This is a genomic window from Paraburkholderia sp. BGA-UO-ETr-F12 (assembly GCF_059567945.1).
On record NZ_JCAQOZ010000041.1, the window covers coordinates 1 to 113,376 of the forward strand.

Here is a 113,376-nt window from a genome sequence, read left to right on the forward strand (position 1 = left end):
AGAGAAACGAGATTATGAAGAACTTTCGCTACATCGTCAACAGGTTTTTATCACTTTCTCAACCCGCTCACGTCGCTCAAACCCTTGCCACGACTGGCTCTCCCGCTTCCCCGTGCCCCGGCGTCCGGAGCACGAAAGAGCGAGATTCTAGCGAGCCGGGCACCGCCTTGCAAGCGTTATTTTGATACGCATGAATTGCGCCGGAACTGGCGCAATAAAGAAGAATGATCGGCACAACAAGTGGCCTGCCAGGCCCACCTCAGGATCAGCCGAAAACCACCTCGTTCAGGCGGTCGCGCGCTTCTGCATCGCACGTTCGACAACGCCCAGATAATGATCCAGGTCCGGCGTCGCGCGGTTCTCTTCCTTGGCGCGATCGTCCCATTTGCGCAAACGCAAGGCATCTTGCGCATAGGGCTTCTGCAGGAACGCCTCGGCCTCTTCTTTACTGAAGATTCCGCCTTGCAGTTCCAGACTGCGCACCGAATCGGCGGAAAGCTGGCCGAAGTAAGCGTCGTCGATTGCGCAGAGGCAGCGCTTGGCGTCGACGTGCAGACGGATCGGTTCCAACACCGCATCCGACAACACCGGCCGTAAGAACGGCAGCGCGAAATACTGATGCAGATCGTCGATGCCCCGCTGCGTCGGCGTTTCGCCTTGTAAATTCAGCAGATGACCGAGGTCGTGCAAAAACGCCGCGGCAACGAGCTCATCGTCAGCGCCCCCCTCTTCCGCCAACGCGCCGCTTTGCAGCGCATGTTCAAGCTGCGTCACCGGCTCGCCGCTATAGGCGAGCTTGCCGTATTGCTCGAACAACGAGCGGATGTCGTTCAGACTCAATGCCACGCTCTTACTCCCACGGTAATGAAAAGGTCTTCAGATTGGTGAAGCTCTTCATCGCTTCCTGAACGCCTTCCTTATAGCCGAGCCCGGAATCCTTGATGCCACCGAACGGCGTCAACTCGATCCGATAACCCGGCACTTCCCACACGTTGACTGTTCCCACACGCAATTCATTGATGAAGCGCGTAATCGCGTCCTGCCGGTTCGTGCACACCCCGGACGACAAGCCGAACGGCGTGCCGTTGCTGATACGAATAGCGTCGTCGAGCGTATCGAACGTGATGATCGGCGACACCGGCCCGAATGTTTCCTCGCGCACCAGCGTCATCGACGGATCGACGCCGTCCAGCACGGTCGGCGAATAAAGCGCGCCGTCGCGCTGGTTGCCGATCCGCAAGCGCGCACCGGCCGCCACCGCTTCGTTCACACGCGATTCGAACAGCTGCGCGGCGGCGACGTCGATCACGGTGCCCATCTGATTGCTCGCGTCGAACGGATCGCCGTAGGTCCAAGCGCGCGTCTTCTCCACCACGAGATCGGTGAAGTCCGCCGCGATGCTCTTTTGCACCAGCATCCGCTTGACCGCGGTACATCGTTGCCCGGAGTTTTTATACGAGCCCTGCACAGCAAGCGTCGCCGCACGCTCGAGATCGGCGTCTTCGAGCACGATCAGCGGATCGTTGCCGCCCAGCTCCAGTACGACGCGCCGGTAGGCCGCCTTCGCGGCGATATATTTGCCGATCGCCACGCCGCCCGTGAACGTCACGAGTTCGGCCAGAGGATGCGTGATCAGTTCGTCGGCGATTTCGCGCGGATCGCCGGTCAGCACCTGCAGCATGGGCGCCGGCAAACCCGCTTCATAAAGAATGTCCGCCAGATAGAACGCCGACAAAGGCACCTTCTCCGACGGCTTGAGCAGCACCCGATTATTCGTCGCGATCGCCGGCGCAATCTTGTGCGCGACCTGGTTCATCGGATGGTTGAACGGCGTGATCGCCACGATCACGCCCGCCAACGGCTCACGCTGCGAAAACACCCGGCGCTGTTTGCCATGCGGGGTGAGATCGCAGGAAAAACTCTGCCCATCGTCGCGCAAGGCCTCGATTGAGGCGAACTTCAGCACGTCGGCGACGCGGCCGATCTCGTAGCGCGAATCCTGCTTCGACAACCCCGACTCGAGCGAAATCAGATCCGAGGCTTCCTCGGTGCGCTCCCGCAGCAACACCGCGGCGCGTTCGAGAATCTGCGAGCGCTCGTAGCGGGTGAGCTTCGCCTGGTATGCGGCGGCGTATTCGAACGCCGCGCGCACGTCGTCGATGCTCGCCAAAGGGACTGTACCTACCCGCGTCCCGCTAAAAGGATCGAACACGTCGAGCGTGCGCGAGCGCGTCGCGCGCTCGCCCTTGAGCCGCAGCGCTTCGGCCCGGAATGCTGGATGGTCCCGCAGCACGGCGTTCATGATGCCTCCACGTGATTCAGGGCAACGTCGAAGATATCGAAGTTGCGCAGACGCTTGCCCGCTTTGACTGCGGCCAGTTCCTCGACGCGGCGATTGAACAGCAGCGGCACTTCCTGCTCGGAGATCCCGCCGTGCGAGCGCAACGGCACGGTCAGTCCGGACAGATCGTGCTCGTCGCGACGCGTGCCGAGCACCACATGCCGGGTGCTGACCACGACGATATCGCCCACGCGGTCGTTCGGCAGTTCGAAGCGCTCGCACGCCGCGCGATTGTCGAGCACGACTTCGATACCCGGCAAACCGCCGATCCGTTCGATCACCTGCGCGACGCTCACGTCGTGCGGCAGGTAAATCGTCGCAAATGAACCGAGCGCGCCGTGATGCACGACATACGGATCGGTAATCGGCAAGATCACGCGCGCTTTGCCGTGCCCAAGCCAATCGTCCAGCACGTCCTGCAGATAGATCACATTCGGCTCGCCGGTCTTTGGGTCGTGCTTGGCGTTCATGCCATGGTCGGCGGTCAGGCCGATCACCCAGCCGAGCGCATCGAGCCTCGCGAGGTAGCCATCCATCATTGCGTAGAACGCGTTCGCGCCTTCGGTGCCCGGTGCCCATTTGTGCTGGATGTAATCGGTGGTCGACAGATACATCAGGTCGAGCTTGCGGGTCTCAGCCAGCCGCACGCCGGCGGCGAACACGAATTCGGACAGGCCCGCGCTATAGACATCAGGCACCGGCAAGCCGACCAGATCGAGCACTTCGTCGATGCCGTTTTCTTCGCGCGTCACCTTGTCGGCTTTTTCCGCGGAGAAACAGATGCCCTTCAATTGCCAGCCGAGCAAACGGCGCAGCTTGTCTTTTGCAGTGACCACGGCAACCGCCGCGCCGGCGTCAGCAGCAGCGGCCAGCAAGGTCCCCGCGCGCAGATAAGCCGGGTCGTTCATCATCACTTCCGCGCCTTCGCCGCCGTTTGCGTCCGGATCCCAGAAGTAGTTGCCGCAAATACCGTGCACCGAGGGCGGCACGCCGCACACGATCGACAGGTTATTCGGGTTCGTGAACGACGGAATCACGCAATCGGCCTTGAAGGCCGCGCCGCCTTTGAGCATCTTGCCGATGAAAGGCGCGACGCCCGCCGCGACCGCTGCTTCGAGGTAATCGTATTCGCAGCCGTCGACGCACACCACGACGGTCGGTTGCTCGGGCAGCCGGTAGCCGCGGCCATTGACTTCAATCGTACGTTCGCTTGCGTTTTCCATCATTACCTTCCATCCGTTAAGAGCACGCGTGCTCCAGTCAATTCGTTGCAGCCGGCCTCAATCGTTCGATGCCGCCAAGGTCTGGACCGCGCCCAGCGGCCCCGCCGCCTCGCAAGCTTCACGCGCGCGCTGCAAGCCGCCGTTCACATGCGCGTGCATCAGCGCGGCGGCCTGCTCGGCGTCGCGCGAACCTAACGCGGTCAGGATCGCGCGATGCTCGGCGAGCGAGCGCTCCATCGCGTCCGCATGCACCACCAGCGCGGCGCGGCGAAACAGGCTCAACTCGCCCACCAGCCTTCGATACGTCTCATACAGCTTGCCGTTGCCCGATTCCGCCACGATCGCGTCGTGAAACGCCACGTTGGCGCGCGCGTAGGCATCGTGATCGTGGGCATCGAGCGCCGCGCGCATCGAGTCGAGCCACTCGCGCAATCCGGCAAGCTTGCGTGCGTCGATACGCGAAGCCAGCATCCGGCACGCCGCCTCTTCGAGCACCGCACGCACCGCATAAATCTCGTCCGCTTCCGCCAGCGACACCGTCCGCACGAACACGCCGCGGTTTTTCTCGGTACGCACGAGGCCCGCCTGCTCGAGCGCGCGGAACGCCTCCCGCACCGGCCCGCGCGAGACCTGCAAACGTGTGGCCCAATCGGCTTCGTTGAGCTTGTCGCCAGGCGCGAGCGCACCTTCGATGATGTGCCGTTCGATTTCGTCACGAACCAGCGCCGTCAGCGAATGCCTGCGCACGACATCGATCGGATCGACGGCAGCAGTTTGCATATATTCGGTCATTTTGACAAATTTCACCACACCGCTATGCGTTTGCGCGCCGCCGCCCGGCACGCGCACACAAACACAAGGATCAAAGGGTGCTCGTCAATCCACTCGACGGCGCGGCACACGCGCGGCAATCAGCAGCAGCGCGGCGAGCGAAACAATCAGCAGAATCAGCGACAAGGCGGAGGCCGGCAGGTAGTAACCGCGCTCCACCTGCCCGACCACGACGATCGGCACCGTCGCGAAGCCCGGCGGGTACACGGTAAGCGTGGCGCCGAGTTCACCGAGCGAAAGTGCGAAGCCGAGCGCGAGACTCGCGCGGATCGCCGGCACCAGTTGCGGCAGCACGACGCGGCGCAGCACCATCGAGGGCGGCGCCCCCAGACTGGCAGCCGCTTCGCGCAGAATGGTCAGCTCCGGACGCAGCGCAGCGGCCGCGCAGCGGTAACAGAACGGCAACACCAGCGCGAGCTGCACGAACACGACGATCGCCGCCGAGCTCGACAGGTCGAGCGGACGCTTGTGATACGCGATCAGCACGGCCAGCCCGAGCACCACGCTCGGCACGCCGTTGGGCATCATCGCGATGGTGTCGACCAGCGCGCCGAGACCGCGCCGGTCGCGGCCTTCGAGCGCCAGCGCCAGCCAGAGCCCGAGAATCGTGCCGAGCACGGCGACGCCCATGCCGACTTCGAGACTGGTCGTCAGCGCGTCGAAGTCGCTGGAGCCGAGCCGTTCGAACCAGCGCATGCTGAGACTGTCCGGCAGAATGGTGCCGGACCAGTGCCCGGCCACGCTCGAGAGCGCGACCACCAGCACCGGCAAGACGAACAGCCAGAAACACAGCAACGCGGCAAAACCGAGAAACAGACCGCCGAGCATGCGCACGGGCAGACTGCGGCGCACCGGCCGCGCCTTCTTATGCATGACCGGCAAAACGGTCGGGTCGAGTTCAACGGCCATGGCCCGCTCCTTTCACCTTGCGACGGTTGACCTGGCGGTACAACGCGTACAGGGACAAAGACATGATCAGCATCACCACCGCGCCGGCGGCGGCAGTGGGCAGATCGAGATCGACGGTCGCGGAGCTGTAGATCGCGACCGGCAGCGTGATCAAATGCGCGCTGCCGAGCACGAGCAGAATGCCGAACTCGTTCAGCGTCAGCAGAAAACACAGGATCGTGCCCGCGGCAATGCCCGGCCACGCGAGCGGCAGGATCACCTTGAACGCCACCATCCAGCCGCTTGCGCCTAGACTGCGGGCGGCTTCGATCAGACGCATGTCGAGCGTGGCGAACGAGGCCAGCGTGGGACGCACCACAAACGGCGCGTAGAACACCACTTCCGCGAGAATCACGCCGCCCACGCCGAACAGGAAATTGAGCGGCGGCGCTTCGAGATGGAACAGCTGCTGCAAGGCGATACTGACCGAGCCTTGCGAGCCATACAGAAAGATCAGCGTGAAGGCGACCAGAAACGACGGGAACGCGACGAACAATTCCAGGAAACGGGTGACCATGCGCGCGCCGGGAAACGGCTTGAAGAACAGCAACGCCGCGAGGCCAATGCCGAGCAGCGATGCAAGCCCGGCACTCACGAACAGAATCCACAACGTCGTGCCGACCACGCCGCTCGTTTCCGGATTGCTGAAAAACGTCGAGTAAGCCTGCAGGCTCAAACCGTGCGGTCCGGTGAAACTCAGCAACACCAGACGCACAAGCGGGTAGATCACCAGCGGCCCCAGCACTACGACTGCCAGGAACAGCAGGTGCCATTGCGCCGCGCGTTCGCGCCGCTTGACCGCCGCCGTGTGCGAGGCCGCGCTCGCGCTGCGGCGGGCGTCTGCAGCCGCGTTGAGCGGATTGGGGGTATCAGGGGTTGATAAGGACGACATCGTCAGCCTCATAACGCAGGGAAACACGCGCGCCCTTCTCCGGCATCATGCCTTGGCCGCGCTGCATGGTGACGAGCACCGGCTCGTTCGGCATCGCGTCCAGAACGACCGACACCGACAACACCGCGCCATACCATTCGACCGACGTAATCGCGCCGTGCAACTGCCCTTCGCCGAGCGGCGCGATACGCAGCGCTTCAGGACGCAGGCAGGCCACCCGCTCGCGCTCGTTGTAGCGCACGTCGTCCATGGGGAATGCGACCTGCGGCGGCAGCAGATTGGCCGCGCCCAGATAACGCGCGACGAACCCGTCGTTCGGCGTGTCGTACAACTGCTGCGGCGTGCCGAGTTGCGCGATGCGCCCTTCGCGCATCAGCAGCGTGCGGTCGGACAGCACCAGCGCGTCGTCCTGATCGTGCGTCACGCAGACGATCGTCAGATTCGGCAGACGCTCATGCAAGGCCTTCAACTCGGAACGCACCGAGGCGCGCAGATTGGCATCGAGCGCGGAAAGCGGTTCGTCGAGCAGCAACACGTCCGGCTCGATCACGAGCGCACGTGCCAGCGCCACACGCTGCTGCATGCCGCCCGACAATTGCGCGGGCATGTGATGCCCGGCGTCGCCCAGTTGCACGAGTTTCAACGCGTCTGCAACCCGCCGCGCGACATCTTTGGAAGGCGTGCGGCGCGCGCGCAATCCGAAAGCCACGTTGTCGAACACCGACAGATGCGGAAACAGCGCGTAACTCTGAAACAGCAGGCCGAGATTGCGCTTATGCGGCGGCACATGCGTCAGGTCGTGACCGGCAACGGTCAAGGTACCCGACAGTCCATCCGCTTCAATGAACCCGGCGATAAAGCGCAACAGCGTGGTCTTGCCGCAACCGCTGCGGCCGAGCACGGTGAGCAATTCGCCGCGCTCAATGGTCAGCGACAGATCGTCGAGCACGGTGCGCGAACCGAAGCGCACGGTCAGATGGTCGATCTGCACGCCGCCCGGCGTGTTCGAACGCGCGGCGTCGAGCGCGTCCGGTGTGGCGCCGAGCGCGCCTGGGTGAGCAAGACTGGCCGTATTCACCGGGTTCATCCTCCAACTGGATTAATGCTGATACGGCGCCCCGCACGCATGCGGGAAACGCCGCCTGATTCGACTACGAACCTGTCCTGCTTACTTCGGCTTGACGACTTCGAGTTGCTTGCCCGACGAGCCGATCACGTCGCTCTTCCAGCGTGCCGTCCAGTCAGCCTTCTTTGCCATCACCTGGGTCCAGTCCACCGGGATCAGGTGCACGCCCGCGATCGCTTTCTTGACGGCTTCGCCGTTCTTGCCGGCGAGCGGCACGTCGGTGCGGCCCGGGATACCGAAGATGTCCGGCACCTTGGCCTGCACGTCGGTCGACATCAGGTAGTCGATCAGCTTCTTGCCGGCTGCCTGATTCGGGCCGTTCTTGATCAGGCCGATCGCGTACGGCAACTGGAAGGTGGTCGGCTTGCCGTCGGCGCTGGCCGCGAGGAAGATCGGCTTGAGCGACAGACCGCCATTGGCGGCATCGTCCAGATCCATCTGCAGGTCGCCGTTGGCGAACGCGATTTCGTTACGCGAGAGCAGCACGTCGAGGTAGCCGGTACCCTTGGTGTGGAACTTGGCGCTCTCCTCGAGCTTCTTCAGATAGTCGAACGCCTTGTCTTCGCCCATCAGCGACGTGGTCAGGATGATCACGGCCATACCGTCGCCAGCCGTGGCCGGGTTCGAGTAGGCGATCTTGCCGGTGTAATCCGGGTGCAGCAGGTCGGCGAACGTCTTCGGCTGGTTCCTGGTGACGTCCGGGTTGATCGCGAACGAGAAATAGTTGTTCACGAAGGTCGCCCATGCACCGTTCGGCGCCTTGGCGATCGCCGGCACGTTCTTGTAGTTGGCGCTCTGATAAGCCTGCAGCAGGCCGGACTGATCGGCTTGCTGGATGAACGGCGGCAACGTGACGAGCACGTCGGCCTTCGGCTGGTCCTTCTCGATGGTGGCGCGGTTCACCACTTCACCGCTGCCTGCCGTGACGATGTTGACCTTCACACCTTCCTTCTTTTCGAAGGCCGGCAGCACATCCTTATAGAGGTTTTCGAGGCCGTCGGCGGTGTACAGCACCACGGCGTCAGCCGCGTGAGCCTGCATCGCCATGCCGCCGAATGCTGCCGCGGCGATCAGCGCCGGCAACAGTTTGCGTGCGAGGCCAGCCGTGGCGTGAAGGGAATTCGTCTTTGTCATGTCGCTCTCTCCGAAAGGCAAAAAACCAGACGGTCGGGATAACCCGATACCTGTTGTGATTGAACGGCGGTGCGCGCCGTGCCGCTTGCGTGTTGCCCGCAGCCAGTCGTCATGCAGTTTCGTACAGATTGCAGATTGCTGACAACTTTGCTGCTTCTTCTCCAGCCTGACCTACAGCCCACCTACGACACTCGCGCTGCCTGCCATGCCTGAACGGGCACGGCAAGGATTGCAGGTTTCCATGACAACGCCATGACTATTCTGTCGAATTCCAAAAATTGACACAATTCGCCAATAATATCCAAGTCGATCTTTTTTCGTCACCCGGTCCGGGCGACGGATATTCATCTGCTGACGGAGGCTTGTGTGATTCCTGGAAACGACCCGATCCTGCTGACCCCGGGGCCACTCTCCACCTCGCCGCAAACCCGCGAGGCCATGCTGCGCGACTGGGGTTCGTGGGACGCCGCGTTCAACCGCATGACTCACAGTGTGTGCGCCGAACTCGTGACGATCGCGCGAGGCGAAAACGACTATGTCTGCGTGCCGCTTCAAGGCAGCGGCACCTTCGCGGTCGAAGCGGCGCTCGGCACCCTCGTGCCGCGTCAAGGCTGCGTGCTGGTGCCGAACAACGGCGCGTATTGTGCCCGTCTGATCCGGATATTGCGGCGTATGGGAATTGCCTATGTCGAACTGGCGCTGCGCGAGGACGAGCCGGTCAGCGCGGCCGCCATCGAAGACGCCTTCAATCGCAATTCGCGTATCAGTCACGTCGCGCAGGTCCATCTGGAAACGAGCACCGGCTTGCTCAATCCACTTGACGATATCGCCGCGGTGTGTCAGCGGCACGGCAAAAGTCTGATCGTCGACGCCATGAGTTCATTCGGCGCGTTGCCGATCGATTTGCGGCGCGGCGGCATCGACGCACTGATTTCGGCAAGCGGCAAATGCCTGGAAGGCGTGCCGGGGATGGGTTTCGTGATTGTGCGGCGCAGCGTGCTGGAGCAGAGCGAGGGACGCTCGCCGTCGCTCGCGCTGGATTTACACGATCAATACGTCTATATGGAGAAGACCACGCAGTGGCGCTTCACGCCGCCCACTCACGTGGTCGCGGCTCTGCGTGAGGCGCTCGACCAGTTCGTCGCGCAAGGCGGACAAGCGGCGCGCGGTGCGCGCTACCAGCAGAACTACGCTGCACTGGTGAGCGACATGAAAACGCTCGGCTTCGAGCCGTTTCTGAAGTCCGAGGTGCAGGCGCCGGTGATCGTTACGTTTCACGCGCCGCGCGACCCCGCGTGGAATTTTCCGGACTTTTACGCTGCGGTGCGCGAGGCCGGCTACGTACTGTATCCGGGCAAACTCACGCAAGTGGAAACGTTCCGCGTCGGTTGCATCGGCGCGATCGATGCGAACGAACTGCATAACGCGGTGGCGGCGATCGACCGTACGCTGAAACGGCTTGGGATTCGCGTGAAGTGACGTGGAGTACCACGCAGCGCCTGATGCGCTGACGCGCATGAGGCTTTCGCTCTCATGCCCTCAGCGTGCCCGCGCTCAGGCGGCTCAGGCGGCTCAGGCGATCAGGCGATCAGGATTTGCGGCCCATGGGCGGTGATCGCCCTGCCGAGCGCCTTCTCCGGCGCCAGTTCGGTGACCAGATAACGGGCCGATTCGATGCCGTTGATGCGCACCGGCGTCACGCGCCCGAACTTCGAGTGGTCGGCGACAACCACCACAGTATCGGCAGCGGCAATCATGCGGCTGCGCACTTCGGCGGCCATGCGGCTGTAGTCGGTCAGGTAGCCGTCCGGCGAAATGCCGCCCGCGCCGATAAAGGCGAAGTCGGCGTGGTACTGCGTCAACTGGTGGACCGTGTCAAGGCCGAAAGTGGCGTCTTCGATATCCGACAGTTCGCCGCCGAGCAGCGTGACGCGATTGTCGTTGCGACGGCCGAGCAGCAGCGCGATACGCCAGTCGTTCGTATAGACCGACAGACGATGCCGGTCGAGCAAGGCTCGCGCCACCGCCTGGGTGGTACTGCCCGAATCGATGATTAGCGAGGCGCCGTCCGGCACGAACTCGGCCGCGCGCTCGCCGATCGCCCGCTTGGCGCCGGCATTGGCGGCTTCGCGCGTATCGAGGTCGGGCTCGCGCCGGTCGCTCGACAGCGCGCCGCCGTGGGTCGTGACAAGCAGACCGCGCCCGGCCAGTGCATTCAGATCGCGGCGGATCGTCTCGCGCGACACGTTCAGTTCACGCACCAGTTCAGCAACCGAGAGCGCGCCTGTTTTGGCGACTTGCGCCAGGATGTATTGGTGACGTTGTTCTGCGAGCATCTATTGAGGGCCGGAAGCCGGCACGCTTGGGTTTCGCCACGGGTGGAAGGCCGGCGTATTGTATTACGCGCGGCGCGGGGATGCTCCCCGTTGCGCGCTTACCTGCTAACCTGACTGGTCTCGCCGCGCGCCGACACCTGTCGATGTCGCATAGCAGTCCGTCAACCGAACGACCAATGCCGCCACTGTTTCGCCGCTTACTGCTGTTGTTCCACGCGTTGCGTTACGGCGCGCGCCTGATCTGGCTTGCCGCGCCGGCCGGGCACAAACTCCACTGGATGATCGAGCTGATCGGCCGCGTGCATGCGTCCGGCGGCGGCGGCGAACGCCTGCACGGCGTGCTGCCGGCGCTCGGACCGCTCGCCAGCCGCTTCGCGCAGACTCTGGCTGAACGGCCCGAACTCGCCACCGGCACGCTGCACGACGCCATCGACGCGATCGATCATCTCGAAGCCCCGCTGCCGCCCGACGAATCCGAACGAGCGCTGGCACGCGCATTCGGCCGGCCGCTCGCCACCCTCTTCAGCGCGGTCGATCTGGTGCCGGTACGCAGCGGCTTTGCCGAACAGACCCACTTCGCGCGGCTTCTCGTGCCGGTCAACGGCCATAGCGAGGTGGCCATCAAGCTGGTGCGCGCCGATCAGTTGCAACAGATCGGCGACGAACTCGCGCTGCTGCGCTGGGTTGCGCGCTGGCTGGAGAAGCTGTCCGGTTCGGCCCGCCGCCTGCAACTGCGTGCGCTGGCGCAAAGCTTCACCGACGACATCCAGCGCCGCTTCGATCTGCGCGCCGAAGCCGCCAATCTGAGCCAGACGGGTCATCACTTCGACGGCGACAAGCGCATCGTCGTGCCGACCGTGATCTGGGACCTGTGCACCAATCACACGCTGACCATGCAGCGCGTCAGCACACTGCCCGCCAGCGACCTGCCCGGCCTGCACGCGCATCACATCAAGCTCGCGCCGCTGGCCGCCCATATCGTCGAGGTGGTGACTGAACAGGCGTTCGAGCATGGCTTCTTTCATGCCACGCTCGATGCACGGCGAGTGCGTGTCAGCATCGAAGCGGACACGCTCGGGCGCCTCGTGCTCGCGGAGTTTTCGATCATGTCGAGTCTGTCGACCGGCGAGCGCGAATTCTTCGTGCATGGCGCCACCGCGCTGTTCAACCAGGACTACGGGCGGCTTGCCGAACTGCATCGGGAAGCCGGGCACGTACCGCACGACACGCGGGCCGAAATGCTCGAAGCCGAGTTGCGCACACGAGCTGAGGCGCACTTCGCCGCCGAGCCGGAAGAACGGTCGGCGGGTTCGCTGCTGCATCATTTGCTACACGCGGTGCAGCCGTTCGATGGCGCCGTGTCCGGCCGGCTTGCCACCGCACAACGCTCGTTCCAGCAAGCGGAGATGCTGGCGCGCGCGCTGCATCCGGGCGTCGATACGTGGAATGTCGCGCGCGGTGTGCTGACGGAGATTGCCCGTCGCGACGTGGACCACCGCGGCTGGATCAAACGCATCTCGCGCGAACTGCCGCATCTGGCCCATATGCTGCCGCGCCTGCCGCAACTGGCCGTGCGCTACCTGCAGCATGAGCACGATCGCACCCGCACTCCGCAGCAGAATGCCCAACTGTTGCAGGACATCGGCCGTGAATATCGGCGTACGCGTGTGCTGCTGTGGGCATGCGTGGTTTGCGGCGGCTTGCTCGGCGCGGGAACTGTATTGTTGATGTGGTGACATTGCGGCGGCGGCGGCGGCGGTAGCGGTGGACCTGCCGGCGCATGGTCGGGGCAATCCGCCACTGAGCCTCGTCCCGTGATTGCAGCTTCGAACAAGACGCGCCTCGCGTGACGCGGCAAGATGGCGGTTTTTTACGTCACCTCTCTCCGATGCTTGTTTCCGCAATCGCCGCCTTATTCGTCGTGTTGTGGTCGACCGGTTTCGTGGTCGCCCGGGCGATCACCCCTTATGCCGATCCCAATCTGTTCCTGCTTGCGCGCTTTGGCGGCACCGCGCTGATATTCGCGCTTGCCGCGTTCGCCGCACGCGCCGCGTGGCCGACTGGACGGGATCTCGGCAAGCATCTGCTGGCGGGCGCGCTGCTGCAAGGCGTCTACCTCGGCGCGGGTTACTGGGCCGTCGCGCAGGGCTTGAGCGCCGGTGTGATGGCTTTGCTCGGCGCGCTGCAGCCGCTCGCAACGGCTGCCGTCGCAGCGCCACTGTTTGGCGAGCGCCTGTCGCGGCGCGGCTGGGCCGGCATGGCGCTGGGACTCGTCGGCGTCGTGCTGGTCCTCGAACCGAAACTCGCCGCGGCTGCGCCGGCCACCCCGCATGGCGACGCGCCGCCCTGGCTGGTCGTGCTCATCTCGATCGTCGCAGTCGGCGCAATCACAGCCGGCACGTTGTTTCAGAAGACTTCGCTGGCGAAGGCCGACATCCGCAGTGCGAGTGCCGTGCAGAATTTCGGCGCGGCGGTGGTTGCGGCGATTCTTGCGCTGGCGCTCGGCGAGCATCGCTGGATTGCGTCGGCTACTTTGTGGGGGTCGCTTGCGTGGGGCATCGTGATGCTGTCGGGGATCAGCGTCACCTTACTGGTGTGGATGGTCAGGCGCGGCGACGCGGCGCGCGCCACCGCCCTGATGTTTCTCGCGCCGCCGCTCGCCGCGCTCGAAGGGTATGTCGGCTTCGGCGAAACACTGCTACCGGTACAGATCGCCGGATTCGGGGTGGCGTTGGTGGGCGTGCTGCTGGCGCGTTCGTGAAGGTTCGAGCGGCACGCCCGCGGCTCAATCCGCCGTGTCGGCGCCGGCCGGCACTTTTGCGCGTACCTTGCTGCCCGGCGCCGGAGCCCAGCCCGGACGGCTCTTGCGCTCCGAATCCACCACGACGATGTAGCGCCCCGCCCATGGCGTCACCTGGCGGTCGCTCTTCAACACCCACAGCGATTTGCCGGACTCGACCAGCGCGGCGTATTCAGCGTCGAGAATGCCGTAGTGGTCGATAAAGGCATTGAGCGACGCGGGAATCCTCACGCAGCCCTTCGAATGGCGAATACCGAGTAGCGGCTCGAGCCGGTCCGGGTCGGTGGCATGCATCTGGAAACGCATCTGCGACATGCCGCCCTTGCCCCAGCCCCGCTCGCCCTGGGCCCAACCCAGGTCGAAGATTCGCATGTCGCGCTTGCCGTAGCCACGGATGTGGTTCTCGTTCAGCGTGCCTTCCGAGCGGAAATCCATGTTTGACGGCGTATGCTCGAACACGCCGAGCGGCGTGATGAAGTGGTCGTACTCGCCCGGCCGGCCCGTTGAGACCGGCGACGCGCCGATCATCTGCCAGCTATCCGCCGGGGTGGCCCGGAAATAGATGAACAGCGCCTGAACGTTGGCATTGCGGTCCACCATCACGACATACTCACCCGACAGATTGCCGAGCGTGTGCTCGTTCAATGCCGTTTGCAGGCGCTCGGCGTAGGCGCGCTGCTCAGCAGCCGGCACTTTCAACCGGCGTGTTACGTCTTGCGCGAATACCTCCCGCAGCAGCAACGCCCGACGCGGATCAACCACGCCGCCCGCGTCGGGCGCGGCGACGGCCGACGCGTCAACAGCGGGTGCCGGGCGCTTCGCCGCCACGGATGCCGGTGCCCGGGCGGATGCCGCGCCTGAAGCGGATACTGAAGCGGAAACTGAGCCGGCAACTGAGGCCGTACCCGACGCCGCGAGAGCGACGCTACATGACAGCGCGCAAAAAGCGGCGCCCAACGTACGCGTCAAATAGCGCACGGAAAGAACTGCGCGCGCGAAACGCGGCACAGAGACTAAATCCGGCTTACACACCATTAGAGTTAGACGATCTGCCGATGTGGAAGTGCTACGGTCCGTTGCAGACTGGCCAGGCCGATTGGAGTAGTTCATCGCGTATTTGAGCAAACCTGATTATTATTGACTGCTCGCCGGCTCCTGCGGCGCTCGGAACCAGGATGTTACTAAGCACACCGGCACCTGTCGATGAAGAATCGGCCGATTCATCAATATCACTGTATTGACCGTCAATATTCAGCAATTCGCGTAGCGGTTTAAAAGCTGCGTAATGTAAATTTAACGCCGATATTCGCGATTTAACCGCGAGACCGATTTGTCACACCATGCCCGCACGGCCGTGCCGTGCGCGGGTGATGACTTGTGCAATCCGCGCGAGCGTCCATCGTCGACACTCGCGCTACCGTATACCGAGGAAAGAGGACTATGACGCAACACGATTCAGGCGCACGCCAGGCAAGTATCGCAGCGGAAATGCACATTGCTGCCGAATTCGACGCCGCACAGGAAATCGAGCGCCGGGTCGCCTTTCTGGCGAACTATTTGCGCACCAGCGGCCTGAAAACCTACGTGCTCGGCATTAGCGGCGGCGTCGATTCGACAACTTCCGGGCGGCTTGCACAACTCGCGGTCGAACGGCTGCGGGCCGAGAATTATGACGCGCGCTTCATCGCGATCCGTTTGCCGTACGGCGTGCAGAAAGACGAGGCCGACGCGCAGCAGGCCTTGAGTTTCATTCGCGCGGATGAAAATCTCACCATCGATATCAAACCCGCCGCCGACGCAATGCTCGCCGCGCTGGATACCAGCGGCCTGCGATTCAACGACGACGCCCAACAGGATTTTATCCACGGCAATATCAAGGCGCGGCAGCGAATGATCGCGCAATATGCGGTGGCCGGCGCGCGTGCCGGCGTGGTGATCGGCACGGATCACGCGGCTGAGTCGGTGATGGGATTTTTCACGAAGTTCGGTGACGGCGGCGCCGATGTGTTGCCGCTCACCGGGCTGAACAAGCGCCGAGTGCGGGCACTCTCCAAAGCGTTGGGCGCGCCGGAAGCGCTCGCGCACAAGGTGCCGACCGCCGACCTCGAAATGTTGCGCCCACTACGGCCAGACGAGGACGCATATGGCATCCCGTACGATGATATCGACGACTTTCTGGAAGGCAAACCGGTAAGCGCCGCCGCGCGCGAGACGATCCTGCGTTTCTACGATGTCACGCGGCACAAGCGGGCGTTGCCCTACACGCCATTCGATTGGCCGGTGAAGACAGGCGGGGAATGACAGACGCGATGTAAAAACGGCTATGCGGCGAGGATGCGCGTTAAAAATGCGCCAGTCGCAGCGCATTCTCTTCACCTGGAGCCGTTCGAAGCGTTTGAAGCGTTCAGTAAGCGCGGCGCAGTGGCGACAGGTTCAGTGGGCAGGCGGCGACGTGTCGTCGCTGAACAGATCCGCACTCGCCTCGAGTGCGAGGCCACCCAGATGCTTGCCGTGAATCTGCCGGGCGATTACATCGCCCACATACGGCACGTTCGCGTCCAGTTCGACAGTGGCGTAGGCGCCGGGTTTGCCGGCGTCGACCACCTCGACGCTTTTCGCGTAATGCCCGAGTTCACGTTTGAGGAACTCCTGCACTTCCTGCGCGCTGCACGATTCCGCGATATTGCGCACGATCAGGTTCATGCCGCCTACCCTCGACGCGCGTTACGATCCGCGGCATGCACCCGCACCGGATGCAGCGCCGCGCGCTGTTTCGCCTGAGCCGCCGCGAGTTGGCGGATCAATGCAGCGCCGGCCGCGGCCAAAGCAGCCAATGACAGATAGAAGGCAATCATTTAAATCTCCCCTTCGAATTTCGTCCTGTTTTCAGGATAGCCACAATCGACGACAAAAGCGATGCGACACGATGTCGTAAAAAACGGACTTTAAAACGTCCGTTAATGCACTGTACCTGAATAAGCGGAGATAAAAGTAGCAAAACACATGTTCATTCAGTGGTGCAAGCCCGGTAAGCGCCAGTAGCGGACACTGGACGCAAAAACCGGGCCGCGACACGCATCGCCGCCGGCATCCTGCGGGGGACGTGTGCAAAGGGCGGGCTGGTCGTCGAGATCAGTCCGCCGCTTGCACGTTGGCCGCGCTCACCCACCATGCATTCTTGCCCTGCGGCACGTGAACCAGCACGGCGGAAGGATCGTCAACGCCATCGTCGGCGATTTCACACACCGCGAGGCCGTCCGGCAGGTGCTTCACCTCGCCCGCCGCCTGGAACAGCGCGACGCGCTGCGCGTTCAACGGCCGCAGTTGCCGGTACACGTCGAAACTGATGGCCGCGGGCACGTCGCCGCGAATCTGCAGTGACTCAGCTTTGCCGCAATGCGCGGGTTCGGCAGCGAACGCCGCGGCGCTGCCGGACAGACAACCGAAAGCCAGCACCAGTGCGGTAAGGCGTGAGTAGATCATGGTGATTCTCCGAGAATAAGTTGGGACAGCGCGCGGCTGATGGCACGACTGAATACGTCTGAATGAACGGAATGAACGGAATGAACAATCAGACCGGAGCGCGCGGAGGCAGACAACCTCATGGCGCGCTGTCGCGACCTTCGCTCCGGCCGTTGCTGTCGCCGGTCGCGACGTCGAGACGGCTCACGTCGCAAGACGTCTGGCTGAAGCCCGAGTAGATCACCGACCAGTTACCGACAATCGCCGCTTGCGCCTCCGCGAGACCCAGCTTCCCTTCGCAAACGCAACGTTTGAGCATGACCGCGGCGCGTGCCTTGCGACGCTCGCCCTGCGGGCCCGCCCACGGCAGGAGATCGAGATTGGCGGGGGCGTTCGGCGAGCCGCCAAGGACAACCGGCACGCGCCTGTCGAGTGCAAAGGCCGGGCCGTTGTCAGCCTCGATGCCGCGCGCGGCAAGCATGCGGTCCTTGTGAGCCATCAAATCGGCGAACGGCGGAGCGACCATGTCGGCGTAGCCGGGTCGGCAAATGGTTTCGCCGATTGACTCCTGCGTAACGCGCTCGTCGAGCATCCCCGCGTCCTGAGCCCATACCTGACTGGCGCGCAGTGCGAGGACGGCGGCACAGCCGAAGAGAATCGCAAAACGCACCTTGCGGGCGGGACGCGCGGCGCCACACCGGCGCGTGAGCGCCGACAGAGTCGCCTGATATGTCCTGCTGGTTGCGTCGCTGTAAAGAGTGATGCAACGCCTGTCTGCAATGCCTGCGTTCATTCGTCGGCGCGCCGGGAGCGGCGCGCAATAGTTCAATTCGCAGACTAATTAAAACACATTCAATATTCGAGTGTGAAAAGGTGCACAGGCGCAACAGGGTAAAGAGGCGTTCCGTTGCGTTCGCAGCCGTCTGCCGACGCTGTCTTGCCGTGCACGAATACACGTTGATACACACTGCAAGACAGCGCCGAATCACCAGGCGAATACACCGCCTCCGCCTGCACACCGCTCACGCGCGGCGCCGGCGGCAAGCCAGGTCAACCAGGCCTCGCCACCCGAGCCTGCAAGGCACGGATCCGCCCGATCGCCTGCGTATTGGACACGGTTGCGTCATACATTTTGGCGAGATCCGCTTTGAGCGCGGTACGCGACCCGCCGTCGAGATAGACCATATGCCCCGACGGATAAAAACGCGCCGACAGATTCTGCCGTACCTGCTGACTGACCAGCGGCATTTGCTGCAGATCGATCACGGTCTGATAGAACGGCGTGACATAGTCGAAGAAACCATTCGCCGACAGCACCTTCAGATCGGGGTTCAGCGCCATCACGGCGGCCAGATCGCCGGCGGTGTACAGAATCACGTTGCCCTTCGCATCGAGCCCCTTCTGCGCGCCAGTCGGATCGATATGGCTGAAGTCCCAATACTGGAATGCCTGATCGTTGAGGTCCGTGAACGCCGAATTCGACGTGTACTTCAACTGCTCGTTCAGATACACGTTCCACATCGTCGTATAGACGCCGGTCACCGCCGTCATGGTCGGATCGTTGCCGCCCGAGTTCGGGTCGATCTTGCCGGCGATACCGGTATTGATCGCCGTCACACGCCCATCATATTCGCCGAGCGCGAGACCTTGCGCTTTCAGCAAGCTGGTCAGAAACAGCGAATTGCCGCGACTGTCGTACGACGCGATATCGAGGCTCCAGGCGAGCAGCGTAGTTTTGTCGATACCGGTGTATTCGCTGAGCTTTTCGACGGTTGCGGAATCCGTAGTCGGGAATTTACGCAACGCTGCCAGATAGTCGGTGCGAGCGAATTGGGCGACTTCTTCGGCAAACGTGCCGAGGTCGGTCGGCCGCGGCGCGATGCCGAGTTTCTTGTGATACCACGCGTCCGCAGCGGCCGTGGGTAATACGCCGACCGGGTTGCCGGATTGCGTGTAATCGAGAATCGACGATTGCAGCGTGATGCCATTCAGATCGACACCGTCTTCATGCAGCCGGTAGGCCAGTACGCAACTGCGCGCCGTGCCGTAGGACTCGCCGAACAGATACTTCGGCGAATTCCAGCGATTGTTCTTGGTGAGAAACCGTTTGATGAACTGTTTGATCGAGTCCGCGTCCTGGTCGACGCCCCAGAAGGCCCGGTTCGTCTTCGGCGCGATGGCCGCCGAGTAGCCCGTGCCGACCGGATTGATGAACACGAGGTCGCTCTTGTCGAGCAGACTGTCCGGATTGTCTTCCATCGAATACGGCGCGGGCGGCGTAAAGCCCGGCATCGAGGTCTTGATGCGGCGCGGCGCGAATGAGCCAAGCAGCACGAACACCGAAGACGAACCCGGGCCGCCGTTGTAGAAGAACGTCACCGGGCGGGTCTCTTCCTTCTGGTTGTCCTGCGTGAACGCGACGTAGAACATTTTGGCTTCGGGCTGCGAGCTGCTCGGGTCGACGATCACGAGGTGACCCACCGTCGCCGTGTAGTTGATCTTCTGGCCACCGATGGTCGTCGAATGATGCGTAATCGCGGCGGCTTCAGTGGTATCGGTGACCGAATCGTCCGGCCCGTTGCCATAAGCAACCGGATCGAAGAACGGCTGATCGGCTGTTTTGTGCGACGCGCCGGTGGCCGTTGCGGGCGAAGCGTGAGTGCTGTGTGACGACTGCGGACTAACGGAAGCTGACTCGGTGTTCGTCATGATCGCTCCATGGGTTCGTTAACCTCTTGATCTGTCTCGATGCGTCTCGATGCGACTTGAATTTTCTCGCTGTCTCTGTTTTTCCTGATGCGTCCTGGCTGCCCTGATGTCCCTGCTGTGTCCAGCTTGGCCAGCGTCTCCTCAAGTCCCGCACTGTACTGCCAGCGGCCTGACCGCGGCGCACCGCGAAACCGACGCGGATAGCCGGTGAGCACCCGGGCCGATAATCCACCGGGCGCCATCCGCAACAATCCGCGAGTCTTCAGACTATAGTGCGGCCGCCACCTTCTGACCATTGGGGCTGCCAAGTCCCGTGCACGCATCCCAGCCCGGCGACGCGGCGAAGCTGCCGTTGTTGCCCTGAGTAATGTCATTGAGCGCGCCCGGCGCCTTGTAAAGCTTCGGGTTGATGAAACCCGCCGGCTGCCCTTTCGCCGCATTGATCCGCGCAATCAACGCCGCCCATAGCGGTGCCACCGCGCTGGTGCCGCCGACCACCGTTTGCGTGCCGTCGATCAGCACGCTATAGCCGGTGACGGGCGATGCATCGCCGGCCACGTCCGGCACGCCGCGCCCGCTGAGCGCCGTTTTGGCGCCGCGCGACGAAGTGGCCGACAAGCCCTGCTGCCACACGGGGACCGGAAACGCCCGGCTCACGCCGCCGCCGCTCGCGCCGCCTTGCGCGCCGTCGTTCCACACCACCTCGTGCGTAATCGAGGTGCCCGACGCGGTCAGGTTCGTGCCGCCGCATGCCAGCACGTAGGGGCTCGCGGCCGGAAAGTCGACCTGATCGCCGCCCGACCCGTCGCTCGAACCGCTATCGCCCGACGCCGCGCAAACGGTCACACCCAAAGCCGCCGCCGTTTGCAGCAGGTTGTTGAATGCCTGCAACGACTGGCTGGTCCAGCTCGACTCCGGGCCGCCCCAACTGATCGAGATGACCGAGGGTTTGTTGGTGGTGTCATGCACCGCGGTGCTCACCGCGTCGATGAAGCCGGCGTCGCTGTTCTGTGTGAAATAGACCGCGATCCTGGCGCCCGGCACGATCGCACCCACAATTTCGATGTCGAGCGTGACTTCGCCGTCGGGCCCGTTCGGGTCGCCGCTCGGCTGATTGCTGCCCTCGTCGACACCGACCGATGTCACCTTCGGTGAAGCCACGCCAAGGCTGGCAAAGTAACTCTTGAGGTCGGATGTGCTGTACCCGCCGCCGAGTTCGATAATGCCGACGCATTCGCCGCTGCCGTCGCCCTGCGGAAACTGATACAGCGAGGCGAGCTGCGGCGGCGTAAAGGAAACCTGATGCCCTTTAGCCGGTTGAAACGGCGGCCGGATGCGAAAGTGCGGCCGGGCCTGGGGCCGGTTATCGAGCCCGAGCACGGCTTGCACGATGCCATGCAGATCGTCCGGCACGCTGATCGTGCCGGTGCGGCCGCGGAACTGGCCCGCCGTGTGGTGCTCGTAATGTTCCAGCTTGACGCCGAACGCGGTCTGGAATTGAGCGATCGTGCCGCTCAGCAATACCTGGCGCGCCGCCGGATCTTCCCGCACCACCGTCAAGCCGTGTGCGACGGCAAAAGCTTTGACCTTGGCGATGTCGTCCGGCGCGGCGCCGTATTCTTTTGCAAACGCCTCACGCGAGAGCGGCTTGACGCCTGGGTCACCCGCTTCGATCCTGCTCATCAGTGCGTCGAACTGCGCCTGCCGCTGACGGCGCAGTATTACGAAAACTTCGATCCGTTCAGCCGGATTGCATTGCCCAACAACCGTCGAACCTTGCACTGCCGTTCGCTCGCTTCCCGGCAGAGGTTGTCTATTGACCATGGTGTCGATTCTCCTGTTAGCGTGACGGCGTGGGCCACAAGGCGGCCCCACGCACGGCACGCGTCTGCACGAATCCGCCGCATGGCGACCGGCAGCGGATCGCTGTTTCAAGGACTTCGCCAAACGTCCGACCTATGCATTCGACCACAGTTCCGGCATCCGTGGCAGTTGTCCGAATGGCTAACGCCGGGTTGGATCAATGCGCATCGTGCGGCACCCGCGCTATGATGCTGAAGCGGCAATCCAGCCGCCGCAACGCCTCGCACGCCACGCGCGCGCACGATCGAAGAATCAGAGGAACCCATGTCAATTTCGATGTATCAAGCCTCATTGCCCGTGCTGGTGCGCGGCATGACTAACCTGCAAGTCATCCTCGGCAAGGCCGAGGCGCACGCTGCCGAGAAACAGATCGACCCGTCCGTGTTCCTGAGCGCCCGGCTCGCACCGGACATGCTGCCGCTGGTGCGCCAGGTCTATATCGTGAGCGACACGGCGAAGGGTTGCGCCGCGCGTCTCGCCGGCGTCGAAGCGCCGAAGTACGACGACGTCGAGCAGACTTTCGACGAACTCGATGCCCGCCTTCAAAAGACGATTGATTATCTGAAGGAATTCAACGCCGAACAGATCGACGGGTCGGAAGAACGTCCGGTCACGCTGAAAATGCGTAATGGCCCGATCGAGTTCACGGGCTTGTCATATCTGCTCGGTTTCGTGTTGCCGAATTTCTTCTTTCACGTCACCACGGCGTACGACATTCTGCGTCACAACGGTGTCGAACTTGGCAAGCTCGACTACCTGGGCGGCATCAGGTAATACGAGCGAATCGGCCATTGTGCGAACGCCGCGCGTCTTCCAGACAGGTCGCGCGCGGTCACGCGTCGGCAAAACAGGACCCACGTGTGGGCGCCGCAGGAAGCGGGTCAAACACGCGGCTGGAAAGCGATGATCGCCATGCCGGCCAGTGTGAATGCCACGCCGGCCGCGTCCCACAGCGTTGGGCGCACTTTGTCGACGCACCATAGCCACGCAATCGCCACCGCCACGTACACGCCGCCGTAAGCCGCATACACACGGCCTGCGGCGGTGCCGTGCAGCGTCAGCAGCCAGGCGAACAGGGCCAGGCTTAGCACGCCGGGAACCAGCAGCCAGATGGAGCCCCCCTCCTTCAGCCAACGCCACGGCAAATAGCACCCAACGATTTCGGCAACGGCGGTCACGGCATAAAGCAGAAAAGTTTTCATCGAACGGGTAGAAGCAAATAGTTGTGTTGCCGCGAGACGATGCGCGGCAGATTATCGACTTTTATAAACTTTATTAACACAACCATTTTGCGCACGGGCATGACGCGTGCGACGCGCCGCGCAGCAGATACCTGTTCGCTACCGGTCGTAAATATCGCGCCGTCCCGTATCGGCCTCTAAGTCGGCGTCGGCAAATCCGGCAATCAATCAGTCCAGCGAGAGCCGCAACGCAAAGCCGATCAACGCCGCTGAGAAAGTCCAACGCTGCAGTGTCTGCGCGAGAGGATGAGCCCGCATCCAGCTGGCGATGCGCGCCGCGCCGATCGCATAGATGGCGTCGAAACATACGCCGATCGCGAGCAGCACCAAACCCAGCTCAACCATCTGCAGCGCAACCGGTCCGGCCTCAGGACGCACGAACTGCGGCAGGAGCACCGAGCAGAACAGCAGCGCTTTCGGGTTCAGCAGATTCGTCAGCAGGCCCTTTACGAAAGCGGCCCGCAACGGCTGCGATTCGCCACCCGCCACACCACCTTCAGGCAACGCAAATACGGGCGAGCGGAAAATCTGGACGCCGACCCACGCGAGATAAACCGCGCCGCCGTAGCGCACCACGTCATACAGCCAGGGCGCGCTGCGCAACAGTGCCGCCACCCCGCATGCCGATAGCGTGACATGCGTTGCCCGCGCCACACCCAGCCCGCCGGCCGCCGCGAAGCCACTGTGCGCGCCACGTCCGATGCTGGTTTGCAGAATCAGCGCCATATCAGGTCCGGGAATCGCGTAGACGACGGCCAGCGCAGCGATATAGACGATCAGAAGGTGTGCGGAAATCATAGAAACCTCTTGTTTTAAGGGCTCTATCTTGCTATCACCGACGGAGAGTTTTCTGGCGAAATACAGAGGTGCAGGATGAAATTTTGGCGGAATGCGCTAACATCTGCGTCTCCAATCATGTTTTCCGCTAACGCACCGTAAATGGCCTAAAACCATGACACCTGAGCTCGACAAGACAGACCGCGCGATCCTCGCCGCGCTGCAGAACGACGGCCGCATGTCGAACGCGCGGCTGGCCGAGACGGTCGGCCTAAGTGAGACGCCTTGCGCGCGGCGCCTTAAGCGCCTCGAAAACGACGGTTATATCGACCAATACCGCGCGATGCTGTCGCGCGCCGCCCTCGGCCTCGGTGTGGTCGCGTTCGTCTACGTGCGTTTCGCCGTGCACGACCGCGCGGTGGCGACCCGTTTCGAGCGCGAGGTGCAGGCTATTCCGCGGATTCTTGCGTGCCACAACGTGTCGGGCAGCGCCGACTACATCTTGCAGGTGGTCGCGCGCGATCTCGACGACTACGGCACGTTCATGCGCGACGAGATGCGTAGCCTGCCGGGCGTGACGTCGGTGGAATCGGCCTTGTCGCTACGGGAAATCAAGGCTAACGGCGGCTTGCCGCTGTCCTGAACGCGGACGTGGCATAGTCACCCATTTGATACGGCGCGAGCCGACCAGACGAGCACGGAGTTCTCATGGATCACGAAAAGGCGAGAGCCGAAGAAACCGCCGCGATGGAGCGTGTATTGACCGCGACCAAACGGGTGCAGGCGGCGTTCGCGTCGCTGCAATCGCAATTCCCGCCAGCCGGCAGCGGCCAGCCTTCGCAGTTTGCGCTGCAAACCTTCGACGCCGCGCTGCAGGAGCTTGAAGACGCGCAGGCAGCATTCGACGAAATTCTCGGCGATCTGCTTGACGGCAATCGTTGAGTGACATAGCCGGTCTGTTCACTGCGTAGCTGCGGCGTAACACGCGGGCGATGGCCGTCTTCAGTTTCCGCTGGGACGGCCATCGCGTTATCTGGAGTCGCGAGGCGGACTTGACCGTTAGTTGCGTATTGAGGTTCGGGATACGAGAATCCCGCAAAGCCGAACCCACCCTCCCCAGCCCGATCAACTGCGTTGTAGTCGCGCTATACGATCTCGACGATCACGCCCACGCCTGTGCGTCTGTCACGCCCGTTCCGTCGAAATTTCCGGCTCGCACACAATCGGAAAATTGACCGAGTTCGCGATGTAGCATTTCTGATGCGCCACATGATGCAAATGCTTCGCCAGTTCGAGATCGCCACCGGGCTGAATCACAACCTGCGGACGTAAAACGATCTGCGAAAAACGCCCCTGCTCCGGACTGTCGAGCATCGTACCCTCGGCATTGTCGCGATAACTCAAAACAACAACGCCCGCATCCGAGCAAAGATGTAGATACCAGAGCTTGTGGCAGGCGGACGCCGAGGCGACCAGCAGATCTTCCGGATTCCACCGCTTCGCGTCGCCCAAAAACGCAGGATCGGAAGATCCAGCAATGTCTGGCTTGTTCCCCGAGGCAATGATGTGATCCCGACCATACTCACGATATCCCGCAGTGCCGCTGCCGCGGTTGCCGGTCCATTGCACCGATACCGCGTATTTGTGCTCGCCGTGCGCCATGCCGCTCTCCTTTACTGTTGAACCGAAACTGAATTCGCAACACACGCATTCTATATGTGCACGGCCAATTTGGTATACCATTATTCCAAATGACAAGGACTCAACGCACATGGATCACAAACTGGATTCGACGGCCGACGCCATTGCTGTCTCACTGCGCGAACTGATCGCAGCCGGCGACCTGGAGGACGGCGCGCGGCTGGTCGAGCGCGAGCTCGCCGATCGATTCGGAGTGAGCCGGGTGCCGATGCGAGAGGCCATACAAAAGCTCGAAGGCGAGGGGCTGGTCGAGCTCATGCGCAATCGCGGCGCCGTCGTGCGAACCTTGACCCAGTCAGACCTGGACGAGATCTACAGCCTGCGAATGTTGCTTGAGGGAGACGCCATTTTCCATGCGGTCAAACGTATGGACAGTGAGACGCTATCGCGCGCCGAACTCGTTCACCGGCTTCTGGGAGACGCGGACACCGCACAAAAACAGGGCGAACTGAATCGCGAGTTTCATGAACTGCTATACCGCCCGTGCGCGAACGGGCGGCAGTTGAAAGCGATCCGCGAGTTGCGCGCCCAGGTTGAGCGTTACGAACGCCTGCAAAGCACCTTGCTCGCCGATACCGCTGCCTTCCAGGACGAGCATCTAAAGATTCTCGAAGCATGCGAGGCCGGGAACGCACGCCTCGCGCGATCGATGACGGTGGAACATCTCGCTTCGGCAAAGCGTATCGTTCTGCAACTGGTTACGGCTGAGTGATGGCTGAGTATGGTTGAATGATGGTCGAGTAAGGGCTACTGTCCGAACGCTCTTCCCGTCACATTCGGCGCCCGGGGATTCGGGCTCATGTTCAGGCTGGTGCCGTTCGCCCGCATGTTGTTTAGCACGGGACCCGACCCCACGCCGCCGGTTCCTCCGATTGCCGGCGGACTGCCCGCCGCACCCAGTCCCGGCGACGGGCTCGGGCTTGCTGAGCCCGTCCCCGGGTTCATGGTCTGCCCTGCACCATTGGCCCCACCGGCCTGCAAACCGCCAGTTCCATTCAACCCATTCGCCCCGTTGACGCCGAGGTTCGCCGACTGGGCATAAGCTACGCTCATCAGCCCCATCACCAACACCGACGTTAAAACACCCTTTGTCGCGATTTTCATAGCCCACTCCGTGATGCCATTGAATTACCCACCGAACGCCTCCCACTCGCCAACGACGCTCGTGAAGAAGCCAGATCAAATAGTAAGACCGGGCACCTGCCACCTTTGTTCATCGCTGAAACTTAGGAATTGACGGACGATCGGCGATAATGCACGGCCCTGTTTTCTCACCCGGCACCATGATGACCCAACGCGCCTTCGCCCCCTTTCAGGAACTGGCAGCGATCCTGTTGCCCCACGCGAACGACGATAACGGCGACGGCTCGCATGACACCTCGCACCTGCGGCGCGTCTGGAAAAACGCGGCCACCATCCAGGCGGAAGAAGGTGGCGACGCACAGGTGCTGTTCGCGTCGACGCTGCTGCATGACTGCGTCGCGGTGGAAAAGAATTCGCCGCTGCGCGCGCAGGCTTCGCGTCTGTCGGCGGAAAAGACGGCGCGCGTTCTTGCATCGCTCGGCTGGCCGGAAGCAAAAGTTCAGGCCGCGGCGCACGCGGTCGAAGCACATAGTTTCTCGGCCGGCATCGCACCGACCACGCTGGAAGCAAAAACGCTGCAGGACGCCGACCGGCTCGACGCGATCGGCATGCTAGGTGTCGCGCGTTGCTTTTACGTGGCCGGCCGGATGGGCCGCGCCCTGTACGATCCCGCCGACCCACACGCGACAGCGCGTCCCCTGGACGACACGGCGTACACGCTCGACCATTTCCACGCAAAGCTGCTGAAACTGGCATCCGGTTTCCAGACGCCGACCGGCGCGCGTCTGGCCAGAATTCGCCACGATCGTCTGCAGCGTTTCCTCGACGAATTTACCGACGAGATCTGAGCACGCCCGCTTTTGTGGGCAAACCGGCAAATCGGCAAATCGGCAAGCTGTACAAATGCTTACAAAGCAGCATGCGATCGGCGTACACCGCCCACGCTGCTGCCGCGTTATTGCAGGCATCTACTCGCGGAGCCCGCAATGAACACCAATCTCACCCCCAGCAATCCGCAACGCAATCGCATTCACCCCCTGGTCGCCGGCGCAGCGGTAGCCGTCATCCTTGCGAGCGCCACGGGCATCGCGGCAATGACCGGCCTCCTGCCCACCTCGCACGCCGTCACCGAGCCCGCACAGCCAGTTAATACGGCCGCGGCGCAGGTGGCCAGCGCTCCGGTTGCCGTGCCCCAGCCGTCCGCGCTTCAGCAAACGGCCCAGCAGCCGGTTCAGCAAACCGTCCAGCAGACCGCGCCGGCACATCCGCGCGTCCATCACACGCACAGCGCACCCACCGGGGACGCCCCAAGGTACGCAAACAATCAGGGCTACCAGGCACCGTATCAGGCCGCGCCGGCAAGACCGCTTGCCGATCCTTATGCGGGTGAAGTCGTCGCCATCAATACGGTTCAGGCGCCTGAGCCCACTACCGGCCTCGGCGCACTGGGTGGCGCGGTCGCGGGCGGCCTCGTCGGCAATCAGATCGGCGGTGGACGCGGCAAGATTCTCACCACCATCGCGGGTGTGGTCGGCGGCGGCCTGGCCGGCAACGGCATCGAGCACGCCGTGCGCAAGCAGACCACCTATCAGGTCCAGGTGCGCATGCAGGACGGCAGCTATCGCAACTTCAGCTACCCGACTCAGCCAGACGTTCAGATCGGCGAGCGGGTTCACGTATCCGGCGATTCGCTGACGGCTTCGTGAGGTCGTGCAGCCGGTATTGCACCGGCTGCCTGTCAGCAGGAATGTGAGGAAACGTCGTGCGCGTTATGATCAACCGTTAGTCCAGAACGGCTGATCGCGCACGATGGAGCACGCCTACATCCACCTCTTGCATCTGCTTGCCGGCCATCCGGCATGGACTCTCACGGTCATCTGCCTTGCCGCCTTTCTGGAGGCCATTGCCGTCATCGGCACCTTTGTTCCGGGCAGTACGGCCATGTTCCTCGCCGGCGCGCTGGTCGGCACCGGGTCGCTGAGCCTTGGCTGGGCTTTGCTGTCGGCGATCGCCGGCGCCATCGCCGGGGACGGCATCAGCTTCTGGATCGGCAAGCGCTATAAGGCCAGAATCGTCCAGCTCTGGCCGTTCCGCACTCATCCCCAGGTACTCGACGCCGGCCACCGCTTCTTTCAGAAACACGGTGCCAAAAGCGTCGTGTTCGCCCGCTTCATAGGACCATTGCGGGCGATCGTGCCGGTGGTGGCAGGCATGCTGGGCATGACGCCGACGCGCTTCTACGCGATGAATGTGCTGTCGGCGCTGTTATGGGCTCCCGCGCACATCCTGCCGGGCGTGGTTTTCGGCGCCTCGATGCTGCTCGCCGGCGCGGTGTCGTTCCGGCTCGTCGTTGTCATCGTGTTACTGGTGGGCATCGTCTGGCTGAGCTTTCGCGCGATGGGTTTCCTGCTTTCGCATGCCAGTGCCTGGTCGAGCGCGGCGGGCCGCTATCTGGGCAGTTGGGCTTGCCGCCACCCCGGGCCTTTCGGCCGGCTCGCGCGGCGGCTGCTGGACCCCGAGCAGCCGGACGCCAGCAGCATCGTAGTGACGTCGCTGATCGTGCTGGCGTCGGGCGCACTGTTCTTTGGTGTCCTCGAAGACGTCATCAGCGGCGACCCGCTGGTCGGCGTCGATCTTTCCGTCTATCACTTCCTGCAATCGGTGCGCACGCCATGGAGCGACACCGTCCTTGCGGGGCTCGCCACGCTCGGCAGCGTCTTCACGCTGACCGCACTGGTCGTGACGGTGGTGCTGTGGATGCTGGTGGAACGGCGCTGGCGCACCATCGGTTACTGGCTCGCCGCAGTCGTGTTTTCGCAATTGCTGATCTTCGCGCTGCAGTTCGCCATGCACCGCGCGCCGCCCAACGAACTGCTGTCCGACGCCTACGTTTTTCCGAGCAACCATGTTGCCGCGACGGTGATCGTCTACGGGTTCCTCGCGTTTCTGCTGGCGCGACGGGTCGGCATGCTCGAAGGCCTGCTCGTGACGACCGTGAGTACGGTCGTCGTGTTCGTGGTCGCGTTGGCGGGCCTTTACTTCGGCAGGTACTGGGTTTCCGATGCGATCGGCGGCGCCGCGCTTGCGTACATCTGGGTGGCCATCGTCGCACTGACGGCGATGTTGCGTCACCCGGAGGTGCCGCCCTCACGCGGCCTCATGCCGCTCGTGGTTCTGGTGGTGATGCTGGTGAGCGTGGGCGTGCAACTGGGCGTCAATCCGCCGGCGCCGCCGCCGGACAATGCGCAGCGCCCGCCGCCCGTGCTCGTCACGCAAGCGCAGTGGACGGGCTCGATATGGAAGATGCTGCCATGCTATCGCTCCGACATGGGCGGCGACCGCAAGGAACCGCTCACGCTGCAATGGGTGTCGAACCTCGATTCGATCAAAGGACAATTGCGCGCGCAGGGATGGATCGAGGGTACCGACGTGTCCGCGCACAGCCTTCTCTCGCTCGCCTCGCCGAACGTCGCCGCGGTATCGCTGCCGGTCTTGCCGAAGCTGAACAACGGCGTGCCTTCGTCGCTGGTTTTCATGCGTCCCGGCAACGCGCGCGACGAACGCGACGTCCTGCGCTTCTGGCCGACCGGCTATGCCGTGGATAACGGTGCGTCGAGCGCCCCGCTATGGGTCGGGGCTTTCGCGCACGAACGGCTCTCCCGGGCATCGTGGCCGCTCAACATTCTGCGGGTCGACAGGGAAGTGTCGTCATTCAACGCTCCCGCAAAAGCGAGCGCCGGACTCGGCGCGGCGCTTGTGGCCAGAGTGAGTTGCCACGGTGTGCCGGTGTCGCTGCTGGCCTCTCCGGTGGAATAAGCGGCGTTATGCCGATGAACTCGCACGCCAGACAAGGCGCGCATCACATCCGCATGACGATGCCGGATTGAATCGATATGCATCGTACTCCTCACATCGACGGTCTCATCGTGGCCAGAAAAATTTCGCCTGTGAGCCTCATGCAGGAGAGCAGGCGTGCCTTAATGGCATCGACTGCCGGTGCATGATCGAAAGCGCTCCGATTGCCACCGATTGCCACCGATTGCCTCCGATTGCCTCCGATTCCCACCGATTCCAATTGCCAGCCCCATCGTCACCACCTAAACTGCAACCCAGCTAGCCGGAGGCATACAGGATGGAACATAGACGCGAAAAATACGAGCGGCTGGTCGCTTTCGCCGCGACGCTACCGCCATTGCCAACCGCTGTCGCGCATCCATGCGATCACGACTCCCTGTCCTCGGTGATCGAAGCCGCCCGCCTCGGCCTGATTGCGCCGATCCTCGTGGCGCCGCGCGCGAGGCTCGAGACTCTCGCGCGAGAAGGAAAACTTGAGCTCGGCGATCTGCCTGTCGTCGACGTGCCCCACAGTCATGCGGCGGCGGAAATGGCCGTGCAGTTGGTGCATGAAGGCAAGGCCGAGGCGCTGATGAAAGGCTCGTTGCACACGGACGAACTGATGGCCGCGGTCGTCGCGCGAGGCACGGGGCTGCGCACCGAGCGGCGCGTCAGCCATTGCTTCGTGATGGACGTGCCCGGCCGCGAGGATGCCTTGATCATCACCGACGCGGCCGTGAACATCTCACCGACACTCGACGAGAAACGCGATATCGTGCAGAACGCCATCGACCTCGCGCACGCCCTGCGTTTTCCGGCCGCGAGAGTGGCGATCCTCTCCGCCATGGAAACCGTCAACTCCAAAGTGCCGTCCACGCTCGACGCCGCCGCGCTGTGCAAAATGGCCGACCGCCAGCAGATTACGGGAGGGATTCTCGACGGCCCGCTCGCGCTCGACAACGCGATCAGCGAAGAGGCCGCGAAAATCAAGGGCATCTCGTCGCCTGTTGCCGGTCATGCCAACGTGCTGGTCGTACCGGATCTCGAAGCCGGCAATCTGCTCGCCAAAAGCCTGTCGTTTCTCGCCGGTGCCGATGCCGCCGGCATCGTGCTGGGCGCGAAGGTGCCGATCATCCTGACCAGTCGCGCCGATTCGGTGATGACGCGGCTCGCGTCGTGCGCGGTCGCCTCGCTCGTCGCGCTCGCGCGGCGCGAGAAGCCTTCCGCGGCCATCGTCTAAACGCGATCGTCTTCACGGCGGGGATCGGCGAATATGCGGCGCCCGTGCGCAAACGGGTGTGCCGCGCGGCCGCGTGGCTGGGCGTCTCGCTCGATGCGCAGGCGAATGCGCAGCACGGACCGCGCATCAGCGATCCGCAAAGCGCCGTCTACGTGTGGGTCATTCCGACCAACAAAGAACCGATGATCGCCCGGCACGCCTGGCACCGGCTGGAGTCATGAACGGCTAAACCCTATTGAACGGTGATTACGCCGTTTTTCGTTCTCGCCCGTAATTTGCACCATTACCCTACCCACTGCTCCCGCTCCCCTCTCCTGACAATCCCCATTCTCACGAACGCATTTAATCACGCATCGTCCCGGTGATAAGCCGACTGGCCGCTGCGATGTCAGAACGAGACGGCCCGGCCAAGGAATGCAATCAATTATGCGGCTGAGTCAGCGACAATATCACCCGCGGCGACGACAGCGTTCCTTCCACTTCTTTTGGCCGCATACAGCGCCGCATCGGCTGAATTAGTCAATTCATCAAGTGACGAGGGACGTGAGCGTCGACCGGTCGCACATCCAATGCTCACTGTGAAGGGCGAAATTTTCGCGGAGGCTACAGCATGTCGCCCATGCTCGACTTCACGACGTATGGCTTCAGCAATCTGAACCGCGCTCGTTTCGTCCGTGTCGGGTAACACCACGACAAATTCTTCGCCGCCATATCGTGCGGCGACGTCGCCGCGACGACGCGCGTGACGCTTGATGCACTCCGCGAGATGTTGTAATGCCATATCGCCCTGAGCATGGCCGTGGCTGTCATTGTATTTCTTGAAGTTATCCGCATCGACGAACAGCAGTGACAGGTAGCCATCATGGCGCTGAAGTCTGCTCCACTCGTTTTCGAGCACTTCGTCGAGGGCACGGCGGTTCTTGAGCCCTGTCAACGCGTCGGTTTGCGTCAGCTCTGTAAGCAGCACCTGAGTCTTTACCTGGTCCCGCAGTGCAAACGCAAGCAACCAGACCGCTGCACAGAACGCCAGGCTAACGGACGATGCGGCAATCCCGACTATCCATGACAACTGCTTCCAGGAGCCCAGTACGTCGCTTTCCGCCGGTGCGACGACGGCGATGAGTGGCGTGCCGGGAATGCGCTGGAATGTATACAGACGAAGTACGCCGTCCGAGATCGATCGGGCGGCATAGAACCCGGAATCCTGATTCACCATCCGCGGAAACACCGCAGATGTACCCACATTGACCTGCCCAGTCCGGCTGCTTGGGGGATTTCTGGCCACCAGGCTGCCATCCGTCCGTACGATCGCCGTGACACCCTTGGGCCCCACGTCCAGTTTGGTAAGGAGTTGCCTGAAATACTCGACGTCTATAGCGACAATCGCTACCCCGCCGAATGACCCGTCGGGCCGGTTCATCCTTCTCGAGATCGCGATTGACTGCGCGCCTGGCCGCGACCGTGCCCGATAGACTGATGACACATAGAGTCCGACATTCGCCGACTGGCGATGAACGATGAAATAGTCCCGATCGCTGAAATCCCATGTATGGGAGCTGGAACAGCAGCCGTCGACAACGCGACCTCGATCGTCCGTCACTCCCATCCCCGTGACGTACATGGCCGCGGTGCGGTCAAACAGCAATTCGTGACGCAGGTCAGGATCCATGCTTTGGACCACAGGCTTATCCAGCGCCGAAATCAAGGCGAGAAGCGAGTTATTTGACGTTTCAATCGTCCTCGCGATATTGCTGACCAACACGGCAGTGACGTTTCTGGACGTTTCATGGGCATGTTCGACGGCGGCCTCACGGGAGGCCAGAAGCGTGATCAGACTGATCGCCAACACGCCCAATGACATCAAACTACCGAGCATGCCGACGATCAAAGGATGACGGCCGGCGAGAACAGCCAGTTTTCCGGTGGTCATGGAAAGAGACACGGTAAGGCTTTAATGGTTGCACCCGGTCCTCACAACGTTATCCCGCGGTCGCAGCGGTGGAGTGAGGTTGGGGTACACGGATTCAGGGGCGAAGAGTTACCTGGGTTTCGCGGATCGCCGATGACCCGGTTAACGGCAGCATCCAAAAAAAATGGACCCTCGGGTCCATTCGATGGGCAATTTTCCTGCTGCGCCGCGCGCTGTTCATCACGCTCCTCCGTAAGGTTCTATCAATGTCCGCTCAAAAGCCGTGCGGCCATCGCGAGCACGAGCGCAGGCAGCATCACGACCATACCGATCCTGCAAAACTGCATGAAGCTCACCTCTTCGCCTTCGCGGCGGATTGAAAGCAGCCACAGAATGGTCGCGAGCGAGCCGGTAATCGACAGGTTCGGGCCAAGGTCCACGCCGATCAGCATGGCGTCGATGACCCGCTCGGGGCTATGCGCCTGCCATGCGGTCGCGCTGGCGATCAGCCCTGCCGGAAGATTGTTGATCGCGTTGCTGCCCAGCGCGACGATGAACCCCGATGTCGCGGCCGCAGCCAGTTGGCTCTGCTGCGTCGCCTGCGCGAGCAGTTGCGACAGTTGGGTGACGACGCCCGTGTGCGCGAGCATCTCCACCAGCACGAAAAGTCCCGCCACCAGCGGCAGCACGCTCCATGAGATGCCGCTCACCAGTTCCACCGGCGACTTGCGTTCCTTGACGAGCACCACCAGTGTGGTGAGGATGCCGAGCCCGGCGGTCGGCAGGCCAAGCTGTAGATCGAGAGCGGAGACGACAAGCAACGCGATAGCCGTCACGCCGATGCCCGCGAGCGCCACCTTGCCGCTCGCGCTGAGCCTGTCCACCGGCAGACCAGAGGCGCATGCCCCTTGCAGATGTCGACGTTGCGTCCAGCGCAGCATGAAGAATGTCACGACGATCGACAGGACCGACGGCACGGCGAAGCGCGCCACCCACAAGTCCAACGCCGGTGTGTGATTCGCGTAAAGCACGAGATTGGCGGGATTCGAGATTGGCAGTACGAAACTCGCCGCATTGGCGATGAACGCGCAGACGAACAACAGAGGCAACGGCTTCGTATTCGCCTTCTTCGCTGCGGCGAACACGGCGGGCGTCAATACGACGGCAGCGGCATCGTTCGACAGAAACGTCGTCACGACGACGCCGACCAGGTACACCAGCAGAAAGAGCCTGCGCGGCGAACCCTTCGCGTGATTCACGGCAAGCACTGCGATCCAGTCGAACAGTCCTTCACGGCGACCCAGCTCCGAGAGCAGCATCATGCCGATGAGAAACAGATAGACGTCGGTGCCTTTGGCGACCGCCTGCAGCGCGAGGCCGACCGGAAGCAGCCCGAGCACGACGAGTAGCACCGCGCCTGTCACTGCCCAGATCGCTTCCGGCCATCGGAAGGGACGCAGGATAACGCCGGCGGTAGCGGCAAACGCGATACCCCAGGAGAGGAAAATCGGATTCATGTAACGAGAGGATTCTGGTTAGCGAGATCGTTGTGAATGCCACAGGCCTTTTTCAGGGAGGTGCCGAACAGCAGCCACAGCGCAAGCGAGCCCATCGACACGGCGCCCAGCACGAGAAAGGCCGCCGCATAACCGAAGTGCTGCGCGAGGACACCGCCGAGTGCAGGACTAAGCGCTGCACCCGCACCTTGCACGGTCATCACCACGCCCTGTCCGACGTTGACACGCCCCGTGCCTTGCAGAAGCCGCACGATGAGCGCGGGAACAGCCACGCTTTGCAGCCCCGCGCCAATGCCATCGAGTGCCTGCACGGGCCATACCCCCCAGTCCGAGATGAACAGCGCCGCGACCAGCCCGCGCAGCGGCAACGCAAGAAAGGTGATGAGGATCACACCCCAGTAGCCGACGCGCTGGATCAACCGGTTGGCAAAGCACGCCGCGAAGACCATCACCAGTTGCGCGACCACGATTGTCTGCGCGGTGAACGCGCTCGGGTTGCCTTTGTGCGCGGCGACAACCGCGAGGCCGTAAAGCGGCAGCATCGCGGCATTACCGAGGTGAAACATCGCGAGCGCGGCGGACAGCAGCAGCAGCGGGCGGCACGTCAGCAGCACGCGAAAGCCGCTCGCCTGTTCGTGCTCCTTCGTTGAGGCGGCGGCAAGGCCCCGTGCGCGGTCGTGATCGATGGAATCAGGCCGGATCAGCAACGTCGAGACGACCGACAGCGCGCCGAAGACACCCGCGAGCGCGAACACCGCGCCGAAACCATAGCGCCAGCCAAGCCAGCCCGACAGCGCCGCGCCAACCACGTTGCCCGCGTGATTGGCCACCTGGTTGCGCCCAAACTGCCGGTCGAAGCCGCGCTCGTGGACCATGCCGAGCGTCACGCCCACCACGGCCGGCCCGAGCGCGGCGCCTGTCACTGCCGTGAGGATCTGCGACGCGGCGACCATCCAGTACGTATGCGCCACCCAGAGCACGAGCGAGGCGAGCGTCGTCAACACACCCGCCGCGACAATCACGCCGCGCTTGTGACGGGTCGCATCGACGAGCGCGCCGGCCGGCGAAGTCGCGAGCATGCCCGCTATGCCACCGAGCGTCATCACCGTACCGATCGCGTCGGGGTGCCAGCCCTGCGCCTGCAGAAAGACGCCGAGAAACGGCCCGATGCCTGCCTGGACATCGGCCATGAAGAAGTTGAGTCCTTCGAGCGCGTACTGGGGATTCATGGTTCGATCACCCTCGGTGGCTATTCCTGTTGGGTTTGCGCATCGACGAGTTCGGCGATCTCGTCCACTTCAACGGTTCGCCCGTGCCGGTTCCTGATGCCACGTCCCCACGCATGGACATGCGCCCCAGGCGCCAGGTACGACGCCAGCTCGGCGGCGGCATGCGGCGGCATGCGCAACGACGTGCCATCGTCCAGCAGCGCGCCGCGCAACTCGCCCTTCGGACCGAACAGTGACAGCAGCACTTCGCCGCTCGCCTCCATCGGCGTGCGCTCAGCGTCAGGGTGATGATGTTTCTCGCCGTCGCGATGCGGGCCTTCGTCGAGAATGACCTTGCCTGTCTTCGACGTGAGCGAGACAGCGGCGATCATGTCCGCGCCACGCGGCTTGACGCCGCGTACGCGCACCGTGTCGCCCACCGCCACGAGCCGCGCGACTTGCCGCGACAGATGGGGCGGAAAATGCACCTGCTGCAACTGACGCGAGCCGAGCACGAAGCCGTCCAGTTCGCCGTGCGGATTCAAAAGAAAACGCGTTACCGTGCCGCGCGTTTCGGGAAGGCTGTTGGGATCGATCCAATGCATGGTCATGGTCCTTTTCGATGATGGTTGAACGGGTGAATGTCAGGTGCCGTTATCGGGCGCGCTCAAGGGGCTGGTGGCACGCGATCGTAGAGCCGGGTCAGATTGCCGGGCGATCCGAATGCCGTCGCCTGCAGCGCCGTGCCGTACTGTGTGCGTGTGCCGTAGCCTTGCGCCGAGACGTTCGCGCCGATTTGCACGAGCGCCGGAAACTGCTGGGCGATCGGTGGCGTGAGGCGGATCACGGTGCCGTCGGCGAGGATCACACCGTCCGGCTCGCCGCGTGGCGCGGTCGTGACGTGCGCGACCCGGCCCTGCGCGCTGAGGCGCGATAGCGCGACGCCGCGTAGCTCACGCGGCAGCGGCCGGGCGCCCCGCGGTGGCGGCTGATTCTCCAGTTGCTGGCCGCTGCGCGTGTCGGTGATCTGCTGCGCCGCGAGCGTGCCGCCTGCATCGCGCCTTCCGCTCACCTGCACGCTGTCGCCCGGGCGAACCATCGACGTAAGCTGCGGGCCCATGTGCGGCGGGACACGCACGAGCAGGCCGTCGCTTGTCAGCAAGCCGTCGACGTCGCCATCCGGATTGGTAAGAAAACGCGCGACGGTGCCCTGCGCGGTCGTGAAATTTCCGGCATCGGCGCGCGGCGCCGGGCCGCCGGGTGGCGGCGGGGGCGGAGTCATGGCAGCGACGCCGGGTGGCGGCACGGGCGGTGCCGTGCCGGTCGCGGCCGGCGACGGCGCAGGCGCAGGTGCGGTTGGGGGCTCAGGTTGAGTCTGGGCGGCGCATCCGTTGCTCGCCGCCATGAGCGCTGCGAGGCTCATCGCGCTCAAGATGCGCGTGGCGATGCGGCTTGGTGAGTGATTCGGAATCGCTTGCATGGTCCACTCCTTCGTAAGACGAGGAGCTTTTTGCAAGGCCTATGCCATCGGCCGGGAATCCCATGTGGCCGGGCAGCGACGCGACGAAGCAGGGCTGCGATGTCAACAAACCGGACAGGTGCCGTCCGGTTTATTGACACCTGGACACCCTGGACACCTTCGAACGGTCAGGAATCGGACAGGCCGAGATTCGCCAGACGCGTATAGAGCGACTGGCGGCTGATGCCGAGCCTGCGCGCCGCATCGGCGCGATTGCCATCGGCGAGCGAAAGCGCCCGGACGATCATGGCGCGTTCGAGTTGCGCGAGGGCGTCGTTCAGCGGCAGGTCGATGACGCCCGCGGGAATCGCATAGGCATCGTTCGCGGCCGGATCGAACAGGAAGGCGAAATCTTCGCGAGTCAGCAGCGCGGCGGGCGCCAGCGCGCTCGCGCGTTCGATAGCGTTGGCGAGTTCCCGCACGTTGCCGGGCCAACTGAAGCCGACCAGCAGGCGCTGTGCGTCTGCGGAGAGACGCTTGCGCGCCGCCTCGGAGGGACCGGCGACGGCCGCGAGGAAATGCTCCGCCAGCGGCAGAATGTCCGCTACGCGCTCGCGTAGCGGCGGCATGTGCAACGGAATCACGCTGAGCCGATACGACAGATCCTGCCGGAACGTGCCCGCTGCGACCATCGCCGCCAGGTCGCGATGCGTCGCGGCCACCACGCGTACGTCGACAGCAAGCGGCCGGTTGGTTCCGAGCGGCGTGACCTGCCGCTCCTGCAGCACGCGCAGCAGCTTCGCCTGCATCGCGAGCGGCATGTCGCCGATCTCGTCGAGAAAGAGCGTGCCGCCATGCGCTTCTTCGAAACGACCGCGCCGCTCCGAATGCGCGCCAGTGAATGCGCCCCGGGCGTGGCCGAAGAGTTCGCTCTCGAGCAGGTCTTCCGGGATCGCCGCGCAGTTCACGGCGACAAACGGTCCGCCCGCACGCGCCGATGCACGATGCAGCACGCTCGCCGCCACTTCCTTGCCGGTACCCGTCTCACCGGTAATCAATACCGTCGAGTTGGTGCCGGCCGCGCGGCCAAGACGCTTCTGTACGTCGCGCATGGCTTCGCTGATGCCGAGCAACTGCGGTTCATGCGAAGGCGTGTCATCCGCGAATCTGTGGATCGCCTGGGGAGCGGGTGTCGCGGCGCGGGTTGCGAGGATGCGCGCGAGGAGCGCGGCGATTTCGTCGCGGCCAACCGGTTTGGTCAGATGCTCGAAGGCGCCGAGCCGCATCGCGCCGATCGTGTTGTCGCTGGTCGCGTACGCGGTCAACATCACGACCGGCACGTCCTGCAGACCAGCCATGCCGCGCAGCGTTTCGAGCACGGATAGGCCATCCGCGCCCGGCAGCCGGAAGTCGAGAAAAATGCATTCGGGCGACGCCTCCTCGCGCAGACGCTGGATCGCTTCTTCGCCTGAACGTGCTTCGAGCGGCGTGTATCCAAGGTCCTGGATGGTTTCCGCGAGGCCGTCACGGAAGGCGTCGTCGTCGTCGATGATCAGGATGGTCGCCATGGGATATCGATCACAAAACAGGTCATGTTCGGATTGTCCTCGAGCCACGCGCGGCCGCCGTGCGCCGATGCGATCTCGCGCACGACAGCGAGGCCCAGACCCGACCCGTCGGGCCGGCCCGTGACGAACGGCTCGAAGATGCGTTCGCGCTCGCTCGCATTCACGCCGGGGCCGTCGTCGATCACTTCGAGCCGGAGCCGCTCGCCGTCATCGTCCGGCATGGCGCGCGCCCTGACCGTGACGTGTCCGCCGGACGGCGCATGACGCAGCGCGTTGACGATCAGGTTGTCGAGCGCGCGCGCCAGTTGCGCCGCATCGAAGACCGGCTGTGTGGTGCAGGATGCAATGTCGGCCTGCAAGGTCACATGCCGGCTTTCCGCCCGCGATTCGTGCGTACGGACCAGTCCGGCAAGCCACGCGCGCAGGTCGACTTGCTGCGCGCGGACGGTGACGGGCTGGGTAAGCGCGAGCAGGCTCGACAACTGCGACTCGATGCGGCCCACCTGCTCGATGATGATCTTCAGCGCGGCTTCGCGTCGTGAAGCGTCGCCCGCCAGCGCGTTTTCCGCCTTGAGCCGCATGGCGCCCACTGGATTGCGGATTTCGTGGGCGATCTGAGCGGCCATCTTCCCAAGCGCGCCGAAACGTTCCGCCTGCGCGAGTTTTGCGCTCAACCCGTTCGCCTCGCGTTGCAGGTGCTCTGCGCGTTCGACATAACGATTCAGCGCGTCGACGATATGGTCCAGATCGCGCTCGCCAAGCCGATCGATCCGTTTGCCCTGCTCGAGCCGGCCGTCCGGCGCAAGCGCCTGTTCAAGCCGCGTGAGGTTGCGCTTCCAGCGTCTGAGCGCCAGCGCGAGCAGCAGCGCCAGCGCCACGATGATCGCGAGCACGCCCGCAAGGAACGTCGCGGCCTGCTGCCCATACGGCCCAAGCGGCGGCCTCGCGCGCGTGAGCATCCAGGCGAGCAGGCCGGCATGACGCGGAACCGGACAGGCGACGGCGACCACCGCATCGGCGCCGCCAGAGACGACGTCGGCGCGCATCTGGCCGGTGCTGACCGCGTTTCGCAGCGTGCGAAGAATGAGCGGCGTCTCGGCCTCGGGTATATCGCGTTTGACACCGCTGCCTTCGTAAGTGGGAAACGCGTAGGCGAGAAAGCCGCCCGGTGCCCCGGGCGCGGGTGCGGAAGTCCAGAAGCCGCCTTCGATACCCTCGGTGCGGATCAGGACGAGATCGAGCACGGCGTGCATGAGATCGACATTCGTTTCGTCCGGCCGCTGCACCGACATGTCGTAACGCGACGCGACCGCCGCGCAGGTCATGGCGGCCTGCTGCTTCGCATCCGCGACGCGCTCCCCGAGCGCCGACGACAGCATCAGCCATACGGTCGCGCTCAGCAGGCTGCATAGTATGGCGATCAGAATCCACAGCGCGTAAAGCTGGGTGGAAAACGAAGGTCTCGGCATGAGGAGCCTGCAAGGGAACTGGAGCGGAACTTCAGACGCAAAATTCCTGCCTGCACATAGGGACGAGCGACCGTACCCGCGGCGCTAGCCAGCCCCGACGATGCGACGGTCGGCCGCTTCATGGAAACGACTGCCTAATGGGTCTCGCCCCAAAATCAACGATCCGAACGATATCAGAACAAGAACTGTTGGAAGAGTCGAGTGACGACCCCCATGCCGCTCGAGGTGGGCGCTCAACGACTCGGGACCCGTGCCCGCCGATGGCCGGGATGGGTGAAAACGCGCCCAGAATGCAGCATGCTAAAAATTCGACCCTTCAGATCGCGCTGCATTGGCCCAGCAGCAACTTGGGAAGGGTAAAGCGACATCAGAAAGCCGGGACAATATCTCGCTGGCGAGCGGTGCAGTGCGTTTCACAGTCAGCGACCCCACTGCCCGTGATGGCTTCATGCATATCGTTAAAATCCGATATATAATTCGTTCTGTAGCGATGCAGATGCGTGAGCGCCAACCGGCGCCATGTCTGCGTGTTGTTCATGCCCTGAAAACTGTCTCATGACGCTCGATATCGACGCGATTCACAAAGCGCTTGCCAACCCTGTACGGCGGGAGATTCTCGGCTGGCTGCGCGAGCCGTATGCGCACTTCGCCGACCAGGACCTGCCGCTCGACTACGGCGTGTGCGCCGGCAAGATCGACGCGCGCTGCGGCCTGTCGCAGTCCACGGTGTCGGCGCACCTCGCCGCCTTGCAGCGCGCGGGACTCGTCACGTCGAAACGGGTCGGTCAATGGGTGTTTTTCAAACGCAACGAGGCCGTCATTCAGGCGTTTCTCGAGTACATGAACACCGGGCTCTAAACGGCTCGTCCGCATCGCCGCGCTTCTCTCATCATGCAGTTTTTTAAGGCCCGGGCCACGCGCCCGCCACCTGAGGTGAACTCATATGCCGACTCTTTTTGACCCGCTCCAGATTGGCGACATCACGTTGCCGAACCGCATCATCATGGCGCCGCTCACACGCCAGCGCGCCGAAGAAATCCGCGTGCCGAACGCGCTGATGGCGAGGTACTACGCTGAACGCGCCACGGCAGGCCTGATCATCAGTGAAGCCACTTCCGTCACGCCGCAAGGTGTCGGTTATGCCGAAACGCCGGGCATCTGGTCGCAGGAACAGGTGGAAGGCTGGAAGATCGTCACGAAAGCTGTGCACGACGCCGGCGGCAAGATCTTCCTGCAACTGTGGCACGTCGGCCGCATTTCCGATCCGCTGTTTCTCAACGGCGAACTGCCGGTCGCGCCGAGCGCGATTGCAGCGCAAGGCCACGTGAGCCTGGTGCGCCCGGAGCGTCCGTACGTGACGCCGCGCGCACTGGAACTGGACGAAATCGCCGGTGTGGTCGAAGCGTTCCGCAAGGGCGCCGAAAACGCGAAGGCAGCCGGTTTCGACGGCGTGGAAGTACACGGCGCGAACGGCTATCTGCTCGACCAGTTCCTGCAGGACAGCACCAACAAGCGTACCGACGCCTACGGCGGCCCGATTGAAAACCGTGCCCGCCTGCTGCTCGAAATCACCGACGCCTGTATCGACGTCTGGGGCGCGAACCGTGTCGGTGTGCACCTTGCACCGCGGCGCGACGCACACACAATGGGCGATTCGGACCCGGCGGCCACGTTTGGCTACGTGGCACGCGAGCTCGGCAAGCGCAAGATTGCGTTCATCGCCGCACGCGAAGCACTCGGCGACGATCGCCTCGGCCCGCAACTGAAGAAAGCATTCGGCGGCCCGTACATCGCGAACGAAAAGTTCACGAAGGAAACCGCGCAGCAGGTGCTCGACGCGGGCGAAGCGGACGCCGTGGCATGGGGTCAACTGTTCATCGCGAATCCGGATCTGGTGCGCCGCTTCGCAACGAATGCGCCGCTGAACAAGCCGAATCCGGCGACGTACTATGCACGTGGCGAAACCGGCTACGTGGACTATCCGGCGCTGGAAACCGTCGAGTAAGCCTGTAGCGTCAGCGGAGGTCAGTAGAAGCATAAGCCGCTTCGCTAAAGCGGCTGCTTACTCGTAGCACGCTGCAGGACCACGCGGAGGATGTGACCGGAACGATATCTGGTCACATCCTCCGCGTTTTTTCATGCGTTGGCCGCTGTGCGCGGCGCGCTCGCGTCAAGCGAGGTCACGCCGCATAAAAACGCGCTTCGACTCGTCGAGGCCACGCGCGATATGCGCGTCGCGTCGCGCGACCAGTACGGCATCGAGATCGGCCTCCTCGATATCGCGAAAGCCAAGCCGGCGATAGTACGGGGCGTTCCACGGCACCTCCCGATACGTCGACAGCGTGAGCTGCGTGATCTGTTGCGCGCGCGCCCGTTGCGCGACCTGTTCGATCAGCGCCGCGCCGATCCGTTGTCCGGCATGCGAGCTCAGCACGTCGAGCTCCTGAACATAGAAGCATGCGGGCTGCGGCTCGAACATCACGAACCCCACGCAGCCACCATCGGCAGCCACGGCGACAACGATCTGCTGCGCGTCGATCTTGCGCTTGACGATTTCCAGTGCCATCGGCGGTGCATCGGCGATACCGGTCATGCCGACGCTGGCAAAGCGCTGGCCAGCCTCGAATTCGATCGCGCGGATCGCCTGCGCATCGTGCGGCGCGGCAATGCGGAACGTAAGATTGGAAGCGTATTGCATAGGCGTTTCGTAGGCTTTTTAGGGGCGATTCTGAACGACATCCCCGATATTGACATCACCCCTTCGAAATAAACAAGTGTCCGCGCCGCCACGGGACTAAACTCCTGAACACCTCACTTCCTTTCGAACCAAGATGGATTTCATGCATGTGCTGCAGGTCGCCCTGCACTTCGACCAGCACCTGAGCGGATTGATCGTGCAATACGGCGCTGCCGTCTATGCCATGCTATTTCTCGTGGTATTCGTCGAGATCGGCTTCCTGCCGCTATTCTTTTTACCTGGCGATCCGCTGATTTTCATTTGTGGCGGTCTCGCCGCCACCGGCGCGCTGAACGTCTGGTTCGTGACTGCCGTATTGTTCGCCGCCACGGTAGCCGGCAGCGTCGTCTGTTATGCGATCGGCCGCGCGATCGGCGAAAAGGTCTATACCGCCGACTATCGCTGGCTCGACAAGAATGCGCTGCGTAAGGCGCACGCGTTTTACGAAGCACGCGGCGGCCTGACCTTCCTGCTCTCGCCGTTCATTGCCGTCGTGCGGACATTCGCGCCGTTCGTCGCCGGCGTTTCGCGCATGACGTTCGCGCGTTTCGTGTCGTTCGTTACGGCCGGCGCCGCGCTGTGGATCGTCTCGCTGGTAACGGCCGGCTATCTGTTCGGCAACGTGCCGCTGGTGCCCGATCATATGAGTTCGATCGTGCTGCTGGGCGTCTCGCTCGGTGTAGGCTCGCTGCTGGTCAGCGCCGTGTGGCGTTTCGTCAACCGAAGGTTGCATACCCGCTGAACCGGCGTCTGCAGGCTTGTGAAGCCGATGCTTGTACGCTCATTGAATTTCGTGGAGAAGCGCTATGTCGCTGTCTGCTTTGCTCGTCTTCGCACTGGCGCTGATCATTGCTGCCGGCACGCCAGGCCCCAGCGTCGCGGCGCTGGTTGCCCGCGTTCTGACCAACGGCTTTCGTGACGTATTGCCGTTTCTCGCGGCGATGTGGCTCGGCGAAGCGTTGTGGCTCACCTGTGCGGTGGCCGGCCTCGCGGTGATCGCGCGCAGCTTCGGCGTGGTATTCATCGTGCTGAAGTTTGCCGGCGTCGCCTATCTGCTGTTCCTTGCATGGAAGATGTGGCGCGCACCGGCCGACGTACAGGGCAACGACTTGCCGAGCGGCCAGTCGCCGTGGCGCATGTTTGTCGCCGGCATGCTGGTGACGCTCGGCAATCCGAAGATCATGGTGTTCTATCTCGCGTTGCTGCCGACCATCATCGACCTCTCACGCATCGGCACCATCGCGTGGTTCGAACTGACGCTCACCATGCTGATCGTGCTGATGGCCGTCGACTTCGGCTGGGCCCTGCTCGCTACCCGTGCGCGCAAGCTGCTGACCACTCGCCGCGCGGTGAAGATCACCAACCGCGCCAGCGCCACCCTCATGGCCGGCGTCGCCGCCGCCATCGCCACACGCTGACTGGAAGGTAAGCGCACCCGCCAGACGCTGAGCCTGGCGGCGCCGTGGCCGCATCTCAGCCTCTCATCAGTCTCTCAGGGTCAGGCTTGCACCGCATCGCGCAGAGACGCCAGCAAAGCCTGCCACCATTCGCCATGCCGCAACAGAAACACGCGCTCCGGAAAATGGTGGCGTGCCACATGCTCCTGCGGCACCGTATCCCAGCCTCGATGCTCAACCGTCACGCGCGTTTCGTCGCCCACCGCTTCGAAACGCACCTCCACATGCGTGTGCTGCGCATCCGTGAAACTGGCCTGACGCCAGCCGAATGCCAAACGCTCGCCAGGCTCCCAAGCCGTGACTTTGCCGATCTCGAACACGCTCCCGTCCGGCTGCGTTTCGATCAGTCGGCCGCATTCCCCGGACGTACGAGGCGCCGCCGCCTGCTCGAACGACAACACACCCGCGCCTTGCGGCGTGAATTGAAACAAGCCGTTGGGGCGCCACCATTTGCCGATCTCGCGCGTGAACACCTCGAACGCGCGCAGCGGCGAGGCCGCGACGCGCAGCGACACCTGCACACGTGAGCTCATTGCTGCTGCTCCAGATGCGCTTTGAACGACAGCAGTTGCTCGGACCACAAAGCCTCGGTCTGCTCGAGCCATGCCTTCAGTTCGTTCATCGGCGCGGATCGCAGCACGTAGAGACGCACGCGCGCGTCGACGCCGTCGTGCGATTCCTCGATCAGTTCGCTCGAACGCAGCACCCGCAAATGCCGACTCATCGCCTGCGGCGACAGGCCGGTGGCCTGCGCGAGTTCGCCGGCCCGCATCGGCTGTACGCTGAGCAGATCCACCACCTGACGCCGGTTTGGATCGGCGAGCGCCGCCAGAGTGCGATCAAGCGAAACGCTGGCGGGCAGTCCCATCGGTTAGACCCACCCTTCGACTTTCAGGCCGCTCACGCGCTCCGCTTCCTCGCGCGAGACCTGGCGAACCGTTTGGCCGAAGCTCCAGACATGCCCTTCCGGATCGCGTGCCGCGTAGACGCGGTCGCCATAGAACTGATCCGCCAGTTCGCGCGTAATCACCGCGCCCGCGGCGCGCGCGCGGGCGCAATGCTCGTCGATTCCTTCGCGCAGTTGCACGTGCACCGACTGCGTATTCTTACCGCCGACCGAAACCGGGCTCGCCATGTCCGCCGACCATTCGCGGCCGATCATGATGTAGCTGTCGCCGAACCGCATTTCCGAGTGAGCCAGTTGGCCGTCGCTCTCCGTGATCACCATTTGACGCTCGAAGCCGAACGCTTTTTCGAGGAAATCGAGCGCGGCAAACGGATCCTTATAGAACACGGCCGCACCCAGCGAAGGGCGATGATACGGTTCGGTCATGACTGCCTCCTTTTATTAACCTTCCGGTTGATATTTAACATCATAGTTAAACAAATAGGAAAAGCAAGTGCGGCGTATTTGTATCGCGTCGCGTCCCCGCATGGCCCCAAAAACGCAAACCCTCCCTCGGTCGACAGACAGCAAGCCGAGCGGAGCGCGGCTTGTCGCGCCTCGAAGACATCGCTGACATAATTGATTTCCCCGATATCCCTCAGCCCCGAGGAACCCCAATGAACCACTCAGCAGCCTCCTTCCCAAGCGATGCCGTGCGCCGCGTCAGCTTTCTCGGCCTTGGCGTCATGGGTTACCCCATGGCCGGACATCTGGCTCAAGCCGGCCTCGACGTGACGGTCTACAACCGCACCGCGCAGAAAGCCGAACAATGGGTTGCCGAATACGGCGGACGCGCCGCAGCCACGCCGCGCGAAGCCGCGGACGGCGCCGATCTGGTGCTGGCGTGCGTGGGCAACGACGACGATTTGCGCAGCATCACCCTCGGCGAGCGCGGCGCGTTTGCGGGCATGACGCGGGGCACGCCCTTCGTCGACCACACCACCACCTCGGCCAACGTCGCCCGCGAACTCGCGGACATCGCGGGCACACAGGGTTTGCACTTCATCGACGCGCCGGTCTCCGGCGGCCAGTCAGGGGCGCAAAACGGCAAGCTGACAATCATGTGTGGCGGCGACGCGGCGGCCTTCGAGCGTTGCGCGGCGACCCTGCATCACTACGCGGCTGCCGTCACGCTGCTCGGCTCGACCGGCGCCGGGCAACTGGCCAAAATGGTCAATCAGATCTGCATCGCCGGTTTGGTGCAAGGCTTGTCCGAAGCGATTAATTTCGGCCAGAACGCGGGGCTCGATATGACGCGTGTCCTGGAGGTAATCGGCAAGGGCGCGGCGGCTAGCTGGCAGATGGAAAATCGCGGCAAGACGATGATCGAAGGCCGCTTCGATTACGGCTTCGCTGTCGACTGGATGCGCAAGGACCTCGGTTTCTGTCTCGACGAAGCGAAGCGCGTCGGCGTGTCGCTGCCGGTCACCGCGCTTGTCGATCAGTTCTATGGCGACGTACAGGCACTCGGTGGCAACCGCTACGACACCTCGAGTCTCATCTGGCGTCTGCGCAAACTCAAAGGCGCCGGCTAACTGCCCGCGGCGCCGGCGGGCGAGCTAGCGGGCCATGACCATGACATTGCAGCGCACTCGCTCGCCTGGAGCACGCCTTATCTGCGCCAGCGCAGCGGACGGCGCAGATGGTGCCGCTCCAGCCGCACCGCGGCGCCCGCCTGCAGGAACGTGGGCACGCCGTCGAGTTGGCCGCCTTCGCGCCGTTCGCGTTCCTCGTCGGCCTCGACCGTCCTGGCCGGGTCGATGAAAAGCGCGGCCACGATCCCCACTCCCAGCAAACACGCGGAAATCGTGAACGGCACGTTGTAACTGCCGGTGGTCTCGATCAGATAGCCGAACACCACGGGAGAGATCATGCCGGCAATACCGAAGCCCGTGTTCATCATGCCGCCCGCCGTGCCTGCGTATCGGCCGCCGATATCGAGCGGCAAAGTCCACAACACCGGATTGGTGATCTCGAGAAAGAAGAACGACGCTGAAAGAAACAGCACCGCCATCAGCGGATTGGTCGCGGACACCATCGGCAGCAGAAAGGCGAGCGAACCGCCCATGCCGACGACGAGCACCGCGCAACGCGCAAAACGCAGCCGTCCGGTACGCTTGTAGAGCCGGTCCGAAACTACCCCGCCCAGGGTATCGCCAATCACGCCCGCGAGCAGCGGCAACGCTGTGAACAGCGCCAGTTGCTTGAGATCGAAGCCGCGCGCCTCCTTCAGGTACGAAGGCAGCCAGGTCAGATAGACCCACAACAACCAGCCGTAACAGAAGTCCACGAACGTGACGAGCCACATACGGCGGATCAGTTTGCGCCATGGCGTAGCCGCACGTTTGGCGCGCTCGCAATCGCCCACGCGATAGCCGATCTCCGCAGTCTCTTCGGGCGTCACGCGCCGGTTCTGCTCCGGCGAATTCGTGAAGACGCACAGGTATAGCACCGTCCACGCGAGACTTGCGACGCCGAGCAGAATAAACGCGTCGCGCCAACCTCCCGCCACCACGATCGCAAGCACGAGCGGCGGCGTGACTGCGCCACCAAGGCGCGCGAAGCTATGCGTGACGCCTTGAGCGAACCCCCGCTCCGCCACTGGCATCCAGTAAGTAAACGCGCGCGTCGCCGTAGGAAACGCGCCGCCCTCGCCGATGCCGAGCGCGAAGCGCAACGCGACAAGCATCGCCACGCTGCCGGCGAAGCCGGTGGCGAGCGTCGCCGCCCCCCAGATCAGCGAGAGCACGGTCAGCACCAGTTTGGGTCCGTACTTGTCCGACAGCCAGCCGCCGATCACCTGCATGAACGCGTACGGATAAGCGAAAGCGGAAAACACGAGGCCGAGTTGAACCGTCGTCAGCCCCATTTCGTGCCGGATGATCGGACCGGCCACGGCAATGTTCACCCGGTCGATGTACGAGATGAAATACATCAGGCACATGACCGCCAGAATGATGTGGCGCGTCTTCACACGCCGCTTGTGCGTTTGCATGCTGTCTCCTGTGTCTCTTATATGACGCCTGGGGCGTCTGTGGTCGATCTATCCGTACGTCGTGCCGCGAAACCGCGTCGATGCGCGCGCCGTCACGTGGGCACGAGCTTCAGGCGCTGCACCTTGCCTGATGGCCCACGGGGCAGTTCCTCGACGAAGCGAAACTCCTTCGGCGTCTTGTAGCGGCCCAGTTCACGCACGCAGTGCTCACGCAGATCCGCGATGTCGAGCGCGCCCTGCTCCTGCCCCTGCGCTACGCGCGGCACGATAAAGGCGACGATCTCCTGCCCGTAGGCGGCATCCGGCACACCCACCGCCGCCGCATCGAGCACGCCGGGGTGTTTGAGCAACGCTTCGTCGATCTCGCGCGGCGCGATGTTTTCACCGCCCTTGATAATCAGTTCCTTCGCGCGGCCGTTGATGTAGAAGTAACCATCGCTGTCGCGATAGCCGAGATCGCCGGTACGCAGCCAGCCGTCCGCGGTGAACGCCGCACGCGTTTCCTCGGGACGCTTGTAATAGCCGCGCATGACCTGTTCGCCACGCAACACCAGTTCACCGCATTCGTCAGGCGCGCATTCGCGGCCGTCACGATCGATCACCTTCGCTTCACCACCTGAAGGCAGGCCGATGCTGCCGATTTTCCGGGCCGCCGGATCATATGGATTGCTGAACACCGGCGCCGCGGTTTCGGTCATGCCCATCGTTTCGATGATGCCGATGCCGAAACGCGCCTCGAACGCCCGATGATGATCGGCGGGGAGTGCCGCCGACGCGCTACGGCAGAACCTCAGCGCGGACAGATCGAAGGTGCACGCTTCGTCGCTATTGAGCAGATAGGCGACGATCGTCGGCACGACATTGATCCATGTGCAACCGTGGCGCGCGACATCGCGCCAATAAGTGCGCGCCGAAAAACGCGGCGCCATGACCACGGAGCCGCCATGAAAAAGCGGCGCAAGCAGCGTCACCACCAGCCCGTTGATGTGATAAAGCGGCAAGGCGGCAAAGACCCGGTCGCCGGTATCGAGCCGGTGTTCGCGCGAGATGTTGCGCGCATTGGCCAGCAGATTCCGATGGTCCAGCAGGACGCCCTTCGGCGCCCCTGTGGTACCGGACGTGTACATCAGCAGTGCCACATCGCTCGCATCAGGTTCGCTGTCCGACAACGCTTTGGAATCCCAGGCGGTTAGAGATGGTGTACATGTCGCGCGCTCCGCCGCGCCCCTCTGCGCGGCGCTCACGTCGGCCGCTTCCACCAGCGCCGTTTCGGCGCACACCGGCACAGAAGCCACGGCGGCATCCGGCTCCGTGCGAATCAGTGCAATGGGGCGAGTCACGCCCTCCGCACGCAATTGCGCGAGCGCGCCCGACATCGCCTCGTGCGTTTCGCCGCAAACAAAGACCATGCGCGTGTCCGAATGCTCGACGATGTAGCGCAACTGCGAAGACTGGCACAACAGGTTGAGCGGATTGGCGACGAGCCCGCTGTACATCGCCGCGAGCAGCAGCCTTGCCGTATGGATGCCATTGCTCATGAAGACCGACACCACGTCGCCGGCCCGCATGCCGGCTTCATGAAAGACCGTCTCGAGCGCGCGGCAGTCGTCGCGCAGTTCAGCGAAGGTCAGCACGTCGGCACGCGCAGCAGCGCCGCCGTCCCCTTCACATTCGGGGGCCGCCAGCAGGAACGGCTTGTCGGGATACTGCGCGGCGCGCGCGTCGATCAGCGCGCGGATGGTGCGAGGCGTGTTCATTTGCCGTACCTCGCGAAGAAATCCCCGAGTACGTCGTCCAGTTCGGGGACACGCTCCTCGATCGGGTAAGCCACGCGCGTGATATTCAGGTAGTGATGAAAGTTGAGATTGCTCGAGAAATTGTTGCGGCCCCACGTGCCGCATCCCATTGAAAGCGAAAACGGCAAGCCGTTATCGAAGTTGCCGCCGGTCGCGAGGCAATGCGCCTGATTCACGATCACGCGCGCCACCGGCAGCGTCGCGGCAAGTTCCAAGGCTTGCTCAGGGTCGGTGGAGTGCAGGCCGACCGAGTGCCCCGCGCCCATATACGCGTAGATGCCGCGCACAATGTCGGCCGCGGCGTCGAAGCTCTGCGCGCGATAGACGGTCAGCACCGGCGCGAGCTTCTCGCCCGAGAACGGAAAATCCGCGCCGAAGCCGGTTTCTTCGACCATCAGGAACGCGGGCTCGCGTGCGGCGATTTCGTCGAGACCGGCCGCCCGTGCAATTTCCGTTGCCGAGCGCGCGGTGCAGTGTGCGGACAGCTTGCCGTTCGACCACATCGTGTCCTGCAAGCGCGCCTTTTGCGCGGCGTCGAGCAGCACGCCGCCGCAAGCGGTCAATTCCGCCAGCATGTTTGCGTACACCGCAGCTTCAATGACCACGCTGTTCTCGGAGGAACAGCTCGTCGCGTTGTCGAAGGTTTTCGAGCGTGCAATCTTGTGCGCTGCATCGTGCAAATCGGCCGACGCGGTAACAATCGAGGCCACGTTCCCCGCCCCCACGCCGAACGCAGGCGTCCCGCTTGCATAGGCCATCCGCACATTCGCCTGCGAACCGGTCGCGACGACCAGATCGCACTGCCGCATCAGTTCAGCGGTGGCCGCCTTGCTGATCGGCGCGGGCAACATCTGGACGAGATCGGGCGAGAGACCGACTTTGCCGAATTGCGCGTGAATGAAATCGATCAGCAACGCACACGACGAATACCCTTTCGGCGAAGGCGCGACGATCACGGCATTGCCGCATTTGAGCGCGTTGACGATCTTGTTGACCGGCGTGGCCGCCGGGTTGGTGGACGGCGTGATCGCCGCTACCACGCCCACCGCCCGCGCGATCTCGACGATCCCGCTGGCGTCATGACGCTCGATTACGCCGGTGGTTTTCTGCCCGTGCAGATCGCGCAACAGCCCGAGCGTCTTGCGATAGTTCTTGCGGAACTTGTCGTCCGCGTTGCCAAGACCGGTGTCGCGCACCGCCAGCTCGGCAAGCTGCCGGTTGCGCCCGGGCTCCATGATCGCCCACGCGGCGGCGGCGGCGGCGGCATCGAGCACTTCCTGCCCCGCGGCCTCGAAGATGCGCTGTGCGGCGCGCGCCCGCGCCACCAATGACGAGACAACGCTTTCGACTTCGCCATGCGCGCCCTCGCCCACGTGGGCAGCTTCGGCTTCTGTAGCCCTGACATTCATACGGTTCACTCCGGACGGAAAAGATGGGTATGGATACCAATCTAGTGAGCCGCACCTGCTTCGGAGTCCCGTTTTTTGAACTATCCCTCGCGCGAGGCTGGCGAGAATCGAAAAGTGCAATATTCGGGACTTTCCATAGTCCCGAAAACTAAACAGACCGATGCACAATCGAACGTATAACTACGATGTTGAGGAGACAGCGTGTCGACTTCGAATCAATCGAATGCAGCGGCCGTGCGTGCATTTCGTGTACTCGAAACCCTCGCTGAGGCAAGCGGCCCGCTTTCCATGACGGATCTCGTCAATGCCCTCGAACTGCCCAAGCAGACCGTGCACCGGATTCTGGTGCAGTTGATGGATGCGTGGCTGGTCACGCGCAGCGCCAGCGACCGGCTGTACGAGTGCTCGCCGCGCGTGCGGATGCTGGCGGTCAACGTGCTGATGCACGCGGGCCCGGCTGCGGCCCGTCATGTGCTGCTGGAGCAACTGGTGGCCAAGATCGGCGAGACCTGCAATCTGACGATGCTGGCCGGCAACGACGTGGTCTATGTCGACCGGGTGGAAACGGAATGGCCGCTGCGCATGCACCTTCAACCAGGCTCGCATGTGCCGCTGCACTGCTCGGCGAGCGGCAAGCTGCTGCTCAGCTTTCTTCCGAAGGAACGGCGTGAACGGGTCATCGAAACCTTGCCGCTACGCGCCTATTCCGAGCGAACCATTACGGATCGCACTGAATTGCGCCGCGAATTGACCATTACGCGGCGGCGCCAGCTTGCGATCAACAATCAGGAACACCTGCAGGGGCTGATCGCCATCGCGGTGCCGGTCATGCTGGACCGCAATCGCGCGTGCGCGGCGATTGCCGTGCAGGCGCCGGTCGGGCGGGTGGTACTCGACGACCTGCTGGCCTTCCTGCCCGATCTGCGGTTCGCGGCGGAGGAAACCGCCAAGACGTTCCGGCAGTAGCGTGTCGCGGTGTGCCCGCGGCCGGGCATTCCGAAAAACGGAACCCTGCTCGCCGGAATCGCCCATCTAAATCAGCCGATTACCCACAAAAACCAAGGCCGGCAAGGCCACGCGGTACAATGACGCCGATCCATTTTCCGGAACGGCCAATATGACTAAAGCGGATACCCCTACCCTGCGCGCGTTCGCGCTGCTCGAGCATCTCGTGCGCGCCGAAGGTCCGGTGTCGCTTGCCGACATCGCGCAGGATGTCGATCTGCCCAAGGCTTCACTGCATCGCATGCTGGCTTCGCTCGAGGCCGGCGGCCTCGTGATCCGCGAACCGGGTCAGAAGAATGCCTACGTAATCGGGCCGCGTCTCGCGCAACTCGGCCTTGGCGTCATGATGCATTCGGGCGCACGCCGGCTGCGGCATGCCATCCTGTCGAATCTGGTGGCCGATCTCGGCGAGACCTGCAATCTCACGATGCTGCACGAAACCGAAGTGCTCTATCTGGACCGGCTCGAAGCGCCCTGGCCGTTGCGGCTCGATCTCAAACCCGGCTCGCACGTGCCGGCGCATTGCAGCGCAAGCGGCAAGCTGCTACTGGCCATGCTGCCGCGCGAACAGCGCGCCGCCCTCGTGCGCACCTTGAAGCTCGAACGCTTCACGCCGAATACCATCACCGATCCCGAACTGCTCGAAGCGGAACTCGACCGTACCGCACACAAGCGTATCGCCATCGACAATGAGGAATTCGTCGCCGGCATCGCGTGCGTGGCCGCGCCGGTGATGGATGAGAACAATACCTGCATCGCTGCAATCGCCGTTCATGCGCCGGTCTCGCGCGCGCCGCTGTCGCGCGCGCTCGAATTCGTGCCGCGTCTGCAGGAAGCCGCCCAGCAACTCGCCAAAACGTTCTAGGCCGCCGCTTACGCGGCGAATAGCCGACGCCACGGGTCGCGGCGGCGCCGCGCCTGCCGCCTACTCCTCGGGCTGCTGCGCGCGCACAAGTTGCGCAAGCAGCCGTGCGCCTTCGTCGATCTTTTCAAGCTTGATGGCCGAAAAGCCCATCCGGAAGCAGTGGTTCTGCTCCAGTCCGGTCATGAAGAAGACCCGCCCCAGTTCGATCAGAATGCCGTGTGTCTGCGCATCCGCCGCAAGGCGTGTCGCATCGAGCCACGGCGGCCCCTCGACCCAGCACGACGCGCCGCCCGACATCGGCAGATAGCGCGCTTCCGGCAAGTGTGTGTCGAGCGCGGTCATCAGCGCCTGGGCGCGCTCCCGATAGGCGTGTGCGAGGCGCCGCAGCAATGCATCGTGGTGGCCGAGCGCCAGAAACGTAGCAAACGCGCGCTGAATATAGGCTGCAGGGTGCCGCACCATCAGACGCCGCAGCGCGCGCAACTCGCGCACCAGCTCACGCGGCCCGACGATATAACCCAAGCGCAACCCAGGCGCAAAAGTCTTCGACAGACTGCCGATGTAGATCACCCGGTCCGCGGTATCCAGGCTCTTCAACGCCGGATGCGGTGCGCCTGAGAAGTTGTTTTCGCTTTCGTAGTCGTCCTCGATGAGCACGAAGTCATGGGCCTGCGCCTGTTCCAGCAGCGCATGGCGCCGTTCGATCGGCATGGTGGCCGTAGTCGGGCACTGGTGGCTCGGCGTCACGTAGACGTAGTCGCATTGCGCGAGCAGATCGGCGTCTTCGACCGGGCGCACGCCGCCGCTATCCACCGGCAGCGGCTGTAGCCGCGCATTGCGATTCTCGAAGATATTGCGGGCATCCGGATAACCGGGGTTTTCAAAGCCGATCGTGGTCCGCTCGCTCGCCAGCAGGTCCGCGATCAGATAAAGCGCCTGCTGGCAGCCGATTGTCACGACGATTTCGTCCGGCATCGCAAACACGCCGCGCCGCGGCAACACGCGCGTGCGGATCTGCTGGATCAGCGTATCGTCGTCGCGCTCGATCAGGTCCGGCGCCCAGTTGCGGATCTCCATGACCGACAGCGCTTTCATGCAGCATTCGCGCCAGTCGTTGGTGGGAAACAGCGACTGGTCGAATTGTCCGTAGATAAACGGGTATTCGTAACTCAGCCAGTTGCCCGGCTTGACGATGTTGCGTTGCGAGGACGGCCGCCTTCTGAGGCGGTGGTCCCAATCCGGCCGTGCAAGCGCCTCATTGGCCGCCTGCCCGGGGACCGTCTGCAACGGCGCGAATTCGTGCCGCCCTTCGAGAATGGCCGGATTGACGAAGTGGCCGCTGCGCTCGCGCGAAATCAGATAGCCCTCCTCAACCAGTTGCTGATACGCGAGCACCACCGTATTGCGGGCAACGCTCAACTGGTCGGCCAGTTCGCGGCTGGACGGCAACGCATGATCCGGCAACAGTTGGCCGTCCAGAATCGCCGCGACCAGCATCTGGCGAATCTGGCCCTGGAGGCTCATGTTCGACTCGGGTGAACGCTGGAACCGCTGGCTCCATAGGGCCACCGAGGTGCGACTTGCCATTCTATCTCCTGTTTTTTGCAGACGAAGCCCGTCCGCACGAAGGCGGACACCGTCATTCTGGACGCGCCAAAAAGCGCCTGCCAGCCGCCCTGAGCGGCCCGCCGGCGGGACTGGCGCCACGGCCCGTTCTGGTGCAGCGGTTGGACTCAACGATCAGCCACGTCTGGCCCTAACCCGCAACATTTTTTACTGACGATACTCGCATCAACCCAATCTCTGCGATTGGGACAAGCCCCCGTCGGCGGGCGTTCGATTCACGTGTTATTCGCGTACCTGCACGGCCATTCTGGAGACCTACGATGAAAAGCGACACACACACGAAGTTGTCCCGCTGGTTCGGCGATCTGACGCGCCGCGCGACTGTCGCGGCGCTCGCCGCAATCGCCTGCGTGGTGGCGCCAGCCAGCCATGCGCAGGACAAGGAAGTCACCATAGCCTATCAGCAGATCGTCGACCCATGGGTCGTCGCGATCGCCAACGGCTCCATCGAGAAGGAAACCGGCTACAAGATCAACTGGCGGCAATTCGAATCCGGCGCGAAGGTCGCGACCGCCATGGCCTCGGGCGACGTGAAGGTCGGCGTGATCGGCTCGAGCCCGCTTGCCGCGGCAGTCAGCCAAGGGCTCGATCTGCAGCTATTCTGGATTCTGGACAACATCAATCAGGCCGAGGCGATGGTGGTGCGCAACGGTTCCGGCATCAACAAACCGGTTGATCTGAAGGGCAAGACAATCGGTGTGCCGTTCGTGTCCACCACGCACTATCACACCATGTTCGCGCTGCAGCATTGGGGCATCAATCCGTCCGAGGTGAAGATCCTCAACATGCAGCCTAACCAGCTGGTCGCGGCATGGGAGCGCGGCGATATCGACGCCGCTTACGTGTGGGACCCGGCGCTCGCCCAACTGAAGAAAAGCGGCAAGGTTCTGATTACGTCCGGCGACCTGTCCAAGCTCGGCAAACCGACCTTCGACGGCATTGCTGTCGATCGCCAATGGGGCGAGGCGCATAAGGACTTCATGGCAAAACTCGTGAAAGCCATCGCCGATGCGGACGATCAGTACCGCAAGAATACGGCGCAGTGGAATGCCACGTCGCCGCAAGCGGCCGCGATCGCGAAGATGATCGGCGGCTCGCCGGCCGACGTGCCGGAGTCGCTCTCGCTCTATGCGTTCCCGACGCTCCAGGAGCAGGCCTCCTCGCAATGGCTCGGCGGCGGCAGTGCCGGACGCGCGACGTTCGCGCTGAAGGACACGGCCAATTTTCTTAAGGACCAGAAACAGATCAGCGCGGTGTTGCCCGACTATTCGAAGTTCGTGACCCCGGCATATGCTGAAGCAGCAATGAAACTCAAGTGACGCAAGCCGGTTCCGTCGAATCAGGAGGCAACATGGAAAGCATGAGAGTCAAGAATGTGAGCGTGGTCTTTCCGGGCCGTAAGGCCGGCCAGACGGTACACGCGCTCGACGACATCAATCTGACGATCAATTCGGGCGATTTTGTCGTGGCGCTCGGGGCATCGGGTTGTGGCAAGACCACCCTGCTCTCGCTGATGGCGGGCTTCATCGCGCCCAGCAGCGGCGAGCTGCTGCTCGGCGGCTCGCCGATCGCCGGGCCGGGATCTGACCGTGGCGTCGTGTTCCAGAAGCATGCCTTGTTGCCCTGGCTCAACGTAATCGACAACGCCGAGTTCGGCCTGAAGCTTCAGGGCGTACCGAAAGCGCAGCGGCGCGAAATAGCCGCGCGCAATCTGGCGCTGGTCGGCTTGCAGGATTTCCACAAGCACATGATCTATCAGCTCTCCGGAGGGATGCAGCAGCGTGTGGGCATTGCCCGCGCGTTGACCTGCGACCCCGCCATGCTGCTGATGGACGAGCCGATGGCCGCGCTCGACGCGCTGACCCGCGAAACGATTCAGGAACTGCTGCTCGACGTCTGGACGAAGACGAACAAGATGTTCTTCTTCATCACGCACAGCGTCGAGGAAGCGCTCTTTCTGGCGAGCCGCCTGATCGTGATGTCGCCGCGCCCCGGGCGTATCACGCATACCTACGAGCTGGATTTCAACCGTCGCTTTCTCGAAACACGCGATGCGCGCGCCATCAAGTCGAGCCCCGATTTCATCGAAATGCGCGAGCGCGTGCTCAGCATCATTTACGGCGACGAGAAAATGCACGGCGCCGAAGCCGAGGTGACACATGTTTAGCTCAAAACGGGCCCCGGCCTTCCCTCGCGGCCATGACGCCCCACTCGGAACCGACCTGCCTGTCCAACCGCCTCGCACCCCTGGTCAACGTCCACGGCTTCTGGCCAAGAAGCCGGCGCGGCCAGGCGACACCTTCGGCGTACCCGGCCAGGGCAGCAGCGTCGTCACGAGCCTCGTGACGGTCGCGCTATTCGTCGGACTATGGTTTGCCGCGACCAACCTGCACTGGATCAAGCCGCTCTTTCTGCCGTCGCCGCAAGCGGTGTATGCCAAGTTTGTGTTCGTGGCCACCGAGGGTTTCGCCAATTCCACGCTCGCGCAACATACCGGCATCAGCTTGCTGCGCGTGTTCGGCGCTTTTGCACTCGCCTGCGTGACCGCGATTCCGATCGGCGTAATGATGGGTGTCTCGCGGTTTGCTCGCGGCGTCTTCGATCCGCCCATCGAGTTCTACCGGCCGCTGCCGCCGCTCGCCTATCTGCCGCTCATCATCATCTGGTTCGGCATTGGTGAATTCTCCAAGGTCTTTCTCATCTACCTCGCCATCTTTGCGCCGCTCGCCATCGCCGCGCGCTCGGGCGTGCGCTCCGTGTCGATCGAACAGATTCATGCAGCCTATTCGATGGGCGCTTCGCGCACCCAGGTCGTGCTGTACGTAATTCTGAAATCCGCGCTGCCGGAGATCTTCACGGGCATGCGAATCGGCATCGGGGTCGGCTGGACCACGCTGGTTGCCGCGGAAATGGTGGCGTCCACCAGCGGCCTCGGCTTCATGGTGCTCAACGCCGCGGAGTTCCTCGCGAGCGACGTGGTGATCATGGGGATCATCGTGATTGGCTTCTTTGCCTTGTGCTTCGACCTGTTGATGCGCCACCTCGAACGCGTGCTGGTGCCGTGGAAAGGCAAGGTCTGATGGTCGGGCGCGGCCGCCAGCGAGCGGCGCGCCTCTCGCCCGCTCATATTACGCACTGATTTTCAGAACAAAACGTACCGTTTATTTCGCATCACCTATTGACCATCTTCGGTGCATGCTCTACATTTTAGATAACTACTTTTCGGAACAAATTGTTCCGGTTTCATCAAACATCGGAGACAGCCCATGAGCGATCACACCCCCAGCAGCGGCCCGCAGGCCATGACCCCGTCGGAAGCGTTCGTCGAAACCCTGGCCGCAAACGGCGTGACCGAGATGTTCGGCATCATGGGCTCGGCCTTCATGGACGCCATGGACATCTTCGCGCCCGCCGGCATCCGGCTGATTCCCGTGGTGCACGAACAGGGCGCCGGCCACATGGCCGACGGTTATGCCCGCGTGTCGGGCCGCCACGGTGTGGTGATCGGCCAGAACGGCCCGGGCATCAGCAATTGCGTGACCGCCATCGCCGCGGCCTACTGGGCACACAGCCCCGTGGTCATGATTACGCCCGAAGCGGGCACCATGGGCATCGGCCTCGGCGGCTTCCAGGAAGCGAAGCAACTCCCCATGTTCCAGGAGTTCACCAAGTATCAGGGCCACGTCACCCATCCCGCGCGCATGGCTGAATTCACCGGCCGCTGCTTCGACCGCGCACTGGCCGAAATGGGCCCGACCCAGCTCAACATTCCGCGCGACTACTTCTACGGCCAGATCAAGGCCGAGATTCCGCAACCGCAGCGCCTCGACCGTGGCCCCGGCGGCGATCAACGCCTCGACGAAGCGGCCGAACTGCTCGCTCAGGCGAAGTTCCCGGTCATCATCTCCGGCGGCGGCGTGGTCATGGGCGACGCGATCGAGGAATGCAAGGCATTGGCCGAGCGTCTTGGCGCGCCGGTCGTCAACAGCTATCTGCACAACGACTCGTTCCCCGCCAACCACCCGTTGTGGTGCGGCCCGCTCGGCTATCAGGGTTCGAAGGCGGCCATGAAGCTGATTCAGCGCGCCGACGTGGTGGTCGCGCTCGGTTCGCGGCTCGGACCGTTCGGCACGCTGCCCCAGCACGGCATGGACTACTGGCCGCAAAACGCCAAGATCATCCAGATCGATGCCGATCACAAAATGCTCGGCCTGGTGAAGAAGATCTCGGTGGGCATCTGCGGCGACGCCAAGGCCGCCGCGAAAGCGCTCACGCAGCGCCTCGAATGCCGCACCCTCGTCTGCGACGCCTCGCGTGAAGAACGCGCCGGCGAAATCGCCGCCGAGAAGGCCGCATGGGAGAAGGAGCTGGATGGCTGGACGCATGAGCGCGACCCCTACAGCCTGGACATGATCGAGGAGCAAAAAGGCGAGCGCACTCCCGGCGGCGGCAACTATCTGCATCCGCGTCAGGTGTTGCGCGAGCTCGAAAAGGCCATGCCGGAAGACGTGATGGTCTCCACCGACATCGGCAACATCAACTCCGTGGCCAACAGCTACCTGCGTTTCAACAAGCCGCGCAGCTTCTTCGCCGCGATGAGCTGGGGCAATTGCGGCTATGCGTTCCCCACCATCATCGGCGCCAAGGTCGCGGCACCGCATCGCCCGGCGGTCTCCTATGCCGGCGACGGGGCGTGGGGCATGAGCCTGATGGAAACCATGACCTGCGTGCGTCACAACATTCCGGTCACCGCCGTGGTTTTCCACAACCGGCAATGGGGCGCGGAGAAGAAAAACCAGGTCGACTTCTACAACCGCCGCTTCGTCGCCGGTGAACTCGACAACCAGAGCTTCGCCGGCATCGCGCGCGCGATGGGCGCCGAGGGTGTCACGGTGGACCGGCTCGAGGACGTCGGCCCGGCGCTGAAGCGTGCGATCGATGCGCAGATGAACCACGGCAAGACCACCATCATCGAAATCATGTGCACCCGCGAGCTGGGCGATCCGTTCCGCCGCGATGCGCTGGCCAAACCGGTACGCCTGCTCGACAAGTACAAGGACTATGTCTGATTCATCCGTTGTCTGAAGGCCCGGGCGCAAGGCGCAGCTTGCTGCGTGCCCGGCAGGCCGGAAATGGGGCTTCCCCTGCCGTTTCCGGCCGTTTTTTTCAACCGTGACCGCCGCCCTGTGCCATGAAAGCCATCAATCGCATCATCGAACGCGCCCGCACTTCGCCGAGACGCATCGTGCTCTGCGAGGCGGAAGATCCCCGCATGCTGGAGGCCGCGCAACGCGCGAGCCGTGAAGGCATCGCCCACATCGTGCTGGTAGGCCCGAGCGAGCGAATCCGCGCAGCGGCCGCCGGGCACAACATCGACTTGAGCGGCATGGAGCTGGTGGATCCCGCAACCTCGCCGCTCGCTTCCTCTTTGACCGAAGCGCTTTTCGCACTGCGCAGCAAGAAAGGCATGACGCTCGAGCAAGCGCAACAGGAAATCCTCAAGCCGCTCTGCTTCGCGAACCTGATGGTGCGGCTCGACCATGCGGACGGCTCGGTGGCCGGCGCTGTCCACACGACCGCCGACGTGGTGCGCACGGCGATCCAGATCATTGGTATTCACCCGTCGTTCAAGCTGGTGTCGAGCTTCTTTCTGATGATGCTGTGCGAGCCCTTCCACACGCTCAAAGGCGGTCTGATCTTCTCCGACTGCGGGCTGGTGGTGGATCCGGACGCCGGCGAACTCGCGCAGATTGCCATGGCCGCGGCTGACAGCGCGCAAAGCCTGCTGATGGAGGAACCGCGCGTGGCCATGCTGTCGTTCTCGACCAGCGGCAGCGCCCGGCACGCGGCCGTCGACAAGGTCGTGGAAGCGACCCGCCAGGTGAGAGCCGCGCGCCCGCATCTGGCGATCGACGGCGACGTGCAACTGGACGCGGCCCTCGTCTCCGAGATCGCGATGCGCAAGATCGAACACTCGCAGGTGCAGGGACACGCCAACGTACTGATTTTCCCCAGCCTCGAAGCCGGCAATATCGGCTACAAGCTGGCCGAGCGGATCGGCGATGCGAAAGCAATCGGCCCCTTGCTGCAAGGCCTGAAAAAGCCTGCCAACGATCTTTCGCGCGGCTGTAGCGCCGACGACATCTACTACGTAATCGCGGTCACCGCGGTGCAAGCGCAAAGCGCGGCTGAACCGCTCACCGCACGCGCCACACCGCTCGCGTCGTAACCCGGCCGCGGTCATCCGGCCGCGGACGCGGCTAGCGCCTGCCGCCCTGCCCGCGTGCTCCAATCCAGCTCACGATCTGCGCAAACAGTTTCATGTCGGGCGGCACCGAGAGATCGACTGCCAGACAGCGGCGGTAATACGGGCTGAGATCGAGCCCGACGCCCAGACCCAGCACCTCGACATCGCGCGAAGCCTCATGGCGCGCCACAACGGTCTTGAGATGGTTGTCGAGATAGAACGCGTCATTGGCCTGGCCCGTCGCACTGTCCATCGGGCTGCCATCTGAAATCACGATCAGAATCCGCCGTGCCTCGGGACGGGCGAGAAGACGCGCGCAAGCCCAGTCGACCGCTTCGCCGTCCACGCCCTCGCGAAACAGGTCCGCCTTGAAGAGCGCGGCGATGTCCGCGCGGGCGCGCCGCCAGTTGCGGTCGGCGTCCTTGAATACCAGATGCGACAGCTCATTGAGCCGGCCCGGGTGATGCGGGCGGCCCTGCGCCAGCCAGTCGAGCCGGGAACGGCCACCGTTCCATGCGCCGGTGGTGAAACCGAGCACCTCGGTCGTCACGCCCGCCTGGTCGAGCGCGCGCGTGAGGATATCCACCATGGTCGCCACCGGCTCGATATGCGCTTTCATCGAGCCCGAACAGTCGATCAGAAAACCGATCACGCAGTCCGCCATGAGCGTATTCCGTTCGAGCCGGAACAGGCGCCGTTCAGCGGGAGAACTAACCAGTTGTGCGAGGCGCCGCCCGTCGATGCGGCCATGCTCTTCGCCGAACGACCAGCCGTCGCGTTGCGGCAGCGCCAGCGCCGCTTTCAGCGCGTGAGCAAGCCGCGCCACGTTGATGCCCTGCGCGGCGACGCGTTCGTCAAGCCGCTCGCGAAACTCGCCGAGCAAGGCCTTGCGCACCAGCGGTCCCGCAAATAGCTCGCGGTCGTACCGTGTCGTATAGGCGCGATAACCCTGTTCCGACGCCTCGAGCACGCGGCTTTGCCCAGTTAGCGCAACGGCCATGTCCTTGTATTCGTCGTCCTCGACGTCGAACCAGAGCGAGAACGCCGTGCGCGGCGCCTTATCGTCGCTCTCCTGCTGATCATCTTCGGCACCGTCCAGCGTTGCGGCGCGAGCGGCACGGATCATCCCGGCCACGAGCCGCGCCAGTTCAAGCGCATGAACCGAAAACGCCTCCTGCTCGTCCCCATGCCGGCGCAAACCCGCCAGCGACACGCCCAGCACCGGCACGATCGCCGCGCGCGTGGCTTCGATCAGGCCCTCGGTGTCTTCGAGCACAGGCCAGCCCGTCAGGCGCGACCAGGCAATCTGCGCGACCGTGTACAGGAGAATGCCGAGATGGTCCTCGGCGAGTCCGGAGCGATAGAACGCCCGCGACCAGGCCTCGAAACGATCGCGCAGGTTCTGCACGAGGCCCGGCATGCCAGGTGGCGTCCGGGTCTCGCAGCGCAACTGCTCGAGCAATTCGAACAGCAGCCGTTCGACGGAGTCGGCCGGACATAGCCGGCTGTGCAGCGCCGCGTCGGAGTGCATCAGCCGCAATGCCGCGCCATCGGCGGCGCCGCGCAAGGACGCGAAATCGTCCAGTTGCGGGTCGGTGCGCAGATGGGGGGCATGCAGGGGCAACGGTCGCAGATCACGGCATAGGCGGCCTTCGCGGTAGTGCAACGCGGCGTCGCCGGTGAGCGCGCGCACGGCCGCCGCGCACAGCGCCTCACGCTGCTCCGCCCGGAGGATCGCTTGCCGCTGGGTCTGCTGCGGGGTCTGCTGCCGATCCTGCTGTGGATCCTGCTGCGAGGGCTTGTCCAGCGTCATCATCGGCTGCCCGCCGGGTGGCCTTCAACCTTAACGTCGGCCTCGAGTTCGGTACCGAAGCACCTCTGAAAATACTCGGCGACGATCGAACGCTCGGCTTCGTCGCACTTGTTCAGGAAGGTCAGACGAAACGCCATCGCAGGATCGCGGAAAATCTGGCAGTTCTCGGCCCAGTTGATCACCGTGCGCGGCGACATCAGCGTCGACAGGTCGCCGGCGGCGAAACCCTTGCGGGTCAGTTCAGCCACGCTCACCATCGATTCGATCAGCGCGCGCCCCGCTGCATCGCCGAGCTCCGGGACCCGCGCGAGCACGATGCCCGCCTCTTCCGCACGCGGCAGATAGTTGAGCGTGGCCACCACGTTCCAACGGTCCATCTGCGCATGATTGAGCACCTGCGTGCCGTGATACAGGCCGTTCAGATTGCCCAACCCGACCGTGTTGGTAGTAGCGAACATGCGGAAATACGGATGCGGATGAATCACGCGATTCTGGTCGAGCAGCGTGAATTTGCCGTCGCGCTCGAGAATGCGCTGGATCACGAACATCACGTCCGGGCGCCCCGCATCGTATTCGTCGAAGATCAGCGCGACCGGACGCTGCAAGGCCCACGGCACGATCCCTTCCTGAAACTCCGTGACCTGCAGATCGTCGCGCACCACGATCGCATCTTTGCCGACCAGGTCGAGACGGCTGATATGACCGTCGAGATTGACACGCACGCAAGGCCAATTGAGGCGGGCCGCCACCTGTTCGATATGCGTCGACTTCCCGGTACCGTGCAAGCCTTGCACCATCACCCGGCGATCCCGGCTAAAGCCGGCCAGAATGGCCAGCGTCACTTCCGGATTGAAACGGTAGACCTCGTCGATCTCCGGCACGTGGTCGTCACGCTCGCTGAAAGCGGGCACCATCAGGCTGGAATCAATGCCGAATACAGTGCGCACCGAGACCATTCTGTCGGGTTTGCCAGTCACGATATCAGTCACTTCATGCTCCTCCCTGCTGCGGGATGTAGATGGGGCGACGCCGAATTACGATACTTTTCGGTACGTTTTGTTCCGTTTTATTATACGCAGAATCTCACGCTTCAGGTGGCGCTTCGAGCAGCGCTTCCGTCCACATTCACCCCACAGGCCTCGCCGTCAACGCACGGTCGCCATTTCGTCGAAGGGTTTCGCGCGCCGTTCCATCGCCCGCGCGGCCCATGCCGACAGCAGTGCCGACAGAATCACATAGCCGCACACATACCAGGGCTTGCCGCCATCCAGCCGCAGCAGCGCCGTCGCGATGATCGGCGTGAGGCCGCTCGCGAAAATGCCCGAGAACTGATACACGAACGAGATGCCGGTATAGCGCACCTCCGGATCGAACAGCTCGGCAAAGAGCGCGGCTTCCGGGCCGTAGACCATCGCGTAGAAGATGCCGAACGGGATCACCACGCCGAGCCAGACGGCCAGCGTATTGCCGGCCTGCGTCTCCATCAGCCAGAACGCCGGCAGCACCGAAACGCCGCAGATCAGCGAACCCCAGCGATACACGCGCGCACGACCCATCAGGTCCGACATCCGGCCGAAGAACGGGATGAAGAAGCACATCACCATCGCCGCGATCATCACGCCGGTGAGCGCTTCCGTGCGGCTCATCGAAAGACGTTGCGTGAGGTAGCCGATCATGAACACCGCGAAGATGTTGAAGAACACCCCGTCGATCCAGCGCGCGCCCATGCCGAGCAGCACCGAACTGCGATAACGCGTGAGCATGTCGACGAAGGGAATTTTCACGTCGCGGCGATTGCGCTTGAGTGCGAGAAACTCGGGCGTCTCCATCACCTTGAGGCGAATGTAGAGGCCGAGCACCACCAGCAGCAGCGAAGCGCCGAACGCGACCCGCCAGCCCCACGCGAGGAACGCCGCCTCCGGCAGCAGGCGGGAGATACCCGCAACGATGCCCGACGCGAGGCACAAGCCAATCGACAAGCCGATCTGCGGCAAGCTCGCGTACAGACCGCGCCGGTTCGGCGGCGCATACTCATAGGCCATCAGCACCGCGCCGCCCCATTCGCCGCCGAGCCCGATGCCCTGCAACACCCGCAAGGCGAGCAGCAGAATCGGCGCCCAGATGCCGATCTGGGCGAAGGTCGGCACGAAGGCGACGCCCGCCGTCGAAATCCCCATGATGATGAGTGTGCAGATCAACGCGGACTTGCGTCCGACCTTATCGCCGAAGTGGCCGAAGATCACGCCGCCGAGCGGCCTCGTCACGAAACCGACGGCGAACGTGGCGTAGGCCAGCATCGTCGAGACGAGCGGGTCGTGCGCAGGAAAATAAAGCTTGTTGAAGACGATGCCCGCCACGACACCGTACAGAAAAAAGTCATACCATTCGACCGTCGCTCCAATCACGCTCGCGAATGCAACGCGGCGGATAACCCGCTTATCGATTGCCATAGCGCCTCCTCCAATGGATGGCCGCGCGCCGTGCCGGCAACGCAGCACTTCTAGGCCCCCGTCTGTCTCCTCCTGGGGCGCGAATTTCACCGCCTGCACGCTGTTGTTATCGGCTTCGGATGCAGCGAGTCAGGCGGTGATCTTTTTACTGCCTGCAGCTACTTCGGTTCGGTGCTTTCGCGTCCGCTCCTGCGTAGGTTCCCGCATCAATACTGTGCTTCCATGCTTGGCGATCGCACCTGTGCGGCCGGCCTGTCGCCCGCGCGCGCATCCTCGAGGATCATGCTGGACGCCTTTTCGGCGACCATCACGATCGGCACATTGGTATTGCCCGAAACCAGCGTCGGCATGATCGAACAATCGACCACCCGCAAGCCCTGCGTGCCGTACACACGCAACCGTTCGTCGACCACGGCGCCCGGATCGCTCGCGACACCCATCTTCGCGGTACCGGACGGATGAAAAATCGTCTGGCCGTATTCGCGGCAAAAGTGCAGCAGCTCGTCGTCGCTTTGCGCGTCCCGGCCCGGCCGGACTTCACGTTTCATCAGCGATGCCATCGGCTCCGTGGCAGCGACGCGGCGCGCAAAACGCACCCCTGCAACCGTGGTGCGGCGATCGAGATCGGTCGCCAGATAATTGGGCTGGATCGAAGGAGCGTCGCGCATGGTGCTCGTGCGAATCCGCACGTTTCCGCGCGACTCCGGACGCAACTGACAGACCGAATAGGTACAGCCGGGAAACGCGTGCACATCGCCGCCCGCGGTATCGGCCGACAGCGTGGAGAAGTGAAACTGGATGTCCGGCGTTTTCGCCTCGTCCGGCAACGCGCGGCAGAACATGCCGCCCTGATTGATGCCAACGGCCAACGGCCCGTCGCGAAACAGCGCCCATTGCAGGCCCATTTTTGCGCGGCCCGACCAGGAGTGCAGCAGGTCGTTGGTCGTGATTGGCCGCGCCACCTCATAGGTCAGACGTATCTGCAGATGATCCTGCAGATTCTCTCCAACACCGGCCCGATCGGCGACCACCGGAATACCCAGTTGGTTGAGCAGTTTCGCCGGCCCGACGCCCGACACCTGCAGCAATTGCGGCGACTGCAACGCGCCTGCCGTCAGCACCACCTCGCGATGCGCGCGCACTTCGTGAACCTTGCCGTGCTGCTCATAGCGAATACCTGTCGCGCGCGTCCCGTCGAAGATAATTTTCGAAGCCAGCGCGTCGGTCTCGATCTGCAGATTCGGACGCTTGCGCGCGGGCTTCAGATAAGCGACCGCAGTCGAACACCGCCAGCCACGCCGCGTGGTCAACTGGTAATAGCCGACCCCTTCCTGATCGCCCTGATTGAAGTCGTCGACCGTCTGGACACCCAGGCGATTCGACGCGGCAATGAATGCATCCACCAGTTCATGGCGCTGCTTGATCGTGGAGGCCCACAACGGACCATCCACGCCGCGGGTCGGAGACTCGCCGAGTTCGTTGTGTTCGAGCCGCCGGAAGAAAGGCAGGCAGTCCTTCCAGCTCCAGCCGCGATTACCGAGCGCGGCCCACTGGTCGTAATCCTCTTTCTGACCGCGAATATAGATCAGGCCATTGATCGAGCTGCAGCCGCCCAACGTGCGCCCGCGCGGCCAGTAGAGCTTGCGGCCGTTCATGTTCGGATCCGGGTCGGTATAAAAGCCCCAGTTGTAGACCGGATGAAACATGGTTTTGCCGTAACCGATCGGGATATGGATCCACAGAAAACGGTCAGGCGGACCGGCTTCGAGCAGGCATACCGAGTAGCGGCCATTCTCGGAAAGGCGGTTAGCGAGGACACAGCCCGCCGATCCCGCGCCGACAACCACGTAGTCGAAACTCCGTACCATTGATGACGTCTCCGTGCCGATATCTTTCTTTTAAAACCGGATCATTTCGTCCCAATTTATTGGATGAGAGTTTCGACTTCAAGCAAATCCGGTTACGATTGAATAAACCGGTACGAAAACCGACTTTTTCGTTTCACTATTCAATCTGTCCGAACGCGTTCATCCGGGTTGTCACTGATCCGTTCGGGCTGCGTTCCCCCTCATCCGCCTCGGGAAGGACAATGAGAGACACCACGCATCTCCCCTCACCTGCCCACGAACCCGCCGACGACACCCGCGTGCTGCGCGCGCTCAGCGTGCTGGAACAGCTTGCATCGGCGGGACAACCGTCGTCGCTTTCCCAGTTGTCCTCACGTCTGCAGATTCCGAAGGCAACGCTGATGCGCCTGATCGAGTCGCTCGAAGCGCGCGGCTACGTCACACACATGCCGGACTCGCGCGGCGCCGATCGCGCCATCGCGCTCGGCCCACGTGCCGCGCAGCTCGCGCTGACCACGCTCGCCAACGGCACGTTCACGCGGGCGTGCCGCTCATTGCTGCGCACACTCGTGGAGTCGCTTGGCGAAAGCTGCAATCTCACCGTGCTCGACGGCGATACCGTGCTGTACGTCGAACGCGTCGAGACGAGCGAACCCTTGCGCCTGCATCTGCAACCCGGCACGCGCGTGCCGCTGCATTGCACCGCCAGCGGCAAGCTGTTTCTTTCGCAGATGGCAGCGCCCGAGCGTGGGCTCGTCATCCGGCGCTTGCCGCTCAAGTCGATGACGTATCGCACCCTGACCGATATCGATCTGCTGGAAGCCGAACTCGACCGCCTCGCCGTGCGCGGCATCGGCGTCGACAACGAGGAATTCGTACGCGGAATGGTGGCGGTCGCGGTGCCGGTGCGCCACGTCGACGATGGCCGTGTGCTCGCGGCACTGGCCGTTCATGCCCCCACGGCGCGGGCCAGTCTGGAAGATCTGCTGAAAGCGGTGCCGCGGCTCAAGGAGATTGCGTTGCGCATCGGACCGCTGCTTCAGCCTGCAACGGCAGCGGCGGCAGCGGTGGCATCGAAGTAACGGGGAGACGCCACCCGGCTGACCCACCCGCGCATCGCTGCAGCTTGCCTCGCAGCGGCGATCTCGAGCGGACCACCGCTGCATGTCGTCAAACCACGTGCAATAGCGCGTCAATGCTTCAATGCGTACGGGGCCGATAGTCGACGAATTCCGGCTCGGTGGAAACTGCGCCGCTTTTCCGGGCCCGCCACACATACGCGACGAGCAGCACGCCGAGACTCACCACACCGAGCCACAGCGGCGTGCGCTGGTCCGGTATGAATGCCATCGCCACCAGAATGCCGAGCATGCCGACGATCGCGAAACAGGTCAGGTACGGATAGCACCACATCCGCACGCGCAGCATCTGCGGCGCCTCGCGCTCGAGCCGGGCGCGCAGCTTAAGTTGCGACACGGCAATCAGCACGTAGACAAAAATGGCCACCGTACCGTATGAATTGACAAGGAATGCGAACACCGTGTCCGGCGATACATACGACATGACGACCGACACATAGCCGAACAAGGTGCCGACCAGGATCGCGCGAACCGGAACGCCGCGGCGATTGACCCGGGCCAGCGCAGCCGGCGCGTCGCCGTGGCGGGTCAGCGCGAACATCATCCGCGAGGCCGCGTACAGGCCGGAATTGAGTGCGGACAACACCGCGGTCAGCACGATTGCATTCATCACGTTTGCGGCGGCCGGAATACCCATGGCATTGAGCGCGCTCACATACGGTGTGGCCATCGCCGGTGAATTCCAGGGCACCAGCGCCACCACCAGCATGATCGAGCCGACATAGAAAATCAGCACACGGGTAATCACCGAATTGGTGGCCTTGGCGACCGCCTTGACCGGCTCATGCGCTTCAGCGGCGGCAATCGTGACGATCTCGGCGCCGAAGTAAAAACCCGTTGCCGCAACAGCGCCGCTCAACACCGGTCCAATGCCCTTCGGCATCAGGCCGCCGTGCGAAAGCAGCGTCGGCATCACGGCCGTGGTGTGCATCGATGCGGGCCACAGACCCAGCACATAGAGCGCGCCAAGAAACAGGAACACGACGATCGCGGCCACCTTGATGGACGCGAACCAGAATTCGAACTCCCCATAGCTGCCCACCGAGATCAGGTTGGTCGCCGTCAACACGACCAGCAACACGAGACTGATCGCCCACGCCGGCGTATCCGGCAGCCAGAATTGCACCAGTTTCGCGCCGGCCACCGCCTCGACGGCCACGACGATGACCCAGAAATACCAGTACATCCAGCCGGTCAGAAAGCCGGCCAGTTTGCCGGGCCCGCGCTTGCCGGCAAAGGCCATGCGCGCATATTCGTAGAACGAGCCCACGGCCGGCATCGCACAGGCCATTTCTCCGAGCATGCGCATGACGAGCACGATCAGGCCACCGGTAATCAGAAACGACAGCACCGCCGCCGGGCCGGCCTGCTGGACCACGACACCGCTACCGACAAACAGACCCGCGCCAATCACGCCGCCCAGCGCGATCATGGTCATATGCCGCTCTTTGAGGCCGGTCTTCAGTTCACTTCGATTCGATACTTGCATGTCACCTCCACATCCTGTTGATGTCGGCGCCGGTCGCGCGGACCGCGTGCGCAGTCCCGGAACCAGGGCGCCGTCAATTCGGATCGAGCGAGAACGCCTGCGCGCCTCGCTGCATCGTGTTTTTTCTTATGGCTTAACGCGCGGACCTGTCCGGCCGCGCAGCGCCGCCGTGCGCGTGCGGCGCGACGGCGGCCGAATGACGTGCCGCAAGCGGCGCGACACGCAGAGCGCGTTCAAGGTTTCTCGTCGCGCCGGAAGTACAACTGGTAGAGCATGCGTTGGCCGATGCGGCGAAACGGTGCGAACGGATGGCCAGGCAATGGCGAGGTGAAGATCGGCAGCGTCTGCTTCGCCCCTTTACCGGCTATCCGTTCGGCGAGGCGGCGCCCCGCCTGCTGCGAATATGACACACCATTGCCGCCGTAGCCCAGCGCGTAAAACACCGACTGCTTCGGGTCCGGCTGACACACGCGCGGCATCATGTCGTGGCTCACATCCACCCAGCCCCACCATGAATAATCGATCTGGATACCGCGCAAGGCCGGGAACTTGCGGCCCATTCCTTCGATGAGCAACTCGTAGTGGCGCGAATTCGGCGCATCCGCACCGGTGATCGCGCTACGGCTGCCGATCTGCAACCGGTTGTCCGGCAGGAAGCGATAGTAGAAACGCAAAGTGCGCGTATCGGTCAGCACCTGCGTCGTTCGAAAATTGCACGCGGCGATTTCCTGCTGCGTGAGCGGACGCGTCACCATCGAATTCGACAGGATCGGCATCACCCGGCTCGTCAGCGAGGGATGCAGGTTCGGCGCCGTATAGGCGCCGGTCGCGATACCCACCGAACGGGCCCGCACAATGCCGCCCGGCGTGCGCAGATGATGAATGCCGTTAATCGTTTCCCAACCGATCACCGGGCTCGACGGATGAACCCGCGCGCCCGCTTCGCGCGCCAGCCGCTGATAGCCATACGCCAGTTTCAGTGCATGAATGCCGATGCCTTCGGGTTCGTGCAGCGCGCCGGCCGCCTCGGAATCGTTGACGTACTCGCGGCGCAACGTCGCCTGGTCGATGAGCTCGGACGGATAGCCGAACACGTCTTTCCAGACCTTGGCTTCGGCGGCGAGTTTGGCCATCATGCGCGGCCGGTGCGCAATCAGAAAGTGGCCGCCGGGTTGCGGATCGCAATCGATTTCGGCCACCAGCGACTTGAAGTTGTCGAAGCCTTCCTGGATCTCGTCGTGCATTTTCAGCGCGACGTCTTTACCCCAACGCTCGATCCATTGCGAACGCGACAGACGTCCCGATGCGTTCTGCCCCTGTCCGCCATTGCGGCTGCTGCAACCCCAACTGGTTTTGTTGGCCTCGAGCACCACCGCCTTGATGCCATGCTCGCGCGCCAGACAAAGCGCGGTCGCGAGCCCGGTATAGCCCGCGCCGATGATCGCCACGTCCACGTCGATATCTTTCGTGATCGGACCGTCGTCGGGCGGCGGCGTGCCGGCAGTCGCGGCCCAATAGGTCGGTGCGTACTGCTTGCCGTGCCCCGGCCCCGGCGAGACCAGCGGGTCGTATCGCGGGTCATACTGTGTCGCGCCGTCCCGTCCTGTGGACAGACCGTCGCCGACCCGTGTGATGACACTTTGCGCCATGTGAAGCTCCTCGTCGGCGTCAAACGTTCTGCTTCGGACGTTCCTTGCGGAACGCGCGCTTGACCGCAATCAGGCCGTCGCGGAACTCGAACAGATCGCAGCCTTCCGCTTCGATGCGCCAGCCCTCCGCATGCGTGCCCGTGAACACCCACTCGGACACGCCACGCTCACCGATAACGTAATGGCGTCCGTCTCCCCAATGCGCATCCGGGAAAGTCTTGAAGACCGTTTCGAACGCCGCGCGCACCGCCTTGCGACCAACGAAACGCGTGCCGTAAACTTCGTTTCCGCCGGCCGTGTCGAACACACAGTCTTCGGTCATGAAGCCCATCAGCGCATTGGCGTCGTGACGGTTGAATGCATCGGAAAATGCAGCGAGTGTGTCCGCGGTGACCTTCGCTGCGGACGTTTCTGTTGTAGCCATCCATGTCTCCTGCTTGGTGATTTGGGTGAGACTCGTGAGCTTGCCTAAGCGGCGATCTGTTATGGAAAAGTGTAAGTTTGGTGTCGGCTCGACGGTAGGGCCAGTGCGCTGGTTTCGCCTGGTGCAGTGTGGTGCGGTGTGATGCGGCGCGTGGCAAAGAAGGCGCGGGTTGACGGACCGCGAAGCGCGTTTTCTGGATTCAGGCGGTGGGTATGCTGTGTGTGCTGCGTGTGCGAGCCACGCTGCCGCGCAACGGAAGTCAGTTCAGCACTTGCGTGCCTTCGAGGCAACGCATGATCGCGCGCTCGTCTTCGCCTGTGAAACGGCCGATCAGGACGAGTGTCGATTCGGCCGCCGCATGACCCGCGAATGGGGTGATGAGAATGCGCCCGCCTGCTACATGCAGCTCTTGCGGCGAGCTGTCCTGATCCAGCCAGACAATGCCCTTCGCTCGCAACAGCGTGGCGGAGAGGCCGCGCAGCGCGGCCCGGAGTTTCTTCCGGTCCAGAGGAAAGTCCGAACGGAAGGAAAAACTGCTGATATCCCGATGCAGGCTCGAAGCGCCAGCCGTCATCGCGCCTCGCCCACCCGCTTGATGACGAGGCACCACGCTAGCGTCGAAGATCAAGGCCGGCGGTATCTGTCCATCCACCGCCTCGAACAGGATGGAGGTGGTCGCAAGCGCTAGCACGGCCTGCGTTGCCGCGACCTTCTCCTGCTCCGTCACGAGGTCGGTCTTGGTGAGTACAAGGGCCGTTGCGCCCGCAATCTGGCGGCGCACAATATCGCCGACATAAGGATCGAGCAAGGTTGCGCCGATGCGCTCGGCATCCACGGCAACGATGATCCCGAACAGCCTGAAGGCCCGGTCGAGCAAGCCGATCTGCGCGATCTTCACCGGATCGGAAACGCCGCTCGCTTCGATGATCAATAACTCGGGACGTTCGGGCCGCGCGCTGATTTTCACGAGCGCGTCGACGAGACGGCCGCCGATCGAGCAGCAGATGCAACCGTTCTCCAGATTGATGACATCGTCCGTGCGTTCGCGGATCAACGCCGCGTCGATATTGATATCGCCGAAATCGTTGACGAGTACGGCCACCTTGCGCTGCCCCGCCATCGACAGCACATGGTTCAGCAAGGTCGTCTTGCCCGCTCCCAGATAGCCGCCCAGCACCACCAGAGGAATAGGCGGCCGGACACCGGGCGCAGCAGTATCGTTCACCACGCCGTTCATTTTTCCGGCGACTGGAATACGCGGCCGCCCAGCACCGTGCCCCACACCTCAACGTCTTTCAGTCGTTCGGCGGCGACTTCGCTCGGGTCTTCCGCCAGCACGGCGAAGTCCGCGAATTTGCCCACTTCGATACTGCCGATCAGATGATCCATCTTGAGCGTATAGGCCGCGCCGAGCGTGATCGCGCGCAACGCGTCCGCCACGGGGATGCACTCGCTCGCGCCCAGCACACGGCCGCTCGCGGTCTTGCGCTGCACCGCGCACCATGCGGTAAACAACGGGCTCAACTGCGTGATCGGCGCGTCCGAGTGAAACGCAAAGGGAATGCCCAGCCGCCGCGCCGAGCCCGCCGCGTTCATGCGGTTCGCCCGGTCGGGGCCCATGGTCTGCGCGTAGTGGGCGTCGCCCCAGTAGTAGATATGGTTGGAGAAAAAATTGATGCACATGCCAAGTTTCGCCGCGCGCGCCAACTGGCTCGCGTCGGCCATCTGGCAGTGCTGCAGCGTGTGACGGTGGTCGCTGCGCGGGCACGCGTCGAGCATCTTCTCGACGGCGTTAAGCACGACCTCGGTGGCTTCATCGCCGTTGGTATGAATATGGAGTTGCAGCCCCGCGCGATGAAACGGCGTGAACACCTCCTCCAGTTGACTCGGCGGAATCAGCCACAAGCCATTGGGCTGCCCGCCGACATAGCCGGGCCATTTCAGCCGCGCGGTAAAGCCTTGAATCGATCCGTCGACGATGAATTTGACTGGCCCGAAGCTCAGTTTCTCCGTGCTGTCACGCATCGCCGACAGTACTTTTTCAGCGCCGCCTTCGGGGCTGCGCTGCGGCGCGAACGCGGGCACGATCCGGATCGGATACTGCGGATCGGCCGTGACTTCGCGCAGATTGCGATTGCCCAGCGCCGACAGATCGTTGACCAGATCCGTCGCGGTGGTCACACCGGCGAGTTGAGCGACCTTACCGAAATTCCAGATCGCCGCTTTCTTTTCGCTGGCCGCAATGGAAAGCTGACTGCCGATCACCTCGTACACCGGGAACATGGCGGCGAATTCCTGCAGCTCGCCGGTCGGCTGTCCGTCTTCGCCCTTGTCGATGCCGTCGATATCGGTGTTCTCGTCGATCCCGGCGAGCGCCAGCATGGCGGAATTGACGTTCATCAGATGCACGCTCGCGTGCAGCACGACAATGGGCCGGGTAGTCGAAACGGTATCGAGTTCCTTGACCGACAGGCGGGTCGTGCCGAAGAAAATCGGATCGAAGCCCCATGCGAGCAAGGGCGCCGCCGCGTCGGTCATACTGCGTTGCGCGTCCGCGAGCCGCGCGATCACCGCGTCCAGCGTTTTCAGACCGGGCCACAACGTGCCGTCGGGACCGCGCCGGTCGTAGTAGCCGAGATACACGGCGTCCCACATGGCGCCTTCCATCAGATGACAATGCCCTTCGACAAGACCCGGCATCAGCACCTTGTCCTGAAACGTGTCGACGATCTCAACCTCGCCCCAGCGGCTAACCTCATCCAGATTGCCGACAGAAAGAATTTTGCCGTCCCGCACCGCAACGTGCGTGGCATGCGGCTGGGCCGGATTCATGGTCAGAATCTTTCTGGCGACGAATACCGTGACGGGACCTCGTTCAATCGAATTCATAAATAGATGGTCTCAGATTCAGAAAGCGGGCCGAATGCTCAGGATAGCGCGTGAACCGGTTTGCGCTTCCAGCCATGGTTCAACATGGCGGTCACTGCGACGTTGATCACGAGACACAGCAAGCCCAGGTTGAATCCGCCGAGATCGGCATGAAGCATGTACAGGATGATCGCGAGTATCTGGCCAGTGAGGATACCGGTTGCAATCGCGGCCGGTTTGACGCGAAGCGAAAACAGAATGATCATCACGCCCGGGAAAAACTGGGTCACGCCGTAGTACGCGGTATTGATCAGCGTGAGCATCAGATTCGGCGTCAACAGCGTCATCACGATCGAGACCAGCAGGTAGATCACGATCACCGTTTTCGCGGTGGCTTTCTGCCGGTTCTCGGGCATCTTCGGCAACAGATTGCGCGTCACGATCGGGCCGATGGCAAGACAGATCCCGGTTAGCACCAGCAGGCCGGACAGCGAGGCGCCGGCCGCCACCAGACCCAGCAGCCAGCCCGGCAGCAAGCGGATCGCCGCCGCGAAGAACGCCTCATTCGGCGAGCCGAGATGCAGGTTCTGACTGATCGCATAGTAGGAGGCGAGCACCAGGAATGGATACATCAGCATGTACAGCGGCATCGCCACCTGGGTACGCCGGATCGTGTTCGGACTGGCCGCCGTGAAGAAAACCTGCACCGCGAACGGCATCACGTAGAACCCTAGCGACTGGAACAGCATGGTGCTCATCGAGAACGTCAGTTGGCTGGCGTTCATGCTGTTGCTGACGTGCAGGCTCGCGGCGTGAAAAACCTCCGTGACGCCGGATTCCCACGCGACCGCGAGCCCGGTGATCACAATCGCCAACACCATCAGCACGTCTTTCAGGATCGCAATGTAGGCCGACGCCCGCACGCCCGAAATGGCGATGTAGGTAAATGCCAATACCGCGGAGATCAGGATCAGATAGAGCGGCTGGAAATTCCAGCCGAGGCCTTTGAACGCGGCAACCAGCCCCGTGAACTGCAACTCCCCCCACGGCAGCAGGAACAGAATCGCCGATCCGGCGACGATCAACTCCAATGAGCGACTGCCGAAATGGCCTTTGAACAGATCGGGCAGCGTAATGGCGTTATAGCGTTTGCCGGCCTCCCAGATTTTCGGTCCGATGAAATAGCCGACGGGATACGCCAGCAGGATATAGCCAAGAAACCAGACCCCATACGTCGGTCCTTTGGCATAAATGCCGCCGGGAAAGCCGACCATCGTGCCAATGCTGTAGATCTCGCCCGCGGCGAGGAAAAAGACCAGGTACGCGCCAAACTGACGGGACGCGACAAAGAAGTCATGCACGCTTTGCGCGCCATGCCCTTTTTTGGAGCGTATCGCCAGATACAGCGAGAAGAGAATCAAACCGAGAAAGACAACAGTGGACATCCGGGCTCTCCTGCTGCTTCAGTGGGTTTGCGGATCTGCATCGTCCGCGTGGCGATCGAACAGACGCCAGCAAATCTGCAGGCAGATCGACGTCAGAACAAACCACATGAAAATCCACGCATAAATGAACGGCACGCCCAGCACGAACCGGTCGACTGAGGCCACCCAGGGCAGCAGGCCGATCACGCCGATATAAGGGATGCCGATCCCGATCAGGAACTTGAGCATGAAGTCTCCGTCAGCTTTTTTGTAACCAGTGAAATTACCTTTGCTGATCCGCGGCACGCGGATGCGGCACGACGGCCGTAGCAGACGATTACAATGATTTCAGTATCGGTGGCCGAAAATGCACCTGGTTAGTACCAGCGATAATAAATCGCCTGGTCCACATGAGCGTGGACCTTGAGCGGACATTGCACCCGCTCATACCTCGATGGCAAGGTCGTTTTTACGTGTTTTTTTTACGCGCCGTTACGTAAGCAGCGCGACCAGTCCGGAACACAGCAGCAAGGCGCTCACGAAATGATCGACCCGGCGCACCGGCACGCGCCGCCGCAGACGCTCCCCCACGGAGACACCAAGCACAAACACCGGCACGAGCAGCACCATCGAGCTGAGCTGGGGCGCGTGAACCTGATGTTCGGCCACAAAAAGGGCCACCACGCCCACGTAGAGCACCGCAAAATAAGCGAGAAGATTGGCACGCAGCGCGGCGCCCTGGCCAATGCCGTTGAGATAGTAGACGGCCGGCGGACCGCCAATGCCGCCCAGCGCGGTCAGCGCGCCGCTCATTGCGCCGGCTGTGAAGGTCGGCCGCCAGCCGCTATCGTGAAGCCAGCGCCAGCCGCGGATGTGCATCACCGTGGAGGCAAGAACGGCGAGCGCGACGAGCCGGCGCAGTTCCACCGCGTTCTCGCTCGCCATCCATAGGGTCGTGACTGCCGTGCACGCCATCGCGACCAGCGCGAGAGGAATCACCGTGCGCCAGCGCACCGCGTTCGCCCAACTGCGCACGCCTTGCAGCGAGGTCGCGAAATGGATCAGGACGATCAGCACACCGGCTTCGGGTGCCGGAATCAGCAGCCCGAACAGTGGCGCCATGACGAGCGCGCCGCCGAACCCGGTCAGGCCTTTTGCCATGCCCGCCACCACGGTCACCAGGGCCAGACATCCCAGGATGGAAGGAGTATCGGCAACATTCATAAGTCGTTCGTTCGCAATGGACGGAGAATCGAAGGTCAAATCGATTGCTACGTTTTGCGCACGATGACAGCTTCATGAAAGGGCCGGTATCTTCGCAATATTCCGAACACTCGCGTAGTGCCAGCGGCGTCCTTTCGATGGTGCCAGCCGGAACTGGCACGCCAAACGCCCTGTTATCGACGCGCGAGGCCCGTTTGTGGCCGCGCTGCTGGTCAAAACAGGCTCAGCAGGCGTCGCTGCCTACATAACGCGTCGCCACGGCCAACGCGATACGCCAGACCAGCGCGGCCAGCAGCGACAAGCCGATCGCCAGATAGACCGCCACGCGAATCCCGGTATCGAGCGGCTGGACCGCGGTCATCAAGGCGCCGAAGATTGCCACGCCAAAGGCGGAGCCGGTCTGCCGGCTCGCGTTGAGCACGCCCGCCGCGACCCCGGCGCGCGCCTTGTCCACGGTCGTCATCAACGCGGCGGTCGCCGCCGGCGTAATCACACCGGCCCCGAAACCGACCGCCGGGAAGCACAGCGCGATACGCCAATACGGCGCGTTGTCCGCGAGCGCGAGGAGTCCGGCGAAACCCAGCGCGTACAGCAGGAAGCCACCGCAGACGAGTCGTTGCGCGCCATACGCCCTGTTCAATGCGCCCGATGCAAAGCTGCCGATCGCCACCATGGCGGTCAGCGGCAAAAATGCCAGGCCGGTCAGCAACGGCGACCATCCACGAGCGGACTGGAAGTAGAGGCTCAGCAGAAAGAACAACCCGTAAAACACCAGGCCGGAAATCGACGAAGCAAACGCCGACGCAGAAAACACCGGACTACGAAAGAAGTGTAAAGGCAGCATCGGCTGTTTGCGTTTGGTCTCGACCAGCACGAATGCAATCCAGGCGACAAGCGTAAGCACGGCGCCCACGCGAATCATGCCCATGTGCCAGCCGAGCTTCGCGCCTTCGATCAACACGGCGACCGATGCGCCGAGCGCCACGATAGCGAGCAACTGACCGGCAATGTCCATCTGCCTGTCCGTAACGTCCGGCCGCACCGAGTCGACGCGCGTGGTCAGCCAGGCGCCAATCAGCGCGATCGGCACATTCACCAGAAAAATGCTCCGCCAGCCCAGCAGATGAATCAGCAGACCACCGGCGAGCGGCCCCGCCGCCATCGCGATGCCACCGCATCCGGCCCATACGCCGATCGCACTGGCTCGCTGCCGCGCGACCGGAAAAGCACGGTTGATGAGTGTCAGTGAGCACGGCACCAATAAGGCCGCGCCGACGCCCTGCCCGATCCGGGCGGCAACCAGAACCGGCAAATTCGGCGCCAATCCGCATAGCGCCGACGCGCAGGCGAAAATCAACAGACCGGCCAGATAAACGGTCTTCGCGCCGATCCGGTCGCCTAGCGCGCCGCCGCTCAGCAGCAGGCTGGCGAATGTCAGCGTATAGGCGTTGACCACCCATTGCAGACCGCTGATATCCGAGTGCAAACTCATTGCCACCGGCTCCAGCGCAACATTTACGATCGATGTATCGAGTAGGACAATGACGTAGCTGAGGCATGTCGCGATCACTACCCGTTTCTGATATTCACGTTCATTGTTCAAGAGTTCCAGCCCCTGGTGATCGGTTCGCCGTTGACTATAAGACGGCTCGCACTGAGAATGCTTCGGGCTGTATCGAAGTATCGAACCGTATAAACGGGCGGTTCTCACCGACCGACACGCGTCAAACACGCATCAATCGAGGACGCAGCAAACACATGGGCGAGCACAATATTTCGAGCGTTGCGCATCTGATCGCCGAGCCGGTTCGTTCGGTAATGCTGATCACCCTCGTCGACGGCAGCGCCATGTCGGCCGGCGCGCTTGCGCGAGCGGCGGGCGTCACCGCGCAGACCGCCAGTTCGCACCTCGCCAAGCTGCTCGACGGCGGTTTGCTGAGTGTCGAAAGCAAAGGCCGGCATCGCTATTACCGGCTCGCCGGCCCGCACGTTTCCCATGTGCTCGAAAGCCTCGCGACGATCGGACCGGTCACCCCCGCCTGGCGCCATACACCCAATCGTCCCGCTCAGGCGCTGCGTTTCGCGCGCTGCTGCTACGACCACCTGGCGGGACAGATCAGCATCGCGGTGACGCAAAGCATGCTCACGCGGGGTTTCATCGTCGAGGCCGGTGAGCGTCAATACGCTGTCACCGCGCCAGGCTGCGAATGGCTGCAGCAACTCGGCATCGATATGAACGAGCCGGCATTCAGCCAGGCATCGGAGCATGCGCGCCAATGTCTTGACTGGACCGAGCGGCAGTATCACGTCGCGGGGCCATTGGGCGCCCGGCTGATGGACGCCTTCCTTGCATGGGGCTGGATCAGCAGGTCGTCCGCGGCGCGCTCGGTGAGCGTTACGGCGCTCGGCTGGGAAGGACTCAAGCAGCATTTCGGCATTTCGCGCGACGCTTGCGGGCCTGGCTAGACCTTGACGCCCGACAGATGCGAAGGTAACCTGTGAAGGTAACCTTCACATCTGCCCGCATGTCCAGCAACGACACCCCCTCCGATCCCGACGCCTTGCACGCCACGGCGGAAGACCTGCGTGTACTCATCGGCAAGTTGCGCCGCCGCTTGCGTGAAGAGGCGCACGTGGGCGATTTCACGCCGTCGCAGGTGCAGGTTCTCCTCCTGCTGGAACGCGAAGGTCCTGCAACGGTCACCACGCTCGCGCGTATCCAGGGTATGCGTCCGCAATCCATGGGCGAGCAGCTTTCAGTCTTGAAAGCTGCCGGGCTCGTCAGCGGCGCGCCCGACCCGAACGACGGGCGGCAAACCGTTCTCTCCCTCACACCGGCCTTCCGCAAGAAGATAAAAGCCAGTCGCACGGCACGCGAAGACTGGCTATTCCGTACGATGCAGACCCGCTTCTCCGCCGCCGAACAGAAACAACTCGCGATTGGCGTCGAACTGCTCAAACGCCTCATCGACTCGTAACGCACAGGAAAACACCATGGCTCTCACTACACTCGACCCAAAGACCGCATTGGTCGTCATCGATTTGCAGCAAGGCATCGTCGCGCTGCCCACTGCCCACCCCACCGCTGAGATCGTCAAACTCTCCGCGGGCCTGGCCGATGCATTTCGCCGTCACGGTTTGCCCGTCGTGCTCGTCAACGTGGCGGGCGGCGCACCGGGCCGCGCGGAACAATCGCGCCCCACGGGCGATTTCCCGGCCGGCTTCGCGGACCTCGTCCCCGAACTGAAGCAACAGCCGTCGGATCATCTGGTGACCAAGCGCACCTGGGGCGCCTTCACGAACACGGACCTCGAAACGTATCTGCGCCAGCAAGGCGTCACGCAAGTGGTGCTGGTCGGTGTGGCCACCAGTATCGGAGTCGAGTCCACCGCGCGTTTCGCCCATGAACTCGGCTTCAACGTCACGTTCGCGATCGACGCCATGACGGACATGAACGCCGACGCTCATACCAACAGCATCACGCGAATCTTCCCGCGCCTCGGCGAAACCGGCACGACGCAAGACGTCATCGATCTGCTCGAGAAGTCGCGCGCATGACCACCTGTTTGAACCGCTGCGCGGCGCGAATCGCTCACCCGGAGATGTCCCGGTGAGCGGCACATTCCGTTCGCTGCGCACGTTCAACTACCGCGTCTGGGCCAGCGGGGCGATCGTCTCCAACATCGGCACATGGATGCAGCGCACGGCGCAGGACTGGCTCGTGCTCACGGAGCTCACGCATCACAATGCCACATCCGTGGGCATTGTGATGTCGCTGCAGTTCGGGCCGCAGATGCTCCTGCTGCCCCTCACCGGTTACGCGGCCGATCATTTCGATCGCCGCAAGCTGCTGTTCTTCACTCAGGCGGCAATGGGCACGCTGGCGTTATGCCTCGGGCTGCTCACCGTGACCGGCCTCGTGCAGCTATGGCAGGTCTACGTGTTCGCGGGCTTGCTCGGCTGCGTCACCGCGTTCGATTCGCCGGCGCGTCAGACCTTTGTCTCCGATCTGGTGGGAGAAGCCGATCTGTCGAATGCGGTCGCGCTGAACTCCACCTCGTTCAACGCGGCGCGCATGATCGGCCCTGCCGTCGCGGGGCTTCTGATCGCTTCGGTGGGCACCGGCTGGGTGTTTCTGATCAACGCGCTCTCGTTCGTCGCCGTGCTTGGTTCACTGCGCACGCTGCGCCTCAGCGAACTGAAGCTGAAACCGCGCGCGACACGCTCGCGTGGCAGTTTCGTGGAAGGCTTCAAGTATGTGTGGACGCGTCCCGATCTGAAGGCCGCACTGTTGATGCTGTTCCTGATCGGCACCTTCGGGCTGAACTTCCCGATCTTCATCTCGACCATGTCGGTCACCGCGTTTCATGCGGGCGCGAGTCAATACGGCGTGTTGAGCTCGACCATGGCGATTGGCTCGGTGACCGGTGCGCTGCTCGCCGCCCGCAGAGCCAGGCCGCGCATGGCGATCCTGCTTGGCGCAGCGGCAGTTTTCGGCGTGAGTTGCACGGTGGCTGCGCTGATGCCGAACTACGTCCTGTTCGGCCTCGCGCTCGTCGTGGTCGGCGCGGCAACGCAGACGTTCAATACCTCGACGAACAGCCTCGTACAAATCTCCACCGAGCCGGCTATGCGTGGCCGGGTGATCGCGATCCTGCTGGCCATCTCGCTTGGCTGCACGCCGCTCGGTGCACCGGTGGTGGGTTGGGTGGCGGATCGCTTCGGCCCGCGCTGGGCGCTTGGCGTGGGCGCGGCATCGGGCTTTGCCGCGGCGGTGGTCGGCCTGATGTATCTGGTGAAGTACCGCCAGTTGCGCGTGTATGTCGAGGCCGGCCGCTTGCGTTACAGCATCGACGATCCGCGCCAGGCGCCGCCTTACGTGAGCCCTGTCACAGCGATACAGAACGCCGTACTAAGCGAAGCGGAAGAGGATTCGTCCGCCGGCGTTTAACGTGTGCTGATCCGCCCGCTGCATGAAACACGGCAACGTGCCCGCCCAGCCTGACTGCGGCCACACGAACAAAAAAGCCGCGCCTGAAATCAGGCGCGGCTTTTTTTCGCTGCAATAGCGTCTGCGTGCTTACTTCGCAACCGGCATCGTGAACTCCGCACCCTTCGCGATGCTGTCCGGCCAACGCTGCATGATGCTCTTGTAGCGCGTATAGAAACGCACGCCTTCTTCGCCGTACGCGTGGTGGTCGCCGAACAGCGAGCGCTTCCAGCCGCCGAACGAGTGCCATGCCATCGGCACCGGAATCGGTACGTTGATACCGACCATACCCACCTGAATCTGCCGGCCGAATGCGCGCGCCACGCCGCCGTCCGACGTGAAGAGCGACACGCCGTTGCCGAACTCGTGCGCGTTGATCAGGTCGACCGCGCTCGCGAAATCGGGCACGCGGACCACCGCCAGCACCGGGCCGAAGATTTCTTCCTTGTAGATATTCATCCCGGTGCCGACCTGGTCGAACAGCGTGCCGCCGATGAAGAAGCCCGCTTCCTGCGCGACCGGATGAGCGCGGCCGTCGACGATCAGCTTTGCACCCTCCGCGACGCCCGCGTCGATATAGCCCGCCACCTTGGCCTTATGTTCGGCGGTCACCAGCGGACCCATTTCCGCGTCGAGGTTCTCGCCGTTCTTGATCACCAGCGATTTCACGCGCGGCACGAGGCGCTCGATTAGTTCATCGGCGACATTGCCGACCGCCACCGCGACCGAGATCGCCATGCAGCGCTCGCCCGCCGAACCGTAGGCGGCGCCGATCAGCGCGTCGACGGCCTGGTCCAGATCGGCATCCGGCATCACCACCAGATGATTCTTCGCACCGCCGAGCGCCTGCACACGCTTGCCGCGCTTCGACGCTTCCGTATAGATGTATTCGGCGATCGGCGTGGAGCCGACAAACGACAGCGCCGCGACGTCCGGATGTTCGATCAGCGCATCCACAGCGACCTTATCGCCGTTCACGACGTTGAACACACCGTCCGGCAGACCCGCTTCCTTCAGCAATTCGGCAATGCGCAACGACGCCGACGGATCGCGCTCCGACGGCTTCAGCACGAACGTATTGCCGCACGCCAGCGCCACCGGGAACATCCACATCGGCACCATCACCGGGAAATTGAACGGCGTGATGCCCGCCACCACACCCAGCGCCTGACGCAGATTCCAGTTGTCGATGCCGCCGCCGATCTGGTCGGTGAAATCGGTCTTCAGCAGGTTCGGAATGCCGCAAGCGAACTCGACCACTTCGATACCGCGCACCACTTCGCCTTGCGCGTCCGTAAACACCTTGCCGTGTTCGCGCGTAATCAGCATCGCGAGTTCGTCGTGATGCCGGTTGAGCAATTCCTTGAACTTGAACAGAATGCGCGCGCGCTTGATCGGCGCGGTTTCGCTCCATGCCGGGAAGGCGGCCTTCGCGGCCTTGACCGCCGCGTCCACTTCCTCGACCGACGCCAGAGCGACCGAGCCGCTCACCTGGCCGGTAGCGGGATTGAACACGTCCTTGAAGCGGCCGCTGGCCGACGCAACCGGCGCGCCGCCGATGTAATGGCCCAGTTGCTGTACCGACAACTTCGCTTGTTCGTTCACTGCATTCATTTCGTTACCTCGTGTTCGGGAAAGGCCGCAAGCGCGGACCACTGGGCCAAAGCAAAAAGATCAGGCGACGTCGCGCGGCTTCGCGAGCGGCGGCATGCCGGGAACGTAGCTTGGGACGGTCCCCGCGCGCATCGGCAGGCGCCATCAAGACCCGCCAACTGTATCGACGGCGCCGGTCATATTCCCGATACAGCACAATAAAACCGCGCCTCACTGTATTGTTTTTTGCGCGGCAACTGTATTGGCCGATGGAGTCGGCGAGGCAGACGAAACGGGGCTTATGCAGGGGAGAAAGAGAAGGCGCCCCGTGCGGGACGGCGCCATCAGCTTGTGCAAGGAACGCGGCGCTCCGGATCGCCGCGTTCCTTGCGGGCCTTCAGTGCCACTGCTCGGTCAGTTCATTGGCGAGCACCATCTTCTGCCGGATGAGTTCGACAAAGTCGGCGTCCGCCACGCCCTGCGCCTTGAGGAATTTCAGCGCCGCAGAATGAACCGCCCGCATCGACCGGCCGTCGATCCCGGCCATACGTGCCGCGCTGCGACGCGTTTCCTCGACCAGATCGCGCGCGCTGCTGAAGTCGGGCGACAGGCCGCTCTGCGCCAGAAACGCGGCGCGCAGCCCGGCTGCATAGTCGCGCGACTGTCCGAGACGGTCGATGTCGATCATCAGATCGACGCCGTCCGCCATCCGCAACGCGCAGAGAATCCATAACGCGACGAACGCCCGATACGCGTTGTTGCCCTCCGCTGTGCGTGCATATTGCTCGCATGCCATCGCGTAAGCGTCGTCCGAACCCGGCGCGACTGGCGGCAAACTTACACCGCAGATCTCGATGGCCCGCCGGACCAGGGGCTCCGACCGATTCAGACCCAGCACGCGAAACGGTGCGGCGACGAAGAACGGATTGCTCCATTGCTGATTGAGCAGCCACCCCGAGGCAAACTGCGAGGCGGGGTTGCGCACCACCACGGCATGCATCGCTTGAGGGAAGGCGCGCTTGAGCCACGGCAGCCGGCCCGACGAGCGGCAAAACTTGAAGACAGGTACGCTGCCTTGCCCGGCCGTGCGCTCGCACAGATGGGTCAAATAAGCCTGCAACGCGGGGAATTCCGCGTCCGGCTCAGGTGAGAAGCGATCGGTGCCGAAGCGCTTGCGGTATCCGGCTACGCCGCGCGCGCCCTCTTGCAGAAACGGCCGGTATTCTTCGAAATACGGTGCGGCTAACGGGGGGTGTCCAGACGTCAGCGTGGGACGGGACGCAGAAACGTCCGCGAGGCTCAGATCGGCGAGCACGTTGCTGAACGGCTCATAGAACCCCGTCACGGAATCGAGCGCGCGCAGGCGCGACCAGATCCACGTCCCGGCGCTACGCCAGCCTGTGTGCAGAAATATCCCCTGTTTCAGGGCGCTGTGCCACAGGACACTGTGTTGCGGGTCTTCGGCTGACTGGGAAGCGGGATCGTTCGGCATGCGGGTCAGACTGTCGGCTTCGTCACGGAAGCGCCAGTTTACCCTGCGGCTGCCGCAAACACCTCCAGTTGCGCAAGCAGCGTCGCCGGCAGGCCAATGCCGTCGCGCGCGGCAGCTTCGGCCACCTCGTCTCGCCGGTAGCCCGGCAGACGGACGCCGTCGTCCGTGAGCATCAGGTCGATCAGCGTCTCGAGCCGCGCCTCGTATATCGCGGTGCCCGCGAGCGCCGCTGGATCGATGATCCAGAACAGATGCCCGACGCGCGAACGCGCACCCTCGGCGGTGAGAAACGATCCCGCTTCAGCGCCGAATTGCGCGCCCGATAACGCGGCAGCCAACAGTTCGACCATCAGCGCGAGCATCGCCCCTTTGGCGCCGCCGAACGGCAGCATCATGCCGTCGAGCGCGGCCTGCGCATCGGTCGTCGGCTGGCCGTCCGCGGTTGTCGCCCAGCCATGCGGGATCGGCTTGCCATCGCGCGCCGCAACCATGATCTTGCCGCGCGCCACTTGCGATAGCGACAGGTCGATGGTGAGCGGCCGACCCTTCGAACGAGGAAACACGGCCGCGATCGGGTTCGTGCCGAAGAGCGGTTTCTTGCCGCCCCAGGCCGGCATCGAAGCAGGCGCATTGCTGAAGGCGAGTCCGACGAGCCCGGCCGCCCCGACCGTTTCGAGGTGATACGCCCCTGCGCCAAAATGATGGCTGCGCACAATGCTCGCCGCCGCCGTTCCGAACTGTCGCGCCCGCTCGATACCGGTTGCGATCGCCAGCTCGCAGGCCGCGAACGCGAGGCCGTCGGCGGCATCGATCAGAAAAGCCGCGCCCTTGTCCCGTACGATGGCCGGCAGCGCCGCCGGATCGACCCGGCCGTTGCGCAGTTGCGCAAGGTACATCGGCAGGCGTGCGACACCGTGCGAAGCGAGCCCGCGCGCGTCGGCATAAACGAGCGCGCGCGCCGTAGCGTCGGCGGTCGCAGGCGTCGCGCCCGCTCCGAGCAGGGCCGCGCGAGCCAGTTCGCCCAGTTCGTCAGCCGCAACGTAGCGCAGACCCGGATCGCTCATTTGTGACCCTCGCGCATCGTCTGACGCGAAGACAGCGGCATCATCCCGCCGTCCACTTCGTTCGTCTTTTCCTGTAACGCTGCGCTGCGCGGCGACGCAAGCACGGCACGCGCCGTTTCGACATCGAACACCCCTTCCCAGCGCGCGACCACTAGCGTCGCCACCGCATTGCCGATCATGTTCACGATCGCGCGCACTTCGTTCAGCACGCGGTCGATGCCGATGATCAGCGTGATGCCCGCCACCGGAATGATCTGGTGCGTTGAAAGTGTCGCCGTCAGCGCAACGAGCGCCGCACCCGCGACGCCCGCCCCACCCTTCGACGTCAGCATCAGGATCGCAAGCAGTCCGATCTGCTGCATCAGCGTGAGGTGCGTGTTGGTCGCCTGTGCGATGAACAGCGAAGTCATCGTGAGGTAGATCGCGGCGCCGTCGAGGTTGAAAGAATAGCCGGTTGGCAGCACGAGTCCGACGACCGACTTCGGGCAGCCGAGCCGTTCGAGTTTCTCCATCAGGCGCGGCAGCACGGATTCGGTGGTCGACGTGCCGAGTACGATCAGCAGTTCTTCGCGCAGGTATCTGAGCAGCGGCCAGAGACCTACGCCCGCCCACCGACATGCCGTACCCAGCACGATCGCGACGAACAGGATGCTCGTGATGTAGAAGCACAGGATCAGCAGGCCGAGCTGCTGCAGACTCCCGATGCCGTACTTGCCGACCGTGAATGCGATCGCGCCGAAGGCGCCGAGCGGCGCGAGCCGCATGATCATCTCGACGATCCGCATCAGCACGTCGCCGAACTGTTCGATGCCGCGCTGAAGAATCCGGCTGCGCCCCGACATGATCGACAACGCGATCCCGAACAGCACCGAAAACAGCAGTACTTGCAGCAGATCACCGCGAGCGAACGCGCCGACCACCGAGTTCGGCACGATCTGATCGAGGAAACTCGACTGCGACTGCGTATGTGCCTCGCTCACGAAGCGCGAAACGCCGCTCGCATCGAGCGTTGCCGGATCGACGTTGAGCCCCGCGCCCGGATGCACGACGTTCGCGACCGCGAGGCCGATGACGAGCGCAATCGTCGTCACCACCTCGAAATAGAGAATCGTCTTGAAGCCCACACGCCCGACCTGCTTCAGGTTCTCCATGCGCGCGATGCCGACCGACACCGTGCAGAAGATCAGCAGCGTGATCAACATCTTGATCAGGCGGATAAACGTGTCGCCGAGCGGCTTGAACTGAACGCCGAGCGACGGCGCGAAATGGCCGACGAGAATGCCGGCCGCAAGTCCGATCAGGACCTGCACATAGAGATGCTTGAGCACGCGCAAGATGGTGTCTCCTCCACTCGCTGCTGCCAGAAGATAGACGGGCGCGCCGTGCGGCACGCCCGCTTCGCCGAGCGGTGTCGTGCCGGCGCGCACCGGACGGGGACTTCGTTTTGCCCTGCTGCTTCTATCGGTGCTGCGGTGCTGCTAGTGCTGCTGTGCTGCGGCGGTGCTGCGGTGCGTTTGCGCCTGCGGCGGATCAGGCGCTTTCGAACAGCCGTGTCAGCACGAACTCGCGGTGGCCAAGCGTTTCCGCCGAGGTCCAGCGACCGTTCGCCGTGGCAAGCATGCATTCGAGCAGGCGGTCGCCGGACTGGTCGAGGTTCTGCTCGCGCTGCAGAATGCCGGATACGTCCACGTCGATATGCTCACTCATCGTGCGCACGGTGCGTGGATTCGCGCAGATCTTGATGACCGGCACGATCGCATTGCCGATCACGTTGCCTTGTCCCGTCGGGAAAAAGTGAACCGCGAAACCCGATGCCGCGCACAGCGTGACCATCTCGGCTGCGGCCGACGACGAATCCATGAACCACAGACCCGGATGCGTCGGAATTTCGGCCTTGTCGAGCACGCCGTCGACCATGCACTTCTTGCCGATTTTCTGGATGTTGCCGAGCGCCTTTTCTTCGATGGTCGTGAGGCCGCCCGCGATGTTGCCCTTGGTGGGCTGCGACTCCGACAGGTCGTCGGTCTTCCAGCGATTGATCATGTCCTGGTAGCGATCGAACATGAACTGGAAGCGCTCGCGCACGCCGTCGTTCGCGCAGCGCGCGGCGACGATCTGCTCGCCGCCCGTCAGCTCGGACGTCTCGCCGAACACGAGCGTGGTGCCGAAGCCGTACAGCTTGTCGAACGCGTTACCGACGGTGGGATTCGCGCCGCAGCCGGAGGTGGTGTCCGATTCGCCGCATTTGGTCGACACCCACAGCTCGCTGATCGGGCATTCCTCGCGCTCCAGCGCGGTCGCATATTGCACCATTTCCTTCGCCGCTTTCGACGCCCGCATGATCGTGTCGTGGTCGCCGTGCAGTTCGATGCCGAAGCCCATGACCGGCTTGCCCGATGCCGCGATACCGTCGACCACGCGCTTGGTCCAGCCTTCCTCGATGCCGATCACGACGACCGCAGCGACGTTCGGGTTGCTGCCCGCGCCGATCAGCGTGCGAAAGTGCAGATCGAGGTCCGCGCCGAACTGCAAACGGCCATACGGATGCGGCAGCGCCATTGTGCCCTTGATGTTGTTCTCGACCGCCTGCGCCGCCGCGTTCGACAGATCGTCGACCGGCAGGATGATCACGTGATTGCGTACGCCGACGCGGCCGTTGCTGCGGCGATAGCCGCGGAAAGTCGTATCCAGTTCAATGACGCTCATGGTGTCTCTCTCGATATGGGGAAGCGAAATGTTTTTCGACTGCCTGGGAGGCGCGCGGCTTACCAGCGTTTCGTCTTGATGTTGTGCACATGGGCGTGCTCGCCCGCGCTGATCGGCGCCACCACCTTGCCGATATCCACGCCGTACTTGAACACCGTGTCGCCCACCGCCATGTCCTTGAGCGCCACCTTGTGGCCGATTGGAATGTCCTGTTTCGCGGCCACCGTCACGATCTCGTCCTCGTCCATGATCCACGCGTTCAGTTGCGTGCCTGCCTGAATCCCTTCGACAACCGCCACACCCACCGTGTCTTTAGCCTCGTGCAGCACGATGTGGATCGTCTTGCGTTCGCCCGTCTTCGCCGCCGTGTTCGCGGCGCCATGCGTTTCTGCTGCTGCCTGACTCATCTGCGTCTCCTGGTTGAGTTCAATTAGTGGCCGGTGCGTGCCGGGCGGCGCTTCAGAAGTCGCCGCTGCGTTTGTGTTGATTCATCCTAGGCGTCAAATTCATCCATGTCAACTAGATCATCTATATGTGTTACATGAGTGACTTATTGCCGTAAAATCGCGTCAATGCGCTTCAGAAGAATTCAGGGAGAACCATGAGCACCATGACGGAGACGCCGGCCGCCGTTGGCGGCACGCGGTACAAGGAAGTCAAGAACGCGCTGCTGGCGGCGCTGGCGGCGCACGAGTGGAAGGGTGGCGAGGCGATTCCGGCGGAAAAACGTCTCGCGGAACGCTTCGGCGTTTCGATCGGCACGCTGCGCAAGGCGATCGACGAACTGTGCGCCGAGAACATACTGATCCGGCACCAGGGCCTTGGCACCTTCGTTGCGATGCATCAGCGCGACCGGCATTTCTTCCGCTTCTTTCGCATCGTGCGCAACGACGGCGACAAGACCTACCCCACCGTGAGCCTCGTCAACTTCCGTAAAACGAAAGCCACGCAAAAAGTCGCGGCGCGGCTGAACATCAGCGAGGGGGCGCCGGTCTTTCAGTTCACGAATCAGCTCGCGCTGCACGGCGCGGTCGTAATCGTCGAGAACATCGTGGTGCCGCAGGCGCGCTTCCCCGACCTCACGGAAGCCGCGCTGCGCAACCGTCCCAACACGCTTTACAACTTCTATCAGGACGCGTTCGGCATCAACGTGGTGAGTACGGATGAGCGGGTGCGCGTCGGACAGGCGAGCGAGCTCGAGAGCGGGCTGCTCGAACTCGCTTCGGGCGCGCCCGTTCTGGAAGTCGAGCGTGTCGCGTATTCGTACAATGAACAGCCGGTCGAGTACCGGGTCACTCATGTAAACACGCAGGAGTACGACTATGTATCGAGTTATGCGCGCCCTTCGAGCGGCGGCTAAACATTGATAACGTTGCGAAAACGGCCGAGGCCCCTAAAATTTCCACCATGAACGACTCGGCCGATATCCGGTTTCTGCTGACCATCCGCGAAAGCGGCAGCCTGATCGCCGCGGCGCGAAAACTGGGACTGTCACCCTCGGCGGTGACCCAACGCCTGCAGCAACTGGAGAAGAAGCTGGGCGCCCAGTTGGTGAACCGCACGGCGCGCCGCTTGCAGTTCACGGAAGAAGGCACGCTTCTATGCGAACGCGGCGCTGAACTGGTCCGGCAATTTGACTCGCTGTTCGAAGACTTTCAGACCCGTCGGGGCGGTCTGATCGGCACGCTGAAGATCAACGCGCCGCTGGGATTCGGACGGCGCCACCTGGCGCCCGCCATTGCCGAATTCCAGCAGCAGAACCCGGATATCGACGTTGCGCTCACGCTGTCCGACCAGCCGCTGACCGAGACGATGGACCGCTTCGACGTCGTCGTGCATATCGGCGAATTGCCGGTATCCAATCTGGTCGGCTATACGATTGCACCGAATGCGCGTTTCCTCTGCGCCGCGCCGGCGCTGGTCAAGCGCTTCAGTCAGTTGGAGTCGCCGGAGGAACTGAGCAAGCTGCCGTGCATCGTGCTGCGCGAGAACAACGAAGATGTCTCGCTATGGCAGTTCAGCAAGGGCCGCACGCGGCGCAGCGTGCGCGTTTCTTCGCATCTGAGCTGCAATGACGGCGACGTGATCCGCCAATGGGCATGCGAAGGCCGGGGGGTCATCCTGCGTTCCGAATGGGACGTGGCCGACGACCTCGCGAAGGGAAGGCTCGTGCGCCTGCTGCCAGGCTGGAAGGCGCCTGACGCCAACGTCATCGCGCTCACGCATCAGCGAGCCGGCTTGCCGGCACGTACGCGGCATTTCATGCAGTATTTACAGGGCCGATTCAGGCCGTTGCCGCCGTGGCGAAGATAGATAATCAAGTGCGGTAAATTCATTGAAACTGAATTTGAGAGTTAGCCTCGCTGAATGCCGCGCACGTATCGGAACTCTATAATCGGCTCACCGTTCCTCGCCGGTTAAATCATGACCTCCTTATCGCCCTCCACCGCCTATCCCAAGGCGGTCCTCTTCGATCTCCTGACCGCCCTGCTCGATTCGTGGACGTCATGGAATCACGCCGCGGACTCCGAAGCGGCGGCCCGTGCGTGGCGCGCGGCTTATTTGCGCCGGACTTACGGCTGCGGCCAATACATCGCGTATGAACAACTGGTGCGCGAAGCCGCCGTGGAAGTGGGCTTACCGGAATCCGCGGCAATCGCGCTCGAAGCCAACTGGTTGAAGCTCGCCCCTTGGAGCAGCGCCGTCGATACGTTGCATGCGCTCAAACCGCATTGCAAACTGGCGATTGTCACCAACTGCTCCATCCGTCTCGGCTCCCAGGCTGCGGAGATTTTCCCGATTCACTGGGATGCCGTCGTCACAGCGGAAGAAGCCGGTATGTACAAGCCGGATCCGTTGCCTTACCGGCTCGCGCTGGACAAGCTCGGCGTCGGCGCCCATGAAGCCGCGTTCGTAGCGGGCTCCAGCTACGACATGTTCGGCACGGCCGCGGTCGGCCTGCGGACCTACTGGCATAACCGCGTGGGATTGCCGCTCGTGACCGGCGCACAGCCGCCCGAGGTGGAATCCCCGACGCTCGACGCACTGGTCCCATGGCTCAACCAGTTCGGCTTAACTTCAAGCCACCCTGCTTCCCGGTGAAAACATGAAATTCGACCATATCGACACCCCCGCCGCACTGATCGACATCCCCCGGATGCAGAAGAACATCGCGCGAATGCAGGCTCATATGAACACGCTGGGCGTGACATTCCGCCCGCACGTCAAGACCACCAAATGCATCGACGTGGTCCGCGCGCAGATCGCCGCCGGGGCGCGCGGCATTACGGTCTCGACCCTGAAAGAGGCCGAGGCTTTCTTCGCGGCCGGCGTCAGCGATATCCTTTACGCGGTCAGCATTGCCCCCTCCAAACTGCCGCGCGCGCTGGCGTTACGCCGCCAGGGTTGCGATTTGAAGCTGGTGGTGGACAACCCGACCGCCGCCGCGGCCGTCGCAGCATTTTCAGATCAACACGGTGAAACCTTCGAGGTCTGGATCGAGGTGGACACGGACGGGCACCGCTCCGGTATCACGCCGGAACAGGACACGCTGCTCGAAGTCGGCCGCATTCTGCATGAGAACGGCGTCACCGTAGGCGGTGTGATGACTCACGCGGGCTCCAGCTACGAGCTTCATACACCGCAGGCGCTCACCGCGCTTGCGGAACAGGAACGCGCCGGCTGTGTACGCGCGGCGCAACGGTTGCGCGACGCGGGCATTCCGTGCCCGGCCGTCAGCGTCGGCTCAACGCCCACAGCGCTCGCCGCCGCGCAACTGGATGGCGTGACCGAGGTGCGAGCGGGCGTCTATGTCTTCTTCGATCTGGTCATGCACAACGTCGGCGTATGCGCGCTCGAAGATATCGCGCTCAGCGTGCTCGCCACCGTGATCGGGCATCAGGCGGATAAAGGCTGGGCAATTCTCGACGCCGGCTGGATGGCGATGAGCCGCGACCGCGGCACCTCGAAGCAAGCTCATGATTTCGGCTACGGCCAACCCTGTCTGCTGAACGGCACCCCGCTTGACGGCTATGTCGTGAGCGGCGCCAATCAGGAACACGGAATTCTGTCGTCATCGAAAGAAGGCGCACCGGCCGACGACATCGCGGAGCGCTTTCCGATCGGCATGAAACTGCGCATCCTGCCGAATCACGCCTGCGCGACCGGCGCACAGTTCCCCGAGTATCACGCGGTTTCGGCGGACGGCGAAAGCGTCGAATGGCGGCGTTTTCAAGGCTGGTGAGGATCAGCGAATCACCGGCACGGCGCGCAACAGCACCGCCGTGCCGTCCTCATCGGTTCAGAACAGATGCTGGATGCCTGAGGTCACCACCAGTTGCCGCCGCGTACTCGATGGCGACACGCCATAGATCTGCGCCACCGCGTGACGCCCCTGTTGCGCAACGCCAATCAGATAGAGCGTCGTACGCCTGGATATCGCGTACTCCGTGCCGAGGTTGATCTGATCCCAGCCTGGCTGCGCATCGCCCGTACCACTGCCCGAGTAGCGCCCATTGGTCCGGATGTAGGCCACACCGGTTTGCCAGGCCGGCGTGATCTGCCACGTCAGATTCGCCTCGTAGTTATCGAGCGTCAACGCGGTCGCGTCCAGATAACGGTACTGCGTTTTCGAGTACATACCACCCAATGTGAGCGCACCGAAGAACCGGTACGAAGCGCCGGCAAGCCAGATACGCTGCCGTTTCACCCCCGCTGTACTGGCGATGCTGCCAGAAAACGTATTCTCATAGTCGTCGTACACGCCGGCACCCGGCGCGCCCAATGCGCCGGCAGGTTGCGCTTCGGGCCGGTCCGCCTGCAGAAAGCCGAGGCCTGCCGCAAACGGTCCACGTGTGTAAGCGGCGCCGGCGCTCATCAGGCGATTGTTCGCAAAGCCCGACGAACCGTCCGAGGCCGCTGCCTGATTGCTGAAGCCATAGGTCGCACCGAAACTCAGCCCGGCGAATTGCGGACTCGCGTATTTAACGGCGTTGCTAACCTTGAAGCTCGCATTGGTGTTGTCCGCATCGCCGACATGGGCGCCGATATAGCCGGCCCATGTTTCGTTGGTCGCGAAACCTGAGACCGTGTCGATCGTCGTGTCCCACTGCCGGCCCACCGTCACCGTGCCGAAACGATCGTCGGCGAGACCCACGTACGCGACATTGAACGCGCGACCCGTGCCGTGTCCGTTCTGGACATTGAACGGGCTCATCAAGCGGAAAATTGCGTGCGATCCGCCACCCAGATCTTCGCTGCCAGTCATGATCCAGCGCGACGCCGTCAACTGCCCGCTCGTCGTCGACCAGTCGGAATGCCCTCCGCTATTGTTCGCGTAGAGGATGCCCGCATCGATAATGCCGCTCAGGGTCACACTGCTTTGCGCATGAGCGGCGAGAGGCCCGCCGGCAAGCCATGCACAGGACGCAGCGACGAGCGTCATCCTCACGGTTTTTTCTCGTGATTTCAAAAGTACTCTCCAGATCCAGTTGTTTAGTTTTTTTGGCCGGCGCTCACGCCGACGCGTTTATGACCCGGGCAGTCTCAGCACCGTACGAAAGCCGATGTGATTGGTGCCCATCGTCACGTCCTGCGCATGGCGCGCGCTCGGCCGATAGCGTTTGCAATAGATCGGCGAACAGAGAAATGAGCCGCCTTTGATCGTGCCGAGGTCCGTGCTGCGTGCCTTCGCCACCAGCGCGTCTTCGAGATCGACGTTCGGGTTCGGCGGCGGCTCGCTCACCTGTTGCGCATGGTTCTGCTGCCACGGGTCCTTCACCCACTGCCAGACATTGCCGACCATGTCGTATAGCCCATAACCGTTGGCCGGAAAGCAACCGACCGGTGAAGTCGACACGAAGCCGTCTTTCGCGGTGTTCTGAAACGGGAACGCGCCCTGCCAGGTGTTGGCCATCATCTTCGAGCGGATCGCGAAGGTGTCGCCCCACGGATAGGCGGTCGAGGTGCCGCCATGCGCCGCGTACTCGTACTCCGCTTCGGTCGGCAGATCGCGGCCACGCCACTTCGCGTAGGCCAGCGCATCTTCATAGGCGATATGTACGACCGGATGATTGCCAAGTCCGTCGATTGAACTGCCGGGCCCGGTGGGATGCCGCCAGTCGGCGCCGGGCACGAAATGCCACCACTGCATCGCACCGACCAGCAGGTCCCTGGGCGGCAGAAAAACCGTCGAGCCGGGCCGCGTCATCTCCGCCGGCAACGATGGATAGCGTTTCGGATCGAGTCCGCGTTCGGCGAGCGTCTTATAACCCGTCGCCGCAACGAAGCGGGCAAACTCCGCGTTCGTCACGTCGTAGCGATCGATCATGAAGCTGCCCACTTTGACCCGCCGGGCCGGTGCTTCTTCCGGATAATCGCCGTCGGAACCCATCACGAAGCTGCCGCCCGGCACACGTACCTGATCGCTTTCCGACGATGCCGGCGGCAAACCGCTGAACGCCTTGCACGCCTGCAGGTTGCCGAGCGGCACGGCTTGCGGCGCCGCGCCGGCCGTCACAGTGGCCGCCAGCGCCGCCCGAGCGAGCACGACGCACACCAACGCCAGCCCATATCGCACGGTCGATTTCCGGATGTGCATGTTCATGCCCGCACTCCTCAGTAATCCATGCGTGGGTAAGACGTATCGCGCCACGTCTCGACAACGTTGTTCTGCTGCACGTATTGCGCCCACTCGGTCAGCATCTGCTCGAGGACTTCAGGACGCTTCGCGGAGAGATCGTGCAGTTCGGCGCGGTCGTGCGCGAGGTCGTACAGTTGCCAGTGGCCCTTAGCCTCGTCGTAGGAGTAGACCAGCTTCCAGTTGCCCTTGCGCAGCGCGTTACGTCCCATCAGCTCCATACCGTACACATAGTCGTCCACATGCACGCGCTTACGCTCGCCGGTCAGATAGGGTTTCATCGACATGCCCTGCATTGGCAGCACGGTGTGGCCGTGGAACTCGATACCAGGCTGCTGGATATTGGCGAAGTCGAGGATAGTCGGCGTCAGATCCTTGACCGTGAGCACCTGTTCGCTCTTGCCCGGTTGAACATGTCCAGGAAACGAGACGAAGGCCGGCGAACGGATTCCGCCTTCATTGGTGTAGGCCTTGAAGAGGCGGAATGGCTGTGCGCTCACCTGCCCCCACGCCGGTCCCTCGAACACGAACGAATTGGCGCGACCGATGTTGTCGAGCGAGTTGTCGAAGGTCTGCGCGATCCATTTGGCGTTGCCGCTGTCCTCGTCCCATTTGTTGCCTTCCGGTCCGTTGTCCGACAGGAATACGATCAGCGTGTTGTCGTATTGACCGCTCGCTTTCAGGTAGTCGATCAGGCGGCCGACGTTGCGGTCGAGATCGGCCACCAACGCCGCGTAGGCTTCCATCGTGCGGGCCGAACGTGCTTTCTCGTCGGCGCTCAAGGCGCTCCACGGTTTTGTGCCTTCGGGCAGTGGTGCCGGCTTCGCGTCGCTCGGCACGAGACCGAGGCGCTTCATCTTGTCGATCCGGCGCTGCGCGATCACGTCGTAGCCGACGTCGTAGTCGCCGCGCACTTTCTGCAATTCGTCGTCAGGGGCTTGCAGCGGCAAATGCGCCGCCGTATAGGCTGCATACGCAAAGAACGGCTTGCCGCCACGCTGCGAATCCTGCAGATAGGCAATCAGCTTGTCGGTGTACGTCCGCGATGAATAGAAGTCGGCAGGCAAGTCGATCTTCTTGCCGTTCTCGCGATAGGTCGGCTCCGGCGCATCCGATGTGATCGTCATCACTTTCTGCCTGAAGTGCGAGGCGCCGCCGTTCATCAACGCATAGGAGCGTTCGAAGCCGCGCTGATCCGGGCGCATGCCGTCGCTGCCGCCCAGATGCCATTTGCCGGCCATCACGGTCCAGTAGCCGGCGTCTTTCATGATTTCCGGCAAGGCCGCCACCCGCTGATTCAGGCCGCCCTCGTAGCCGGGATGGTTGACCTCTTCGGGCGTCAGATGCGGCGTGATCATCTCCGCCATATTGCCGACGCCGGCGAGGTGATTGTCCATCCCGGACAACAGCATCGAGCGGGTCGGTGAACAGGTCGGTGCGACATACATCGTGTCGAGCAGGCGGCCGTGCGCCACCAGTGCATCGAGATTCGGCGTGGCAATTTCGCTGCCGAATGCGCCGAGGTCCGAGCGTCCGACATCGTCGGCGACGATCAGCAGCACATTGGGACGCACGCCGGGCGCAGCAACCGCGCCAGCCGATGCGGACGCCGGGAGAGCCGCGTCCGCCGCGTACACGGGCGGCATCACGACGGCACACGCGCCGCCTACGAACGTTGCTGCAAGGATGGTACGAAAGCTCATTTGATCTCCATTTCCACGATGTCTTTTTAAGCTCGAAGCAAGTCTTGTTGTCGCAAAGCCGTTACGGAACGCTTTACAACCTTGAGCGCCCTAACCGCTCAAACGCTTCACGGTCGCGCTGCTTGAGCTTCTTCGCCGCGAGCACGCCCGCCACCGTAAAAATCGGCAGCAATGCGGTCAATGCGTACGACACGCCTGCGCCAGCACCGGTCAGCAGCGGAAAATTCAAGATTGCGAGCACCAGCACAACCGCCAGCGCGAGACCGGAGAGCACCGGCAACACGCCCACGCGCATCACGCCCGCGTCGTCGCAACCGGTACGTCTGAAGAACACGAACACGGCCGCCGACGAAAGCGCCATCAACGCGATGATGCAAAGCGTCGCCACATTCGTGAGCCATGAGAACAGTGTCAGAACCGGATCGGCATGGGCGACGATGAACACCAGCACCACGATCGCGGCCACCGCCGTTTGCGCAAGCGAACCGATATGCGGACTGAGATGCACACGATGCGTGCGGCCAAGCGCTTGCGGCAGCAAACCCTCACGGCCAGTCGCGAAGAAGTAGCGCGACGCCGAGTTGTGGAAAGCCAGCAGGCCCGCATACACGCTGGTGATGAACAGCACGCTCATCGCCGCCGTCAGCGTCCTGTTGGCATAGTGATCGGAGAGCGTGTAGAGGAACGTGGTCGGATCGCTCAACGCGGTGAGCGTCTTGACGATCTTGTCGCTGCCCGCGCCAATCACCATGCACCACGCGGAGAACGCATAGAACACGCCGATCAGCAGCACCGAAATGTAAGTCGCCAACGGCACCGTGCGCTGCGGGTCTTTCGCCTCTTCGCTATAGATCGTGGTCGCTTCGAAACCAATGAAGCTGGCGAAGCAGAACAGAAAGCCGATCGCGGGCGTGCCGCTCATGAAGACGTGTGGCGTGAACGAGGCTGCATTGATGCCGCTATCGCCACCGCTCTTCAGAATCGCCAGATCGAGGATCAACACGACGATGTACTCACCGAACACCAGCAGCGAAAGCACTTTCGCCGACAGATCGATTTGCCGGTAGCCGAATACGCCGATGCTGGCCATCGCGGCAAGCGAGCAGATCCACCACGGCGTATTGAGGTTGAAGTGGGTGTGCAGGAAGTCCGAGGCCACCGCGCCGAACATGCCGTACAAACCGATCTGCATCGTGTTGTAGCCGAGCAGTGCGATCAATGCCGCCGCGCCGCCCGCGGTGCCGCCGAGACCGCGAGCCGTGAACGCATAGAAGCCGCCGGCGTTGGTCACGTGCCGCGACATGGCCGTATAGCCGGCGGAGAACATCAGCAGGATCACCACGGTGGCGATCAGCAAGGCCGGTGTGCCTGCGCCGTTGCCGAGCATGATGCCGATCGGAAAGCCGCCGGCGATCGCGACCAGCGGCCCGGCCGCCGAGATCACGAAGAAAATGATGAAGCCCAGTCCCAGCGCCCCTTTGCGTAACTCGGTGGACGGTGACGGTTCAGCGACGACATTCATAGTTTTGGCTCCTGGATTTTCCTTCGTCCGCGTCACGACGAAGTCGGGCGCAGCGCAAGTGTTGACGCACTGTAGAAAACCAAAAATGCTGAGCGGGAGCACAAATCGGCAACGCAGCACGAACCGGGGTTTACGCTTAGGCGCTGGTCACACAGCCGATTGCGAACGTGAAAGATCAGGCGGGACGTGCGCATGCACGTCCGCAAGCGGGAACCATTCATGGTGAAAATCCGCGCGGAGAATCGCACAGAACATCGGGCCGGCGGGCCCACCCGCTCGTGCGGGCTGTTAGCTCAGGCGCGGTGTCTGCGACGGCAATTCGCCGAACAGGTCACGATACTCACGGGCAAAATAGCCGAGATGCGTGAAGCCCCAGCGGCAAGCGGCATCGCCGATCAGAAGCTCTTCCGCGCTCGTCATACGTAACAGCCGATGCACCGCATTGAGCCGGATCGAACGCAGGTATTCGACAGGCGTCACATTGGCTACGCGTTGGAAACTCGTTTGCAAGGTTCGGCGGCTGCAGCGCAGCGCGCGGCAGAGATCGAGCACGGTGATCGGCTGTTCGGCGTTGTCTTGCAGAATGCGTTCGCAACGCCGCACGATGTCGCTATAGGTGGTGTGCGTAAGGTCTCGCGGCGGCGTCTGCGTCGCGCTTTCGATCAGGCCAAGAAGCACACTGATCATTTCGTCGCGGAATACCTTGGTCGCCGCGGGATGCGCAAACGCGGCCGCATTGCGCTCGGCAGCGTCGAGAAACGGTGCGAGCCGCTCACGCAGCATCACGCCCTGCTCATCGGAAAGCGCCAGTACACCGCCTCTTGCCTGACGGCTGGCGTGCTCGCCCACCATCACGCCCAGCAACTCATCCATCATGTCGGCGCCGACACTGATGCCGGCATAGTGCATCGACTCGGGCGTGTAGAAGCGAAACTCCTCGCCCGCGCCGAGCAGCAGCAGCGCGTAACCCTCCACGCGCCGCCCCTGAAACGTGCCGACGAGCGGCGCATACAAAGGCACCGCGATCGAAGCCAGACCGGCCGGCGAGACGCCATGCTGCACCACACGGCGATTGGTGGTCTCGCGAAAGAAATGAAAGTCGTTCGAGATCGCCTGCACGAGCGTGCTCTGGAAGCGGCCCGGCGTCATCTGACGATAGACCTGCTCCCAGCCGCTCACGGCCAGCGAATGATCGTGCACGTCGGCAAGCGTGCTGATCCGGAAGTCCATGTCCCCTCCCGCCTACTTCGAACAGGCTACATTCATGCGATGACGGCCCGGCCTGTCGTAACGGGCGCCAACCTGGACGCAGGCGAAGACCGCGGCTCGCGGCGCCTCGTTCTGCCAATGAAGAAGCAATGTAATGCCAGGCTGGCGGATGCGGTTCGATTCAAAAAAACCGCGACACTTCCACGGATTCAGTTTCATCGCGCGCGGCCCCAACCTGGAATGCACCTGTGCATTCTGCAGCGCGCCTCAACACTTGACCAAGTCAATTATGCAAATTTCACTTCGTCGAAGCCGGCGGCCAGCGCACCGACCAGCGCGTCGAGCTGCCCCAATTCGACCACCAGCGGCGGCGACAGAATAATCTTCGTGCCGATCGGCCGCTTCAGTGCGCCGTGAGCGCGCGCCACTTCGGCCACCGCGTTGGCATAGCCCGGAGCCGGGTCGATCGGCTCGCGGTTTGCTTCGACTTCATTTCGGCCGGGTGCTGCATCGGATGCCAGAAGGCGGAATCGTTCGTTCCCATAGTGCTTACTCCATTAAGTATGGTTCGCGTGCCCGCGCCCAACTCAATGCGCGAGCTTCAATGCGCGATGCACACGGACTTGGTTTCCGTAAAGCCTTCGATGGCGTACTTGCCGAACTCTCGGCCGATGCCCGACTGTTTGAAACCGCCGAACGGCATGCCAGGGTCGAGCGGCACATGACAGTTGACCCACACAGTGCCCGCCTCCATTCGCGGCACGAGGTTCATCACGGTCTTCAGATCATTGCTCCACAGACTCGCGGCGAGGCCGTACTGTGAATCGTTGGCGAGGCGTAGTGCTTCGAGCGGGTCGTCGAACGGGACGACGGCGAGCACGGGACCAAACACTTCGTCACGCACGATTGCCGCGTCGTGCGGCACGTCGGCGATCACCGTGGGGCGCACGTAGTAGCCCGGCAGATCGACCGGCTTGCCGCCCGCAAGAAACTTCAGACCGGCTGACTGAGCGCGCGCGATGTGCTGATTGACGCGGTCTCGATGCAGCGCGGACACGAGCGGATTGATCTGCGCCGCCGGATCGAGGCCGGGTCCGAGCGTCATCGCGTTGGCGATATCGGCGAGACCGTCGGCCACCTGCCGATACTTGCTGCGATGCACGTAGATGCGCGAGGCCGCGGCGCACACCTGCCCCTGGTTGAAGAAGCCGCCGGCCAGCGCACCCTGAATCGCCTGCTCGACGTCGATATCGGCGAGCATCACCGCGGGATTCTTGCCGCCGAGTTCAAGCGAGAAGCGCGTCATGTTCTGCACGGCGGCCGTGCCGACCAGCTTGCCGGTCGGCGTCGAACCGGTAAACGAAATCTTGCTGAGGCCCGGATGCGCGGCCAGCGCGGCGCCGCATTCGCGGCCACCGGTGACGACGTTGAACACGCCGGCGGGAACGCCGGCCTCCAGTGCCAGTTCGGCCAGCCGCAGCGCCGTCAGAGGGGTTTCCGGCGACGGCTTGATCACGATGGTGCAACCCGCCGCGAGCGCCGGCACCAGTTTCCACACCGCGATCATCAGCGGGAAATTCCACGGCACGATGCCGGCCACCACGCCGATCGGCTCCTTGCGCGTGAACGCCGTATAGCGGGTACCGGGCGGAAACGGGATCGACACGTCCAGCGTTTCGCCGGTAATCTTGGTCGCCCAGCCCGCCATATAGCGCACGTATTCGATCGTCGCGCCCACTTCCACCGCGCGGGCAATGTTGATCGACTTGCCCTGATTCAGCGTTTCGAGTTGCGCGAGGTCTTCGGCATTGGCTTCGAGCAGGTCGGCAAAGCGCAGCAGAATGCGTTCGCGATCGGCGGGACGCAGGCCGCTCCACACCCGCGCGTCGAACGCGGCGCGCGCATTGCTCACTGCGTGATCGACGTCGGTTGCGTCCGCATCCACTACCGTCGCGAGGCGCTCGCCGCTCGCCGGATTGAACACGTCCAGCCGGCGCTCCGAATGCGCGCGTTGCTGCGTGCCGCCGATAAACAGGCCGAAATCGCGTTGCACGAACGCGCGAACCGCGTCGCTGACGATAACCGTTGCATCGTTACTCATATCCGGGGTCTCTCGTTGGTGTCTTGTTACTGACTGCGGATGGCCACGGGGCCATCGCGGTGAAGCATGGTGTCACGCAGTTTTTTCGACCGTTAGCGCAAATCGGCAGCGAGCCCGTGCATTAGGGAAAACATCTAATAGTCGTGTGCGCTCAGGTACACCCAGGTGCGCTCAGGTGCGCTCGATGACACGCTCACGGTTGCGCATACAGACAACGCTCGAAAGCGTCGCGCTGCACGAATAGCCGTTCGGGCAGCAACACCGCTTCGGCTGCGTTGATCTGCAAGAACAGCGCAAAACGCACGCCATCGCTATGGCCGGCAATGGCGCAATTCGTTTCGACGAAACCGCGGCAAAAGCGCGGGTCGCCGGACAGAATGTCGGCATCGTCATGCAGGCCGACACACCGCGCGCCATCGACGATGTTCCAGCTATCGGGCAAGCGCAGCAGAATGTCGGACACGTCTTCTTCACGCGAAATCACCGCGGCGAGCGCAGACGGCCGGCGTTGGAACCAGCGCGCGCCATGCCGGCTATCGGCGCGCTCCACCGCGACAGCGGCGACGGCATAAAGCAGCATCGAGCCATCGGCCTCGACCGGTTCGACGCGCGCGCCCGCCATCGGCCAGGTGTCGATCATGGCTTCGGTCCTCTATAGAAAGAGCGCGCCGATCATCTCCGTGCGGCTCGACACGCCGAGCTTGCGGAACATGCGCAACAGGTGGGTTTTGACGGTGGGCTGCGCGAGCGCGAGCTCGCGTGCGATCTCCTTGTTCGACAAGCCGTTACGCACGAGACGCGCGATCTGCTGTTCGCGATGCGTCAGGTTTGGACGGATATCGTTTTCGACCTCCGTGCCGTGGCGCGCGTGGGTGCGCATCGCCCGCTGCTCGCGCAGCGCCGGCACCAGCGCCGCTTCCAGCAGCGGTTGCACTGCCCTTGCGTGGTGCTGGTCGTCCGCCGAGAACGCGGCGGCCGGCGCCATGCGCAGCAGTGAGAACGCCGCCGCCGGCCGCGTGCCCTCCGCGCCGGGGGCGCCGGGTGCGCCGGATGCGTCGTCTCGCAGCAAGACCTCCATCACATCGACCACCTGATGCGGATTCAGGAAGCGCCGCCAGTACACCGAAGCGCCGCGCACCATCTCGGGCAACTCGCCCGCGAGCGTGAGCACGTTGCCGGTCCGCGTCGAAAAACGCGACGGATGCATGGGATCGAGCGTGCAGTAACGCTGCAAATAGGTGCGATGCATCGTCTCGGTCATGCCGAACAGTTCGAAACCCGACGGCTCGTTATCCGCGCCGACCCAGTAAAAAACCGTTGCCGATGGCCGCAACAGTTGTGCGAGCGCGCTCACCGCAGCGCCCAGCGCGGGCATAAAGGCGCCTGGAGACGCGGCTGCGTCGCGGATCGTATTCAACATGGCGCTCTCCCGGTTCACCAGCTCCGGCCCATCGTACGAACGCCCAATTCCATGGCGTGAGCACGAATTGGCAAATCGACGCGGCTTGCCTGCTGAAACGACGGCTGCGTTGTCATCCTTTTGCCTGATTCCGCGTCGCGGCCCGCACGCCTAGACTCTGAATTCACGTTGCCTCCTTTCATCACACCAGATCACCTTCATTCATATTCGTAAGGAACCCATGTCCAGACAACGCACCGTCGTCATCACAGGCGCAGGCACCGGCATCGGTGAAGCCTGCGCGCGGCTGTTTGCTGCGCGCGGCGCACGCGTGGCGCTGATCGGCCGGCGCCGCGCGCCCCTCGAACGGGTGGCGCGCGAAACCGGCGGCCTCGCGCTCGACGGCGACGCAGCCAACCCCGCCGACTGGCAGCGTTTCATTGCGGCAATCAAGGCCGACGGCGGCGCTATCGACGCATTGATCGCCTGTGCCGGCGGTTTCGGCATGGGCGCCGCCACCGAGACCGACGACGCGGCCTGGTCCGCCGCCATGCGCGCGAATCTCGATACTTCCTTCGTCGCCGCCCGCGCCTGCCTGCCCGATCTGATCGAACGGCGCGGCGCCATCGTGCTGGTCGCCTCGATCGCTTCGCTCGCCGCCGGGCCGGCCGTATGCGGCTACACCACCGCAAAACACGCGCTGATCGGCCTGACGCGTTCGCTTGCGCGCGACTACGGCCCGCACGGCGTACGCGTCAACGCGGTCTGCCCCGGCTGGGTCCGCACGCCGATGGCCGACGCGGAAATGCAGCCGCTGATGCAGCGCTATGACGAATCCCTCGACGCGGCCTATCAGCGGGTTTGCGCCGATGTGCCGTTGCGCCGCCCCGCGCAGGCGGAGGAAATCGCCGGCGTTTGCGAGTTTCTGGCGTCGCCCGCCGCGTCGATCGTGACGGGCGCCACCCTCGTTGCCGACGGCGGCTCCTCGATCGTCGACGTGCCGACCCTCGCGTTCGAACATATGTAAGCGAGGTCAGCGAGGCCTTAGCCCATCACGGCGGCCGACTCCGGCAAGGTCGCGCCGCCGTCGACCACGATGGTCTGGCCGGTGATATACGCGGCCGCGTCGGAAGCCAGAAACAGCATGGCCGCCGCGATATCCGCCGGTTCGCCCAGCCGCCCGAGCGGGATTGCCTGTTCGATGCGGCGGTTATGCGCGTCGTCGCCCAGGTTGCCCATTGCGGGCGTGCGGATCATGCCGGGCTCGACGCCGTTGACCGTGATGCGATGCTTCGCCAGTTCCAGCGCCGCCGCGCGAATAAAGCCATTCACGCCCGCCTTCGACGCCGCGTAATGCGCAAGCCCCGGATACGCCACACGTGGCCCGGTCACCGACGAGGTCGCCAGCATCCGCCCGCCGCCTTGCCGGATAAACGCAGGCGTCGCCGCCTGCGCGAGCCAGAAGAGCGCGGCGAGATTCACCGCGAAAGTGCGCTGCAAAATCGCGGGCGTAATCGCCTCGAAGGCAGTGAGCGGAAAATACGCAGCGTTGTGCACGACCACGTCGAGCCTGCCGAAATCCGCCTCTACCTCGGCAACGAGATGCTCGATCTGCGCGTACTCGGCCATGTCCGCTGCGTAGGCACGCGCCGTGCCGCCCTGCTGCGCGAGCGGCCGCGCCGCTTCCGAGGCCGCGTCGACGCGCAGATCCGCGATCGCCACCGAGGCGCCGCGCGCGGCAAACGCCTCGGCAATGCCGCGCCCGATGCCTTGCGCGCCGCCGGTCACCAGCACGGTCTTGCCGGCGAAATCACGCACGCTGATCGTTTGCTGCGCGGCGCCGTTCATCGCGGATACCGTGTCACATTGAGCACTTCCGCAAGTGCGCCGACCGGGAAATTCGACAGCGAGTCGAACTGGCTGCCCCGGTAGCCAAAAATCTTGCCGTCGGTCTTCTTGCGTTCGAGGTCGATCATCACCACGCCGAGCGTCGGAATGATTTTTTCACGCCAGACGAACAGGTACAGGTCTTTGGCGATGGCGATGTAGTGGCAGCGATCCACGTCGGCGAGACCGGCTTCCGCGCCCGAAAGACATTGCCACGCATAGAAGTTGTCGTTCAGATAGACGTGCTCGTACTGTTCCGTCGCGCTATACGTGTACAGGTTGCGCATGCCGATCAGTTCGCGCGTCGGGTGATGCAATGCCGCTTCAGCGCCTGCCTGCGCACCAGCCTGTGCGCCCTGCGCCACGATCCTGCCGTGACGCAAACGCACCTGCACGCCGGTCAGCTCCAGGCCTCGCTCGACGCGCGTGAACGCATCGGTACGCGCTTCGCTTTCGTTCGGCAGGGTGCCGGCTAACGAGGTGCACAGGCCCTGCTTCACGTCGAGCACGTGACTCGTCGCTGCCGGCCGCGAGCCGTCGCCACCGCCGATGTAATCGACGAAGTAAATGCCGTCGCGCACCGAGGTGATCCGGCAATCGAATTGGCCGTTAGACGTACGCACCACACCGGCGGAGACGAACGTCAAAGTCTCGGCGGGGTCATCCGCGAATTCAAGCTGCAACGTGCGGCCAGTCAGATCGTCGACCGGCGGCAAGATGTGGCTGTCAGGTGCGAAACCTTCGGCCAGTGCGCCGACCTGGATGAAAACGGGTTGAGATGTCATGTCTGTATGGCTCCAGTAGTTCGATGATTTGCCGCGGCTAGGGCCGCCTCTAGCGAGGTGCCGCGGCGCCTTTGACTACTGTACGGAGGGCGCGGGTGCGGCGGCATCAACCATAAGGATGACAACGCCCGCGCTTCAAAGCGTTCTGAACGCGATCGAGCAGTCAAAGACCCGGCAGCCCGAATTCATCCGCCAGTTCATCGATCAAGCCGCGCTGAAACGCCTTGAAGCGCTCGTTCGGCTGCTGCGCAATCGCCAGATCCAGCATCGGATCGGTCACCAGCGTGCGCACGTCCGCCAGCGTTTCGACAATCGCATGGCCGCAGAACGGCACATACGCTTCCGAATACCCGCCCTCGTGCACGATCACCAGACGCCCGCCGCAATAGCGTTCCGCGGCATCGCGCATCAACTGCGTCATCGCCCGATAACTCTCGCTATGCAGCAGCATGCGGGCGAGTGGATCGACCGCGCTCGCGTCGAGCCCGCTCGCCACCACGATCAGATCCGGTCTGAACGCGTCGAGCGCAGGCAGCACGATGCGCTCGAATGCGTACAGATAGGCGTCGTGGCCGCCGCCCGGCAACAGCGGAATGTTCAGGTTGGCCCCCATACCGGCGCCCGTGCCGCGCTCGTCCGCGCCGCTGTAGCCCGGCGGAAAGCAGCGATCCTGATGCAGCGAAATCGTCAGAGAGTTAGGGTCGTCGTAGTAGATCGACTGCGTGCCGTTGCCGTGGTGGACATCCCAGTCGATCACCGCAACGCGTTCGACGCCATGCTTCGCGCGGGCCGCTTCGATCGCAATCGGAATGTTGGCGAGCAGGCAGAAACCCATCGGCTTGTCGCGCAGACAGTGATGGCCGGGCGGCCGCGAAAGCGAAAATGCGTTGCTTGCCCGCTTCTCGAGCACGGTATCGATCGCGCCAATCGCCAGCCCCGCGGAAAGCGCGGCGATCTCGTAGCTCCCTTTGCCGAATGGCGCGAGCTCGCCCAGATCGCCGCCGGTCGTATCGCTGAGCGCCTTGAAACGGTTCAGATAATCCCGCGAATGGACGCGCAGCAAATCCTCCTCAGTGGCAAGCGCCGCGCTCTGCATGTCGAGCGAGGCCGCCAGCCCCGAGGTCTGGATCAAGGCCAGCAGTCTGCGTTTCGAATCGGGCGATTCCGCGTAACCGCTGCTCGACGGCGGCTGCACCCAGCCGCCGATCGGAAAGAACAGCGCATGCGTGCCACCGGTATGCCAGAAAGTGCGTTCGTCCGTGAAAAATGCCGTTTTGCTCATCATGTCTCTTACCTGTAGTTCACCTGCGGATTCAGATCGACCGGGTTCGGCAGCACGATCACGGCTGCGTACCCGGCATTTCGCGCCCGCTACGCTCAACGCGAAGCAGGCAAATGAAAGACAACGCACAGATCGCTGCCGCGCCCTGAAACAACGTATTGAGTCCCGCGCCGGCGTCGAGCAGAACGCCGGCGATCAGCGGACCGACCGCTAGCCCCGCGCCGATCACGAAGTTCAGCGTGGCGATCAAACGGCCCGACGTATCGGTTTTTGCGGCTGCGGCAAGGATGAACGGCAGCACGAAGGTCCATGCGAACTTGAACGCGAAGATCGCGGCGGCATAACCCATCGAACCCGGATGCGCCGACAGCCCGAGCAAAGCCGCGACGAGAATCGCGTAACCCGTCAGCAGCATCGCGGCACGCGCGATCCGGTTGCCGATAAACGACGCGCACGCCGCGCCGACGATTCCCATCACGCTCGCGATAGCCAGCAGTTCGCCGGTATGCCCGGCGTCGAGTCCGGCGAGCGATGCCGCCTTGCTCGCGAAGGTCCAGACGCCGCCGATCGCCACATAGAACGTGAGCACCCCACCGATCACCAGCGTCGCCAGAAACCACGTGCTGCTGCGGCCACCGTGGTTACCGGACGCGGCCTGTTGCGCCTGCTTGCCACTAGCTCCGCCCAGGGCCGGATCGAAGCCGCGCGTAAGCGGCGACGCGATCAGCGCGAGCACGGCCAGCGTCACATACAGGGCGCGCAGACCGAACGCTTCGAACAGATGCGGCAGCACGACGAGACCGAGTGCGCCGGCCACCAGTTGACCGACCACCCACAAGCCATACACGCGGTCACGATTGCCGCTCGTCGCCGCGCTCGTCATGCATAGCACCATCAGCGTGCCGCCGCCGAGCGCGGTCAACGCGCGCAGCACCAGCAATGCGACGAAGCCCGGCATCAGCACCGCCGTGGCGAGATTGCCGAGGCAAAACACCGCCGTGGCGATCGCCGCGACACGGCGCGCGTCGACACGGCCCAGCCACAGGAGCGACGGCAAGGTCGCGCAACTGAACGCGCCGAGTTCGACGAAGAAGTAAGTACCGATCTGCGAGGCGCTCAAACCGAGCTGTCCGCCGAGCTGCGCCGCCACGGCCGGCGCGACCAGCAACAACAATGGCGTGATGGCGGCGAACACCACCAGCGACAGCAGCGTGGACGCCGCGAATTCGCGTGGCGCGGCCGCGGGCGTCGCGGACACGCCGGCTGTGGCAAATGAGGAGGTCGAAGAAGTTTTCATGGGGCTCGTGAGGTAACGGTTGCGTTGCAACGAGGGCCGGTATGCGGTCCAGGAAAAAGCGAAACCAGGCCGGCGCGGTGTCGACACCGAAGCGCCACGCCGGCGCGACGCACACTCAGAACGTGTGATACATGCCGAGCATCGCGCCGAACTGCGAGGCGCCATTGAGCGGCGAGGCGTCATATTCATAGACGGGTTGCGAGCTTTGACTGCTGTTGCGCGAATAGCCGAGATTCACATACGCCACCGTGCGCTTTGACAATGCATAGGTACCGCTCGCGATGAACAGCGTCGGATGACCGACACTCGGCGTGTTCGACCAGGTCTGATAGACGCCGCCCGCAAGGCCGACGAAATTGTTGACCTGATAACGCGCCCCGCCCCATGCCACCGTTTTCGACGGCGCGAGTGTTCCCGTTTGCCGTTCGGCGCCGCCATACAGCGAGAGCGTCGCGATGTCCCAATGCGCGGCCAGCGTGCCGATGGTCTGCTGCAGTCCCGAGGTATCGCCATCCGCGGACGCCGTGCCTTGCGCCCGATGCAGCGCCGCGCTGATGCCGTAGCCATTGCCGCCGTACTGCGCGCCGATTTCCAGCACGCGGCCCGAGCGCGAATTGCCGGCCACACCGCCAGTCGCAGCCAGCGCCTCGGCGCTGAAACCGCCGTAATCGGCGCTCTTGAACTTCACCGAGTTGTCGATGAAGTTGGCCGATAGCGGCACCAGTTCGCCCTGCCCGCTATACGCCGCGTACAGCAGCGGGTCGTAGAAAACGGTGCGATCGAACAGCACGCTGAATTGCCGCCCCAGCGTGACGGTGCCGAACTTGCCGGTTAAGCCGACGTAAGCACCCCGAAAAAATGCATAGCCCGGCACCGTAGCCGTGCCGTCGTTCACGTTGATACCCTGCTCGAGGCGGAAGATTGCCTGCAAGCCGCCACCCAGATCTTCCTTACCCGTCAAACCGATCTGCGAGGGCAACACACCGTAGTTCTGCAAGTTGACCGCGCTGTGCTGGCCGTCCGCGTTCGTGCGGTACTGAATGCCGGCATCGATCAAACCGTACAGCGTGACACTCGATTGCGCGTGTGCGGCCGTGGCGCACAAGCCGGCCGCCGCGCTCAATACCGCCAGCGTCTTTCGTCGACCTCCACGCTGCCGTGATTCGTTTCGTTTCATCGAGAAGCTCCAAACCGTCCAATGTTTTTGTAATGTGTCCGTCACTGCGGGTTGCATCTCCGATCCAGTGCAACGGCAGTGTCCGTAGCGGCAATTGCGCTGACTAGACGTCCAGATGAACGGTAAGGAAAACCCGCACGCGATTGCGCGCGGCCTTGCTGCGATTGGCATGCGCCGCGAAGTTGAACGGCCCGGCGTGCTGACGCGGCGCGGCATCCACGGCCCGGGGCCGTTCAAATGAGGGGGTGTAAGGCCATTTTGGCCGCAGCGTTTTTCAAAAAAGTGCCACGTATAATCGATCGGCATGCCGCGCGCGCGGCCAGACGCGCCTTATCGACAGCCGAAGGAAACAGCGTGACAGTCACCGCGGACACCAGGCGGGTTCTCGATCAGTGGGGTGAAATGCCCGCTGCCATTGCGCTCGACGATTACGCGGGCGCGCCGCTCGAACAGCGCAGCGCCGATTTCGAAGGCACGCTTTCCGGCAATGGCACCGCGACGCGCGGCCTGAGCCTTTTCCTGCTCGACCTGTATGCGCTCGCCAACCGCGCCGGCATCGGCGAATTCGAGCATGGCTTCTTTCGTCTGCTCTCGCAGCATTTACCATTCGACGCCGGCTGGACCGGCGTGACCACGCATACGGCCAATGGTCCGGTGATGCACAACAGCTTCGTCTATGGCCTGCCGGGCGAATTCTTTACCGACTGGCAGCGCGTGCGGGACTGCGATCCGCTCGCGCTCGGCTCGATGAACAGCTACGGCCGTGCGCTGGCGGTGTCGATCGTGGCGCCCGGCATCGATCAGCGCTTTCGCAACTGGGCGATCAAGTACGGGCTCGCGCAGTTGATGGTGGTGTCGGCGCTCGATCATCGCTTCGGGCTCGCGACGTTCTTCTCGGTATATCGCCGCGCGCTCGACAAACCGTTCTCCGCGGCGGATGCGCAAACGCTGGAGGATGTGATTCCGCATCTGAGCGCGGCACTCACGATCAACCGCTCGTTTCAGTTGACGCGCGAGCGTGGCGGGGGCGTCTCAACGCCGGCGCGCGCGATCTGCGACGGTTTTGGTGCGGTGCATCAGGCGGATAAAACGTTCGAGACTATTCTGCGCAGCGAGTGGCCGGGCTATCAGAACCAGCATCTGCCCGCGCCGCTGATCGCGCATCTGCATGCGAGTACGGGCCAGCCGTATGTCGGCGAAACGGTGACGGTAAGCTGTTCGCCGGTAGTCGGTCTGTTTCAGCTGGAAGCGCGCCAACGCTCGCCGCTCGACCGTTTGAGTCCGCGCGAACTGAATGCGATCAGGCTGTACGGCGACGGCCTCTCGCATAAGGAAGTCGCGCAGCGCATGGCGATTTCGCCCACCACCGTGCGCCACTATCTGCGCTGCGCGTACAAGAAGCTCGGCATGCACGACAAAAGCCAGATTCCGTGGCTGCTCGGCCTCAGGGAGAACGCCGCGGCAAATACCTCGGCGCCCGGCCAGGGCGATTGACCTGCCGCTTTACTCGTCCTCTTCTTCCAGGCCCGCAAGCAGATCGTCGACCGCGCGATACACACGCTCGACGATCTCCGGCCCTACCTTGCGCTCCAGTTCGCGATAGTGCGCCTCGAGATCCTTCGAGATCACGCGCACCAGTTCCACGCTCGTATCGGTAAGCGACACCAGCACGCGGCGCTGGTCTTCCGCGAAACGCTCCTTCGTCACCAATTCCATGCTTTCCATGCGCGCGAGCACCCCCGCCATGCTCGGGCTCGAAATCGTGCAGATGTCGGAAATGTGGCGCGGCTCCATCGGGCCGTGCTCATTGAGCGCGCGAATCACGCGCCACTGCTGTTCGGTCAGCCCGTGAGCGGTAATCAGCGGGCGGAACCGCTCCATCATTTTTTCTCTGGCGCGCAGCAACAGCATCGGCAGGTTGCGATGCAAAACTCGAATCGAAGCAGAAGCGGACATGGCGGAAGATAGTTAAAAGCAGCCGTCGAAGCTTAAGGGAAAACCCGCAATCAGCCGACAGGCTATTGACCGTGGATGATATCAAGCGCAATACTACTAACATGTTAGTGTTTTCTCCGAGAGACAACTGATTTATGTTTGCACTTGCCGATCACCTGCTGCATCCCGAGGGCGACGCGTTGCCTCGCGACGTGGACGCGCAAACCGCTGCCGCGCTGCTCGCGCGCGGCGTGGCCTGCCGCACCCCCGTTTCCGGCGCCGTGTATGGAACCTTGCTGAACGACCGCGCCGCGCTGCAGGCATTGGGCGACGCGGTACACGCCGCGCCTTACAAAGCGCCGCCGAAGGCGCCTGTTCTCTATCTGAAGCCGCGCAATACGTTCGCCGGTCATCGCGCCCGTGTCGTCGTCCCCGACAATGCATTGGGCGTGGAAGTCGGCGCTTCGCTCGGCATCGTGATCGGCCGCACGGCAAGCCGCGTCGGCGCGGGCGAGG

105 protein-coding genes and 2 pseudogenes (1 of these 107 only partly in view) are annotated in these 113,376 nt (G+C 63.3%); 38 read left to right on the forward strand and 69 right to left on the reverse strand.

Going from position 1 to position 113,376, the window contains the following annotated elements; genetic code table 11:
* Positions 1-285: 285 nt before the first annotated feature.
* The 8 genes from AC57B6_RS18090 to phnS form a co-directional block, all read right to left on the reverse strand.
* Positions 286-846 (reverse strand): phosphonate degradation HD-domain oxygenase, encoded by a 561-nt coding sequence (locus AC57B6_RS18090; protein ID WP_496421819.1) that lies wholly within the window; start codon positions 844-846, stop codon positions 286-288.
* A gap of 4 nt (positions 847-850) precedes the next feature.
* A complete protein-coding gene (gene phnY, locus AC57B6_RS18095; protein WP_281663028.1) occupies positions 851-2,302 on the reverse strand; it encodes a phosphonoacetaldehyde dehydrogenase in 1,452 nt (483 codons plus the stop codon).
* Positions 2,299-3,567 carry a phosphonoacetate hydrolase gene (gene phnA, locus AC57B6_RS18100; protein WP_406868622.1) on the reverse strand — a complete coding sequence of 423 codons (1,269 nt, stop codon included), beginning with the start codon at positions 3,565-3,567 and terminating at the stop codon, positions 2,299-2,301. The genes phnY and phnA overlap by 4 nt, the downstream gene beginning before the upstream one ends.
* Before the next feature lie 54 nt (positions 3,568-3,621).
* Positions 3,622-4,356 (reverse strand): phosphonate utilization associated transcriptional regulator, encoded by a 735-nt coding sequence (locus tag AC57B6_RS18105; protein WP_474632045.1) that lies wholly within the window; start codon positions 4,354-4,356, stop codon positions 3,622-3,624.
* A gap of 84 nt (positions 4,357-4,440) precedes the next feature.
* A complete protein-coding gene (phnV, locus tag AC57B6_RS18110; RefSeq protein ID WP_025647680.1) occupies positions 4,441-5,304 on the reverse strand; it encodes a 2-aminoethylphosphonate ABC transport system, membrane component PhnV in 864 nt (287 codons plus the stop codon).
* Positions 5,294-6,235, reverse strand: coding sequence for a 2-aminoethylphosphonate ABC transporter permease subunit (locus AC57B6_RS18115; protein WP_046570936.1), 942 nt, complete (start codon positions 6,233-6,235; stop codon positions 5,294-5,296). Before AC57B6_RS18115 ends, phnV begins: the two co-directional genes overlap by 11 nt.
* On the reverse strand, positions 6,213-7,313 hold the full coding sequence (gene phnT / locus AC57B6_RS18120) for a 2-aminoethylphosphonate ABC transport system ATP-binding subunit PhnT (protein WP_025647684.1): 1,101 nt from the start codon (positions 7,311-7,313) through the stop codon (positions 6,213-6,215). Before phnT ends, AC57B6_RS18115 begins: the two co-directional genes overlap by 23 nt.
* Before the next feature lie 90 nt (positions 7,314-7,403).
* Positions 7,404-8,495 (reverse strand): 2-aminoethylphosphonate ABC transporter substrate-binding protein, encoded by a 1,092-nt coding sequence (gene phnS / locus AC57B6_RS18125; protein WP_025647686.1) that lies wholly within the window; start codon positions 8,493-8,495, stop codon positions 7,404-7,406.
* Between the two features lie 369 nt (positions 8,496-8,864).
* Here phnS and AC57B6_RS18130 point away from each other — a divergent pair, with 369 nt between their 5' ends.
* Positions 8,865-9,974, forward strand: coding sequence for a 2-aminoethylphosphonate--pyruvate transaminase (locus AC57B6_RS18130; RefSeq protein ID WP_496421858.1), 1,110 nt, complete (start codon positions 8,865-8,867; stop codon positions 9,972-9,974).
* Between the two features lie 101 nt (positions 9,975-10,075).
* Here the strand turns inward: AC57B6_RS18130 and AC57B6_RS18135 are convergent, their stop codons facing one another.
* Positions 10,076-10,831 carry a DeoR/GlpR family DNA-binding transcription regulator gene (locus tag AC57B6_RS18135; protein WP_025647690.1) on the reverse strand — a complete coding sequence of 252 codons (756 nt, stop codon included), beginning with the start codon at positions 10,829-10,831 and terminating at the stop codon, positions 10,076-10,078.
* 176 nt (positions 10,832-11,007) lie between these two features.
* Here AC57B6_RS18135 and AC57B6_RS18140 point away from each other — a divergent pair, with 176 nt between their 5' ends.
* Together AC57B6_RS18140 and AC57B6_RS18145 are read left to right on the forward strand one after the other, a co-directional pair.
* Positions 11,008-12,567: an ABC1 kinase family protein gene (locus AC57B6_RS18140; protein WP_444514790.1), complete on the forward strand. Its 1,560-nt coding sequence runs from the start codon at positions 11,008-11,010 to the stop codon at positions 12,565-12,567.
* A gap of 152 nt (positions 12,568-12,719) precedes the next feature.
* Complete coding sequence (locus AC57B6_RS18145; protein WP_028199976.1) at positions 12,720-13,592, forward strand: DMT family transporter; 873 nt, start codon at positions 12,720-12,722, stop codon at positions 13,590-13,592.
* Positions 13,593-13,616: 24 nt separating this feature from the next.
* On the opposite strand, the gene AC57B6_RS18150 is transcribed toward AC57B6_RS18145, so the two are convergent.
* Positions 13,617-14,666 (reverse strand): L,D-transpeptidase, encoded by a 1,050-nt coding sequence (locus AC57B6_RS18150; RefSeq protein ID WP_030103565.1) that lies wholly within the window; start codon positions 14,664-14,666, stop codon positions 13,617-13,619.
* A gap of 405 nt (positions 14,667-15,071) precedes the next feature.
* Here AC57B6_RS18150 and nadE point away from each other — a divergent pair, with 405 nt between their 5' ends.
* Complete coding sequence (nadE, locus tag AC57B6_RS18155; protein ID WP_496421820.1) at positions 15,072-15,932, forward strand: NAD(+) synthase; 861 nt, start codon at positions 15,072-15,074, stop codon at positions 15,930-15,932.
* Positions 15,933-16,064: 132 nt separating this feature from the next.
* Here the strand turns inward: nadE and AC57B6_RS18160 are convergent, their stop codons facing one another.
* The 6 genes from AC57B6_RS18160 to AC57B6_RS18185 form a co-directional block, all read right to left on the reverse strand.
* Positions 16,065-16,334: a hypothetical protein gene (locus AC57B6_RS18160; RefSeq protein WP_025647699.1), complete on the reverse strand. Its 270-nt coding sequence runs from the start codon at positions 16,332-16,334 to the stop codon at positions 16,065-16,067.
* A 5-nt stretch (positions 16,335-16,339) separates the two neighbouring features.
* Positions 16,340-16,486, reverse strand: coding sequence for a hypothetical protein (locus AC57B6_RS18165; protein WP_281663022.1), 147 nt, complete (start codon positions 16,484-16,486; stop codon positions 16,340-16,342).
* 277 nt (positions 16,487-16,763) lie between these two features.
* Positions 16,764-17,114 carry a hypothetical protein gene (locus tag AC57B6_RS18170; protein ID WP_183803403.1) on the reverse strand — a complete coding sequence of 117 codons (351 nt, stop codon included), beginning with the start codon at positions 17,112-17,114 and terminating at the stop codon, positions 16,764-16,766.
* Positions 17,115-17,232: 118 nt separating this feature from the next.
* Positions 17,233-17,886 (reverse strand): hypothetical protein, encoded by a 654-nt coding sequence (locus AC57B6_RS18175; protein ID WP_025647706.1) that lies wholly within the window; start codon positions 17,884-17,886, stop codon positions 17,233-17,235.
* A gap of 257 nt (positions 17,887-18,143) precedes the next feature.
* Entirely contained in the window at positions 18,144-19,802 is a 1,659-nt protein-coding gene (locus AC57B6_RS18180) for a S10 family peptidase (protein ID WP_106353352.1), read from the reverse strand.
* A gap of 267 nt (positions 19,803-20,069) precedes the next feature.
* Positions 20,070-21,626: a S53 family peptidase gene (locus AC57B6_RS18185; protein WP_183803406.1), complete on the reverse strand. Its 1,557-nt coding sequence runs from the start codon at positions 21,624-21,626 to the stop codon at positions 20,070-20,072.
* 303 nt (positions 21,627-21,929) lie between these two features.
* Here AC57B6_RS18185 and AC57B6_RS18190 point away from each other — a divergent pair, with 303 nt between their 5' ends.
* Positions 21,930-22,439, forward strand: coding sequence for a DUF1993 domain-containing protein (locus AC57B6_RS18190; protein WP_025647714.1), 510 nt, complete (start codon positions 21,930-21,932; stop codon positions 22,437-22,439).
* A 107-nt stretch (positions 22,440-22,546) separates the two neighbouring features.
* On the opposite strand, the gene AC57B6_RS18195 is transcribed toward AC57B6_RS18190, so the two are convergent.
* Both AC57B6_RS18195 and AC57B6_RS18200 read right to left on the reverse strand, forming a co-directional pair.
* A complete protein-coding gene (locus AC57B6_RS18195) occupies positions 22,547-22,867 on the reverse strand; it encodes a YnfA family protein (RefSeq protein ID WP_025647716.1) in 321 nt (106 codons plus the stop codon).
* Between the two features lie 207 nt (positions 22,868-23,074).
* The gene (locus AC57B6_RS18200) at positions 23,075-23,704 is read right to left on the reverse strand and encodes a LysE family translocator (RefSeq protein WP_496421821.1); all 630 of its coding nucleotides are present in this window, start codon (positions 23,702-23,704) and stop codon (positions 23,075-23,077) included.
* Positions 23,705-23,858: 154 nt separating this feature from the next.
* Between AC57B6_RS18200 and AC57B6_RS18205 the strand changes: the two genes are divergently transcribed.
* The gene (locus AC57B6_RS18205; protein ID WP_028199981.1) at positions 23,859-24,326 is read left to right on the forward strand and encodes an Lrp/AsnC family transcriptional regulator; all 468 of its coding nucleotides are present in this window, start codon (positions 23,859-23,861) and stop codon (positions 24,324-24,326) included.
* A 65-nt stretch (positions 24,327-24,391) separates the two neighbouring features.
* Positions 24,392-24,625, forward strand: a complete 234-nt coding sequence (locus tag AC57B6_RS18210) for a hypothetical protein (protein ID WP_028199982.1) — start codon at positions 24,392-24,394, stop codon at positions 24,623-24,625.
* A gap of 243 nt (positions 24,626-24,868) precedes the next feature.
* On the opposite strand, the gene AC57B6_RS18215 is transcribed toward AC57B6_RS18210, so the two are convergent.
* Positions 24,869-25,345: an OsmC family protein gene (locus tag AC57B6_RS18215; RefSeq protein WP_106353354.1), complete on the reverse strand. Its 477-nt coding sequence runs from the start codon at positions 25,343-25,345 to the stop codon at positions 24,869-24,871.
* Between the two features lie 109 nt (positions 25,346-25,454).
* Between AC57B6_RS18215 and AC57B6_RS18220 the strand changes: the two genes are divergently transcribed.
* On the forward strand, positions 25,455-26,096 hold the full coding sequence (locus AC57B6_RS18220) for a GntR family transcriptional regulator (RefSeq protein WP_281663016.1): 642 nt from the start codon (positions 25,455-25,457) through the stop codon (positions 26,094-26,096).
* 35 nt (positions 26,097-26,131) lie between these two features.
* Here the strand turns inward: AC57B6_RS18220 and AC57B6_RS18225 are convergent, their stop codons facing one another.
* Positions 26,132-26,488 (reverse strand): hypothetical protein, encoded by a 357-nt coding sequence (locus AC57B6_RS18225; RefSeq protein WP_496421822.1) that lies wholly within the window; start codon positions 26,486-26,488, stop codon positions 26,132-26,134.
* A 182-nt stretch (positions 26,489-26,670) separates the two neighbouring features.
* Between AC57B6_RS18225 and AC57B6_RS18230 the strand changes: the two genes are divergently transcribed.
* The 5 genes and pseudogenes from AC57B6_RS18230 to AC57B6_RS18250 form a co-directional block, all read left to right on the forward strand.
* A complete protein-coding gene (locus AC57B6_RS18230; RefSeq protein ID WP_144195553.1) occupies positions 26,671-27,315 on the forward strand; it encodes an HD domain-containing protein in 645 nt (214 codons plus the stop codon).
* A gap of 138 nt (positions 27,316-27,453) precedes the next feature.
* Positions 27,454-28,173, forward strand: coding sequence for a glycine zipper 2TM domain-containing protein (locus AC57B6_RS18235; protein ID WP_496421823.1), 720 nt, complete (start codon positions 27,454-27,456; stop codon positions 28,171-28,173).
* Between the two features lie 103 nt (positions 28,174-28,276).
* The gene (locus AC57B6_RS18240) at positions 28,277-30,283 is read left to right on the forward strand and encodes a bifunctional DedA family/phosphatase PAP2 family protein (protein WP_496421824.1); all 2,007 of its coding nucleotides are present in this window, start codon (positions 28,277-28,279) and stop codon (positions 30,281-30,283) included.
* A 316-nt stretch (positions 30,284-30,599) separates the two neighbouring features.
* The gene (locus AC57B6_RS18245) at positions 30,600-31,541 is read left to right on the forward strand and encodes a phosphate acetyltransferase (RefSeq protein ID WP_496421825.1); all 942 of its coding nucleotides are present in this window, start codon (positions 30,600-30,602) and stop codon (positions 31,539-31,541) included.
* Positions 31,538-31,762 (forward strand): annotated as a pseudogene (locus AC57B6_RS18250) (acetate/propionate family kinase); the annotation flags it as partial. The gene AC57B6_RS18245 and the pseudogene AC57B6_RS18250, both read left to right, overlap by 4 nt.
* Before the next feature lie 203 nt (positions 31,763-31,965).
* Here AC57B6_RS18250 and AC57B6_RS18255 read toward each other — a convergent pair.
* The 7 genes from AC57B6_RS18255 to AC57B6_RS18285 all read right to left on the reverse strand — a co-directional run bounded on the left by AC57B6_RS18255 (position 31,966) and on the right by AC57B6_RS18285 (position 40,671).
* Entirely contained in the window at positions 31,966-33,471 is a 1,506-nt protein-coding gene (locus AC57B6_RS18255; protein ID WP_252890038.1) for a sensor domain-containing diguanylate cyclase, read from the reverse strand.
* A 242-nt stretch (positions 33,472-33,713) separates the two neighbouring features.
* A complete protein-coding gene (locus AC57B6_RS18260) occupies positions 33,714-34,967 on the reverse strand; it encodes an arsenic transporter (protein WP_496421826.1) in 1,254 nt (417 codons plus the stop codon).
* Positions 34,964-36,196, reverse strand: a complete 1,233-nt coding sequence (locus tag AC57B6_RS18265) for an MFS transporter (RefSeq protein WP_496421827.1) — start codon at positions 36,194-36,196, stop codon at positions 34,964-34,966. The genes AC57B6_RS18260 and AC57B6_RS18265 overlap by 4 nt, the downstream gene beginning before the upstream one ends.
* Before the next feature lie 20 nt (positions 36,197-36,216).
* A complete protein-coding gene (locus AC57B6_RS18270) occupies positions 36,217-36,780 on the reverse strand; it encodes a hypothetical protein (protein WP_496421859.1) in 564 nt (187 codons plus the stop codon).
* Positions 36,781-36,842: 62 nt separating this feature from the next.
* Positions 36,843-37,655 (reverse strand): hypothetical protein, encoded by an 813-nt coding sequence (locus tag AC57B6_RS18275; protein WP_178370165.1) that lies wholly within the window; start codon positions 37,653-37,655, stop codon positions 36,843-36,845.
* Positions 37,656-37,822: 167 nt separating this feature from the next.
* Positions 37,823-39,202, reverse strand: a complete 1,380-nt coding sequence (locus AC57B6_RS18280) for a sigma-54-dependent transcriptional regulator (RefSeq protein ID WP_496421828.1) — start codon at positions 39,200-39,202, stop codon at positions 37,823-37,825.
* Positions 39,187-40,671, reverse strand: a complete 1,485-nt coding sequence (locus tag AC57B6_RS18285) for an ATP-binding protein (protein ID WP_496421829.1) — start codon at positions 40,669-40,671, stop codon at positions 39,187-39,189. Before AC57B6_RS18285 ends, AC57B6_RS18280 begins: the two co-directional genes overlap by 16 nt.
* A gap of 555 nt (positions 40,672-41,226) precedes the next feature.
* Here AC57B6_RS18285 and AC57B6_RS18290 point away from each other — a divergent pair.
* Together AC57B6_RS18290 and AC57B6_RS18295 are read left to right on the forward strand one after the other, a co-directional pair.
* The gene (locus AC57B6_RS18290) at positions 41,227-41,529 is read left to right on the forward strand and encodes an ArsR/SmtB family transcription factor (RefSeq protein WP_028199997.1); all 303 of its coding nucleotides are present in this window, start codon (positions 41,227-41,229) and stop codon (positions 41,527-41,529) included.
* 85 nt (positions 41,530-41,614) lie between these two features.
* The gene (locus AC57B6_RS18295; RefSeq protein ID WP_496421830.1) at positions 41,615-42,676 is read left to right on the forward strand and encodes an alkene reductase; all 1,062 of its coding nucleotides are present in this window, start codon (positions 41,615-41,617) and stop codon (positions 42,674-42,676) included.
* Between the two features lie 165 nt (positions 42,677-42,841).
* On the opposite strand, the gene AC57B6_RS18300 is transcribed toward AC57B6_RS18295, so the two are convergent.
* Positions 42,842-43,369 carry a GNAT family N-acetyltransferase gene (locus tag AC57B6_RS18300; protein ID WP_496421831.1) on the reverse strand — a complete coding sequence of 176 codons (528 nt, stop codon included), beginning with the start codon at positions 43,367-43,369 and terminating at the stop codon, positions 42,842-42,844.
* Between the two features lie 133 nt (positions 43,370-43,502).
* Here AC57B6_RS18300 and AC57B6_RS18305 point away from each other — a divergent pair, with 133 nt between their 5' ends.
* The gene (locus tag AC57B6_RS18305; protein ID WP_496421832.1) at positions 43,503-44,150 is read left to right on the forward strand and encodes a VTT domain-containing protein; all 648 of its coding nucleotides are present in this window, start codon (positions 43,503-43,505) and stop codon (positions 44,148-44,150) included.
* Positions 44,151-44,214: 64 nt separating this feature from the next.
* Positions 44,215-44,826, forward strand: a complete 612-nt coding sequence (locus tag AC57B6_RS18310) for a LysE family translocator (protein ID WP_028200001.1) — start codon at positions 44,215-44,217, stop codon at positions 44,824-44,826.
* An 80-nt stretch (positions 44,827-44,906) separates the two neighbouring features.
* On the opposite strand, the gene AC57B6_RS18315 is transcribed toward AC57B6_RS18310, so the two are convergent.
* From AC57B6_RS18315 to AC57B6_RS18325, 3 genes are read right to left on the reverse strand one after another with little or no spacing between them, the layout of a single operon-like run.
* Positions 44,907-45,398: an SRPBCC family protein gene (locus AC57B6_RS18315; RefSeq protein ID WP_028200002.1), complete on the reverse strand. Its 492-nt coding sequence runs from the start codon at positions 45,396-45,398 to the stop codon at positions 44,907-44,909.
* Positions 45,395-45,733, reverse strand: a complete 339-nt coding sequence (locus tag AC57B6_RS18320) for an ArsR/SmtB family transcription factor (RefSeq protein ID WP_028200003.1) — start codon at positions 45,731-45,733, stop codon at positions 45,395-45,397. Before AC57B6_RS18320 ends, AC57B6_RS18315 begins: the two co-directional genes overlap by 4 nt.
* Before the next feature lie 3 nt (positions 45,734-45,736).
* Positions 45,737-46,198: a VOC family protein gene (locus tag AC57B6_RS18325; RefSeq protein ID WP_030103544.1), complete on the reverse strand. Its 462-nt coding sequence runs from the start codon at positions 46,196-46,198 to the stop codon at positions 45,737-45,739.
* Between the two features lie 230 nt (positions 46,199-46,428).
* Here AC57B6_RS18325 and AC57B6_RS18330 point away from each other — a divergent pair, with 230 nt between their 5' ends.
* Positions 46,429-47,346: an NAD(P)-dependent oxidoreductase gene (locus AC57B6_RS18330; protein ID WP_178370172.1), complete on the forward strand. Its 918-nt coding sequence runs from the start codon at positions 46,429-46,431 to the stop codon at positions 47,344-47,346.
* 77 nt (positions 47,347-47,423) lie between these two features.
* Here AC57B6_RS18330 and AC57B6_RS18335 read toward each other — a convergent pair whose 3' ends face one another.
* From AC57B6_RS18335 to sauS, 3 genes are all read right to left on the reverse strand, one after another.
* Positions 47,424-48,806 (reverse strand): MFS transporter, encoded by a 1,383-nt coding sequence (locus tag AC57B6_RS18335; RefSeq protein WP_496421833.1) that lies wholly within the window; start codon positions 48,804-48,806, stop codon positions 47,424-47,426.
* Between the two features lie 92 nt (positions 48,807-48,898).
* Positions 48,899-50,563, reverse strand: coding sequence for an AMP-binding protein (locus AC57B6_RS18340; protein ID WP_183803453.1), 1,665 nt, complete (start codon positions 50,561-50,563; stop codon positions 48,899-48,901).
* Positions 50,560-52,011, reverse strand: a complete 1,452-nt coding sequence (gene sauS, locus AC57B6_RS18345; RefSeq protein ID WP_496421834.1) for an acylating sulfoacetaldehyde dehydrogenase — start codon at positions 52,009-52,011, stop codon at positions 50,560-50,562. The genes AC57B6_RS18340 and sauS overlap by 4 nt, the downstream gene beginning before the upstream one ends.
* Positions 52,012-52,212: 201 nt before the next feature.
* Between sauS and AC57B6_RS18350 the strand changes: the two genes are divergently transcribed.
* Both AC57B6_RS18350 and AC57B6_RS18355 read left to right on the forward strand, forming a co-directional pair.
* Complete coding sequence (locus AC57B6_RS18350) at positions 52,213-52,977, forward strand: IclR family transcriptional regulator (RefSeq protein WP_028200009.1); 765 nt, start codon at positions 52,213-52,215, stop codon at positions 52,975-52,977.
* A 151-nt stretch (positions 52,978-53,128) separates the two neighbouring features.
* Positions 53,129-53,881, forward strand: coding sequence for an IclR family transcriptional regulator (locus AC57B6_RS18355; protein ID WP_030103538.1), 753 nt, complete (start codon positions 53,129-53,131; stop codon positions 53,879-53,881).
* A 60-nt stretch (positions 53,882-53,941) separates the two neighbouring features.
* Here AC57B6_RS18355 and pdxR read toward each other — a convergent pair whose 3' ends face one another.
* Positions 53,942-55,468, reverse strand: coding sequence for a MocR-like pyridoxine biosynthesis transcription factor PdxR (pdxR, locus tag AC57B6_RS18360; RefSeq protein WP_496421835.1), 1,527 nt, complete (start codon positions 55,466-55,468; stop codon positions 53,942-53,944).
* 299 nt (positions 55,469-55,767) lie between these two features.
* On the opposite strand from pdxR, the gene tauA reads away from it, so the two are divergent.
* The 5 genes from tauA (at position 55,768) to pta (ending at position 61,736) form a co-directional block, all read left to right on the forward strand.
* A complete protein-coding gene (gene tauA, locus AC57B6_RS18365; protein ID WP_144194568.1) occupies positions 55,768-56,826 on the forward strand; it encodes a taurine ABC transporter substrate-binding protein in 1,059 nt (352 codons plus the stop codon).
* A 32-nt stretch (positions 56,827-56,858) separates the two neighbouring features.
* Entirely contained in the window at positions 56,859-57,674 is an 816-nt protein-coding gene (locus tag AC57B6_RS18370; RefSeq protein WP_281663004.1) for a taurine ABC transporter ATP-binding protein, read from the forward strand.
* On the forward strand, positions 57,667-58,587 hold the full coding sequence (locus AC57B6_RS18375) for an ABC transporter permease subunit (RefSeq protein ID WP_028200014.1): 921 nt from the start codon (positions 57,667-57,669) through the stop codon (positions 58,585-58,587). Before AC57B6_RS18370 ends, AC57B6_RS18375 begins: the two co-directional genes overlap by 8 nt.
* A gap of 186 nt (positions 58,588-58,773) precedes the next feature.
* On the forward strand, positions 58,774-60,576 hold the full coding sequence (gene xsc / locus AC57B6_RS18380; protein ID WP_496421836.1) for a sulfoacetaldehyde acetyltransferase: 1,803 nt from the start codon (positions 58,774-58,776) through the stop codon (positions 60,574-60,576).
* A gap of 122 nt (positions 60,577-60,698) precedes the next feature.
* Positions 60,699-61,736, forward strand: coding sequence for a phosphate acetyltransferase (gene pta / locus AC57B6_RS18385; RefSeq protein ID WP_183803460.1), 1,038 nt, complete (start codon positions 60,699-60,701; stop codon positions 61,734-61,736).
* A gap of 31 nt (positions 61,737-61,767) precedes the next feature.
* On the opposite strand, the gene AC57B6_RS18390 is transcribed toward pta, so the two are convergent.
* The 4 genes from AC57B6_RS18390 to AC57B6_RS18405 all read right to left on the reverse strand — a co-directional run bounded on the left by AC57B6_RS18390 (position 61,768) and on the right by AC57B6_RS18405 (position 67,885).
* The gene (locus AC57B6_RS18390; protein WP_496421837.1) at positions 61,768-63,570 is read right to left on the reverse strand and encodes a cobaltochelatase CobT-related protein; all 1,803 of its coding nucleotides are present in this window, start codon (positions 63,568-63,570) and stop codon (positions 61,768-61,770) included.
* Complete coding sequence (locus AC57B6_RS18395) at positions 63,567-64,556, reverse strand: AAA family ATPase (RefSeq protein WP_028200017.1); 990 nt, start codon at positions 64,554-64,556, stop codon at positions 63,567-63,569. The genes AC57B6_RS18390 and AC57B6_RS18395 overlap by 4 nt, the downstream gene beginning before the upstream one ends.
* 156 nt (positions 64,557-64,712) lie before the next feature.
* Complete coding sequence (locus AC57B6_RS18400; protein WP_028200018.1) at positions 64,713-66,017, reverse strand: MFS transporter; 1,305 nt, start codon at positions 66,015-66,017, stop codon at positions 64,713-64,715.
* Positions 66,018-66,223: 206 nt separating this feature from the next.
* The gene (locus AC57B6_RS18405; protein ID WP_496421838.1) at positions 66,224-67,885 is read right to left on the reverse strand and encodes a GMC family oxidoreductase; all 1,662 of its coding nucleotides are present in this window, start codon (positions 67,883-67,885) and stop codon (positions 66,224-66,226) included.
* A 221-nt stretch (positions 67,886-68,106) separates the two neighbouring features.
* Here AC57B6_RS18405 and AC57B6_RS18410 point away from each other — a divergent pair, with 221 nt between their 5' ends.
* Positions 68,107-68,946, forward strand: coding sequence for an IclR family transcriptional regulator (locus tag AC57B6_RS18410; RefSeq protein ID WP_106353375.1), 840 nt, complete (start codon positions 68,107-68,109; stop codon positions 68,944-68,946).
* 118 nt (positions 68,947-69,064) lie between these two features.
* Here AC57B6_RS18410 and AC57B6_RS18415 read toward each other — a convergent pair whose 3' ends face one another.
* The 9 genes from AC57B6_RS18415 to AC57B6_RS18455 form a co-directional block, all read right to left on the reverse strand.
* Positions 69,065-70,492 (reverse strand): amino acid permease, encoded by a 1,428-nt coding sequence (locus AC57B6_RS18415; protein WP_046571009.1) that lies wholly within the window; start codon positions 70,490-70,492, stop codon positions 69,065-69,067.
* 233 nt (positions 70,493-70,725) lie between these two features.
* Positions 70,726-72,141, reverse strand: a complete 1,416-nt coding sequence (locus AC57B6_RS18420; RefSeq protein ID WP_496421839.1) for an NAD(P)/FAD-dependent oxidoreductase — start codon at positions 72,139-72,141, stop codon at positions 70,726-70,728.
* 19 nt (positions 72,142-72,160) lie between these two features.
* Positions 72,161-72,565 carry a nuclear transport factor 2 family protein gene (locus AC57B6_RS18425; protein ID WP_496421840.1) on the reverse strand — a complete coding sequence of 135 codons (405 nt, stop codon included), beginning with the start codon at positions 72,563-72,565 and terminating at the stop codon, positions 72,161-72,163.
* Positions 72,566-72,824: 259 nt separating this feature from the next.
* Positions 72,825-73,790 (reverse strand): CobW family GTP-binding protein, encoded by a 966-nt coding sequence (locus AC57B6_RS18430; RefSeq protein ID WP_496421841.1) that lies wholly within the window; start codon positions 73,788-73,790, stop codon positions 72,825-72,827.
* A gap of 8 nt (positions 73,791-73,798) precedes the next feature.
* Positions 73,799-75,454, reverse strand: coding sequence for an amidohydrolase (locus tag AC57B6_RS18435; protein ID WP_030103524.1), 1,656 nt, complete (start codon positions 75,452-75,454; stop codon positions 73,799-73,801).
* A 38-nt stretch (positions 75,455-75,492) separates the two neighbouring features.
* Positions 75,493-76,878 (reverse strand): sodium:solute symporter family protein, encoded by a 1,386-nt coding sequence (locus tag AC57B6_RS18440; RefSeq protein ID WP_496421842.1) that lies wholly within the window; start codon positions 76,876-76,878, stop codon positions 75,493-75,495.
* An 18-nt stretch (positions 76,879-76,896) separates the two neighbouring features.
* Positions 76,897-77,106 (reverse strand): DUF3311 domain-containing protein, encoded by a 210-nt coding sequence (locus AC57B6_RS18445; RefSeq protein WP_028200027.1) that lies wholly within the window; start codon positions 77,104-77,106, stop codon positions 76,897-76,899.
* Positions 77,107-77,349: 243 nt separating this feature from the next.
* A complete protein-coding gene (locus tag AC57B6_RS18450; protein ID WP_153141133.1) occupies positions 77,350-78,081 on the reverse strand; it encodes a sulfite exporter TauE/SafE family protein in 732 nt (243 codons plus the stop codon).
* A gap of 223 nt (positions 78,082-78,304) precedes the next feature.
* Entirely contained in the window at positions 78,305-79,651 is a 1,347-nt protein-coding gene (locus tag AC57B6_RS18455; protein WP_496421860.1) for an MFS transporter, read from the reverse strand.
* Positions 79,652-79,839: 188 nt separating this feature from the next.
* Between AC57B6_RS18455 and AC57B6_RS18460 the strand changes: the two genes are divergently transcribed.
* The 4 genes from AC57B6_RS18460 to AC57B6_RS18475 are packed head-to-tail and all read left to right on the forward strand — an operon-like array spanning position 79,840 to position 83,032.
* Complete coding sequence (locus AC57B6_RS18460) at positions 79,840-80,547, forward strand: ArsR/SmtB family transcription factor (protein WP_496421843.1); 708 nt, start codon at positions 79,840-79,842, stop codon at positions 80,545-80,547.
* 59 nt (positions 80,548-80,606) lie between these two features.
* Positions 80,607-81,059 (forward strand): MarR family winged helix-turn-helix transcriptional regulator, encoded by a 453-nt coding sequence (locus AC57B6_RS18465; RefSeq protein WP_496421844.1) that lies wholly within the window; start codon positions 80,607-80,609, stop codon positions 81,057-81,059.
* A gap of 16 nt (positions 81,060-81,075) precedes the next feature.
* On the forward strand, positions 81,076-81,639 hold the full coding sequence (locus tag AC57B6_RS18470; RefSeq protein ID WP_028200032.1) for an isochorismatase family protein: 564 nt from the start codon (positions 81,076-81,078) through the stop codon (positions 81,637-81,639).
* A 52-nt stretch (positions 81,640-81,691) separates the two neighbouring features.
* A complete protein-coding gene (locus tag AC57B6_RS18475; protein ID WP_028200033.1) occupies positions 81,692-83,032 on the forward strand; it encodes an MFS transporter in 1,341 nt (446 codons plus the stop codon).
* A 129-nt stretch (positions 83,033-83,161) separates the two neighbouring features.
* Here AC57B6_RS18475 and AC57B6_RS18480 read toward each other — a convergent pair whose 3' ends face one another.
* The 6 genes from AC57B6_RS18480 to AC57B6_RS18505 form a co-directional block, all read right to left on the reverse strand.
* Entirely contained in the window at positions 83,162-84,685 is a 1,524-nt protein-coding gene (locus AC57B6_RS18480; RefSeq protein WP_496421845.1) for a CoA-acylating methylmalonate-semialdehyde dehydrogenase, read from the reverse strand.
* 376 nt (positions 84,686-85,061) lie between these two features.
* Entirely contained in the window at positions 85,062-86,156 is a 1,095-nt protein-coding gene (locus AC57B6_RS18485) for a hypothetical protein (protein ID WP_491563972.1), read from the reverse strand.
* A 38-nt stretch (positions 86,157-86,194) separates the two neighbouring features.
* Positions 86,195-87,220: an Ldh family oxidoreductase gene (locus AC57B6_RS18490; RefSeq protein ID WP_474632014.1), complete on the reverse strand. Its 1,026-nt coding sequence runs from the start codon at positions 87,218-87,220 to the stop codon at positions 86,195-86,197.
* Positions 87,217-88,554: a C4-dicarboxylate transporter DctA gene (gene dctA, locus AC57B6_RS18495; RefSeq protein ID WP_454808555.1), complete on the reverse strand. Its 1,338-nt coding sequence runs from the start codon at positions 88,552-88,554 to the stop codon at positions 87,217-87,219. The genes AC57B6_RS18490 and dctA overlap by 4 nt, the downstream gene beginning before the upstream one ends.
* Positions 88,555-88,750: 196 nt before the next feature.
* Positions 88,751-89,926 (reverse strand): UxaA family hydrolase, encoded by a 1,176-nt coding sequence (locus AC57B6_RS18500; protein WP_030103512.1) that lies wholly within the window; start codon positions 89,924-89,926, stop codon positions 88,751-88,753.
* A 59-nt stretch (positions 89,927-89,985) separates the two neighbouring features.
* Positions 89,986-90,255 (reverse strand): UxaA family hydrolase, encoded by a 270-nt coding sequence (locus tag AC57B6_RS18505; RefSeq protein ID WP_028200038.1) that lies wholly within the window; start codon positions 90,253-90,255, stop codon positions 89,986-89,988.
* Between the two features lie 272 nt (positions 90,256-90,527).
* On the opposite strand from AC57B6_RS18505, the gene AC57B6_RS18510 reads away from it, so the two are divergent.
* The 4 genes from AC57B6_RS18510 to AC57B6_RS18525 all read left to right on the forward strand — a co-directional run bounded on the left by AC57B6_RS18510 (position 90,528) and on the right by AC57B6_RS18525 (position 94,169).
* Positions 90,528-91,286: a GntR family transcriptional regulator gene (locus tag AC57B6_RS18510; RefSeq protein WP_028200039.1), complete on the forward strand. Its 759-nt coding sequence runs from the start codon at positions 90,528-90,530 to the stop codon at positions 91,284-91,286.
* A 47-nt stretch (positions 91,287-91,333) separates the two neighbouring features.
* The gene (locus tag AC57B6_RS18515) at positions 91,334-92,239 is read left to right on the forward strand and encodes a LysR family transcriptional regulator (RefSeq protein ID WP_406868643.1); all 906 of its coding nucleotides are present in this window, start codon (positions 91,334-91,336) and stop codon (positions 92,237-92,239) included.
* Positions 92,240-92,350: 111 nt separating this feature from the next.
* Positions 92,351-93,028 carry an HAD family hydrolase gene (locus AC57B6_RS18520; protein ID WP_496421846.1) on the forward strand — a complete coding sequence of 226 codons (678 nt, stop codon included), beginning with the start codon at positions 92,351-92,353 and terminating at the stop codon, positions 93,026-93,028.
* Between the two features lie 4 nt (positions 93,029-93,032).
* A complete protein-coding gene (locus AC57B6_RS18525) occupies positions 93,033-94,169 on the forward strand; it encodes a DSD1 family PLP-dependent enzyme (protein ID WP_028200042.1) in 1,137 nt (378 codons plus the stop codon).
* A 57-nt stretch (positions 94,170-94,226) separates the two neighbouring features.
* Here the strand turns inward: AC57B6_RS18525 and AC57B6_RS18530 are convergent, their stop codons facing one another.
* The 9 genes and pseudogenes from AC57B6_RS18530 to AC57B6_RS18570 all read right to left on the reverse strand — a co-directional run bounded on the left by AC57B6_RS18530 (position 94,227) and on the right by AC57B6_RS18570 (position 104,518).
* Positions 94,227-95,396 (reverse strand): porin, encoded by a 1,170-nt coding sequence (locus AC57B6_RS18530; RefSeq protein ID WP_496421847.1) that lies wholly within the window; start codon positions 95,394-95,396, stop codon positions 94,227-94,229.
* Between the two features lie 57 nt (positions 95,397-95,453).
* Positions 95,454-96,530, reverse strand: coding sequence for a formylglycine-generating enzyme family protein (locus tag AC57B6_RS18535; RefSeq protein ID WP_496421848.1), 1,077 nt, complete (start codon positions 96,528-96,530; stop codon positions 95,454-95,456).
* A gap of 11 nt (positions 96,531-96,541) precedes the next feature.
* Positions 96,542-98,266 (reverse strand): arylsulfatase, encoded by a 1,725-nt coding sequence (locus AC57B6_RS18540; protein ID WP_496421849.1) that lies wholly within the window; start codon positions 98,264-98,266, stop codon positions 96,542-96,544.
* Between the two features lie 73 nt (positions 98,267-98,339).
* Positions 98,340-99,788, reverse strand: a complete 1,449-nt coding sequence (locus AC57B6_RS18545; protein ID WP_216752006.1) for an APC family permease — start codon at positions 99,786-99,788, stop codon at positions 98,340-98,342.
* Positions 99,789-100,076: 288 nt separating this feature from the next.
* A complete protein-coding gene (locus AC57B6_RS18550) occupies positions 100,077-101,018 on the reverse strand; it encodes a helix-turn-helix domain-containing protein (RefSeq protein ID WP_216752005.1) in 942 nt (313 codons plus the stop codon).
* Positions 101,019-101,284: 266 nt separating this feature from the next.
* Positions 101,285-101,482: pseudogene (locus AC57B6_RS18555) on the reverse strand (aspartate aminotransferase family protein); the annotation flags it as partial.
* 116 nt (positions 101,483-101,598) lie between these two features.
* Positions 101,599-103,098 (reverse strand): aldehyde dehydrogenase family protein, encoded by a 1,500-nt coding sequence (locus AC57B6_RS18560; protein WP_216752004.1) that lies wholly within the window; start codon positions 103,096-103,098, stop codon positions 101,599-101,601.
* A 193-nt stretch (positions 103,099-103,291) separates the two neighbouring features.
* Positions 103,292-103,738 carry a hypothetical protein gene (locus AC57B6_RS18565; protein ID WP_051743593.1) on the reverse strand — a complete coding sequence of 149 codons (447 nt, stop codon included), beginning with the start codon at positions 103,736-103,738 and terminating at the stop codon, positions 103,292-103,294.
* 12 nt (positions 103,739-103,750) lie between these two features.
* Positions 103,751-104,518, reverse strand: a complete 768-nt coding sequence (locus AC57B6_RS18570; RefSeq protein ID WP_028200049.1) for a helix-turn-helix transcriptional regulator — start codon at positions 104,516-104,518, stop codon at positions 103,751-103,753.
* A 220-nt stretch (positions 104,519-104,738) separates the two neighbouring features.
* On the opposite strand from AC57B6_RS18570, the gene AC57B6_RS18575 reads away from it, so the two are divergent.
* Positions 104,739-105,524 carry an SDR family NAD(P)-dependent oxidoreductase gene (locus AC57B6_RS18575; RefSeq protein WP_106353389.1) on the forward strand — a complete coding sequence of 262 codons (786 nt, stop codon included), beginning with the start codon at positions 104,739-104,741 and terminating at the stop codon, positions 105,522-105,524.
* 17 nt (positions 105,525-105,541) lie between these two features.
* On the opposite strand, the gene AC57B6_RS18580 is transcribed toward AC57B6_RS18575, so the two are convergent.
* The 5 genes from AC57B6_RS18580 to AC57B6_RS18600 all read right to left on the reverse strand — a co-directional run bounded on the left by AC57B6_RS18580 (position 105,542) and on the right by AC57B6_RS18600 (position 110,925).
* Positions 105,542-106,345 (reverse strand): SDR family oxidoreductase, encoded by an 804-nt coding sequence (locus AC57B6_RS18580; protein WP_496421850.1) that lies wholly within the window; start codon positions 106,343-106,345, stop codon positions 105,542-105,544.
* Entirely contained in the window at positions 106,342-107,169 is an 828-nt protein-coding gene (locus AC57B6_RS18585; RefSeq protein WP_496421851.1) for a MoaF C-terminal domain-containing protein, read from the reverse strand. The genes AC57B6_RS18580 and AC57B6_RS18585 overlap by 4 nt, the downstream gene beginning before the upstream one ends.
* A gap of 163 nt (positions 107,170-107,332) precedes the next feature.
* Positions 107,333-108,451: a class II histone deacetylase gene (locus AC57B6_RS18590; protein WP_496421861.1), complete on the reverse strand. Its 1,119-nt coding sequence runs from the start codon at positions 108,449-108,451 to the stop codon at positions 107,333-107,335.
* Between the two features lie 58 nt (positions 108,452-108,509).
* Complete coding sequence (locus AC57B6_RS18595; protein ID WP_496421852.1) at positions 108,510-109,748, reverse strand: MFS transporter; 1,239 nt, start codon at positions 109,746-109,748, stop codon at positions 108,510-108,512.
* Positions 109,749-109,863: 115 nt separating this feature from the next.
* Complete coding sequence (locus AC57B6_RS18600) at positions 109,864-110,925, reverse strand: porin (protein WP_491563959.1); 1,062 nt, start codon at positions 110,923-110,925, stop codon at positions 109,864-109,866.
* Between the two features lie 115 nt (positions 110,926-111,040).
* Between AC57B6_RS18600 and AC57B6_RS18605 the strand changes: the two genes are divergently transcribed.
* Together AC57B6_RS18605 and AC57B6_RS18610 are read left to right on the forward strand one after the other, a co-directional pair.
* A complete protein-coding gene (locus AC57B6_RS18605) occupies positions 111,041-111,166 on the forward strand; it encodes a hypothetical protein (RefSeq protein ID WP_444514760.1) in 126 nt (41 codons plus the stop codon).
* Positions 111,167-111,279: 113 nt separating this feature from the next.
* On the forward strand, positions 111,280-112,419 hold the full coding sequence (locus AC57B6_RS18610; RefSeq protein ID WP_496421853.1) for a response regulator transcription factor: 1,140 nt from the start codon (positions 111,280-111,282) through the stop codon (positions 112,417-112,419).
* A 9-nt stretch (positions 112,420-112,428) separates the two neighbouring features.
* Here the strand turns inward: AC57B6_RS18610 and hpaR are convergent, their stop codons facing one another.
* The gene (hpaR, locus tag AC57B6_RS18615) at positions 112,429-112,836 is read right to left on the reverse strand and encodes a homoprotocatechuate degradation operon regulator HpaR (protein WP_042277081.1); all 408 of its coding nucleotides are present in this window, start codon (positions 112,834-112,836) and stop codon (positions 112,429-112,431) included.
* A gap of 179 nt (positions 112,837-113,015) precedes the next feature.
* Between hpaR and AC57B6_RS18620 the strand changes: the two genes are divergently transcribed.
* On the forward strand, positions 113,016-113,376 hold the 5' end (the start) of the coding sequence (locus AC57B6_RS18620) for a fumarylacetoacetate hydrolase family protein (protein WP_496421854.1). The gene runs 413 nt beyond the window's last position; 361 of the gene's 774 nt are visible here — the first part of the coding sequence; the start codon lies at positions 113,016-113,018; its stop codon lies beyond the right edge, outside the window.

What these genes read in the sequence shown, in the direction of transcription:
- phnY (WP_281663028.1), bottom strand. Translation starts at nt 2,302, where the DNA reads ATGAACGCCGTGCTGCGGGACCATCCAGCATTCCGGGCCGAAGCGCTG.
- phnA (WP_406868622.1), bottom strand. Translation starts at nt 3,567, where the DNA reads ATGATGGAAAACGCAAGCGAACGTACGATTGAAGTCAATGGCCGCGGC.
- AC57B6_RS18105 (WP_474632045.1), bottom strand. Translation starts at nt 4,356, where the DNA reads ATGACCGAATATATGCAAACTGCTGCCGTCGATCCGATCGATGTCGTG.
- phnV (WP_025647680.1), bottom strand. Translation starts at nt 5,304, where the DNA reads ATGGCCGTTGAACTCGACCCGACCGTTTTGCCGGTCATGCATAAGAAG.
- AC57B6_RS18115 (WP_046570936.1), bottom strand. Translation starts at nt 6,235, where the DNA reads ATGTCGTCCTTATCAACCCCTGATACCCCCAATCCGCTCAACGCGGCT.
- phnS (WP_025647686.1), bottom strand. Translation starts at nt 8,495, where the DNA reads ATGACAAAGACGAATTCCCTTCACGCCACGGCTGGCCTCGCACGCAAA.
- AC57B6_RS18135 (WP_025647690.1), bottom strand. Translation starts at nt 10,831, where the DNA reads ATGCTCGCAGAACAACGTCACCAATACATCCTGGCGCAAGTCGCCAAA.
- AC57B6_RS18140 (WP_444514790.1), top strand. Translation starts at nt 11,008, where the DNA reads ATGCCGCCACTGTTTCGCCGCTTACTGCTGTTGTTCCACGCGTTGCGT.
- AC57B6_RS18145 (WP_028199976.1), top strand. Translation starts at nt 12,720, where the DNA reads ATGCTTGTTTCCGCAATCGCCGCCTTATTCGTCGTGTTGTGGTCGACC.
- AC57B6_RS18150 (WP_030103565.1), bottom strand. Translation starts at nt 14,666, where the DNA reads ATGGTGTGTAAGCCGGATTTAGTCTCTGTGCCGCGTTTCGCGCGCGCA.
- nadE (WP_496421820.1), top strand. Translation starts at nt 15,072, where the DNA reads ATGACGCAACACGATTCAGGCGCACGCCAGGCAAGTATCGCAGCGGAA.
- AC57B6_RS18160 (WP_025647699.1), bottom strand. Translation starts at nt 16,334, where the DNA reads ATGAACCTGATCGTGCGCAATATCGCGGAATCGTGCAGCGCGCAGGAA.
- AC57B6_RS18165 (WP_281663022.1), bottom strand. Translation starts at nt 16,486, where the DNA reads ATGATTGCCTTCTATCTGTCATTGGCTGCTTTGGCCGCGGCCGGCGCT.
- AC57B6_RS18170 (WP_183803403.1), bottom strand. Translation starts at nt 17,114, where the DNA reads ATGATCTACTCACGCCTTACCGCACTGGTGCTGGCTTTCGGTTGTCTG.
- AC57B6_RS18175 (WP_025647706.1), bottom strand. Translation starts at nt 17,886, where the DNA reads ATGAACGCAGGCATTGCAGACAGGCGTTGCATCACTCTTTACAGCGAC.
- AC57B6_RS18180 (WP_106353352.1), bottom strand. Translation starts at nt 19,802, where the DNA reads ATGACGAACACCGAGTCAGCTTCCGTTAGTCCGCAGTCGTCACACAGC.
- AC57B6_RS18185 (WP_183803406.1), bottom strand. Translation starts at nt 21,626, where the DNA reads ATGGTCAATAGACAACCTCTGCCGGGAAGCGAGCGAACGGCAGTGCAA.
- AC57B6_RS18190 (WP_025647714.1), top strand. Translation starts at nt 21,930, where the DNA reads ATGTCAATTTCGATGTATCAAGCCTCATTGCCCGTGCTGGTGCGCGGC.
- AC57B6_RS18195 (WP_025647716.1), bottom strand. Translation starts at nt 22,867, where the DNA reads ATGAAAACTTTTCTGCTTTATGCCGTGACCGCCGTTGCCGAAATCGTT.
- AC57B6_RS18200 (WP_496421821.1), bottom strand. Translation starts at nt 23,704, where the DNA reads ATGATTTCCGCACACCTTCTGATCGTCTATATCGCTGCGCTGGCCGTC.
- AC57B6_RS18205 (WP_028199981.1), top strand. Translation starts at nt 23,859, where the DNA reads ATGACACCTGAGCTCGACAAGACAGACCGCGCGATCCTCGCCGCGCTG.
- AC57B6_RS18210 (WP_028199982.1), top strand. Translation starts at nt 24,392, where the DNA reads ATGGATCACGAAAAGGCGAGAGCCGAAGAAACCGCCGCGATGGAGCGT.
- AC57B6_RS18215 (WP_106353354.1), bottom strand. Translation starts at nt 25,345, where the DNA reads ATGGCGCACGGCGAGCACAAATACGCGGTATCGGTGCAATGGACCGGC.
- AC57B6_RS18220 (WP_281663016.1), top strand. Translation starts at nt 25,455, where the DNA reads ATGGATCACAAACTGGATTCGACGGCCGACGCCATTGCTGTCTCACTG.
- AC57B6_RS18225 (WP_496421822.1), bottom strand. Translation starts at nt 26,488, where the DNA reads ATGAAAATCGCGACAAAGGGTGTTTTAACGTCGGTGTTGGTGATGGGG.
- AC57B6_RS18230 (WP_144195553.1), top strand. Translation starts at nt 26,671, where the DNA reads ATGACCCAACGCGCCTTCGCCCCCTTTCAGGAACTGGCAGCGATCCTG.
- AC57B6_RS18235 (WP_496421823.1), top strand. Translation starts at nt 27,454, where the DNA reads ATGAACACCAATCTCACCCCCAGCAATCCGCAACGCAATCGCATTCAC.
- AC57B6_RS18240 (WP_496421824.1), top strand. Translation starts at nt 28,277, where the DNA reads ATGGAGCACGCCTACATCCACCTCTTGCATCTGCTTGCCGGCCATCCG.
- AC57B6_RS18245 (WP_496421825.1), top strand. Translation starts at nt 30,600, where the DNA reads ATGGAACATAGACGCGAAAAATACGAGCGGCTGGTCGCTTTCGCCGCG.
- AC57B6_RS18255 (WP_252890038.1), bottom strand. Translation starts at nt 33,471, where the DNA reads ATGACCACCGGAAAACTGGCTGTTCTCGCCGGCCGTCATCCTTTGATC.
- AC57B6_RS18260 (WP_496421826.1), bottom strand. Translation starts at nt 34,967, where the DNA reads ATGAATCCGATTTTCCTCTCCTGGGGTATCGCGTTTGCCGCTACCGCC.
- AC57B6_RS18265 (WP_496421827.1), bottom strand. Translation starts at nt 36,196, where the DNA reads ATGAATCCCCAGTACGCGCTCGAAGGACTCAACTTCTTCATGGCCGAT.
- AC57B6_RS18270 (WP_496421859.1), bottom strand. Translation starts at nt 36,780, where the DNA reads ATGCATTGGATCGATCCCAACAGCCTTCCCGAAACGCGCGGCACGGTA.
- AC57B6_RS18275 (WP_178370165.1), bottom strand. Translation starts at nt 37,655, where the DNA reads ATGCAAGCGATTCCGAATCACTCACCAAGCCGCATCGCCACGCGCATC.
- AC57B6_RS18280 (WP_496421828.1), bottom strand. Translation starts at nt 39,202, where the DNA reads ATGGCGACCATCCTGATCATCGACGACGACGACGCCTTCCGTGACGGC.
- AC57B6_RS18285 (WP_496421829.1), bottom strand. Translation starts at nt 40,671, where the DNA reads ATGCCGAGACCTTCGTTTTCCACCCAGCTTTACGCGCTGTGGATTCTG.
- AC57B6_RS18290 (WP_028199997.1), top strand. Translation starts at nt 41,227, where the DNA reads ATGACGCTCGATATCGACGCGATTCACAAAGCGCTTGCCAACCCTGTA.
- AC57B6_RS18295 (WP_496421830.1), top strand. Translation starts at nt 41,615, where the DNA reads ATGCCGACTCTTTTTGACCCGCTCCAGATTGGCGACATCACGTTGCCG.
- AC57B6_RS18300 (WP_496421831.1), bottom strand. Translation starts at nt 43,369, where the DNA reads ATGCAATACGCTTCCAATCTTACGTTCCGCATTGCCGCGCCGCACGAT.
- AC57B6_RS18305 (WP_496421832.1), top strand. Translation starts at nt 43,503, where the DNA reads ATGGATTTCATGCATGTGCTGCAGGTCGCCCTGCACTTCGACCAGCAC.
- AC57B6_RS18310 (WP_028200001.1), top strand. Translation starts at nt 44,215, where the DNA reads ATGTCGCTGTCTGCTTTGCTCGTCTTCGCACTGGCGCTGATCATTGCT.
- AC57B6_RS18315 (WP_028200002.1), bottom strand. Translation starts at nt 45,398, where the DNA reads ATGAGCTCACGTGTGCAGGTGTCGCTGCGCGTCGCGGCCTCGCCGCTG.
- AC57B6_RS18320 (WP_028200003.1), bottom strand. Translation starts at nt 45,733, where the DNA reads ATGGGACTGCCCGCCAGCGTTTCGCTTGATCGCACTCTGGCGGCGCTC.
- AC57B6_RS18325 (WP_030103544.1), bottom strand. Translation starts at nt 46,198, where the DNA reads ATGACCGAACCGTATCATCGCCCTTCGCTGGGTGCGGCCGTGTTCTAT.
- AC57B6_RS18330 (WP_178370172.1), top strand. Translation starts at nt 46,429, where the DNA reads ATGAACCACTCAGCAGCCTCCTTCCCAAGCGATGCCGTGCGCCGCGTC.
- AC57B6_RS18335 (WP_496421833.1), bottom strand. Translation starts at nt 48,806, where the DNA reads ATGCAAACGCACAAGCGGCGTGTGAAGACGCGCCACATCATTCTGGCG.
- AC57B6_RS18340 (WP_183803453.1), bottom strand. Translation starts at nt 50,563, where the DNA reads ATGAACACGCCTCGCACCATCCGCGCGCTGATCGACGCGCGCGCCGCG.
- sauS (WP_496421834.1), bottom strand. Translation starts at nt 52,011, where the DNA reads ATGAATGTCAGGGCTACAGAAGCCGAAGCTGCCCACGTGGGCGAGGGC.
- AC57B6_RS18355 (WP_030103538.1), top strand. Translation starts at nt 53,129, where the DNA reads ATGACTAAAGCGGATACCCCTACCCTGCGCGCGTTCGCGCTGCTCGAG.
- pdxR (WP_496421835.1), bottom strand. Translation starts at nt 55,468, where the DNA reads ATGGCAAGTCGCACCTCGGTGGCCCTATGGAGCCAGCGGTTCCAGCGT.
- tauA (WP_144194568.1), top strand. Translation starts at nt 55,768, where the DNA reads ATGAAAAGCGACACACACACGAAGTTGTCCCGCTGGTTCGGCGATCTG.
- AC57B6_RS18370 (WP_281663004.1), top strand. Translation starts at nt 56,859, where the DNA reads ATGGAAAGCATGAGAGTCAAGAATGTGAGCGTGGTCTTTCCGGGCCGT.
- AC57B6_RS18375 (WP_028200014.1), top strand. Translation starts at nt 57,667, where the DNA reads ATGTTTAGCTCAAAACGGGCCCCGGCCTTCCCTCGCGGCCATGACGCC.
- xsc (WP_496421836.1), top strand. Translation starts at nt 58,774, where the DNA reads ATGAGCGATCACACCCCCAGCAGCGGCCCGCAGGCCATGACCCCGTCG.
- pta (WP_183803460.1), top strand. Translation starts at nt 60,699, where the DNA reads ATGAAAGCCATCAATCGCATCATCGAACGCGCCCGCACTTCGCCGAGA.
- AC57B6_RS18390 (WP_496421837.1), bottom strand. Translation starts at nt 63,570, where the DNA reads ATGATGACGCTGGACAAGCCCTCGCAGCAGGATCCACAGCAGGATCGG.
- AC57B6_RS18400 (WP_028200018.1), bottom strand. Translation starts at nt 66,017, where the DNA reads ATGGCAATCGATAAGCGGGTTATCCGCCGCGTTGCATTCGCGAGCGTG.
- AC57B6_RS18405 (WP_496421838.1), bottom strand. Translation starts at nt 67,885, where the DNA reads ATGGTACGGAGTTTCGACTACGTGGTTGTCGGCGCGGGATCGGCGGGC.
- AC57B6_RS18410 (WP_106353375.1), top strand. Translation starts at nt 68,107, where the DNA reads ATGAGAGACACCACGCATCTCCCCTCACCTGCCCACGAACCCGCCGAC.
- AC57B6_RS18415 (WP_046571009.1), bottom strand. Translation starts at nt 70,492, where the DNA reads ATGCAAGTATCGAATCGAAGTGAACTGAAGACCGGCCTCAAAGAGCGG.
- AC57B6_RS18420 (WP_496421839.1), bottom strand. Translation starts at nt 72,141, where the DNA reads ATGGCGCAAAGTGTCATCACACGGGTCGGCGACGGTCTGTCCACAGGA.
- AC57B6_RS18425 (WP_496421840.1), bottom strand. Translation starts at nt 72,565, where the DNA reads ATGGCTACAACAGAAACGTCCGCAGCGAAGGTCACCGCGGACACACTC.
- AC57B6_RS18435 (WP_030103524.1), bottom strand. Translation starts at nt 75,454, where the DNA reads ATGAATTCGATTGAACGAGGTCCCGTCACGGTATTCGTCGCCAGAAAG.
- AC57B6_RS18440 (WP_496421842.1), bottom strand. Translation starts at nt 76,878, where the DNA reads ATGTCCACTGTTGTCTTTCTCGGTTTGATTCTCTTCTCGCTGTATCTG.
- AC57B6_RS18445 (WP_028200027.1), bottom strand. Translation starts at nt 77,106, where the DNA reads ATGCTCAAGTTCCTGATCGGGATCGGCATCCCTTATATCGGCGTGATC.
- AC57B6_RS18450 (WP_153141133.1), bottom strand. Translation starts at nt 78,081, where the DNA reads ATGAATGTTGCCGATACTCCTTCCATCCTGGGATGTCTGGCCCTGGTG.
- AC57B6_RS18460 (WP_496421843.1), top strand. Translation starts at nt 79,840, where the DNA reads ATGGGCGAGCACAATATTTCGAGCGTTGCGCATCTGATCGCCGAGCCG.
- AC57B6_RS18465 (WP_496421844.1), top strand. Translation starts at nt 80,607, where the DNA reads ATGTCCAGCAACGACACCCCCTCCGATCCCGACGCCTTGCACGCCACG.
- AC57B6_RS18470 (WP_028200032.1), top strand. Translation starts at nt 81,076, where the DNA reads ATGGCTCTCACTACACTCGACCCAAAGACCGCATTGGTCGTCATCGAT.
- AC57B6_RS18480 (WP_496421845.1), bottom strand. Translation starts at nt 84,685, where the DNA reads ATGAATGCAGTGAACGAACAAGCGAAGTTGTCGGTACAGCAACTGGGC.
- AC57B6_RS18485 (WP_491563972.1), bottom strand. Translation starts at nt 86,156, where the DNA reads ATGCCGAACGATCCCGCTTCCCAGTCAGCCGAAGACCCGCAACACAGT.
- AC57B6_RS18490 (WP_474632014.1), bottom strand. Translation starts at nt 87,220, where the DNA reads ATGAGCGATCCGGGTCTGCGCTACGTTGCGGCTGACGAACTGGGCGAA.
- AC57B6_RS18500 (WP_030103512.1), bottom strand. Translation starts at nt 89,926, where the DNA reads ATGAGCGTCATTGAACTGGATACGACTTTCCGCGGCTATCGCCGCAGC.
- AC57B6_RS18510 (WP_028200039.1), top strand. Translation starts at nt 90,528, where the DNA reads ATGAGCACCATGACGGAGACGCCGGCCGCCGTTGGCGGCACGCGGTAC.
- AC57B6_RS18515 (WP_406868643.1), top strand. Translation starts at nt 91,334, where the DNA reads ATGAACGACTCGGCCGATATCCGGTTTCTGCTGACCATCCGCGAAAGC.
- AC57B6_RS18520 (WP_496421846.1), top strand. Translation starts at nt 92,351, where the DNA reads ATGACCTCCTTATCGCCCTCCACCGCCTATCCCAAGGCGGTCCTCTTC.
- AC57B6_RS18525 (WP_028200042.1), top strand. Translation starts at nt 93,033, where the DNA reads ATGAAATTCGACCATATCGACACCCCCGCCGCACTGATCGACATCCCC.
- AC57B6_RS18535 (WP_496421848.1), bottom strand. Translation starts at nt 96,530, where the DNA reads ATGAACATGCACATCCGGAAATCGACCGTGCGATATGGGCTGGCGTTG.
- AC57B6_RS18540 (WP_496421849.1), bottom strand. Translation starts at nt 98,266, where the DNA reads ATGAGCTTTCGTACCATCCTTGCAGCAACGTTCGTAGGCGGCGCGTGT.
- AC57B6_RS18545 (WP_216752006.1), bottom strand. Translation starts at nt 99,788, where the DNA reads ATGAATGTCGTCGCTGAACCGTCACCGTCCACCGAGTTACGCAAAGGG.
- AC57B6_RS18550 (WP_216752005.1), bottom strand. Translation starts at nt 101,018, where the DNA reads ATGGACTTCCGGATCAGCACGCTTGCCGACGTGCACGATCATTCGCTG.
- AC57B6_RS18560 (WP_216752004.1), bottom strand. Translation starts at nt 103,098, where the DNA reads ATGAGTAACGATGCAACGGTTATCGTCAGCGACGCGGTTCGCGCGTTC.
- AC57B6_RS18565 (WP_051743593.1), bottom strand. Translation starts at nt 103,738, where the DNA reads ATGATCGACACCTGGCCGATGGCGGGCGCGCGCGTCGAACCGGTCGAG.
- AC57B6_RS18570 (WP_028200049.1), bottom strand. Translation starts at nt 104,518, where the DNA reads ATGTTGAATACGATCCGCGACGCAGCCGCGTCTCCAGGCGCCTTTATG.
- AC57B6_RS18575 (WP_106353389.1), top strand. Translation starts at nt 104,739, where the DNA reads ATGTCCAGACAACGCACCGTCGTCATCACAGGCGCAGGCACCGGCATC.
- AC57B6_RS18580 (WP_496421850.1), bottom strand. Translation starts at nt 106,345, where the DNA reads ATGAACGGCGCCGCGCAGCAAACGATCAGCGTGCGTGATTTCGCCGGC.
- AC57B6_RS18585 (WP_496421851.1), bottom strand. Translation starts at nt 107,169, where the DNA reads ATGACATCTCAACCCGTTTTCATCCAGGTCGGCGCACTGGCCGAAGGT.
- AC57B6_RS18590 (WP_496421861.1), bottom strand. Translation starts at nt 108,451, where the DNA reads ATGAGCAAAACGGCATTTTTCACGGACGAACGCACTTTCTGGCATACC.
- AC57B6_RS18595 (WP_496421852.1), bottom strand. Translation starts at nt 109,748, where the DNA reads ATGAAAACTTCTTCGACCTCCTCATTTGCCACAGCCGGCGTGTCCGCG.
- AC57B6_RS18600 (WP_491563959.1), bottom strand. Translation starts at nt 110,925, where the DNA reads ATGAAACGAAACGAATCACGGCAGCGTGGAGGTCGACGAAAGACGCTG.
- AC57B6_RS18605 (WP_444514760.1), top strand. Translation starts at nt 111,041, where the DNA reads ATGAACGGTAAGGAAAACCCGCACGCGATTGCGCGCGGCCTTGCTGCG.
- hpaR (WP_042277081.1), bottom strand. Translation starts at nt 112,836, where the DNA reads ATGCTGTTGCTGCGCGCCAGAGAAAAAATGATGGAGCGGTTCCGCCCG.